This window comes from Bacillus sp. IT-79MI2, from assembly GCF_949768135.1.
Lineage (GTDB): Bacteria > Bacillota > Bacilli > Bacillales > Bacillaceae_G > Bacillus_A > Bacillus_A pseudomycoides.
The window spans coordinates 57,672-173,014 of the sequence record NZ_CATKPV010000011.1; the positions used below are offsets into that span (position 1 = coordinate 57,672).

The following is a 115,343-nucleotide window of genomic DNA, read 5'->3' on the forward strand; positions in this document are numbered from 1 at the left end:
TCCGAAATCCACGTCTATTTGCAATTTCGAGCTTATGTGCACTTGAGGAGAAACAAGGAAAGAGTATTGCAAAAGAAAAGTATGGTATCTTGAAAAATTCGGGGATTACAAAGTTTGAAGAATCATTTACATCCTTTATGATGCGTGATTTAATGCTCGTATCTGTCCATTCTTTATATAGCGCATTGCAAAGTGCTGAGCAGCTTCTTGTAAATATGATACAAGGAGCAAAGCAAGGGAACGATGAGAAAGAAAAACAAATAAAAAAATATGAAGCAGAACGTGAGCAGCTACTTCATATTATTTCATCGTATAGTGTACTTGCAGAAGAGCAAGCGATGCAAAATGAAGTGAAAGAACTGTTATATTATGTGCAGCAACGTCTATTTTTACGTTATAACGATGTGTTTACTGAATTTATTAACCCAGCATCCCTTCGAACAGATGGAAATGTGAAAATTAAGTTGCAAGAATGTCTCATGGAACTTGTAGCCTTTATCCAACATGATTTATTACAGGAAATGCGAGCAACGTCACTACGTCTTGAAAAATGGATGGATGAAGCGATGCGACGTGCAAAGGATGAAATTGCAGTGAAATGTAAGTTGGAAAATGAATCTATTTCTATGAATGGGACAGCAGATTATGAATACCAAGTTATTACGCATAAAGAGCCGTTTCCTTCTATAGAAATAAAGCATTTTAAAAAGGCATTATCTCATTTCAAAAATGAGAAAAGTTTCTTTGAAAAAAATGATAAAGCAACAATGCAGGAAGATACGAAGGAATCACTTGAGCCTGTCGTATCCCGATATGTAGCTGATGAAGAAGAGATATTTATCCAGCATTATAAACAAGAATGGGAATTGAAATGGGACTTATTCAAAAAAGTGATGCAGGAAGATGTTAAGCAATATTATGCAAGTGTATTATTCGCTTTAGCAGAGACAATTGATGTGTCGCTATATGAACAAAGTAAGGAACAATTACAGAAACAGTTAGCAGCAATCGAAAAAGAAATTCATATTTTATAAGCTCTATGAAAAAAAGATTCGTTCAATTTTCTTTTGCAATACAGCATCCAGTGATTTTACGAATCCTGCAAATTCATCTGTAGAAATCATATGAGTCAGAACTAACCGTCTGCCATCTGGTGTTTCACCGCATAAGACGAATGAAGAAAACTCATATGTTTTTCCATCTACAACTAATTTTGGGTGGGAATATGTTCCGTTTTTCTTTTTCTTTCCATCAATCGAGATGACGTTGCATTTTTTCTCATTGTTGTCCATGGTGAATCCCTCCTTTGTATTACTTATGGTAGACAAGGAGGGTTTAGAACAAGAGAGAAAGGGGAAATTTCATGAAAATTGTCATGGAATGTATTTCGCAAGATAAGGCGCCGATGTCATTATTGTTGCTTGCTGATCCCAGTGAGAGGCAAATTAATTCATATTTGAAGAGAGGTCTTTTATATATTGCCAAATGTGAAGAAAATGTTATAGGCGTATATGTATTACTTGAAACAAGACCGCAAACAATGGAAATTATGAATATCGCTGTTTCAGAAGAACTACAAGGGCAAGGACTTGGAAAACAATTATTACAGCACGCAATTGCAACTGCCAAAGAAAAACACATGCATAACCTTGAGGTAGGGACAGGGAATTCTAGTATTTCACAGCTTGCTTTCTATCAAAAATGTGGTTTTCGTATTTTTTCTATTGATTTTGATTACTTTTCGAAGCATTATGAAGAAGAGATTATCGAAAATGGGATTGTATGCCGAGATATGATTCGGCTTACAATGGAACTCTAGTCATTTTCTTATGAAGAATTGGCGAGAAAGTATAAATTATTTAGGGGGAAGAGAAGATGGAAGTACATAAAGCAATTACAGCACATTCTCGTAAACAAAATGAAATTGTGACAACATTTTTACAGTTAGAAGCACAGCGTGAAGCGGCAATTGAAGCAGCAGTAGCACTTGCGTCAAATGGAAAACATTTCTCAGTAGATGCAATTAATATGGTAACGAAGCAAATCAATGCTCTTGCCAAACGAGGGGTTGCACCGCAACGTAAAATTGTAACAGAAGATATGGTTATGGAGTATGTAGGTCGTCTGCAAGAGAAAGAAGGTCGTTAAGCATGATTGTTACAGTCGAATGGTTACGTGATCACATAGAAGATGAGCATGTCCGTGTAGTCGATTGTCGTTTTGACTTAGCTAATCCAAATTGGGGACGAAAGCAGTATGAAAAAGAACATATTCCTCATGCGCTATATTTTGACTTGAATCTTGATTTATCGAGTTCTATTACGGAGCATGGTGGCCGTCATCCACTTCCAAACCTTGAGGATTTTGCCGAAAAGCTTTCTCAAGCTGGTATTGATGAAAATACGACAGTGGTTGCATATGACAGTCAAGCTGGTGCAATGGCTTCGCGTCTATGGTGGCTATTAACATATGTAGGACATCAAAAAGCATATGTGTTAAATGGTGGGTTTCCTGCTTGGAAAGACCAAAATTCATCTATAACAGCTGAAGTTCCAACCATTGAACGGAAAAAATTCATACCGAATGTGCAAAACAACATGCTTGTAACGATGAAAGATGTGAAAGAAAAAATTCGTACAAATGCAGATGTTACGTTAATTGATTCGAGAGAGCCAAAACGTTATGCTGGCGCTGAAGAATCTGTTGATCCTAAAGCTGGTCACATTCCAACAGCAGAAAATTATTTTTGGAAAGATGGAATCACAGCGGAAGGTCAGTTCAAAGATAAAGAGGAACAAGAAGATCGTTTCCACTATCTTAGTAAAGAGAAGGAAACAATCGTCTATTGCGGATCTGGTGTAACAGCATGCCCGAATGTATTAGCGTTACAAACAGCTGGTTTTCGTAACGTGAAGTTATATGCTGGAAGCTGGAGTGATTGGATTTCTTATCCAGAAAACCAAATTGTAAAAGAAGGACAGTAACCTCTTGCATGCAAAAATATTTTGTATTAAAATAAGGTCACAAGCAAGAATTTGCTTCAAAATATTACATTTTACACATTGCATACAATGTGATAAGATAACGACAAGTAAATAAAACATCCTGCGGTGTACGTAACTTATTTATGTCTAAAACCGATGTTAGTTATACGGAAGCTCAACATTTAGCGACCATCATCAAGCCTTCCATGTGGAGGAAGATGTACGGTAGCTGTGAGGGCATCCACCTGCGAGTAGCGGGTTTTTGGACATTTACGAGGGACGGCACGTGCGGGGGGTCTTATTTCAACTAACATTATATAAAATTCCTACGGTGTACGTAGCTTATGTATGTCTTAAACCAATAAGTATAATACGGAAGTTCAATATCTAAATGTAAACAGCATGCCATCTTTTTAAGAAGGAAGCTGAAAGCATTTATGAGAACATCCACCTGTGAGAGCAGGTTTATGGACATCTAGAGAGAACGGCATGTGTGGGGCTATATAAAAAACCTTACGTTTTATACGTAAGGTTTTTTTGTTGTAGGAACCTTTTTTCGGTACGTTAGAAGTGATTGGAATTTCATTGTGTGGAAAGCATAAAAATAGTAGAAATCAAATGAACTCCAAATGGCGGGGGTTCACTTGATTGTTATCTGTGTTCACCTGTAAAATTTCCATAATAAACATAGCACTTTCGATCTTCATCAATCTCTCTTGAATCTAAGGTGAATTCCATAAATAGTCCGTTCTTTTTAATGTATAAAATATCGGAATGGAGATAAGTTAAGATCTCGTCATGGTTCCATACATTTTTACTTTCTATCAAAATTGAATTTGTTCCTTCTAGCTCTCTAATCTCAAAACCTATATGAGAATATATAGGTTCTGAAGGGTCGTTGAAGAACGTTTCTTTTTGGACGTATAATACTGCTGTTCCATCGGGATCCATTGCGGTCGATGTTACGACATATGTATCCCCTTCTTTAATAAAGTACTCACAAGTCATCCTTGCGACCGCTTCAGACACAGAAATATCCGCATAGTTCCATAGGGCAGGATATTGTTTCGTCTCATCATTAAGTCGATATTCTAACCGCAATTGTAATCCCTCTTTCTTTTTCTTCTACTTTATCATTAATTCTTTTATAATAAAAATATAATATATAAAGGAGCGTTGGAAAGTGACAAAAACCAAATGGTTAGTAACAGGTGTTCTTACATCTTTAGTGGCCGGTACATTATCTGGCTGTACAGAAGATCTCCCTCCAAAACCAAAAGATAAGAGTTGTGCAGATTGGGATTGGGATGATGAACTTGGCGTGTGGCGATGCGATGACAGCCGTTCAAGTTATCATGGGAGTTATTATTACGGTGGTAGATACTATCAAAATAAATCAACTTTCAAAAATTCTTCTGAATTTAAGTCCTATCAAGCTTCGTCCAATTTTAAAGGGGGAATTGGAAGCGGTTCAAAGGGCGGATTCGGAGGTTAAATTATGTCGCTTTACATAAAGAAACGAAGTAAATTTTATTCAAGATTCTCTCGCTTTTGGTCCGACTTATACGGGAGTGAGTATAGCCTTTTTCATATTTTTGAAATAACAGAACAAACAATCCAAGATTTGCAATTAGCAACGGAACGAATGGGAAAAGTATTTTTTAAGACTGCTAGGCTTCTTCGGACCTTGTCTGACGCTCAGCTTCTTGAACTTGGTTTTCCTTCTTCAAGTCTGCCTTTTATTAGAATGAAATCTCTATTTCCTGAATCTGTTATTTCACGGTTTGATTTTGCAATGACAGATACTGGTATCAAAATGCTTGAGTTTAATAGTGATACTCCGACTTTTATCATGGAATGCTTTCAAATGAATGGGGAGGTCTGCAAAGAATTAGATTATCATGACCCAAACAACAATCAGGAACGTCTTCTCTCTTCTGGCATCACAAAAGCTGTGATGGAAGCAGCTAAAGGGATAGAAAGGCCAAACGTTGTCTTTACAGCCCATCATGAACATATAGAAGATTGGAATACGACTCGGTATTTGAGTCAGCTATGTCAGGTTAGCAACAAAGTGGTGTCAATGTCAGAACTCAGAATTACTGAAGATGCTTTACTGGACGGAGATGGTGTACCAATTGATGTTTTGTATCGCCAGACATATCCTATTGAACACTTAGTTGAGGACCGGGACCCTAACACTGGAGATCTTGTAGGGATCGAATTACTACAACTTGTAAAGGAAGGAAAGCTTTTTATTATAAATCCGATTTCATCTTTTCTACTGCAGCCGAAATCGGTTCAATGTATCATATGGGGATTAGCGGAGGCAGGTGCTTTTTATACAAATGAGGAACAACAATGGATTAAAGAGTACATGCTTCCTACTTACTTAGAAGCAGATCTGTTTTTAGGGGAAAATTCTTTTGTTCAAAAACCTTCGTTCGGTAGAGAAGGCGACACGGTTATAATTCGCGATAAAGACACCAATATTGTTAATCAAAATTCATATCAAACGTATAAAAAAGAGCTTCCTGTATTTCAAAAATATATAAAGCTTCCAGTTGTTTCTCTTGAGACTGAAAAGGGGAACGAGGAGCTGTCATATGTGTTTGGATCATTTTTAATTGCTGGGAAGCCAAGTAGTATTGGTATACGTGCTGGTGAAAAAATTACGGGGAATGAATCATATTATTTACCTGTAGGAATTAAAAAGGAGGATTAGAAATGATAAATTTCTTACTTTATTTAGCAATCTCAATCGGTCTTTTATGTATTGGTCTTTTTCTTATGGAAGTGACAACAAAAGTGAAGGAATTTTCATTAATGGCTAAAGGGAATAAAGCAGCAAGCTATGCACTTGGAGGAAGACTTCTTGGCCTTGCCATTGTTTTGTATTCTACGGCTGCTCATTCTGTTTCATTAATGGATATGGTTTTATGGGGAGCGATTGGAATTTTAGCACAGATTATTGTGTTTTATTTAGCTGAATGGCTCACACCGCGCTTTAATATCAATCAAAGCATCGAAGAAGATAATCGGGCCGTCGGACTTTTCCTTATGTTTTTATCAATTTCCATCGGAATCGTGATTGCTGGGTGTTTAACATATTGAAAAACCTTACGTTTTATACGTAAGGTTTTTATTTTTCATTCGTTAACCCTTTTGAGATATAATCAATGAGTTTGTTCATTACTTTAGGAAATAGCCCATTTCGTCTTTATGTAATTGTAGCAGCATTAGAGCTTGTATTATCCTTATAAGTACAATAACATCGATGCTTGTTTTTGCTAAACCGTATTGAATAAATACTAAAAAATAAAGACTACATATCTCGCACTAGGGGAGGTATGTGGTCTTTATTTTTTATATGAAGCAACTTCACCTAATCTGCTAGAATAATATCTATAAAATAAGAATATATTTATAATTTTAAGTGATGGAGTTAGTATAGTTATATAGACACAACTAAGTTAAGTCAGTAAAATATGCATACAGAGAAGTGTCCGTAATGAAACAAAATATTAATAAGGAATTTAAAAATAATGGTAGTCGAGTTGTATTGTTCTGGAAGACCAGTAAAAGATTTAAATAGTGAATATGATGCACCTAAAATACACCTTAAGCAATCGAAGAGGTAGCACGTAAGAATGTTTAAAAACTTAACTTTTTAGTGGATATACTAAAAAAGATCCATATTTTGAAAAATATTTATTTAGGGGAAATTAAAGCGAACTTTGATATAAGAATCTATATGTTTTAAGGGAATTTCAAGTTAATGTAATATTGTTCATGTAAAGGGGAGTCCAAATTATGTTGATAATAAATTACGTAAAAATTAATGAGAATGTAACGATTAATAAGCTATTAGATTTGACACAATTTATTTCATCTGAAAGAGTTAATAACATAAAAAGATTTAGATTTGAGGAAGATAAAATACGCTCAATTCTAGGGGAGTTACTTGTTAGATATACAATTTGCAAGAATTCTAGTATTAAAAATTCTGATATTGTATTTAAAAAAAATGAATTTGGAAAACCATATATTGATTGCAATTACGGCATACAGTTTAATTTGTCTCACTCTGGTTCTTATCTTATATGTGCTATTAGTGATCAAAAGATTGGAATAGATATAGAGAAAATTCAAGATATAGATATAGATATAGCCAGCAATTTTTTTTGTAAGAGTGAATATGATGAAATTTCTTCCGTGCCTAATTTGAAAAAGTATGAATATTTTTATTCATATTGGTGTTTGAAAGAAAGTTATATAAAATATATTGGAGAAGGATTAACAATACCTCTTAATTCATTTTGCTTTGAAATAGTAGATGAAAATATAAAAGTGATAAAATCAAATGAAGAAAAAAAGGAAAAATTCACATTACTTCCTATCAGCAATAATTATAAAGCTGCGGTATGTTATTTAGCAGCTGAAATAGAAACCATAAGTGAAGTAGCTGTAGATGATATTATTACTTATTTTATTAGTGAAATATAAAGTTATGATTTTTTGACCTTATATAATTCGAGAAGTAGCTTTTTATTCTTTCTATATATAATGTAGAAAGTAAAAAGTATATGAAAAGAGGCGTAATTCTAAAAATGTGGATTTTGTCAACTTGAATACTTTATATGAGAAATAAGCTTCTGTTGTGCAAAATATATCAAAAAACATCATATTTTAATATGATGTTTTTTGAAGAGTTTGAATTTGGTTATTCATTATAAGGTTACATATCAATGTAGGGTAGTCATTAATAAAAAAATGTCCTCCTTCTAGATGTTTTATATTCTCAATATTTTGTAAATAATGCCCCCATTTTTTTTCATGAAATATAACAGAGCTGTCAGTAATTCCATTTATCAAAGTAGTAGGGCACTTCACTTTGTAGTCATTATTAACATCATTAAAAGTTTCTAAAACAAGAAAATCAGCTCTAATTGAAGGTAATAAGTAGTCCATTAATTCTTGGCAATTAAGGATTTCTTCATCCATCCCACCCAATTCAGTAAGTTTAGAAATGAATTCCTTATTTGGAAGTGAAGAAATAGGATAGGAATCCTTCAAAAGAACGTTTGGCGGTCTAGCACCTGACAAGTATAGATGATTAATTGTGTATTTAGAAAACTGTTTTTTTTCAACGTATTTTGCTATTGAATAAGCTAATAGTCCGCCCATACTATGTCCGAATAATTGAAATTCTTCGCCATATCTAGTATTCTTATCAATAAAATCCAATAGATCATTAATAAGTAAATTGTAATCTTCAATTAATGGTTCAGTACTTCTTTTTCCTCTACCAGGAAGTTCAATAGGGATGGGTTCAATTTCAGGTGATAAAATTTTTTTCCAAGAATAAAAAATAGATGAACTTCCTCCTGCATAAGGTAAGCAAAATAACTTCATAGTATATCCTTTCTATATATTAATTTTTATTATTTCATTTTCCAATTGATTAATTTGCTAAAACTTTGTCAGGAATAGCATCAGTATCTAATTGGTTAGTGTAAAAGTTGTAGAACGAACCTTGTTTAATTTGTAAATCATTAAATGAACCATGTTCAATGATGGAACCTTTTTCAATATAAATAATTTCATCATATTGATTTAGGATACCCTCATCAATTTTGTGTGTGATTGAAATTACAGTTGTATCCTCAAGTGCTAAGAGTCTTGTTTCTAAATCTCTAGATGTCTTAATATCTAATGAAGATGTACCTTCATCTAAGATTAATAGTTGAGGATTTTTTATAATGGACCTTGCAAATGCAGTACGTTGCTTTTGACCGCCTGATAAATTAGCGCCATTTTCTCCAACCAAAAAGTTAAAATCTGTATTTTTTTCTTCGACAAGCTTATCTAAACCGCTAAACAGAACAGCTTTTCTAAATTCATCCATAGTGTATTCGTTATGAAGACAAATATTAAAATAAAAAGAAGAATCAAAAAGATACACGTTTTGATGTAAAACTGATAATAGATCATTTAAACTTTTTTTGTTTAGATCATTTAAACTAGTTTTATCATAAAGAATGTCCCCAGTATAATTTTGATAATTTCCTGTTAAGAGCTTGATTAAAGTAGTTTTTCCACATCCACTTGGACCAACAATTGCATATTTTTTTCCCTTTTTAAAACGTAACGATATATTGTTCAAAACCTTTTGTTCGCTATTAATATCGTATGAAAAAGATACGTTATTAAAAAGTATTTCATTTTCATATTTTACAGGAACTCCTGAAATATTTTCATTTTGAATACAAGCATTGTTTTCAATTCTCTCTAAAATAGGTTTAGTGCTTTTTATTTTAGGTAAACTTTGCATAATAATCATAATTGGATTTACAAAAAAGCTACTTAATTGAATCAGCGCGACTAATGTACCTACAGTAATATTATCGATTAATACTAAATAAGCACCAATGAATATTACTGATAGCATAGAGACAGTTGCAAGAACGTCTGATACAGTTTCATTTAATGATAAAAGTTTATCAGCATTATATTTTACTTGAGCTAATTCTTTATTTTCATTCAAAAACTTCTTTTCAACGAAATTTTTCATATTATAGGATTTAATTACCTCAAATCCTGAAAAATAATCTTTTATTGATTTTGTGAATAAAGCGTATTGTGCAGCTAATTCATTTTGTTTTGATTGCATATTTTTTCCAATTAAACTTGGGACTATAAACATAATAAACATAGCAACAAATAAATAAATAGCTACAAGAGGACTGTATTTTAAGATGAGCACTAAAGTACCTACAAAGACAGCTATATTAGATAAAATTTGTAGCATAGGAAGCAGGTAATTTTCTTCAATTATTTTAATATCATTACTTAATAAAGAGATATAATCGGCAGAATTGACTTTAGCAAACTCACTTGTGTTTTTATTCATAATACCTAAAAAAATATCTGTTCTCATAGATCGTGTAATAATCTTAATCATTTTCTTTCCAAATAATGTACTGAGATATTTCAATACTCCAAGCAAAACGAAATACAGTAGCGCGATAATTATTGTTTTTCCGAATTGATTGAAATCTTTTTTGGTAGCTAAATCAATAACCTCTTGTAAGAGCAAAGCGACATATACAGTAGCTAAAGAACTAATGATAGTTAACAGAATAGTGAAGAGCGAGATAATGGGTTTCTTTAAAATATATTTTTTCATTTTTTCACCTTTCGAAAGATAGTACTTTTAAAGTACTATCCTTATTAGATTAAATACGACCATGACAAGTCCGAAGACAAGAAGCATAGAACCAATTGAACTCTTTTTGTTACTGTTCTTACGGTTTTTAATTAATACTGTACCAATAAGGATTAAAATAATACTAAAAACAATATTTGCACCCAATATTGTAGAGCTATTTCCTCCAAAAAGCGAATACCCAGTTCCATCAAAGAGGTCATCTAATTTTTGATCAATAAAGTTTTCCATATATTATACCTCCATTTTTTTTACATTATTAGCTAAGAAGAGAGTTGATATTGTAGCGCCAATTAATATTAGAACTAAAAAGATATTAAATAAATTCGATACATTCGCACTATCGGATAGATTAAATACAATATTGCAAAATATTGAACCTAAAATTACCGAAGAAAGAATTGTTGTTGGCACACTTTTTTTAATAAAACCAATACCTACTGAAATGACACCGATACTACTTGCTAATAATGAAAATTGAATTAAATTATTTAAAAGGTAGGACAAGGCGAATGAATCCGACATGAAATGAAGTGCCGAATTTATAAGGACAAGACAAGTAAAGATAAATAATGAACTTAATAGGTAAGTGAAAAATATAAAAATATAAACACTTACTATTTTAGCAATTATCATTTTTTTTCTACTTACTGGATACATAAAGAGTAGTGTAGCTTGTTTTTCTTTATAAGCTTCAACAATTATTTTGGAATACATAACTGAACTTAGTACACCAAAAGCAACTAGAATCATAGATTCACCAAGTGGAATTAAAGATTTGTAAAAGGTGAAATTTTGCATTTCAACATCACCTTCATTATGAGAAACATAACCGAATAGGGCAATTAAACCGAGTAAAATAGCAGCTATAGCAAGAGTAGCAATTACATATGTTCGTAAGTCCACCTTTTTCAGTTCAAGTTTAATGAGTTCGTTCATTTTAATGTCCCTCCCGTTACGATATTTAAGAAAAGTTCCTCTAGACCTTCAGGGTGCTCATCTCTTACATCCTTCATAGTTACTTCTGTTTTTAATTCGCCTTTTACAATAATTCCTATTTTGTCAGCGATATGCTCAATCTCACTTAAAATATGACTTGAAATAATGATAGTCATATTTTTATTTTGAACTAGGTTCAAGAAAAGTTGCCTCATTTCTCGAATCCCCATTGGATCAAGTCCATTAATAGGTTCATCCAAAATGAGTAGTTTTGGATTATGGACAATCGCCCTAGCAATTGCTAATCTTTGTCGCATCCCAAGGGAAAAATTAGAGACTGGTTGATTATTTGTAGGTTCGAGACCCACATCTTCAAGTACTTTAACAATATCTCCGTCAGAACAATTCATATATTTAAGATGAATTGAAAGATTTTCAGTAGCCGAAAGATGCTCGATAAAAATAGGAACTTCTATAATAATGCCAATATTTCGAAGTATTTCTTTTTTTTGTGTTGCGATATTTCTATTAAATACTTCAATTTTTCCGTTAGTTAATTGTTGCAGACCTGTAATGAGTTTAAATAAAGTGGTTTTTCCAGCACCGTTAGGCCCCAACAAACCATATATACTGCCTTCTTCAATAGTTAAATTAAATTTTTTAATCACATCATGACCATCAAATGTTTTAATAACATTCGATATTTTAAGTGGGACACTATTTTGGTTTTCCATTTTAATCTCCTTTAATTAATATAATTTGTAATGATGAGCAAGCAACAATATTTCTTCATCAATAACATGAAATCTAAGAGTGTTTGATAGTTTCTTTAAAAAAGTAAATCTATTATAAAATTTAGTTTGATTCATTTTATAAATTGATGGGTTACAGCAAAAATTTATTAGTAAAGCAAATGATTGTGAGAATTCATCAATATATTTCATTTGTTCGTCAGAGCCATTGGATTCTTCTGTAAATCATTGGTTGCTAAATAAAGTTCTAGATTCTCATTTATTATCAATGAGTGTTTTAACATTTGTTTTACTTTTTCAACTCCAGATAAATCGCTTTGACTGTCGAGAGTATCAAAAATAGAAATACGGTCATTAGTCATTTTATTGAGAATACTATTTGAAATTTCTTCTTTATTATTAAAATGGTGATAAACTACACCTCTGGTCAGTCCTTCTAAATTATCTGCAATTTCTGTAATAGTAATATTTTCAAATCTTTTTTCTAAAAAAAGATTTGATGCAACTTCAAGAGTTGAATTGTAAGTATTTTGAGAATTTTTATTATGTGCCATTTATTCACCTCCTTAGCTTACTAAAAGTTAGTATAATCATATGAACACAACTAAGTTAAGTCAGTAAAATATGCTTACAGAGCAATGTCTGTAATGAAACAGGATATTAATGAAAAATAGGTGGCTAATATTACGTATATTTATGTTTCATGTGGAGGTTTGTGTTATTTGGCTTCCGTTTTAGAGTTGCATTCTAACAAATTAATTGGCTATTCATTTCATGAAAAATGTGTAATAGAGACGTTAGAAAACGCTTGTGACATGTGCAGATCATCAGATGAATTTATTTTTACACATAGACTTGGGAATACAATTACAAGTCAAGAATTTCAAACTTTACTCGCAACACACAGTATGAAGCCATCTTTTAGTCGAAAAGGCTGCCTGCACGTCTCATGAAAGAAAGAGGAGGTGTACCAAACAAGGTATGTGCCATTTGATGAGGCGAAACTAACACTCTTTCAATATATTGAAGGGTGAAACGACAGAAGACGAATTCACAATGACATGGGCTATAAAATACATCTTAAGCAATGGAAGAGACAGCACGTAAGATTGCTTAAAAACTTAACTTTTTAGTGTCCAAAATATTGTCGTAGATCCAAAGATACATGTTGTATGTATTTATACCATGCGGTTAAAATCTCCGTCAATGACATTAGTATATACAAATTTAAAAAGGTCAAAAGCATACATTTAAGGGACAAAATGATTGAAAACACCCAAAAAATATATACTCAGAATTATATACTCAGAATAGGGAATGTATTATGCAAAAATCATTATTTAGGTTTGAATCTAATTATTTGGAAGAGGAGAAAAGAATGAAAAGTTTAATGTCAGAAGTACAAAAAAGATTATTTATTATTGATCAGTCACAAAATGAAAATATTACTTACAATGTGCCAATGGTTTTAAAATCCGATGGGAAAATAGATATCATTAAATTGAAAAGGGCATTAAATGCTCTAATTCAAAAACACGAAATTTTGAGAACGTCATTTAAATTTGAAAATGGTCAGTATTATCAAGTTATTGATAATCCGTATGAAATTTCTATTGAGGAAAGTTCTATTTATTCCAAATTAGATTTTGAAATTGAATCATTTATTAGACCTTTTAATTTATCAAGTAGTAAATTGTTTAGAGTTAAGGTGCTTCATATGAACGAATCTGACTTCTTACTGTTGGATTTTCATCATATTATTTTTGATGGTGGGTCTATGAGACCTTTCTTTAATGAGTTATCACAACTATACAAAGATGAAATATTGAAAAAACAAACAATACAGTACCGAAATTATACGATGTGGAAAAACAGTCAAAATGAATTAAGACATGAAAAGTTTTGGACCGATAAATTTTCAGATGGAGCACCAGTATTAAATTTATATACAGATTATACTAGAGGGCAATATAAATCATATAAAGGGAATGATTTTCAAATCATTATAGATAAAAAAATCCATTGTTCGATAAAGAAATTTTGCAAGGAAAACAAAATTAGTGAGTATTCTTTCTTCTTAGGTGCGTACTATATTCTTTTGAACAAAAATTCTTTACAAAAGGAAATAGTAGTTGGTACTCCAACGGCGGGAAGAAATCATCCTGAAACTCAAAATATGATTGGTATGTTTGTAAACACATTAGCTTTAAAAATGGAACTTGAAGAGGGTGTATCTCTTAGTGATTTTTTAAAGAAAGTTAATAGTGATTGTTTAGAGAGTTTTGAACACCAGGAATATCCATTTGAAAAATTATATGAAAAAATTTCATTTGAATCTGATAGTTCAAGAAACCCAATTTTTGATACTATGTTTGTGTTGCAAAATAATGAAATGCCTGAATATATGTTGGGTGATTTAAAATTAGAAATGTTGGATATTAAAAATAAAATTTCAAAATTCGATTTAACTTTATCTGTAGAAGAATTAACTGAAGAATATAAATTATCGTGGGAATACTGCGTTGAATTATTTAAAAATTCTACTATTTATAGATATTCAGAACAATATATTGAGATTATTAAAGAGTTGATTATATATCCCTCCAAGAAATTAAAAGACATTAATATAACCAATAAAAAAGAATTGGAGTTATTAGAGAAAGTATTTAACAATCAAAAAAAATCTTTAAACAGTCAAGAAACAATTATCGATGCATTTTCAAAAATTGTTGAAAAATATCCAAATAAAGTAGCTGTGAAATATTGTGAAGAAGAGATTACTTATCAAGAACTAGACATGAAATCAAGTATTATTCGTAATAAATTATATGATATTGGAATAGAAAAAGAAGAAAGAATTGGATTAATTACAGATAAATCAATTGAAATGATTATTGGAATATTAGGGATTTTAAAAGCGGGAGCAGCTTATCTGCCTATTGATCCAACCCATAAAACAAAAAGAATAAATTATATGTTAAAGGATAGCTCTGTTAAGACTTTAATTCTAGGACCTAATCATTTATCAAATGTAAAAGTGGAACAATTTGAAAGGATAAAAGAAATAATTGATTTTAAAAATTTAAGAGACGAAGAATTGGAGGAGTATCAAAAGATAAAATTCAATCAAAATAATCTTGCTTATGTAATCTATACTTCCGGAACGACAGGAAACCCTAAAGGAGTAATGATTGAACATAAAGGGGTTGTTAATTTAGCTAAAGCACAAGCTGAAATCGGGGGGTATATTCCTGGAGACGTCGTTTTACAATATTTTAATTATATATTTGATGGCTCTGTGTCAGAAATATTTTCAGCTTTGCTAAATGGATGTACATTAGAGATGATTTCTGAATCAATACGATTAGAACCAAGAAAGCTTATTAAAACTTTAGATAATAAACATTTTCAAGTTGTTCCTTCTATGTTTAGGGCAATGATTGATTTTGCAGTTGATAATAATATGGTAGAGGAACTATTAAAATTTAAGAAACTCTATTTAGCAGGTGAAACGTTATCGCTAGATTTGGTGGAGAAAATGAAAAGTTTAGGTAAAGAGAAAATAAAAGATATCTATAATTTATATGGGCCGACAGAAAATACAGTATGTGCAACGAGTTATAATCTTGGCACGCTTAAAAATGAAAGTAGTATTCCAATTGGAAAACCAGTTACTGGAACAAAGGTGACAATAGTTCAAAATAATCAAAGATGTGGAATCGGCATAGTAGGTGAAATTTGCTTAGCTGGTATTGGAATTGCTCGTGGTTACTTGAATCTAGAGACCATGACAAAGGAAAAATTTATTTTAAATCTACATGATTCTGAAGAAATATTCTATAAAACTGGTGATTTGGGAAGGTGGAATGAGAATGGAGATATTGAATACCTTGGCAGAATGGATGATCAAGTAAAATTTAGGGGTTTTAGAATTGAATTAGGTGAAATAGAACAAAAACTAAGGAAAATAGAATGTATTTCAGATGCAATTGTTATGATTAATAATGATACTGGTAATGAATATTTGGCAGCTTATGTATTGTCAAAAGACGAAATACTAACAGATCAGATAAACGATGCTTTATCAGAAAATTTACCAGATTATATGATTCCTAATTTCTATTTAGTAGTAGATAAATATCCGCTAACAGGAAGTGGAAAGATTGATAAAAAAGCCTTATCAATGATGGGGAATTTATCAACAGTTCTAGACCATGCAGTGGAAGAAAAATATGATTTGACTCAAAAATTAGTTAGAGAAATTTATACAAGTGTTTTATATGTAGAACAAATCAGATTAGATGATAATTTCTTTAGTTTGGGAGGGAATTCATTAAAAGCCATTCAAGTAGTGAATTCAATAGAAACAAATTTCAATATTAATTTCAATATAAAAGACGTTTTAGAACTGAAGACTATTAGAAAAGTTAGTGAAAAAATTGAAGAGGTTTTAAAAGGAAATGTTGATACTTCTTATGAAATGGAAAATATGATAATTGGTGAAGCGGAGGCATTATAGTAATGATAAAAAAATATAGGATGAGTTCTGTTCAAAAAAGATTATTTGCAATCGATCAATCGCAAGATGTTGGAACCTCATATAATATGCCTGTAATGATGAGTTTTGAGGGGAAAATAGAAAAAGATAAGTTACAAGATGCAATTAAAAAACTTTCTGAAAAATACGAACTATTGAGAACTACTTTTGCTATCCAAAATAATGAGTTTGTTCAGGTTGTTAGTGACTCACAATTAGTTACATTAGATTACTGTAATACTAAAAAAGTAGAAGATATTGAAAGTTGTTATGCAGATTTTATTCAACCATTTGATTTAACAAGAGGTCCTTTGATGAGAGTTCAGTTGATTGAAGAACTTAATGGAATGACTTATTTAATGATTGATATTCATCATATAATTGCTGATGGTGAGTCAATTGGACTAATTTGGAGGGATTTATCGAAAGCATATGCAGGTGAAGAATTAGAAAAATCTAAAATTCAATATAAAGATTTTAGTGCTTGGGCAAACAAGCTGGATTTAACAAAACAAAAGGAGTTTTGGATAAATGAATTTAGAGAAGACGTTCCAACAGTTGAATTAGTTACTGATTTCCCACGGAAAAATAAACAAAGTTACAACGGAAAAGTAAAAATCAAACAACTTAATAAATCATTAAATCATAAAATTGCCAAGATTTGTTCAGAAAATAGCTCAACTGAGTTTATCTTTTTTTTAGCAGTGTTCAATATTCTTTTGAGCAAATATGCTAGACAGAATGATATTATTATTGGATCGCCATTTTCAGGACGAACTAATGCTCAGTTACAGAATATGTTAGGAATGTTCGTCAATACGCTCCCTATTAAAACAGTAGTTGAGAGTAGCGAAAATTTCTTGAATTATTTAGAACAAGTAAAGGAAAAGTGCTTTTCCATCTACGAAAATCAAAATTACCCTTTTGAAAATTTATTATCTGATCTTGATTTAACCAGGGATTCGTCTAGAAATCCAATATTTGATATTATGTTTGCTCAAGAGAATACTTCTGAAGCGATTTACCTTGATACACTTAAGGCGAAACTAATTAATCCAGAAATAGTTACTGCAAAATTTGATTTATCATTAACTATGATATCCAAAAATGACGGGTATACAGTTGGGTGGGAATATTGTACAGATCTATTTAAAGACGAAACAATTACAATTATGGCGAAGCATTATGAAACATTATTAGAGAATATTTTGCATAATCCTAATTCTTTAATTAGTGAATTAAGTATGATTAACAAAGTTGAAGAAAAATTAATTTTAGAAGAATTTAATGAAACAGAAGCTTATTACCCTAAAGATAAAACAATAATACAATTATTTGAAGAACAGGTGATGCAAAATCCTGACGGTATAGCTGTAGTTTTTGAAGAAGAAAATTATTCTTATAAAGAAATTAATGGTCGAGCTAATGCTATTGGTGAAAAATTGAGAAATTTAGGCATTAAACCGGATGAAATAGTAGGTTTAATAAGTGAAAGCTCTGTGGAAATGATCGTAGGAATATTAGGTATACTAAAATCTGGAGCTGCTTATATGCCAATTGATCCAAAGCACCCTATAGATAGAGTTAGCTATATGCTTCACAATAGTGAGGCAAAGGTAATTCTATTCGGACAAGGAGGAAGTAAAACACTAAATCAATTACTTGTTGAGTTTAATGAGTTAGAAACGATTGATTTATGTAGTGATAAAACCGAAATTAGTAGTAATTTATTTCTTGTATCAAGCCCAAATAATTTGGCTTATATCATTTTTACTTCAGGTTCTACTGGTACACCCAAAGGAGTAATGGTGGAGAACCAGAGTGTGGTAAATGTTAGTTATTGGCAAATTCTAAATGGAGAGATTGATAATAAAACTAGAGTTATACAAAATTATAATTATATATTTGATGCTTCTGTTTCTGAAATTTTTCCTACTTTAATAGCAGGGGGAACTTTATTAATGCTATCAGAAGAGGATAAGAAGAACCCTAGAAAGTATTTGGAATTATTGGTTAATTCTCAACTTTGTTGTGTTCCTTCGATGTTTAGAGAAATTTTAGAATATGCAAAAGCACATAATTTGATTGATAAATTAATACAATTTGACAAATTATATTTAGCGGCAGAAGTATTACCGATAGAATTACTAAAAGATTATATGAACACTACTGGTAGGAATTTAAATCAGGTTTACAATATCTATGGACCAACTGAAACAACAGATTCGGCTATTTGTTATGATTTTTCAGGCATGAATAATGTAGAAAAAGTATTGATTGGTAGACCAATATCTAATTTAAAACTATATGTGTTGAATGAGAATCAGCTTTGTGGAATTGGAGTTCCTGGAGAATTGTGTATTGGTGGCGATGGAGTAACTCGGGGATATTTAAATAGACCAGATTTAACAGAAGAAAAATTTGTAGAAAATCCATATATTCCTGAACAAAAGATGTATCGAACGGGAGACTTAGCGAGATGGACTTCAGATGGAAATATTGACTATCTTGGTCGAATAGATGAACAAGTAAAAATTCGAGGCTTCCGTATTGAGTTGGGTGAAATTGAAAGTAAACTCAGAGCGATACCTGAAGTGTCAGATGCTGTCGTGTTGGTCAAAGAAAATAACGGCTCAAAGATGATTTGCGGATACATTATAACAGAATCTTCTGTGGAAGCTGCGTACTTAAAGGAAGAACTAAGTAAAAATTCACCGGAATATATGATACCTGCTTGTTTTGTGCAATTGGAAGATTTCCCACGAACTCGAACTGGTAAATTAGATCGTAAGGCCTTACCGGACCCTAGTTTTACAGATTTAGAAGAATATATTGAACCTAGAAATGAGAGAGAAGAAGCTATTGTACAAGCCTTTAAAGATGTGTTGAATATTGATGGATTACTAGGAATCGATGCGAACTTCTTTTCATTAGGTGGAGACTCTATTAAGGCGATCCGTATTATTTCGAAGTTAAGAGAAAAAGGGTACAGCTTAAAAGTCCCAGATATTATGGATAAAAAAACACCTCGAAGAATAGGACAAGGTGTTCAAGTGGAAGAGGTAGTGTTGGAGATTAACCAATCGGAAGTTATGGGAGAGGTTCCGATGATTCCAATTCAAAAAGCGTTTATGAAGCATAAAGGAATAGATAAGCACCATTTTAACCAATCCGTTTTCTTACAAATCCCTACGGGATTAGCACTCCTGCCTTTGAAGCAAGCGTTAAGATCATTGGCAATCCATCATGATATGTTAAGAGCTACTTATAGAGACGGGAAACAAGTTATTCTACCTATAGCTGAAAGTGAATTAGTAACAGTAGAAAGCTATGATTACACCACGTTCCCATTGGAAAAAGCTTATTACATGGTTGATGAGCAGGCTACTAGAATTCAAGCTAGTATGGATTTGGAAAATGGTCCACTTTTAAAGGCTGGAATCTTTAGTCTAACAGATGGTGATTATCTCCTTTTGAGTATCCATCATTTAGTGGTAGATGGTGTCTCTTGGAGAATTTTGGTGGAGGATCTTAAATCGGCCTATGAAGCTGCTAAAAAAGGGAAGGAGATTAACTTTCCTCCTAAAACTCACTCTTTTAAGGAGTGGAGTTTAGCACTTCAATCTTATCGTGAAAGCTCTCAATTACAGTCTGAAGTGAATTATTGGCAGACAGTTGAGTCTAAAGTGAATGATGGGAAATTGTTATTGCCTGTAAAAGAAGGAGAGTTATACTTAGATCCTCAAAAAGTAAAAATGTCTTTATCTAAAAGAGAGACTGAGGACTTACTACAAAAAGCCAGCATGGCTTATTCAACTGAAATCAATGATTTACTATTAACGGCGGTTGGTCGTGCGGTGAACAAGATGACAGGTCAAACTTCTTTAGCTATTCATATGGAAGGTCATGGACGTGAAGCGATTGTGGATCATGTGGTCATTGATCGTACCGTCGGCTGGTTTACTAGTACGTATCCAGTTGTCTTAGAGGAACTTGGTGATTCCATCGGAACGGATATTAGTAAGACTAAAGAAAACTTACGGAGAATCCCTCATCATGGGATTGGATATGGCATTCTTAATAAATTGGGGGAGACCGTTCTTGAGGGAGTGGAACCGGATTTAACCTTTAATTATCTTGGAGAGTTTCAATTTAGTCAATCCGGAGAAGATTTTTCAGAGAGTAGTCTTTCACATGGAAGGGATGTTTCAGAAAAGGATACTTTCCATACCAAATTATCTTTAGATGGTGCAATCTCAGATAAAAAATTAAGTTTAGTTTTAAGTTTCAATGGTTCAGAGTACTTAAAAGAGGAGATGAATACTTTTATACAAGCAATCAAAGATGAATTACTAGAAGTAATTCACCATTGCTTGGGACAAAAAGAAACCATTCGGACACCTTTTGACCATGGAGAAGAATATTGGTCACTTGAAGAATACAACAAAGTTGTTCAAAAGTATGTGGAAAAGGGATATGAGATTGATCGCATTATCCCAATGACAGGGATGCAAGAAGGAATGTTGTATCACAAATTGCTAAATGAAGAGTCAAGTGAGTATGTTGTTCAAAGTGTGTATTCCGTTAGTGGCTTAAACTCTGTTGAGAATTTAAAATTGAGTTTGGACTTATTAAAAGAAAAGCACGGCGTGCTTGAAACCAGTATTGTGTATCAAAATGTAAGTGAACCAAGACAAGTTATGTTAAAGGGAAGAGCTATTGAATTTAATGAAATCGACCTTTCCAAATCAAAAAATCAAGAGAAGGAAAAAGACACCTTCTTAAAAGCAGATGTTCGAAGAGGTTTTGACTTAGAAAACGATAGTTTAATTCGTGTAGCTTTAATTCACTTAGAAAATGAACCATTTCAATTGGTGATTAGTTTCCATCATATCATTATGGATGGCTGGTGTACTTCAATTTTAATGAATGATCTAATCCAGTTTTATTCTCAATTGGAAGCGGGGCTACAAAAAAATAAGATTAATGATACTTTATCATCTAGATATGATTATGAGAGTTATATTCGCTTAATGCAAAAAAATGATAAGAAAGCTGCGCGAAACTATTGGGTAGAATTATTAGAAAACTATGATAATGAGTCTGTAATTAAAGGATCTGTAGAAAATAATTCAATTGATGGAGAAATCCGAGTACTTGAAGTTGATGTAAGTATAGAAGAGACTCGAAAACTTGAAGAATTATGTCAATTTGAAAGTTTAACATTAAATACTGTGGTAGAGGCTGCATGGGGGATATTATTACAACACTATACAAATCAAAGTGATGTTGTATATGGAAAAATAGTATCAGGTAGAAATATTAATATAGCTGGTATCGAAAATATGGTTGGATTGTTTATAAATACAATTCCAATTAGAGTTGAAACAAAAAACAAAGAAACCTTTTTAAGTATGTTATCAAAGATACAAAAACAAGCTATTAAAAGTAGCGAATTTGATTATTGTCCCTTAGCAGAAATACAATCGCAATGTACAAATTTAGAAAATGATTTAGTCCAAACAGTAATTGCTTTTGAAAATTATTACACACAGGAAGGTCCGCAAGAGACAGCGCTAAAATTGGAATTATTAAGCGGCAGAGAAGAAACTAATTATCCTTTAACTGTAGCTGCGTATAAAGATGAGGCCTTAAAGTTTGGTTTCATGTATCAAACAGACAAATTTACAGAAAGTGATATTATTTCTATTTCTCATCATTTCATAAAAATTATCAAAGAAGTAATCGCTAAAAAGGATATTTTAATTGATGAAATTGAGTTTATTGATGAAGAAGAAAAACATCTGTTGATGAATAACTTTAATAATACTACGATGAATTTTGCTAATTCTAAATTAATTGTAGAAGTATTTGAAGATGTAGTGAAGAATAATCCTGATAAAGTAGCTTTGAAATTTAAAAACCAACTTGTTACTTATAAAGAGTTAAATAACTGGGCTAATTGTATTGGTTATAGTTTAAGAAATTTTGGAGTAGGTAAAAATGATGTAGTGGCATTGGTGACAGAAAAATGTAGTGCAATGATAGCTGGGATATTAGGGATATTGAAATCTGGGGCAACATATTTACCTATTGATGCATCTCATCCAGATGAACGTGTGAATTACATGCTTGATAATGCATCAGTTAATGTAATATTAAAAGGCTCTGGAAAAACATTAGGTTCAGAAATTTTGAATAATTATAATTCTATTACTATAAATGATATTAGTATCGAAAGTATGCCAAACTTACCATATATAAATGATATAGAAGATTTAGCCTATATTATTTATACATCTGGGACAACAGGGAATCCTAAAGGTGTAAAAATTAATAATAGGAATGTACTAAATTTAGTAGAATGGCAGAAAAATAATGCGGAATTCAACAATAAAACGGTTGTCTTGCAGTATTTTAATTATATATTTGATGGATCGGCATGGGAAATATTCCCATCGTTATTATCAGGCATCACCTTAGAAATTGTGCCAGAAGAATGTAGGAACGATCCCTCATCTTTAATTAATATGTTCAAAGATCGTCAATTGACAATAGTACCGTCTCTTTTTACAGCGTTAATGGAGTATGCAATGGAAAATAATATGATAGAACAATTTAATTCGTTTGATAAATTATTTTTAGCAGGAGAAAAGCTCCCTCTAGATGTGATAAGAAAATATCAAAATATTTCTAATGGAAAGATTGATGATGTATTTAACGTATATGGTCCAACAGAAACAACGGTTTGTTCAACTTACCATAGGTTTAATTCAAAAGAAAAAATCAAAGAAGTATTAATTGGTAAGCCTATCGGTAACACAAGGTTATATATTTTGAAAGGAAATAAACTATGTGGTGTTGGGGTTGAAGGGGAACTTTGTATTGCAGGTGAAGGTGTTAGTGATGGATATGTTAATCAACCTGAACTTACAAAAGAAAAGTTTGTTGAGAATCCATATACACCTGGAGAACGTATTTATAGAACCGGAGATTTAGCAAGATGGACTTCAGATGGAAATATTGATTATCTTGGTCGAATTGATGAGCAAGTAAAAATTCGAGGCTATCGAATTGAACTTAGTGAAATTGAAGGGGAACTTAGGTTAATTAATGGTGTAAAAGATGCAATTGTGATAGCTAAGAGAATTAATAACACTCATGAACTATGCGCATATATTTTAAGTGAAAAAACAATTGATTTTGATTACATTTATAAAAATTTAGAAAGAGAGTTACCTGATTACATGGTTCCCCATTATATGACGGTAGTAAAAGAATTTCCTAAAACTAAGTCAGGGAAGGTTGATAAAAAAGCATTGCCAGTTCCTAAATTGATCGTACAGAACAAGTATGAAGAACCTAGAAATACTATGGAACAGGTGGTGATTGATATATTCAAAGAAGTTCTGGAGGTTTCTGAAAGAATAAGTGTTAATGATAGTTTCTTTGATTATGGTGGTGATTCACTAAAAGCTATTAAAGTTATTTCAAAACTTAGACAAAAAGGCTATGACTGCAATATTAGAGAAATAATGGATAGGAAATCAGCACGGAAAATCAGTGAATTCTTTGAAAATGAAAAATTATTACTTACAAAAGAAACAAAACAGAATGTGAATTTCAATTTAGATGAATATATTTTAAAAGAATATGGAACAGATATTTATAGTAAAGAAAAAGTGGTTTTAGTTGATAAAATTAAATATCGTATTCTATTTGTAGAAAACATTACCTTGAATTTAAAGAAAAGAATTTTAGAGGCGATAAATCTTAATATGCAGCCGGAAGTTTTTCCAAATTATATTTTAGATATGAAAGACTCTGGGGAATTTAGGGATAATATGTCGAAGTCGGAATTTAAAATGGTTCTTTCTGATAATGAGATTAGTGAAAATATTGTTAGATACAAGAAATTTGATAGAGCAAACTTACAAAAATCAGTCGAAATGGATAAAGTTGATGTGTATTCGCCATCCCCAATACAAGATTATCTTTTAGCATTACCTTATTCAATTATTCAAGATGAAATTACTATTCGAGGAGCCTACCATGCTGAGGACGTCATTAAAGTTATAAAGTATTTAATCGAAGAGCATGGCTCATTAAGAAGTGTACTATTGAAAGCTAATGGATTCAATCTAATAGGAGAAATTGCAATTAATGAAGCCCCAGGTATTGAATATATTGATTTGAGATATAGCTCTTTAGAAACTTATAATCAAACAATGAAAGAAATGAAGTCTATTAATCGTTATAAAAATATTAATGAATGGGATTTATTAAGTAATATTTTTATTGTTCATGAAGATGAAATTACATTTAGTATTCATATTTCATCACATCATAGTGTTTGGGACAAAGGAAGTTCATTGATCTTAGAAAATGAACTTGTTGAAATACTTGAGAATGGGTTAAAACGTAATATTTCTAGAAGTAAGTATGCTGATTATGCAGAACTTTCTAATGGATTAACAGAAAGTGAGGATAAAAAACTAACTAAATTTATTTCAGAGTATAAGAGATCATTGATAACTTATTCTCAATTAAATTATCAAAATGACATTGTTCGTTTGGAGCTCGCTGTTTTGACAATTCCAGAAGAGATATTAAGCAGTTTTGATGAAGAAGTATGGGGTCTAATAGAAATGATATTGGATGTAATAGTCTTTGAAAATAAACTTACTAATGGAAGTGATGTAGTTCCATTGCAATTAGTGCAAGAAGAACGAAGCAGTATTGACCATAAATTTATGAATCAAACTGGACCTATAATCGATATGCTTCCATTAATGAAGAAATCAGATTTCTCAATACTGGACCAAATTAATCAAGTTAATTTAATGAAAAAAACTTTTGGATTAAATTGGTTAAATATCTTTAGAAACAACTTTAAATTGATGGATAAAGTTTTGTTAATTAATTATTTAGGTCTCTATGAGATGAATTACAAAGATTATATTGAAGACATAAGTTCTGATAATTATGAAGCAGCAAGAGAGATAACGTTTAGTAAATATGAAGATAAATTACTAGTTCGTTACCCAGTATTTGAGAACTGTAATAAAAATATTAAAGATCTGTTACTGGAAAAAATTAATCCATATATGCAAGTTAAATAAACTGAAGGTAGTGAAAAAAATGTCTGAGAAAGAATTGAATATACAAAACATTGGAGTATTTGATAGTCAAGAAATTTCTTCTATTTTCCAAGATGGTTTAATAACTTTATTTGAAAGAGAAGTTAAAAAGCATCCCCAAAAAATTGCTGTTTCTGATAAAAATACTGAGATTTCTTACCAAGAATTAGATATGAAATCAACAGTAGTTGCCAACAAAATTAGAAACGAAATTACTCGGGATGGACAATACGTTGGAATAGTAGTTGAAAGAACAGTAGAAACTATCATTGGAATACTGGGTATTATTAAAGCTGGTTTTGCCTATATGCCGATAGATGAATCATATCCAGACAATAGAATTAAGTATTTATTGAAAGATAGTGGAACCAAATATATTTTGACGCAACATGAGGAGAGTTTGAAGCATTTAATGCTTCAAACTCCAATGTTAAATTTAAATAAGGTCGTTTATTGTGATGATTCCATTAATCTGAATAATCCCTCTATTTCGAGACCAGAAGATTTGGCGTATCTAATTTATACATCTGGAACGACAGGAACTCCGAAAGGGGTAATGGTTGAGCACAGGAATATTATCAGATTAGTAAAAGAAACTAATTATTGTGATTTCGAAAATATTTCCATTTTACAAACAGGATCTTTATCTTTTGATGCATCTACTTTTGAAATCTGGGGTGCGTTACTAAATGGTGGTCATGTTCATATAGCTGAAAAAAAATTGTTAGGTGATATAAATTTATTAAAAGGTGTAATTAGAAACTTAAAAATAAATACTATGTTTATTACAACTGCTCTATTTAATCAGTTTGTCAGTTTAGATCCAGAAGTATTCAATTTATTAAAACAATTATATTTTGGCGGGGAAGCTACTTCAGAGGAACATGTGGAGATATTCTTAAAACATAAAAGCGATGATTTGGCTTTTTACAATATCTACGGACCGACTGAAGTAACTACCTTTTCATTATTTTATCCAATAAAAACATTGGAGAAAACTAGTAATAAAACTCCTATTGGACAACCGATTAGCCATACAACTGCATATATCTTTCAGGAAGAAGTTGAATGTGAAGTCGGTCAAGTTGGTGAATTGTATCTAGGTGGTATAGGGGTTTCTAGAGGGTATTTGAATCAATATATTTTAACTCAAGAGAAATTTGTTTATCATCCCGAAAATCATTTAGAGCGTTTATATCGTACTGGAGACTTAGTCAAAAAATTACCTGATGGAAACATTGAATATGTAGGTAGAATTGATGATCAAGTAAAAGTTAGAGGATTTAGAATTGAACTTGGAGAGATTGAAAGTCGATTAAAAGAGATTGCACAGGTGGAAAATGCGATAGTAACTTTGATTGAGGATGCAGGAGAGAAATATATATGTGCATACATTATTGGAGACTCAGAAATTTCCACTACTGATTTGAAAGATAAATTAAGTAATGATTTACCAGATTATATGATTCCTGCATATTTTATAAAGCTAGGTGAATTCCCTCTTACATTAAATGGAAAAATAAACAAAAAGGCATTACCAAAACCGATATTTGAATATAGTGAAGAATATATTCAACCAGACTCTTTTGAAAGTGTATGTGTGGCAAATGCTTTTTCAGAAGTTCTCGGGATTGAAAAAGTGAGCCTAAATTCAAATTTCTTTGATTATGGTGGTGATTCAATAAAAGCTATCCGTATGGTATCTAGCCTAAGAGAAAAAGGTTTTAACTTATCCGTGGAGTCGGTAATTAAAGAAAAAACGGTTGGGCATATTGCTAAAACTATCGAAAAGATTCAAAAATATACAATTAATCAATCTGAAATCACAGGGGAAGTTAAACTAACTCCAATTCAAAGGCAATTTTTTGAATCCGAAATGGAAGAGCCCAATCATTTTAATCAATCTGTCTTATTTGAGAGCGAAGAACAGGTTGATTCAGATGCTTTGAGTCAGACTATTTTTTCCTTAGTTAAACATCACGATATGTTAAGAGCAAAGTATAGTAGAGAAGGTAATCAGATTATAAGTCCTATTTCTGATTATAATAAAAATGACTTTAATTTTCTTTTCTTTGACCTTATGCATTTAAATGAAGAAAATAATATAAATGAGATTATATTAAGTGAAGGAAACAATATTCAAAGATTACTAAATCTAGAAAAAGGACTAATAATAAAAGGGGCTATTTTTAGAACTAAAGATAAAGACTATGTACTTATCTGTGTTCATCATTTAGTAATAGACGGTATTTCGTGGAGAATTATTGCTGAGGATTTAAACTATGGTTATCAAAAAATCAGAAGTAATGAAAAAAATGAATTTCCCAATAAGACTGTTTCTTTCCAAGAATGGAGTGAAGAACTGCACAAATACAGAAATTCAGATAAATTGTCTTCGGAAATACCTTATTGGATAGAAGTGGAAAAGAATATTCCGAACAGTCATTTTAACAATAAAAAAGTTATCGAAAAAGTTGGAACTGAGTATGAAGTATTTCAAATATCTGAAGAGACTACGAATAATCTTTTGTACAATTCAAATAAAGCATATAATACAGAAATCAATGATTTATTGTTAACGGCTCTTTATCGTACAATTAACAAGTTAACGGGTCAAACGGATATTTCTATCTTAATGGAGGGTCATGGAAGGGAATCAATTGACAAATATATACCAATTGATAGAACTGTTGGTTGGTTCACCACAATTTATCCTGTTTCTATAAAAGATATAGGTAAGAGTATATCAGAGGATCTTTGCAATACCAAAGAAAATTTTAGGAAAATTCCAAATCATGGGTTTGGTTATTCAGTACTTAAATATTGTGGAGATAAAGTATTGAAAAGTGAAATTCCAGATATCACGTTTAATTATTTGGGGAATTTTTCTCAAGAAAATAATGGGTTAGTTCTTAAAATTAAAGATACAGACCATGGCGAGCAAGTTTCAAAGTTTAATCGATTTGGAAGTCCTATAGTAGTAGATTGTGTAGTCATCGAAAAAGCATTGAATGTTACATTAATATATGATTCTGGACTATTTGAAGAGAGCTTCATTAATAAGTTGAAAGATTATTATATTAATGAATTAGATGAAGTTGTTTACCATTGTATGTCCTCTGAGACACAATCTACACCTTCAGATAAAGGTGAGTTAATTTGGACACTATCTGAGTATATAAATGTTGAAAAAAAATTGAAATCTAAAAATCAGGGATTAAGTCGCATTTATCCACTCACGCCTTTACAAGAAGGGATGCTTTTCCATAAATTAAAAAATCCCGATTCATCAGTTTATTTTGTTCAAAATATATTTAGGTTGAAAGGGAAAGTTAATAAAGAATATTTAAATAGAAGTCTAAATTTATTGAAAGAAAAATATCCTGCGCTATCAGTCAGTATTATTCATAAAGAAGTAAGTGAGTATAGACAAGCAGTAATTACAGGAAGACCTGTAGAATTAATTGAAATCGATTTAAGCGCATCTGAAAATACAGATAGTGATTTTGATAGGATTTGCCGCTTGGATATGGAAAAGGGATTTGATTTAGAAGATGATAATTTAATTAGAGCTATTTTAGTGAGACATAGTGAAGGAGATTATCGTTTGATTCTTAGTTTCCATCATATAATAATGGATGGATGGTGCACATCAATTGTTATTAATGACTTGCTCAATTTTTATAATGAAATTAGTACAGGAAAAGAAAATTGTCAAATTGATAATTTAGAGAAAAGTGGTTCAACTTATGAAGATTTTGTGTATCTAATGCGAGAAAAGAATATTAGTGAAGGAATTGAGTATTGGAAAGAGTTATTAGAGGATTATGATAACCAATCAATGATTTTACCATGTGGAGAAGTTGAAAAAAATAATAATGAGGTTAGATTAACCAGTATCCATCTTAGAAAAGATGAAAAAGAAAAATTAGAAGAATTGAGTCGTAAACATGGAGTTACTTTAAATACGATTATTGAAGCCGTATGGGGAATCTTATTGCAACGATACACCAATCAAGATGATATTGTCTTTGGGAAAGTCGTATCAGGTAGAAATATAGAGCTTAAAGAAATTGATAAAATGGTTGGCTTATTTATTAATACAATACCAATAAGGGTAAAAGTAAATCATAATGAAACATTCCTTGAATTATTGACAAATCTGCAAAATCAAGCACTTGAAAGTGGGAATTTTGATTATTGCCCTTTAAATGAAATACAAAGTCAATGTACTGATAATGATAGCTTGATCACTAATATAGTAGGTTTTGAGAACTATTATGAGACTGATATTGAGCAGACTGAGGATTTTTCTCTGCATTTTGAGAAATTAAGAGAGCAAACAAACTATCCACTTACTCTAGATATATTGAATGAAGATAGTCTTACATTGAAGTTAATGTATGATGCTCAAATATATAGCGGTACTTTCTCAGTTAGGCTATTAGAAAATTTAAAATCAATAATTTTGAGTATTATAAAAAAACCGGATATAAAGATAAAAAATATTGAAATGATTGGGGAACAAGAAAAGCAGATAGTACTTTCAGAATTTAATAATACTCAGATGGCATATTTGAATGATCGAAATATTATTGAAATATTTGAAGCAACAGTTGCTAATTATCCTGATTCAATTGCAGTAAGATATAATGAAGAAACATTAACCTATAAGGAACTTAATTATTGGGCAAATTCAATTGCAGAAGAAATTAGAAATAGAGGAATCAATAAGAAAGATTTTGTTGGAATTATTTCTGAAAAATCATTCGAAATGATTGCTGGGATTTTTGGTATCTTAAAATCTGGTGCGGGTTATTTACCTTTAGATCCAGGATACCCGATGGAAAGAATTAACTTTATGCTAAGTGATAGTAATACAAAACTAGTTATTAAAAGTTCTAATATTAAAGGTTTAAAAGAGAAATTTGAAAATATCAGTTTCTTAGATATAGAAAAGTACTATTCAAGTAATAAAAATAACTTATCTATTATATCAAGCGCAGATGATGCTGCTTATATGATTTATACATCAGGAACTACAGGAACGCCAAAAGGAGTTATTGTAGAACATAAAAATGTAATAAATTTGGTGGAGTGGCAAAAGAATACAGGTGAATATACGAAAACTACGGAGGTCTTGCAATTCTTTAATTACATTTTTGATGGATCAGTTTGGGAAATTTTTCCTGCCTTACTAACTGGGGCAACATTGGTTATAGTTCCAGAAGAAGATAGAAATAATCCAGAAAAATTATTAGAATTGTTGAGAAATAGACAAGCTATAATGGTTCCTTCAATGTTTAAAGTTATAGTAGATTATACAAAAACAAGCAAAAAAGAACTTTTATTCAACAAGGTTTATCTCGGAGGAGAAAGTTTGCCAATCGATCTGGTTCATCAACTCAAAGAATTGATTGGAGAAAAAATAGAAGATGTCTATAATTTATACGGCCCTACTGAATGCACAGTTTGTTCTACTAGTTACAACTTTAATAGTAAAGAGAATCTTTCAACTGTTTTAATTGGTAGACCAATTGGAAATACTCAACTGTTCATTTTAAATGAGAATCAGCTTTGTGGAATTGGAGTTCCTGGAGAATTGTGTATTGGTGGCGATGGAGTAACTCGGGGATATTTAAATAGACCAGATTTAACAGAAGAAAAATTTGTAGAAAATCCATATATTCCTGAACAAAAGATGTATCGAACGGGAGACTTAGCGAGATGGACTTCAGATGGAAATATTGACTATCTTGGTCGAATAGATGAACAAGTAAAAATTCGAGGCTTCCGTATTGAGTTGGGTGAAATTGAAAGTAAACTCAGAGCGATACCTGAAGTGTCAGATGCTGTCGTGTTGGTCAAAGAAAATAACGGCTCAAAGATGATTTGCGGATACATTATAACAGAATCTTCTGTGGAAGCTGCGTACTTAAAGGAAGAACTAAGTAAAAATTCACCGGAATATATGATACCTGCTTGTTTTGTGCAATTGGAAGATTTCCCACGAACTCGAACTGGTAAATTAGATCGTAAGGCCTTACCGGACCCTAGTTTTACAGATTTAGAAGAATATATTGAACCTAGAAATGAGAGAGAAGAAGCTATTGTACAAGCCTTTAAAGATGTGTTGAATATTGATGGATTACTAGGAATCGATGCGAACTTCTTTTCATTAGGTGGAGACTCTATTAAGGCGATCCGTATTATTTCGAAGTTAAGAGAAAAAGGGTACAGCTTAAAAGTCCCAGATATTATGGATAAAAAAACACCTCGAAGAATAGGACAAGGTGTTCAAGTGGAAGAGGTAGTGTTGGAGATTAACCAATCGGAAGTTATGGGAGAGGTTCCGATGATTCCAATTCAAAAAGCGTTTATGAAGCATAAAGGAATAGATAAGCACCATTTTAACCAATCCGTTTTCTTACAAATCCCTACGGGATTAGCACTCCTGCCTTTGAAGCAAGCGTTAAGATCATTGGCAATCCATCATGATATGTTAAGAGCTACTTATAGAGACGGGAAACAAGTTATTCTACCTATAGCTGAAAGTGAATTAGTAACAGTAGAAAGCTATGATTACACCACGTTCCCATTGGAAAAAGCTTATTACATGGTTGATGAGCAGGCTACTAGAATTCAAGCTAGTATGGATTTGGAAAATGGTCCACTTTTAAAGGCTGGAATCTTTAGTCTAACAGATGGTGATTATCTCCTTTTGAGTATCCATCATTTAGTGGTAGATGGTGTCTCTTGGAGAATTTTGGTGGAGGATCTTAAATCGGCCTATGAAGCTGCTAAAAAAGGGAAGGAGATTAACTTTCCTCCTAAAACTCACTCTTTTAAGGAGTGGAGTTTAGCACTTCAATCTTATCGTGAAAGCTCTCAATTACAGTCTGAAGTGAATTATTGGCAGACAGTTGAGTCTAAAGTGAATGATGGGAAATTGTTATTGCCTGTAAAAGAAGGAGAGTTATACTTAGATCCTCAAAAAGTAAAAATGTCTTTATCTAAAAGAGAGACTGAGGACTTACTACAAAAAGCCAGCATGGCTTATTCAACTGAAATCAATGATTTACTATTAACGGCGGTTGGTCGTGCGGTGAACAAGATGACAGGTCAAACTTCTTTAGCTATTCATATGGAAGGTCATGGACGTGAAGCGATTGTGGATCATGTGGTCATTGATCGTACCGTCGGCTGGTTTACTAGTACGTATCCAGTTGTCTTAGAGGAACTTGGTGATTCCATCGGAACGGATATTAGTAAGACTAAAGAAAACTTACGGAGAATCCCTCATCATGGGATTGGATATGGCATTCTTAATAAATTGGGGGAGACCGTTCTTGAGGGAGTGGAACCGGATTTAACCTTTAATTATCTTGGAGAGTTTCAATTTAGTCAATCCGGAGAAGATTTTTCAGAGAGTAGTCTTTCACATGGAAGGGATGTTTCAGAAAAGGATACTTTCCATACCAAATTATCTTTAGATGGTGCAATCTCAGATAAAAAATTAAGTTTAGTTTTAAGTTTCAATGGTTCAGAGTACTTAAAAGAGGAGATGAATACTTTTATACAAGCAATCAAAGATGAATTACTAGAAGTAATTCACCATTGCTTGGGACAAAAAGAAACCATTCGGACACCTTTTGACCATGGAGAAGAATATTGGTCACTTGAAGAATACAACAAAGTTGTTCAAAAGTATGTGGAAAAGGGATATGAGATTGATCGCATTATCCCAATGACAGGGATGCAAGAAGGAATGTTGTATCACAAATTGCTAAATGAAGAGTCAAGTGAGTATGTTGTTCAAAGTGTGTATTCCGTTAGTGGCTTAAACTCTGTTGAGAATTTAAAATTGAGTTTGGACTTATTAAAAGAAAAGCACGGCGTGCTTGAAACCAGTATTGTGTATCAAAATGTAAGTGAACCAAGACAAGTTATGTTAAAGGGAAGAGCTATTGAATTTAATGAAATCGACCTTTCCAAATCAAAAAATCAAGAGAAGGAAAAAGACACCTTCTTAAAAGCAGATGTTCGAAGAGGTTTTGACTTAGAAAACGATAGTTTAATTCGTGTAGCTTTAATTCACTTAGAAAATGAACCATCTCAATTGGTGATTAGTTTCCATCATATCATTATGGATGGCTGGTGTATGTCCATTTTAATGAATGACTTAAGTCAATTCTATTCTCAGTTAGAATCAGGTATTTTAGATTGTGAAATCAGTAAAGAACTTCATAGTCGTTATGACTATGAAGAATATATTCGAACTATTAGGTTCACTGAGAAAGAAGAAGGAATTAAATATTGGTCAGAAGTATTAGAAGGATATGATGAAAATGCTCAAATTGAAATAAACTCTAATTGCGAGTTAGAATCAGGAGAAATCATTATTTCTGAAACATCACTTAGCAAAGAAACGATGGCACAACTAGAAAAACTTTGTCGCAGCACTGGTGTTACAATGAATACATTCCTTGAAACTACGTGGGGAGTATTACTTCAAAAACATATAGGACAAAAAGATGTAGTTTTTGGAAAAGTTGTTTCAGGAAGAGATGTTGAGATAAATAATATTGAATCTACAATTGGGCTTTTCATAAATACTATTCCTGTCCGAGTAGTTAACGAGCAGCAGACAAAATTTAATGATTTGCTTAAGAAAATACAAAAACAAGCCATTTCAAGTAATGAATATGATCACTATTCATTAGCTGAAATTCAAACAGAATGTACTAACTTAGGGAAAGATTTAGTGAAATCTGTAGTTGTTTTCGAGAATTATTATAAAGCAGAGAAGGAAGCAGATAATAAATTGAAATTTGATTTAGAAACTAATAGAGAGCAAACTAATTATGATATGACTTTAGTAGGTTATCAGAATGAACAATTAGAATTACAACTGTTGACTAATTCTAATTGTTACGATGAAAATACATCAAAAAAATTACTCTCTCAATTGTTAAATATTGTAGAACAAGTACTTCAAGATCCAGCTATACCAATATTAAATATTCAAATTTCATCTAACGATGAAATCAAACAAGTTATAGATTCGTTTAGTAAATGTAACGAAATTTCTAATGTTCAACATACTATTCTTCAATTGTTTGAACAACAAGTTAGGATGGCACCTGATAAAATTGTATTGAGTGATGATTTTAATGAAATGACATATTTAGAACTAGAGCAACGAGCAAATCAGTTAGCTAACAGTTTACTGAATAATTCAGAAGAAGGTAATAACTATATTGGAGTGGTTGTTGAAAGAAATATATATACAGTGGTTTCAATGTTAGCCATTTTAAAAGCCGGTTATGCATATTTACCAATCGATCCAGATTATCCTCCAAATAGAATCAATTATCTCATCAGTGATAGTAGACTAAAGATTGTTTTAGTTCAGAATGATAAATTAGCTGATTTTATTGATGATTCAGTTTTAATGATCAATACAAATAAACTAGACTATACAGTGCTCGAGAAAAACGTATACCAGTCAGTAGATATTAATCCAACTGATATAGCTTGTGTAATTTACACTTCTGGGACAACAGGCCATCCTAAAGGAACTCTGATAGAACATAAAAGTATAATTAGGTTAGTAAAAGATGTGAATTACACAGATTTTTCTGATATTTCAATACTTCAGACAGGTTCATTGTCATTTGATGCATCTCATTTCGAAATTTGGGGTCCTTTATTAAATGGTGGGTATGTGCATATTGCTGATAAAGAGGTTTTATCTAATATTGAATTGCTTAAAGAAAATATATTGTCAAAAAAAATAAATACAATGTTCGTCACAACCGCGTTATTTAATCAATATATAGAAATTGAACCAACTGTATTTAATTCGTTAAATCAGCTTTATTTTGGCGGAGAAGCTACTTCTAATAAACATGTAAGTCGATTAATGGAAAATAAACAGGAATCTCTAAAATTATACAATGTATATGGTCCGACCGAAGCGACTACATTTTCCTTATTCTATCAAATTGATAGTAGTATGAATTTCGATAAAAAAATACCAATTGGAAAACCTATTACTAACACATCGGCAATAGTTAAATCTGATAATATGATTTGTGGAATAGGTGTTCCAGGAGAACTATATATCGGGGGACCGGGATTAGCCCAGGGATATTTAAATAACCATAAAATGAGTGAAGAAAAATTTGTAATTGATAAAGATGTCAATGGTGAAAGATTCTATAAAACTGGTGATTTAGTAAAATGGGATAATGAGGGCAATTTAATTTATTTAGGAAGGATTGATAAACAAGTTAAATTAAATGGTTTCAGAATAGAATTGGAAGAAATTGAAAATAGATTAAAAAAATTAAACAATATACAGAATGCAACAATTTTACTAAGAAATGATAATGGTTTTGATTATTTATGTGCTTATTTAATTCAAGATGAAGAAATAAATGAGGAAGAAATTAAGAATTTTCTTCGAGATGAGTTACCAGAATACATGATTCCACAATATTTCATTCGTCTTAAAGAATTACCAGTAACCGTTAATGGAAAAGTTAACTTCAAAGAATTACCAGTACCGGAATTTAAAAGGAATGAACAAAATGTACTACCTAGAAATGAATGGGAACAAATTACATTTGATATTTTCCAAGACGTATTAAACATTTGTCATCTTAGCATGAAAGATAGTTTTATTGAAATGGGTGGAAATTCACTTAAAGCAATTCGATTAGTTAATATGATAGAGATGAAAACTAAAATTCGTATTACATTGCAAGAGTTATTTCAATTAGAAACTGTTGAAAAAGTAGCTGAAAGATTAAGTGTTGGAGAAGAAAACGAGGAAGACTATTATGTCTCATTATCTTCTTTTACTGATGAAGTATAAAATTTTTTTAACGAATTGATGGGAGGATTTAATAGCAAAGTATTTTATTTTTAAATTGATTACTGTTTAGGCTATTCAACAGAAGCATATTTTAGCGTATGAACTATTACAAAAAAATCGTCTTTGGACGATTTTTTTGTTTGAAATGAAGTTAAATAAAAATGCATATTTTTTTGATTGGATCTACGTCAATACCTTGTATACTAAACAGTTAAGTTTTTAAGTAATCCTAAGTGCTAGCTCTTCCCGCCGTATTCACTAATTAACTCTTTTACCGGTCCTCTAAAACGATACGACTCGACCATCATTGTTTTATTACGGAGACTCCTATGTAAGCGCATTTTACTGACTTAACTTAGTTGTGTTCATATAACTATACTAATTCCATACATTTCATTTTTTGTTAAAATTGATATAAAAAATTCAGTTTGGTATAATTTGAATATAGAATATAATTAAACTTTATAAACTTGTTATATTTAATAAATTCAAAAGAGGAGATAGTATGAATATTAGTATTGTAGATGATAACGAAAATATTCTAAATCAAGAACTTAATTTATTAAAATCTATACTTATTAAAGAAGGTGTCATTTCTGAAATAACCACATTTATTTCTGGAGATTCTTTCTTATTTACTTTGGAAGACAAGATGTTTGATTTAATACTTCTAGATATAGAGATGCCGGACATAACTGGAATAGAAATAGCAAAGATTATAAGGAGGAAAAATAAAAATTCATTAATTATTTTTATAACATCACATTTAGAATTCGCTATTGATTCTTATGAATTGAATATTTTTCGGTATATTCCAAAAGATAGAATGGAGGAAAAATTGCCTCTAGCTATTAAAGATGCTATTAAAATGATAAATTTAGAAAATAAAAAATGTTATACTATTCAAACTAAAACGAGATTTCATAAAATACCTCTGAATAGTGTTTTATATCTATATAAGGATGGGAAAAATTCAGTTTTTGTCACTGAAGATGATTCAATTAAGGTAAGAAAGCCTTTAGCTGCAGTTTTTTCAGAAATTGATTGTAAAGAATTTTTTTACATTGATAAGGGGATTATTGTTAATATATTGTATGTAATGAAGATCCAAGATAATATGGCTGTTTTAAAAAATAATGAAATTTTATCAGTAAGTAGAAATCATATTAATGAATTAAAGTCTAAAATTCATATGTTTTGGGGAGAAAATTTGTTGTGATATTTTGGAATTTAGATTATTTAACTTCAATTTTTTCAATTATAATAGGTTACAGAGTATTAAATTTATTATTTCCAATTAGATTTAATAATAAACAAACAACTATATATGAAATTTGTTTCTCTGTTCTTTTATCATTAATTATTTACATTCTGAATATGGTGGGATTACCGGATTTACTAACGCTTCTATTTTGTATTATTTATTTTACAGTTACTTCAATAATTTTATATAGTACTAAAATGAAATTTATATTTTCTCTTGTGTCTTTTTATTTTTCTGCAATATTATTTTGCAATAGCATCGCGTTAGTTATTACGAATGCACTAAATGATAATAATTGGGATGCACGTAATCAATCAATGGACTACGTAATTGTTATTTATATAATCAGGATTATAGAAATAATAATTTTATATCTTTTTTATAAAATTATTTCAAGGAAATTTGATGTGAACACTATTTTTAAAAAGTATAAACGTTTCTTATTGATTGCTATTTTAGGTTTTTTTATATCTTATTTTGTTACAAAAAAATCATTTGTTTATGTGAATCAAGTTATCGTATCAAGTTGGATTGCATTCATCATTTTTGGAATATTAACATTATTTTTAATTGTATTATTTTTCACTAATTATGAAAAAGAAGAAGAAAAGAAAATAATCGAGTTCAAAAATAAGATATTACAAGAAGACTTCATTAAAATGCGTGAACTTTATGAAAATAATGCTAAAACTTATCATGATTTAAATAATCATATGACAACTTTGTATAAATTAATTAAAGACGATAAAAGTGAAAAAGCGTTGGATTATATTAATAATATATCAAAACCAATATTGAGTAATTATGGACGAAATATTTTTACTAACAATACCATTGTAGATTTTGTAATTAACAATAAAATGGAAATGATGAAGGAAGAAAAAATTAAAAATACTATTGAGGTAGAAATTCCCCAAGAATTGAAAATAGCTGATAATGACATTGTAGCTGTACTGTCTAATCTTATTGATAATGCGATTGAAGCATGTCAACATATTGATCGGTTTGACGAACGGTGGATAAAGATTACAATGAAAAAAATTAATGAAATGATTTTTTTGAAAATAGAAAACAGTATTTTGATTGAGCCAAAGCTTTTAAATAATCATTTCTTAACAACTAAGGAAGATAAAAAATTTCATGGATGGGGTTTGAAAAGTGTAGTATCTATAGTAAATAAGTATGAAGGATATATTAGGTATGAATATACACACAAGTCATTTGATGTAGTAATATCTTTGTCAGATATTGATGGGCCAAATTAATGAATTTACGTTAATACCCTGACAGAGGGATGATGAAGGGGAAAGGTATGTTTCTTTTAGAACATATCGAAGCTTTATCTCCAGATAAAAAGAATAACGTTTGCACCAAAAGAAGAACAGAGTCCAAAAGTTATTGTAGAAATGTTAAAACTCGCGTGGCAGAAATGTCTTCTAGCATCGAAGGTCTAATTGTTGTTTTTTTTGAAGAACTAATTTTTATACTTTCCAATGAAGGAACCATAACTATTAAAGAATCAAATGCAAGGAACGTTGAAGAAAAGCAGCATGTAAAGTGGTTCGAAAATGATTTCTAAATGAGATAGATTGTAGCCAGTTACCAAGAAGAGATATTTTATATATGGATGTGAAAACATTTTTTGTGTCGGGAGAAGCAGTCAAAAAAGGGATTGGCCCTATAGATGCTTATATTATAGTTTCGTCAAAACTAAATAAATTTGGACCAAATAACCAAAGTTTTGAGTCAACTGGATCTAATGGTGACTTAGTTGTAGTAGTTAGCCCAAAAGTTAAAAGAAGATTTGGGCTAACTACTGGTTCAAGAGTGTATGAATTCCTAATATCAAGTTACTTCAAGACAACATAGTAGAGCCTAATATGAAGCTGTATATCGAAATAAATATGAAAATAAATAACACTTTAAAGAGAGTTACAGATGGGGAGAAATGTTTTTCTTAATCTGTGATTGAGTTTATTTTAAGCTTCACCAGAGCGGATCAAGCCAATGCTAGAAGTGTGATGTGAATATTTAGATGAGGTTTATCATGAAATTGTAGAAATGTATGGAGATATTGAAACCTACTTTCTCCAAGCGTGTAATCTTGAGAAGAGAAGCATACAAAATCTTAAACAATTAGTACTAGAATAGGCGTGCTTCTATTCGATTCATTTTCTAGGAAATACTTGTTGTAATAAGGAAAAGTTTGAATCCAAGGTGTTGACATCTATTTTAAATAGGAGTAACATTTTTTATATAATAAAAAAATAAGTCTCTGTTAGGTGAGGCTCCTGTATAGAGAAATGCTACTGCCCAAAAATGTCGAGAGACGCCAATGGGTCAACAGGAATGATCGAATTAAGGTTTTTCTTAATGTAGCTGGTAACGTACCTATGCTATACAGTGCTAAAACTCGGCGAGGGAGAGGTTCGCAGATTTCTATGTTTATTAGGAATCGCTTATTTATGTATGTAATGACCTTTACTCGCTTATGAGTAGAGGTCTTTTTATTAACAAACTATGACCATTTCCATAGTATAAATACTGACTAAAAAATGAAAGAGGAGGTGAGGAGCATGTCAAATTCTGACTCGGTTCCGTTACCCATATACTGCAAAACAAAAATATATGATGTAGGCAGGAAACGACTTGTTCCTCCCTCTATAATTTATCACTAAAATAGCGGTCAGCTTATAGTTATGTGCTGAAATAATTATGAGTTGAGCATAGACACTTTAACTGAGTTTAGGAATATCCATTGTTAAAGTGAGATAAATTGAGAAACAAAGCGTTTCTTCCTATGTTATAAAGGAGGAGACGATAATATGTTATATGTAAACAAACTTGTGGGTAACACTTCTTATAAACAAAGTAAAAAAATAATGAAAGAACAATCTATGTTAAAACAAAATAGAGACTTGTTAATTGAAATTGCAACGAGAGATGTGAAATCTGTATTTGCTTATTTTAAAACAACAAGAGATGGTCTTTCTATTAAAGAAGCACAGAAACGTATTCACGTGTACGGAAAAAATGAATTATCTTCAAAGCGAGCAATTCTTTCGGATGTAATGATGAAATTAGGCGAAATGATTCCTGGATTTGTAAAGCAACGTGTTCATAATGAAAATCAGTGTGAGATTGTGACGGTTACCGTTTCTAGAGTAGAAGGATGTACAAATGTAGGTATGAATAGTGAATCAAGAATAATGAAACTTCCAGTTGAGGAGCTAGTTCCAGGGGATATGGTTTTTCTTTCAGCAGGTGATACAGTTCCAGCTGATGTACGTATTGTTTATGCGGAAGATTTGCTAGTAAATGAATCGGTGTTAACAGGGAAAGAAATAAATGTAGAGAAATTTGAAAGCTGTTATCACCTTGAACGCAAACGTTTTATTCCATTAAAACGTATGAAAGACTACAATCCACTTCAACTTGAAAATGTATGTTTTAAAGGTACACATATTGTAAACGGAACTGCGAAGGCTGTGGTCGTTTCAACAGGTAAAAACACGTATTCTGGATTGCTTCATACATGCTGTAGCCAAACATCTTGAGCTGTTAATGGTGCTAAATATATGAAAACATTGTATAATAGATAAAGTTGAACAGAAACGTAGAATGGTAATCTATTTATATAACCTTACGTGATAACGTGAGGTTATTATTTTTTGTTAGTAGGAGAGGAATTATGAAAAAAGTATTGTTAGTTGATGGCATGGCACTATTATTTCGTGCTTTTTACGCAACAAGTGTTTACGGCCAATTTATGAAACGACAAGATGGTACCCCAACAAACGGGATTCATGGTTATATGAAACATTTATTAACAGCGGCGCAAGCGATTGAACCGACGCATATTGTAACGTGCTGGGATATGGGAAGTACGACATTCCGAACAGAATCTTTCTCAAACTATAAAGCAAATCGTGCAGCACCACCAGAAGAATTGATTCCGCAATTTGATCTCGTGCAAGAGATGACATCGAAGTTATCTATTCCTGTAATTGGACTGAAAGGCTATGAGGCTGATGACTGTATTGGTACGTTGGCAAAAGAATACGCTAGTGAGGCAGAAGTATATATTTTAACAGGTGATACAGATTTATTACAGCTTGTTGATACAAATGTTACGGTAATGCTTCTTCGTAAGGGTATTGGAAACTATGAGTATTATACGCCAGAGAAGATTAGGGAAGAAAAGGGTGTAGAACCTTGGCAAATCGTTCATGCAAAAGCGTTTATGGGGGACACGAGTGATAATTATCCAGGTGTAAAAGGAATTGGCGAAAAGACAGCGTATAAACTAATTCAAGAACACGGAACCGTAGCGGCAGTATTAGAAAATATAGTGGCATTAACAAAAGCACAGCGTACAAAAATTGAAAATGATTTGGAGAATTTAAACATATCATTACAATTAGCACAAATTCATTGTGAAGTTCCGATTTCATGCTTGCTAGAAGAAGGACTGCATACAATTGATGAAGAGAAAGTACGATTTGTTTGCGACCAAATGAACTGGGGAAGACCTGAAATATTTATAAATATGCTGTAAAAGCAATGCTAGGGAGATTGCTTACAACTATAGATAACGTCTGATCAAATATATTTTGATTAGGCGTTATTTTTTATGTGATTTCTTTTAATCGATAAAGTTATCAGAAAAAATACTTAGTTTTCATTTGGAATTCAAATAGATTTCACACGAATCTTTTATTATAAGACTACACAGATAATTACTTATCTTTTATATAAATGATCCTTTGATAATTTATTTGTAATCATGAAGGAGGAAAAAACATGCGAAAAAAAATAAGAAAATCCTTTAAACAATTATTGATAGAGAATAAACAATTATTATTAAGTGATAAAGAGAATTTAAGAGAAATAGAGGAAAAAATTGAAAAAAGGCATGTATCGTATCGTCTATCCAGTAATTGAATAAGATGAAATTTTCTGTGAGATCCCTTCATTTATAACTCTGAAGGGATTTTATTTGAAAATGTGAAAACAGATGTATGGCTTGTTTCGACCAGTGGAGGAACGGATGTATGTACTGCATTTGTTGGTGGCTCTCCTATATTGCCTGTTTACGCAGGTGAAATACAAACTCGTTCTTTAGGTGCAAACGTACAATCATTTGATGATGAAGGGAATTCGATTACTAATGAAGTTGGAGAGTTGGTTATAACTTCTCCAATGCCATCTATGCCTATATATTTATGGGGAGATGACAATAATAAGCGTTATCTTGAAAGTTATTTTGAGATGTATCCAGGGATTTGGCGACATGGTGATTGGATCAAATTTGATGATAAAGGGAGCTGTGTTATCTTCGGGCGATCAGACTCTACGATCAATCGGCTAGGTGTACGTCTAGGGACGAGCGAAATCTATCGTATAGTTGAGTCCCTGGATGCCATTATGGAGAGTTTAGTAGTAGATTTAGAGCTCCTTGGACGTAAATCATTTATGCCGCTATTCGTTGTGTTAAAACCTGGAGTGAATATGAGTAATGATCTAAAAGAAGCAATAAAAGCTGAAATAAAACAAAAGGTTTCACCCCGATTTGTCCCTGATGAAGTTTACGTAGTAGAGCAAATTCCAAAAACATTGAGTGGAAAGAAATTAGAAGTTCCAATTCGAAAAATTCTATTAGGGTTTCCAGCAGAAAAGGTAGTCAATCAAGGTTCCATGGTCAATCCTGAATCATTAAGCTTTTTTATGGATTTAGCACAAATTATCAATAAGCAAGAATAATAGAGTTCTTCCTTATTTATCCTGCTATTCGTGGGCAGTAAGATCTCCACCTCAAGATTCAAAGAAAAACGAGGAAGGTAGGTGGGGATCGGGCTGCCCGTAAAAAAAACGATTGGTGAGGGCTAATAATCAGTGGTGGATGAAGAAAACCCCCACTGATTAAAGTTTCAAAGTATATATGTAATCAGTATGTAATTCCTAAAGATTACGATAGAAATGAGCAACATATTTTTATGGATTATGATAAGGGAGATAGTAATGGGATTGTGAAGTTAGATGAAGCCGCTTTCGGGGTAAATAGAAGTAATTTTATACAGAGAAGAATTGAACAATCTGAGCAATGTATAGTTGTAAAAGACAAAGAAAATTATATTGTGGGATATGGAATGAGCGTACAAACTCCAGAAAATAGAATTATAGGACCAATTGTCGCGCTGAATGATCATATCGCAACTACAATTGTTCATCATTTGGCAAAAGATTATAAAGGAAGACTTAGAATTGATGTACTAGAAGGAAAAGAATTTTTTATGACAGTGCTCGAGACAGTTGGATTTCAAAAGGTAAATCAACCGCCAATTATGTTGAAAAACAGCACTCAATTTTTGAAAAGAAATGGTGAATTATATGGAATTGCTGCACAGATATTTATAAATTAAAAAGATTCCTTTTAAAAAAGGAATCTTTTTAATTTATAAATGTGATTTTTCTATTCTCGATATTGATTATGAATAGGGGAAAATAGATCTTCTTCGACATCTCTAACAACAGAAAAATGATCGACATTATAATGGCCATGTAGTGTTTTATTATGATGTTCAATAATTTTTTTGGCTGATAAAATCGTAGAATCATTCGTGGAATGCCCATTTTTAATTAAAGTGACATCAAATCCCTGTACAGTTGCTGTTCTAACGGCAGTATCAATACAATGCTCGGTTTTGCAGCCGCCTATAACGAGATGACCAATTTCTTTCTCTTTTAAAATGGCATGTAAAGAGGTGTTATAAAATGAATTGGTGGCTTGTTTGTCTATGATTTGTGCTGCATGCGGAATTCTGAGTTCCTCATGTACTTGAAATCCTTTCCCCATACCAGAAGCAACATCAGTATCTCTGACGAAAATAATAAGAGCATTGGATTGAATTGCTTTTTGAATGGCTATATTTATGTTCGTTAATAATTGCTCTTTATGAAATACTGCAGATTCTTGCTCGTTTCCATCAATAAGTTCTTGTTGAGCATCAATAATTAATAGAGCTTGTTTCATTATATTTCTCCTTTTTATTTCGTGATTTGTAGGTAATAAGTTTGTCTCGATGTTTAGAATATAGATAGAGAGACAGGTACGGAATAAAGAAAATTCCCGTTGATTAAAGTCACACTTTATTTATTTCGTGATGCTGTAGATGAATCCTTTTTATATAAGGGAATTATTTCATTTTCTTTATTGATCTTCACATCATGTAATACCTTACAATATAACCAAGGAGAGAAAGTGAAAATTAGTGAAGTAATTAGTGTTGTTTTTATCTTTTAGGAAATCAAGAAATCTAAGAGAGATTGTCAAGGAAAAGTCATTCTCATAAAGCCTAAAAACATGTATGATAGGAAGTGGAGAATTTTTTGGTAGGTGGGAACAGCATGCAAACGGTACAAGATTATCTTTCATTCTTACACACAAAAGGATTTAAATTATCAGAGGATGCACAAGGGTTTATTAGGTTTGGTCAAGGATATACGGGTGCATCTGATGGGCTTGTGAATGCAGCGATTGAAGCAACAATTAAACATCAATTACAGTTTGATGGTAGTTATTTTATCGCTTTATTAGAGCGTTTGAAGGAAGAGAAAATTACCGATAAAAAAAGCGCAAAGGCTTTTATGCGGACGTTACAAGCGTAACTTCACGCAGCCTGCGCTTCTTTTTTTGCTTTTGAAGGAAGTTCAACGAAGATCATGCCTAAGAAAATACAAAGGCAACCAAGTACTGAAGGAATAGAAAGCTGTTCGTTTGCGACAAGAACACCTGTTAATGCAGCAAAGACAGGTTCCATTGCAAAAATAATGGCAACTCTCGTTGGAGAGGTATGTTTTTGCGCAGCTGTTTGAATAAAAAAAGCGATGGATGTTGCGAACACGGATGTTGCAAGTAGAGCAAATAAAAAAGCAGAATTCGTCCATAAAGAGATTGAAAATAACTTTTTCCAGTCCTCGAATAAAAAAGCACAGATAGAAGAGAAAATTCCAACGGATAATACTTGAGCTGTACTTAATAATAAAGGGGATATTTTTTTAGAAAAGACTCCGTTAATGAGAATATGGGCTGCAAAAGCAATTGCACAGCCGAGAACAAGTATATCACCAATATTCAATTGAAAAGAATCACCAGCGGTTAGTAAATATAAGCCTGCTGTTGCAGCAGTAATGCCAAGTATGATAAAAGGTGTAACTCTTTGTTTTAAAAAGATAAATGAAAGAATCGGAACCATAACAATGCTGAGTCCAGTTAGAAATCCTGCTTTAGAAGAAGTGGTATAGAGTAATCCAAATGTTTGTAATAAATAACCGATAAATAAGAAAAATCCGATAATTAAACCAGCAATGCTACTATGTTGAACTTCTTGTTTTGAAGTTTTTTTCGAGAATATAAATTGGACAAATAATAAAATGATTCCAGCAAATAAAAAGCGAACACCATTAAAAGTAAATGGCCCAACAAATGACATTGCATTTTGAACGACAACAAATGTGGCTCCCCAAATAAAGGAGACAAATAATAAAGCGAGAGGAGCAATCCATCCTTTTTTCACACTAAAACCCCCATTAATTTTGTAAAATGGCTTTTCTTGCTAATTCATCGGCAACTTTGTTTTGACTACTTGGAATCCACTTTATAAAGAAAAGATCAAAGCTTTTGATGTACGCTAGTGCTTCTTCTAAAAGTGGTGCATACGTTTTGTTTTTTGCATATTCTTTTTCTACAGCACGTTCAACAAGCTGTGAATCTGTGCGAAAAGATACAATGCTATAATTATGTTCCATGCAATATTTTAATGCGGTCAGTAATGCATGATATTCAGCTTCATGGTTGGACATGATTCCAAGTGGCAGTGATAATTGCACAGGTGGCTGCACACCTTTAATAAAAATTCCAGCGCCAGAAGGGCCTGGATTTCCCTTTGATGCACCATCAATATATACTTCAATCAAAATTGAATACCTCCATTATTATATAGCGTTAGCTGATAGTAATCACCCCGCCTAAAAATCTCTAGGGGCGGGGGATAGAATATGAAAAATGCACTTTATCCAATTGTAATGCTGTAGCGACATGTAAACGTTTCATTTGCTTGTAAGGACTGTACGCCTTTTTTCTCTTTGAAATCTTTAGCTGCTTCTACCTCATCAGCAATTCCATACCACGGTTCGATACATAAGAAAGGAGCGTCATTTCCTGGTGTCCACACACCAACGAATGGGAAACTTTCAAATGCTACTTTTACAAACTTATTATGTTTATGAGAGCGAATGGAAATTTCATTTGTATTCATATTTTCAAAAATAAGGGCATCATTTTTGAATAAATCGTATGTAAGTGGTAATTCTGCCTTGTTTTCAACCATTAGTTGTTTTTCTTGTGAAAGAAATGGTCCTTCTAGAACGCTTGTTTCTAAATATTCAGGGCCATTAAATGATAAATGGTAATCTGTAAATGATTCACCTTCTACTAAAGGACAATTGAAGCCTGGATGTGCTCCGATAGAAAAGAACATTTCTTTTGAAGTAGGGTTGATAACTTCATAAGTAATATGTATATTTTGCTCGTCTAGTTCATAAGAAACACGTAACTCAAACTCGTACGGATATTTTTGTAAAGTTTCTTGATTACTAGTGGCTGCATATGTAATCTTTGTTTCACTTTGTTCTGTTACTGAAAATGTAAGGTCACGGGCGAAACCATGTTGTGTTAATGAATACGGTTTACCATCTACATAATATGTATCGCTCACTAACCTACCAACAATTGGGAATAAAATTGGTGCACGGCGCCCCCAATAGTTAGGATCACCTTGCCACATATATTCTGTGTTATCTTCTTTTAAGCGGACGCTTTGTAACTCTGCACCTTTTTCAGAGATGGAAACGATCACTTTTTCATTTTGAATTGTTGCTGTCATGAAGTGAAACCTCCTAAATCTTTCATATCCTGTATTATACGTGGTCTATAAGAAAAAGGGTAGTGGATGGTAGGAATCTATTGACGAATGGTTTGCTATTGCGTACAGTATAAAATTGTTGTTTAAAAACGAATCACGTGGTTCGAAACCATCATCCCACGTAAAGGTATGCCTGTTATGTATTGGATTAATAAACGAGTGCAATTTGAAAAGGTGATGTAATAAATAAAGAGGCTGAACCAAATCGAAAGGATTGGGTAGCCTCTTTATTTGTATATAAGTAAGTTCTCTCAGTATATTTAATAGCAGTAAAGAAACCGAGATTCAGAAAAAAATTGCATTTGTTGGATTAGGAACTTTAATGATTGTGATGTTAGAATTGATAGTTTTTTCATTACTATAACACGTGACTGAATTTTCTTTTTTGTTTTCGAAGAGGATAAGGGCTAAATTTAAGTTAGTATTTCTATAAGTAATCGCTTTATCCCGATTTGTGAGGACTGATTAAAGTTTCATTTTATCCCGCATTAACGGACAGTAAGATCCCTACCTCAAGATCCAGAGAGAAATGAGGAAGATAGGCGGGGGATAACTGCTCGTAAAAGCCCGATTGGTTAACCATCAGTGGAGGAGGAAGAAAAACCCCACTGATGGAAGTTTCACTTTATCTCAAAATTTTGAGGAGTTCAAAGGACTTTGATGGAGGATGAAGCCCCTCTAATCATACAGACTCTCCTCTTTCTTGTGAGTTAGGAGAGCAGTCTAAGTTAAGTTCAGATAATGGTAGTTACTTACAATATGATTTGATTCATTCGCATATAATACTGTGACTCTTGGTAAAATATAATAAAATAAAAATATGAAGTCTTATATAAGGGGAAAATAGTATGAAGTATAAAATGAATTGGTTGTATAAAACAAAACATGGTCTTCAAACAGAATTAATAACAGATTATATGAGTATAGAAGAAGCTCTCCAATTTGCAGTGGATTTTGAGAAAACGGGAAGAGTAAAAGAACTCGTATTTTACGATGAAATGGGCGCGGAATGGACGCTGAAAGAAATGAAAAAATTGAGTAAACAAGTGGAAGAAGATCCGCAAGAAATTCGCATTTACTTTGATGGAGGGTATGACATCGAAACGAAAGAGGCGGGACTTGGAATATGCGTGTACTATAAAAAAGGGAAAAAAGTGTATCGTGTTCGTCGAAATGCTTACATAGAAGGTATATATGATAATAATGAGGCAGAGTATGCAGCGTTATTATATGGAATGGATGTATTGGAAGAATTAGGAATCAAATATGAATCAGTTACGCTTTATGGTGATTCTCAAGTCGTACTTCAGCAATTAGCTGGACAGTGGCCATGCTATGATGAACATTTGAATCACTATTTAGATCAAATTGAACAAAAAGCAAAGCAAATGAAATTGAAGCTTGTCTGTGAGCCAGTAACAAGAAAACAAAATAAAGAAGCACATCAATTGGCCGCGCAAGCATTGGAAGGGACACCGATCGATAGTCATAAGGAAGTAACAGAATAGAGAGGTGCACTGGTGAATAAGAAGCAGCTCATTATAGAGGTAAATGATTTATTAGAGACGTATTGTGAAGGATGTTTTTTACAAGAACACTATAGAAAAACACAAAGTAAGTACTATGCCCATTCTTTTTGTATTCGGCAATGCACAGTGGGAGCGAAGTTAAAAGAATATGGCAATCAATTATCATAAAAAACATCCAGAGGTAGCTCTGGATGTTTTTTTAATGCTTAGCTTCTTTCAATTGGTGTTCGCATAGGCTTAGTTTTTTTTCTTCATTCATTAAGAAAGGCTCGTCTAAATCTGTTGCAACAGATTTCATTGTTTCAAGCTGAGAGCGTGCAGATTCTACTGCAGTTGTCGCGTGCTGCAGTGATTCAGGATCCATTGTAATTGTTGCAGAACCTACCATTTTTTGTGCTGTTTCTACGCGGAATTTTACTTCTTCAAAATCATTTACATGTGAACCCATTGTCGATTCCTCCTTTGTATTCTGTCACATTTCACATAGTTTTTACTCTGTAAAAAGGAAATATACAAAGGAATAACAAAGGAGGTTACCAAATAAGGTAACCTCCTGTTATATGTTGGATTAAAGTTTTACTACGTTAGCAGCTTGTGGTCCACGGTTTCCTTCAACGATGTCGAAAGATACTTCTTGACCTTCTTCTAAAGCTTTGTAGCCTTCGCCTTGAATAGCTGTGAAATGTACGAATACATCGTCAGCACCTTCAATTTCGATAAATCCAAAACCTTTTTCGTTGTTAAACCATTTTACTTTTCCTTGCATGTTACAATTCCTCCTAAAAAACGATTCCTTTTTCATTTAGTGAATTTCATTTGAAATATTTGCGAATTCATAAAACTGAAAATGCTATATTATCGAATATTCTGCTAAATGATATTTTAAATATACACGAAATGGTAGATTTTAGTCAAGTAAGCGGTTTTATCTTTTTGTATTTTTAAATAATTTTTCACACAAGTTTTTAAAATGGTATAGGACAACTTTTATTCTTAATATGCTTAAATGAATGCTGTACATAATGAGGTGAGAGAATGAGTAAGTCTTATTTGTTAGATAATCAAGAAATTAAAACTAGGGGTGATATACCAAGTTGGGTTTCAAAAGAATTTGAGAATTTTTCTAATGTTGTATTAGAGCCAACTTTTCCGTGCTATTTTGGCTTAACGGCCTTAAAGAAAAATGAACTTCGTTACTCGTTTTTATCTCAGGATGATTGGAGTCATTTACCCAAGACTCTGTTTTCTTTTTTACAGTTAATGAATGAGCGACCAGTTGTAAGAAGAGGTTTTTTTCTTTTTGTTGAGCCAGAGTGTGAAGAGAGATCGCTCGAATATTACCGCACGTACTTTTGGAGAGTGCTACAATATTTACATGAAAAGGATGAAAAGCCATGGCCAGAGCAAATTCCAAAAAATCCAGATCATTACTTATGGGAATTTTCATTTGGTGGTGAGCCGATGTTTGCATTTGGGAATGCTCCTGCCTATAAACAGAGAAAAACGAGGCATTTAGGAAATTCGCTCATTATAGGATTTCAGCCACGGATCATATTTGATGGATTAGAAGGAGATCGACCGAAAGGGGCATATTCCAGACAAACGGTTAGAGAACGAGTGGAAAAGTGGGATCGGCTGCCGAAACATCCCAATATTAGTCACTATGGTGATCCAAATCATCAGGAATGGAAACAATATTTTATTGGAGATGACATCGAACCAATCGAAGGGAAATGTCCATTTCATCATAAAGTACTAAAATGAAAGCCATCATTAAGGATGGCTTTTTTGCATGTTTTGGATAAAAAAGGGCATTTTATATATGTATATTTTTTATAAAAGCTAGTCTATTTTTAGTACTATTTACATTAGCTAATAGTAAAACGATATAGAAAGGATAGAGCGATGTTTGGAGCAATTATACAGCAATTTATACTAGGAATTTCATTAGCGGCACCAGTAGGGCCAATTAATATTGAAATGTTAAAAAGAGGGATTGAACGTGGGTTTTGGCATGCTTGGCTTGTTGGGATAGGAGGCATGAGTGCAGATATTTTATTTATGTTGCTTATTTACTTTGGATTATCTTCTGTATTTATGTATACATATGTACAAGCATTTATGTATTGTATAGGTTTTTTCTTATTGTTTTATTTAGGATTTCAAAGTGTAAAACAAGGAATTTTACATTCAAATATGGAATATAAACAAGAAGAGGTAGGTGGACTTCGTCAATCCTTTATGGCAGGATTTTTAATTGCGGTATCTAATCCGTTAAATCTTGTCTTTTGGTTTGGTGTATATGGGAGTACGCTTAGTTCACTGCTCACGAAAGTAACAAAACAAGAGGCCTTTTTATATAGTCTTTGCATAATTGGTGGCATTATTTTATGGAATTTAAATATTGCCTTTTCTGTTCATTTTGGACGCACATTGCTTAAGCCAAAGGCGCTCGGTTATATTACAGCGGGAGCTGGTTTTATCTTAGTCGGGTATTCGATTCATTTTGCGTATAAAGCTTTACAGTTGTTCATATAAGATTGAAGGGGAGATTTTTATGTATCGAACCACAGTTAATGGAAAAGAAATTATCATTACATTAGCACCAAAAATCCGAAAAGAAGTAACGGATAGGGACCCTTTATATGAGGCCGTTCTTCAAACTGTTGAAAGACTACTTCAAACAAAGCAGCCAACATTTGCTGTAAATCATGCAATGCTGGGACTGATTATTGGAGAAGTACAGAGAGGTGAAGTCACTGTCTTTGCAGTTGAACATATTATACCGAAACAAAATATATTTGGTTCACAGAATTTTTTCTCTACAATAGAACAGCAAGCAAATTTGTGAGTAAAAGAGAATAAGATAGATAGAATGAAAACAGTCGTAACGATATGTTAGGGCTGTTTTTTCTAAGAAAGGGGATAGGATGAATGAAAAGGGTGATGAAGGAGTTCTTTTTCCAACATGATATTATGATTGTGTTTGGAGTATTTATATTGTTTATCATTATTTTGAAAATGCAATTATTTACAGGGGTGGCGATTCTATCATGTCTTGCGGGAATCGTTTTTTATACAATCAATGAGTATATAACACATCGGTTTTTATTTCATATGAAACCTCCTAAAAATCCATTTTTACTAAAAATGTTAAAGAGATTACATTATGATCACCATGTGTACCCGGATGATTTAAAGCTATTATTTTTACCAGTATGGTATAGCATGACAGGATTTGCAATTTATTTGTTCATTCTGTATGGACTTACAAGTAATATAACGATTACATTTTCATTTGGAATTGGGATGATTATCATGTTGCTCGTCTATGAATGGAAACATTATATAGCTCATAGACCAATCCGTCCTTTGACTGGTTTTGGTAGATGGCTAAAAAAACAACATATTTTGCATCATTATAAAAATGAAAATTATTGGTTTGGTGTGTCGAATCCAGTTTATGATTTCTTATTTGGAACTTATAAAAACGGAAAAGATGTTGAATTAAGTAGGACGGCACGTAACTTAGAAAAAGAGAAGGACAAGAAAGTGGTGCGATGAGCACTTCTTTTTATTTTAAAAAAATATATTAAAAAATTGGGGAAATATGACGAAAAATGTCTATCGAAAAATCTGTGCAGAGAAGCAAAGATTGTCTAAAATAAATGTAAGTTTCTGAATATTTATAAAATTTAGTTTTCTGTTTGTGAGGGGGAACTTGATTTAAAGAATGAGGGAGAGGGGACAGGGGAAATGAAACGAGATGATAGTTCAGCACGCAAGTTACAAAGTGAGGTGAATTATACAGAAGTCGTCCAGTCAGCGGAATTTCAAGCATTGTTAGAAAAGAAGCGGAAATTTATTGTTCCGATGAGCATTTTCTTTTTAAGCTTTTTTATTGCTCTGCCGCTTTTGACTTCTTATTCAAAAGTGTTGAATACACCAGCGTTTGGAGATGTTACATGGGCGTGGATCTTTGCTTTCGCACAATTTGTTATGACGTGGTCGTTATGTATGATGTATAGCAAAAAAGCGGAATCGTTCGATAAGACTTCACAAAAAATTCTTCAAGATATACAAAAAGGGAGGGGATAAATTTGAACGTAACGGCGTTTGCACTATTTTTGATTATCGTTCTTGGTACGCTCGTCATTACATATTTTGCATCGAAAAAGACGAAAAATGCGAGCGAGTTTTATACGGCAGGAGGAGGCTTAACTGGGTGGCAAAATGGTTTGGCCATTGCGGGAGATTATATGTCAGCTGCTTCTTTTTTAGGGATTGCAGGGGCGATCGCATTAACTGGATTTGATGGTTTCTTTTATAGCATAGGCTTTCTTGTTGCCTATTTAGTTGTATTATATCTTGTTGCTGAACCGCTTAGAAACTTAGGGAAATATACATTAGCTGATATGATTGCAGCACGTTTTGATGCGAGAAAGGTGCGCGGAGTTGCAGCTTTAAATACGATGACGATTTCAATTTTCTATATGATTGCACAGCTTGTGGGAGCAGGAGCACTTATTAAATTATTATTAGGAATTGAATATACGACAGCCGTTTTAATTGTTGGAACGTTAATGACAGTGTATGTAATTTTCGGAGGTATGACAGCGACGAGTTGGGTGCAAATTGTAAAAGCAGTTTTGCTAATGGCAGGAACATTTATTATTTCAGTAATTGTATTTGCAAAATTTAATTTTAGCGTGACAGAAATGTTCGCGCAGATGAAAACGGCAACACCTCTAAAAGAGGCATTTTTAAATCCAGGTGTGAAATATAAGAATGGATTAGATACGATTTCTTTAAATTTAGGTCTTGTTTTAGGGACAGCTGGTTTACCTCATATTCTTGTTCGCTTTTTCACTGTTCGTGACGCGAAAACAGCACGTCAGTCTGTTGTATATGCAACGTGGTTAATTGGTGCATTTTATATTATGACGATTTTCTTAGGGTTTGGTGCAGCTGCATTTGTAGGAAATGCTGCAATTATTCAGGCAAATCCAGCTGGTAATATGGCAGCACCTTTATTAGCAAAAGCACTTGGAGGAGATTTCTTATTTGCATTTGTTTCTGCAATTGCATTTGCGACGATTTTAGCAGTTGTCGCTGGTTTAGTTTTAACAGCCGCTTCAGCTTTCGCACATGATTTCTATAATGAAATTATTCGCCGAGGCAAATCAACAGAAAAAGAGCAGGTGTCCATGGCACGCTATGCATCAATTGGTGTGGCAGTACTATCTATTATTTTAGCTTTATTTGCTCAAACGTTAAATGTTGCGTTTCTAGTGTCGTTAGCATTTGCGGTTGCTGCAAGTGCTAATTTACCAGTGATTTTGTTTACGATTTATTGGAAACGCTTTAATACAACAGGAGCAATTTGTGGAATGGTTGTTGGGTTAGTATCAGCTATCGTATTAGTGGTACTAAGCCCGAATGTTTGGAATCCTGAAGCTGGGAAAGCAATCTTTGTTGGAAAAGCATTATTCCCTTATACAACACCTGGAATTATTTCTATTCCACTTGGATTTTTAGCAGCGTATTTAGGGACAATCTTTTCAAGTAAGAAAGAAGATGCAGCAAAGTTCGATGAAATCCTTGTCAAATCTAACACAGGTCATGGGGTTAGTGACGTGTCTGCGCATTAAGAAGAAAGAGAGCTTTCCAGTTGCTTGGAGAGCTCTTTTGTTTTGTCATTTTGCTTGAAAATATTACTCGGCAGTTGGTAGGATTTGTTTTGTTCATGTGGAATGAAAATAAATAGGGGAAAGTTTTACCTCATCATGGGCCAGTACAGCTTGGAAAAATATAAGTTGTTTTGGAAGGTGGAATGTATGATGAAAACGAAACAATCAGATGCATTATTAGCAAAGGATGAAAAGTATGTGTGGCATGGAATGCGTCCTTTTAGTCCAAATAGTACAATGGTTGGGGCAAAAGCAGAAGGATGCTGGGTAGAAGATATAGAGGGAAAACGGTACTTGGATGGGATGAGTGGGCTTTGGTGTGTGAATAGTGGATATGGAAGAAAAGAGCTTGCTGAAGCAGCGTACGCGCAATTGCAAAAACTATCATATTTTCCAATGTCACAATCTCATGAACCTGCAATTCAGCTTGCTGAAAAGTTAAATGAATGGCTGGGAGGAGAGTACGTTATTTTCTTCTCTAATAGTGGATCGGAAGCGAATGAAACAGCATTTAAAATTGCTCGTCAATATTATGCATATAAGGGTGAGCCGCACCGTTATAAATTTATGTCACGTTATCGTGGTTATCATGGAAATACAATGGCGACGATGGCAGCGACAGGACAGGCACAGCGGAGGTATCAGTATGAGCCGTTTGCTTCTGGTTTTTTACATGTTACGCCACCAGATTGTTACCGGATGCCAGAGATTGCGTCACAAGATATTTATGATGTAGAGTGTGTGAAAGAAATTGATCGTGTTATGACGTGGGAACTAAGTGAAACGATAGCTGGATTGATTATGGAACCAATTATTACAGGCGGAGGAATTTTGATGCCCCCGCAAGATTATATGAAAGCTGTTCATGAGACGTGTCAAAAACATGGTGCATTGCTAATTAGTGACGAAGTAATTTGTGGTTTCGGTCGTACAGGAAAAGCGTTTGGTTTTATGAATTATGATGTAAAGCCTGATATCATTACAATGGCAAAAGGGATTACAAGTGCATACTTACCGTTATCAGCAACAGCAGTGAAGAAAGAGATTTATGAAGCATTTAAAGGAAAGGGAGAATATGAATTTTTCCGTCATATTAACACGTTTGGCGGGAATCCAGCTGCTTGTGCGTTAGCACTTAAAAACTTAGAAATTATGGAAAACGAAAATTTAATTGAGCGTTCTGCACAAATGGGATCGCTTTTATTAGAGCAATTAAAAGAAGAAATAGGAGATGATCATCCACTTGTTGGAGATATTAGAGGGAAAGGGTTGCTAGTTGGCATTGAGCTGGTAAATGACAAAGGAACAAAAGAACCAATTGATAATGATAAAATTGCCAGTGTAGTGAATGCTTGTAAAGAAAAAGGATTAATCATTGGACGTAACGGAATGACAACAGCAGGCTATAATAATGTTTTAACGTTAGCGCCACCTCTTATTATTTCAAGTGATGAAATTGCTTTTGTTGTCGGGACATTGAAGACAGCAATGGAACGTATTGAATAAAGGGATAGAAAAGCGAGCCGAATAGGATAGGCTCAATAAAAAATGAGATGATTGTCTTTTGAAGAGAATCATCTCGTTTTTTATATTATGAAACTAGTACTCTATATAGCTACTATGCACTTTGTTTTAATTGCTTATCTTTTACACCGAAAGAATATTTTAACATTGGTGGTGTAATCATTGTTGTTAAAATAACAACAATTACAATTGCTGTAAAGTAATCTTGTGCTAGTAGTCCAGAAGTAAGCCCCTGTCCTGCAATGATAAGAGCAACTTCACCGCGTGAAACCATTCCGGCCCCAATGATTGTAGATGATTGTAAATCAAATCCTGTCATGCGCGCTCCGAAACCACAACCAATCAGTTTTGTTAATACAGCAATTACAGTTAAAGCCAAGATAAACCATACTTTATCTCCAATGCCTGCAAACGTAATATTCATACCAATGCTTACAAAGAAGATAGGAACGAACATTGCATAAGCGATTGGTTCTACTTTCTTTTCTACTTCATGTTTGTAATCTGTTTGAGAGATAGCAATACCTGCTGCAAATGCTCCGATAATGCCTGCGATTCCTAATAGTTCACCGAAATATGCAAAAGCGAAACAAATGATAAGAGCCGCACTAATTATAGACTCTGATACGCGCAGTGGTGATAACCAACGCATAATCATTGGAACACCTTTCCAACCGATTAGGATGATAGAAAGGAAGAAAACAACCTTTTTCAAAATAATCATTGTTAAGCTCACATCACCTGAGCCTAAGAAACTCATGGCAAATGCTAGTAAAATAACAACAAGAATATCATCAAATACAGCTGCTCCCAACATTGTTGTGCTTTCCCGAGTCTTCATTTTTCCTAAGTCACGAAGTGTTTGTACAGAGATACTAACACTTGTTGCACATAGAAGTAATCCTAAAAAGACAGCATTTGCTTGTTCCATACCCATAATTAGTCCTGAAATATAACCACCTACAAATGGGAGAATAATACCGCCAACAGCAACAGCTAAGGATGAATTGCGATTTTCATTTAGTTCTTTTAAATCTGTTTCTAGACCTGCCATAAACATAAGGAGAATAACCCCTACTTGACTTAACTGTGTGAGTAAATCTGAATTGTTAACTAAACCTAATACCGCCGGACCGATTACAATACCAACAATTAATTTCCCGAGTACAGAAGGTTGCCCTAATCTCACACTAATGTCACCAGCAATTTTGGTACTTAGTAAAATTAACGCAATTTGAAAGAAAAATTCCATCTCATCTCTCCTTTTCATTTTTTGTTTTTATTAAACGATTTCTCGGAGTTTGCCTAATGTACTAATATGTAAAACACATTAAACAAGAGGTCTTTATACAGGTTCTTTTGAACTTGTAATTTGAACCTGTAATAAATATATAATAAATTTCAAGAAAAATCAATGTTAAATTGGCAGATTTTCATTGGGGATGATTCATTTTGAATAAGGAATAAATGTCTATATAATGAAGAGGAAGAAAAACAAATTTGTTTTTAAGGAATCAATTTATTTGAAAGAAACGGAGTAGAAAATATGTTATTCAATCAACGTTTTACTATTGGAGAAATGGCAAAAATGCATAATATTGCGGAGTCAACATTACGTTATTACGATGAAAAAGGTATTTTTCATCCATCCATTGTTGATCCACAAACAAATTATCGATACTACACAATCGACCAATTCTCACTTTTAGATACAATTAAATTTTTACGGCAATTAAATATTTCTTTAAAAGAAATAAAGGAATATATTGATGAAAGAAACCCATCTTATGCCCTAAATTTACTTGAAAAACACCAAAAGATGATGCTAAGAAAACAAAGAGAAATTGAATATGCTTTGGCTAAAATGAAGCATAAAATCGATTTGATGAAAGAAGCTACAAAGTCAAAAGCTAATAATGTGACATTTAAAAAATTACCAAAGAGAAAAATTACAGCGTTAGCTATTGCACCAAATATAACGGATGATATGTTTGAGTATTATATCCATTCACTTCAAAAGAATATGAAGCAAATAGATGACAGTTTATTTTCAGGAGACCTGGGTGTGACAGTGTCAAAAGAAGGGTTACTTCAAAATGAATTTCAAGCATATAATAGTGTTTTTATTCTTCTTGATTATATGCCGTTTCAAATTACTACTTCAGATGAAATTAAAGAAGGGATATTCGCCTGCTCTTATCACCATGGGCCATATGAAGAAACGGGTGGAACTTATAAGAACCTGTTAATGGATATCGAGGAGAAAGAATATGAAGTGTCTGGAGATGCGATTGAGCTTGCTTTAATTGACTGGTCTGTGACGGGAAATCCAGAAGAGCAAGTTACAGAGATACAAATTCCGGTAATAAAAAGAAAGTAAGAGGTTATATAAATGTATTTTTAATTCTCACTTGACCTTCAAGTAACTTGAAGGTTTAAAATATGAACAGAGAATTGTAAAGGAGCATTTTGTTATGGAAACAACTGAGAAATTAAGAGAAAAACCAATAAAAAGTTTATTTATATCTTATTTAATACCAGCGGTTCTCGGAATGGTATTAATGTCGGTGAATATTGTAATCGATGCCGTTATGATTAGCCGAGGTGTCGGAGCGAATGGCTTAGCGGGAGTAAACGTTGCTGTCCCGGCCTTTTCCATTTTTTTCTCGATATCATTATGGATTGGAATGGGCGGAGCTACACTGTACTCCATAGCATTAGGTGAAAATAAAATAGAGCGGGCACGGTCTATTTTTACACAATCAATGACAGTGGCGGTTGTAATTGTCGGTATTTTAATGGTCATTTGTTTATGGAGAATAGAAGATTTAGCTTATTTATTTGGAGCTAATGAAGTAATCCTACCGTACGCATTAGACTATTTAACTGTATTATTAACATTTGGAATGATATACGTATTAGAAAATATTTTAAGTACATTTATACGAAACGATGGAAATCCAAATTTAGCGATGGCGGGACTTGTTGTAACAGCGCTGTTAAATATTGCATTTGATTATATCTTTATTTTTATATTTGGTTGGGGCGTAACAGGAGCAGCGGCAGCGACTATCCTGTCAGCAGCAATTGGTTTTCTTGTTTTATTAAGTCATTTCTTTAGAAAAAGTAGTATTTTAAAATGGACCAAATTTCATTTTGAATGGGAGACTGTCAAACAAATTATGGTGATTGGTTTTCCAAGCTTTACAACAGAAATAACAGTAGCGATTGTAACAATTGGATTTAATATAGCCTTTATTCAATATGCGGGGGAATTAGGTGTTGCGTCATATGCAATGGTTAATAGTATTCACTCCATGACACTATTAGTGTTCTTTGGTGTTGGAGCAGCCTTACAACCAATTGCAAGTTTCCATTATGGTGCCAATTTACCGGAACGGTTGAAAGAAGGACTACACTTTGCAGTAAAAACTGCTGTTGCACTTGGATGTGTAGCGATTGTGATCGGTTTATTCTTTGGGAAATATATTATCGGTTTATTTGATGTTCAGTCGACAGAATTACTCACGCTAACTGTGACGGGAATTAGCCTTTTCTTTATTCAATATGTATTTTTAGGCTATAACATTGTATACGGAGAATATTTCCAATCGGTAAGACAAACGAGGAAGTCAGTTTTTATTATTTTAAGCCGTGGTTTATTATTTATTATTCCATTATTATGGATTATGCCAAAGCTGTTTGGAGTGAATGGGATTTGGCTTGTAATGCCAGTCGCTGAATTATTAACAGCGATTATCGTATTTGGAATGAATCGTATTTCTCATCCGGTATCAGTACGAAATATAGAAAGAGAACATGTGGCATGATAGAAATCCCCTTAAATACATTAAGGGGATTTCTTATTTTTTAGGCTAATTGCAAAAGAGCCTTCAGTTTCTTGTACAGAAGCAAATGCAATGTTTTTTATATCTTCAAATCCTTTTTCTAGTAACTCTTTCCGAAGCCATTTTTCATTTTTATGGATTAATTTTAAATTATCGTATTGAATTTGTGCATCAACGATAAGGGCAATTGGTAATCCTGCATATTTTACATCTATATGCATATCTTTTGGAGTGAGAGGAACAAGCTCTCTTTTGGGTAAAATACTAATGGCGCCATTCGCTTCTAAAATGGCATATTCGATTTCATGTACGCTAGGATATCCTGCTACGCGAAGATTGGATAGCAACTCAGCAATTGGATATCTACTTTTCTTTAGATTTTCAAAAACAATATCTCCATGTTTAATTAAAATAATGGGGTGACCAAGAATGAAACGATTCAGTTTATTTAGCAAGCTTAATTTTGTAATCAAGAGATGGAGGCAAGTAATTACAATCATACCCACAATGGCTTGCAAAGCACCATCAACAGGTATAGCCCGAAAAGCTAAATAAGATAAAAAGATAATGGCTCCAAAATCGTGTGGTGTAAGCTGTGCAAGTGCAGATTTTCCTAGCAGTTTAAGCGATATAAGAAATAATACAAAGAAGAATGTTACATTACATAAAAAAATAATCAATGATTACACTCCTTAATGCAAAGTTCCCATTATCAATTATATATACCTTATCCACTATTCCCTTTATTTATCATTTTAACCGAGAAGACCCCCTCCTCTAAACGAAGTGAAGGTGGGGGTAGTTCAATTAGGAAATTAAATCTATACAAATAATGAGAAGAATATTATGATGAGAAAATAGAAAAAATAGGAGTAAATGTAAATGATAAAGAAGAAAAAGATGATGAAGTATAGTTTAGTTGTGATAATGATTATAGTAGGTTATATAGGATTTTTACAATATAACATTTATAAGCATGGTCATATGGAAGCACCGAACGATGCAGACTACATGATTCTTTTAGGAGCAAAGGTGAAAGGAACAGAGCCTTCTTATTCTTTACAATATCGTATTGATAAAGCAGCGGAATATTTAAAAACACATGAACAAACGATTGTTATTGTATCCGGTGGTAAAGGAAAAGGAGAAGACATTTCAGAAGCACGGGCCATGAAAAAAGGATTAATGAAACAAAGTATTGCAGAACAAAGAATTATAATGGAAGATCGTTCTACAAATACAGATGAAAATATTGAATTCTCAAAGTCTCTTATTCCAGCAAATAAGAAAAAAGGGATGATTGTTACAAATGATTTTCATATGTTTCGGGCCAAAAAAATTGCTGAAAAACAAGGGTTAAAGGTAAATGGACTTCCTGCGAAAACACCTAAATCGATTATTATTCAGTCAAATGTGAGGGAATATTTTGCGATTACACAGTATTGGCTAACGAATCGTATATAGTAATGAAGCTTACAAAAATGTAATCTGATTGAAAGGTAAAACGATAGTTCCTAAAGTAGTGAAGTGCCATAATAAAGGTAACAAAAACAACGAGACTTTAGGAGTGAATCGTATGAAAGGCAATAATATTTTATCTTCACTTTGTTATTTTAGTATTTTCTTTGCACCGTTTCTATTCCCAATCATCGTCTACTTTATTGCAGAAGATGATGTGAAATATCATGCGAAAAAGGCATTTTGGACACATATTTTCCCATATGCAATTTTGTTTGGTAGATTGGCATTTTCAGGTGTATTCGGTTTAAGTTTTGGAGAATCCGCAAGTGTTGGAATCGGAATGATTGTAACCTATGTAACTTTTGCAATTGTAGGTATTTATTACTTTGTTTGGAATATTGTTAAAGGTGTTAAAGTGCTGAGAGCAGCTTAAACGATTTATCCCGCATTAACGGGCAGTAAGACCCCCACCTCAAGATTCAGAGAGAAACGAGGAAGATAGGTGGGGGATCAACTGTCCGTAAAAGCCCGATTGGTGAGGGCTAATAATCAGTGGGGGATGAAGAAACCCCCCCACTGATTAAAGTTTCACTTTATTTTTTCAAGAATGAAAGAGGACGAATGGTTAAAAGTTCGTCCTCTTTTTGTATAGGTTGGAAGGGTTCTGCTTTAATTGAGGTGAAAAAAGAGCATATTATATAGAAGTTTTTAGATGGGCATAAAAGTTGTGATAAATGAAAAGGATATGTTAATTTTTCAGTAATAAGAAAAAGGAGGCTTTACTATGAATGAGATGATACATAAAATGGAGCAACATACATCAGTTCGGAAATATAAACAAGAACCAATTCCTAAGAATATAGTGGAAAGAATGGTACAAGCAGCGCAATATGCAGCATCATCACATTTTGTTCAGGCGTATTCAGTTATGTACGTTACAGATGAAAATTTAAAGGTGCAATTGGCAGAGTTATCAGGTAATCGTCATGTGAAAGATTGCGCGGCATTTTTTGTTTGCTGTGCAGATTTAAAGCGCTTAGAAACAGCATGTGAGAAACATGGAACAGAGATTAAACATGATGGTGCAGAGGACTTTATTGTAGCTACAGTAGATGCATCCTTATTTGCACAAAACTTAGCGCTCGCTGCAGAATCACTAGGATATGGCATTTGTTATATTGGAGGAATCAGGAATAATCCAGAAGAAGTGAGTGAACTGCTCCATTTACCAGATAAAGTATACCCGGTATTTGGGATGACAGTTGGAGTACCTAATGAAAGTCATGCAGTGAAACCGCGTTTGCCAGTTGAAGCGATTTTACATGAAAACGTATATGACGAAAATAAATATGATGAATTACTAGAGGAATATGACCGTACGACTAATGAATATTATAAGGAAAGATCTACAAATCAAAAGGATGTAACATGGACAGGATCAATGAGTGCTTTTATGTCAAAAGAGAAAAGAATGCATATGAAGGAGTTTTTGAGTAAAAAAGGGTTTAATAGAAGATAAGTTAAAAACAAATCTGCATTAGCAGGTTTGTTTTTTTTTGAAGGAGAAGTTTTGTTATTTTCGAATATGTATAAGTGTGTCGAAAATAAAGGGGCTGATGAAATGAAAAAGGCATTGTTTTTCCTATTTGATGGATTTGCAGAATTTGAAGTGAATTTAGCAAGTTTATTTTTAAAAAGTAAGGGGTTTGAAATTGTCACAGTAAGTGTAGATGGTGCTACTGTTAAAGGAGAAGGAGGTTTCCTATGTAAACCGCATACTTCCATAGATGATATAATTGCAAAAGAGTATGAAATTCTAATTGTCCCTGGCGGAGAGATTTTTCATCATTTAGAAAATCTTAAGTTATTATCAATTGTTCAAGAGCTAAATGAACAAAATAAATGGTTAGCTGGTATTTGTGCAGGAACTGCGTTATTACATGCAGCAGATGTGTTGAAAAATAAAAAATTCTCAACATCATTAACATCAGAGGTGGAACATTTAGCACATCTCCATAAGTGGGAGTATAAACAAAGTACAGATGTAACAGTGGATGAGAAAATCATTACAGCAGTTGGCTCTGCGTATGTCGAGTTTGCAGCTGAAATCATTAAACAACTCAATTTGTTTGATGAGGGAGAAGAGAAAGAAACACGCCTGTATTTTAAAAACATAAAAGAATTAAGTAAAAAGACCTTAGCGTAGCTGAGGTCTTTTTTATGAAAATATTTCTAATTTTTCATTGACGTTTACAGTGTAAGTTGTTAATATACTGAATAATTTTGCAAAATTATAAAATTGATTCGATGGAAATCGAATCAAAGAGAGGGGGATTTATGTTGCGAGTTACATCATGGTTTGAACGACATGTCAAAGTTGTATATTCACCATTTCGCGAAATGTTATTAAGCTTACATGTTTTATCTAATCCTACCCATCATGTAAAACGATTAGAGTGGGCAGAAAATGTATTAAATCAGATGGATCAGGAGGAAAAAGAAATATTATATGAGATTAATGAGAAAAGCGATGGCTGGTTACATTTTATAGATTGGTGCTCTGAGTTTCAGGCTGAAGTCTATGTTGAAGAAGGGATTGAAAAATTACGGGCGACAGACACCAAGAGATTTCAGGAGATGTTTCCGGATTTAGAGAAAGGTATGGTTTGTAATTTTTTACTTACGTATCATCAGCGTTATTTTGCACGTGAGCTGTTTCGCATTGAGCCGTGGTTAGAACAATCTGTATATGATGTGAAAGAAATAATCAAAAGGAATCCGTTGGCCCTTTCTAAAAGTTTGCATCCGAGATTTTTAATTGATGATAAGGAGATAACTTTTTTAAAAGCTCGTACGTGGCAATATCGTTATGAGGATTTATTAGCAATTACATTATATCCATCAACTTTTGTCGCACCTCATTTACTAATAGATAACCTTATTTCTACGCATATAAAAGTCTATTATGAGGTGGAAATTGCATCTTCATATACAGATGAAGTACCAAAGGATCTTTTGCGGATTTTACAAGCGATATCAGATGAAACGAGATTAAAAATGCTAAGAGATTTATCTTTTCAATCTTTTTGTACGCAGCAATTAACAGAGCGGTATAGTCTTACAAAATCAACGGTTTCCAATCATTTGAAAATGTTAGAGTCTACAGGTCTTATACAAAAGGAACGAAAAGGTTATTACGTATTTTATAAGACAAATCGAGAACGATTAGAACAAATTCGTGTTGATTTAGATCAATTTATGGATTGCCCAATTGTTCAAAAATTAGAGGAGGGAAGAACATGTGGCTAACGTTTATGGCTACATTTCGTCGTGATTTCTATACGATGCGTAGAGCGTACCCATGGTCATTTTTTCTAGGACATATTTTAACTGGTGTATATATCGTATTGTTTGCTTATTTAACGTATCATTTTATGTTTCAAGGAAAGTTAGATACTAATTTTGCAAAGTTAGGGAAGACGGATGATTATCTTTCGTACGTTATATTAGGAGCTGTTTTTTATTCATTTTCTGTTTCTCTATTAATGATTGTGAGCCGGACGTTGATAACCGAACTGCGTGAAGGGACGCTGGATGTTTTATTATTAACGCCATCATCTCGGCAAGGTTATTTTCTAGGAGCAGCTGCGCAAGGAATATTGCGTGTGGTACTTGAATTTATCACGATTTTTATTTTTGGTTTGTTTTTTGGATTACAGTTTCGAGAAATAAATATGATACCAGTGGTACTTTTATTATTTATTTTCTTTTTTGCTATATTCGCTCAAGCACTAGTATTGGGGGCTTTTATGCTCTATTTTCGTGATACATATTTAACACAAAATACATTGTTTATTTTTATGAGCCTTGTCAGTGGTGTGTTTTTTCCAGTAGGTTATCTTCCTGCATTTTTACAACCTATGAGTGTATTGATGCCGCTCTCACATGGTTTATCAGCATTTCGATTGTGTATGATTGAAGGTGGGAATTTAGCTTCCATACAAATTGAACTTATGTGGTTATTGGGATTAGGAGTTGCGTATTTTATTGCGGGTGTATATGCGATGAAACGCATGGAAAAGTATGTGATTGAAACACATTTTGCATAGGAGGGCTTATCATGATACAAGCAAAACAACTTGTAAAGCGGTATGAGTTAAAAGAGAAAGTAGGTTTTTTTCGTAAAAAAAGAAGAGTAGTTGAAGCAGTAAATGGACTAGATTTAACAATTCAAAAAGGAGAGATTGTAGGATTGCTAGGTGTGAACGGGGCTGGGAAGACAACAACAATTAAAATGTTAGCAACGCTTCTGGAACCAACTTCAGGTGCTATTGAAATTGATGGTATAGACAGCACAAAGCAAGATTTACTTGTAAAGAAAAAGATCAATATGATTGCAGGTGGTGAACGCATGTTGTATTGGCGTTTAACAGGTAAAGAAAACTTGCAGTATTTTGGAAGTTTGTATGGATTAAAAGGAGCCGAATTAGAGGGACGTATTCAGTTTCTCCTTGGTCAAGTAGAGCTCAAAGAAGCTGCTAATACACCTGTAGAACGATATTCAAAGGGAATGAAGCAGCGTTTGCAAATCGCAAGAGGTCTTATTAATGATCCAGATTATTTATTTCTTGATGAACCAACATTAGGACTTGATGCACCTGTAGCGAAAAAGCTGAGAGAAATGGTATATCGATTGGCGAAGGAACAAAATAAGGGTATTTTGTTAACGAGCCATTATCTTGAAGAAGTAGAGGAACTTTGTGATCACCTTTATATTATTGAAAAAGGACGACTTCTTTATGAAGGAACTCCCGATAAAATTATCCAGTCTATTGTCCGTGAATATCGTTTAGAAATTGTGATTCCTGAAATGAAGAATGAAACGATAGAACGATTAGAGTATTCTCTAGGGCTGAAGGAAATTCAATATGAAAAAGAACATACGAGTGAACATATACGATATGAACTAAAGGCATCTTTTGATATGACAACAACGGTTTTATCATTATTAACAAAATATCAAATTCGTATATTACAGTTAGAAACACATAAAGCAAGATTGGAAGATGCAATATTACAAATTGCAAATGAGGTGAGTGCGTGAATATGTTTTTGGCAGAATGGAAAAAAAGTCACCGCAATCATTTTCATAGTAAGATGGTTTATTTTTCTTTATTCATTTGGCCGGTTTTATTATTTGCAACGGCTTATTTTTCGGTGAAGCCATTTGATACTTCAAATACTAGCCCGCTTGCAAAATGGATGGATCCAAAACAGATTAGTTTTTTTCTCCTTACAGGTTATATTGGATATGTTTTCTTTTGGAGCCTCGTTCAATCGGCATGGCAAATGTCATGGGAACGCCAAAATGGAACACTTGAACTTATCTTTTTAACACCAGCATCGCGTGTATGGATGATGTATTGCCGGGCAGGTGCAAATTTAATAGAAGGAGTATGGATGTTTACGATGTTTTCGATTCTCATCGCATTGTTTCTGAATGACAGACCGATACCACCAGTTGAAAATATTGTAGTTGCTTTTATGATTTTATGTATTTCAGCTGTTGTGTGGGGAGGTTGCTTAAATACGGTTTTTTTATTTTCACGAGATGCTAGTATTCTATTTACAATATTAGAAGAACCGATGCAATTTTTTGCGGGTGTACGCATTCCCATTGTTGTATTACCACTATGGGGCAAAGTATTAGCAGCTTTGTTTCCATTAACGTATGTACTTCAAATTTTCCGCTCATTATTAATGGAAGGAAAAAATATTATAAATGTATTTCCAGAGTTAGGTTTATTAGCTAGCTTATTAATCATTTTAATTGGAATATCATATGTGCTTGTTCGAAAAGCAGAAAAGCATGCGAAACGAACAGGAAATATGGTTTTATTTTAAGGAATGTGGGGAGAGAAATGGGAATATTTCAAGGAGCAGCGGCATTATGTAAAAATAATGATGGGAAATTGTTAATGGTATTGCAAGGGCGCCCAGATGTAAAAGAAGTATAACTAAAGTGGTCTATCCCATCTGGTGGGAAATTGGAAGAGGAAACATTTGAGGAGTGTTGTATACGAGAAGTGAAAGAGGAAACAGGATATGATGTACGAGTTATTAAAAGCGTGTATGAAAAGAAGGGGGATAGTAATGGATATGATGTTCATATTTTGTACTATGAGGTAGAAATAATTGGAGGAAATCAAGAAATATGTGATCCAGATGGATTAATTTATGAAGTGGCTTGGAAAAGCAGTGAAGAGATCGAAGGTATTTCCCTTTCTTTTCTAGAAGATAGAAAGTTATTGCAGGGATTCATAGATTGTACAGCAGGTGATGAAACCTAAGCGCTGATACACATGAAAGGAAAGAAAAAAGATGATATACGAATTGCAGAAAGACCAGTTTATGAATTGCAAACATCTTCTACAAAAGGAAAGGCATATAGAAGTGCAAGCTATCATTGAAGGGAATAATTCGGGCCGTATATTTGTTGACAATGCGAGCGAACCACGGTCTGGTTTAGTTTGGCTTGGAAATTTAGATGGTTTTGTATTTATTGGTGAGGCAAATAACAAAATGTTTAACCTTGAAATAAAAAAGGTTTTAAGGGAACAAATTGCACAAGAAGCAGCCTGTTTGGACTTGAAGTGGTTTGAAGGATTTGGTCATCAAGTAGGGTGGGATCGTACAATTAGAGAAATATTGTGTGAACAATCATACGAGGAATCCAATCAAAAAGTATACAAATTATATGAAAGTGCGTACAAAACATATAATGAACCAATGATTGATGAGACATATACAGTATTAAAAATAACGAAGGAGAATATTGCAGCATATGCTTTGCTGGAACAATCATTTTTCGTTTCACAAATTACATCATTTTGGAATTCGGTGGAATCATTTTTTGAAAAAGGAATTGGGTATGTGATTTTGCATGAGGATCAAGTGGTGAGTCTTTGTTTTTCAGGATTTGTAAGTGGGAATATGCATGCGGTAAATATCGAGACAATTTTGGAACATAGAGGGAAGAATCTTGCCAAGAAAGTCGCACATATATTTGTTCAAGAATGTTTCAAACAAGGGTATGTGCCCTATTGGGACTGTATGGAAGTGAATAAACCTTCAATTGCTATAGCAGAGAGCTTAGGGTTTACAAACATTTTTGATTACATTGTATATGAGTATCGATTTTAATTTGAATAAAGAAAATAAGAATATACTATCATTTACAGCGACTTAAATAGAGCAACCAAAAAGCTAGCATGTGTACCATTTGTGCTAGCTTTTTGGTTGCTTTTGTAAAAGTTGATCCCATTCTTCTAAAGAAAGTTTCTCTGTAATATGCTTTAATTCATCTGGAACATTAACGAAACTAATAAATTCAATACTATTATTATCTGGATCTTTAAAATAAACAGAAGCATTGCCTTGGTTAGGACGAACGAAAGGTTCGGTAGTCGTTCGACTACCGAATGGAACTGGTTCAATGTTTCGCTCTTTCAGCCACTGAATAGATGTATGAAGAAACTCGAAGTCCACTTGAAACGCAATATGGCGAAGAGAAGGATGATACGGAGTTTTATATTCTTCTCCTTCCCAAAGCCCAAGCCAACTTTGTTTTTCTACAATCCAAAAGAAGGCAGTATCCTCATATTTTTTATATAGTTTTAATCCTAATGATTCGTAGAATGGTATGGATCTTTCTAGATTGCGAATAGGCAAATGTGCTTCGTATAATCCTTTAATCATAAGTAATCCTCCTATTTGGCTAATATATTGTTCTTATTTGTAATTGTAATCCATATTTTTTTAGGTTAAATCAATAAAAAGAATGGGGAATTTTTCATACAAAAGTATGAAAAAAACAGCTCACTATTATGAGCTGTTTACTGTTTACATGCCTCAATATCAATGCCAGCAGCAATTAATTTCTTTTCGCCTTCTTGTTCAATCATTTTTTGTAATTTTGATAGGAATGAATCAAAGTCAGTATGTTTTGCAACTTGGAATGTCATTTTATGTTCAATTGGAAGCCACGTATCGATGTCAGCTTCGTTATGCTGAATTTTAACTTCTAGTTTATCAAGAGCATTTGCCACTTTCGCTTCGTACGTTTCTTTTGCTTCAAACTCCATCCATAAATCATACAGTTCGTCCCCGAGAGGACCTTCTAATGTATGTTTAATATTCAAAATGGCTTTTTGTTCATTTTCTTGTTTTTGTAATTGTAATTGTTCACTGTTCATTGTGTCAAAAGCAGGGATATCACCAGCTTCCGCTTCTACAAGGTCATGGATAATAACCATTTTTAATAGCTTCTCTATGTTTACTTCTTGATCTAAATAAGGCTGAACTAAAATAGCCATAAGTGACATACGCCAAGTATGTTCAGCAACACTTTCCTGACGTCCGTTTGAAAGCCAGCTATGTCTCATTTCATATTTTAGTTTTTCTGCTAGTGCAATGACTTTTAAAATATTATGTTCCATATGGATCCCCCTCATATTGCTATAAGTTAATCTTAATATAAAAATAGAATGTGTCAATTTTACACTTTATTGACTAATAATTCAGAAATATTATAAAATATTTTTATAATATTTTTTTATTTTTATAAAAGAGAAAGAAGAAGTTGAAATTGCAAAAATGTTGAGTGGGAGTGAATATAAATGTACCAACAGACGGCAATTCATGCATTAGATCTTTTGAAAAATATTGCAAATGGAACAAGGACTATTCAAAAAGTAGAAGAGGAATGTAGAAAAATAGAAAGAGAGTTCCATGTGACGTATGAAGAATTAATGGACTTATATAATAAAATGATGACTTTTCAAAGAGATGTTGAAAAAATGGGTGGTTTATTTGCATACGAACAATCTCAAATGATGTGGTTGAAATCTGAATTAGAACTTTTATATGTTACATACCAATTTTGTCAGCAGTATAATTTAAATATTGCAGGTACTTCAAAGGCAATTAGTAAGGAAAATTTGCAATTATTTCCGAAAACAGAAAGTCAACTACAGAATACGTATTATAAGTTGAAAAACAAAGAGCTATCATTTGAAAATATTAAAAAGGGAAAGCCAGGACGTAAGAAAAAACATGAATCAGAACAGTATGTGAATGAGAAGGAAGTAGAAAGTGTAGTGGTTCAAAGTGAAAAGACAGAAGTAAATCTAGTTACTATATTATCAGGGATTGTCGATAATTTTGAAACAATTGGCGCAGAGGGGAAAAAACAAGAACTATATCAATTTATGGAAGGGATTTATAAACTTTCGAGTATGGCGGCTGGGCATATAAAGGAAAATAATACACAAGATATACAGAAAGAGCTTCAAAATCTTCGTGCTGAAAACGAGAGATTGAGGCAGGAAAAAGAAGAGCTTATTTCTAGTATGGGCGAAATGACAAATCAAATGAATCGGTTTATTGAGAGTTCAGATATTGATCAAATTCGAACATTACCGTCTTTTGTGAATATGTGTAAACAATATTTGGAGAAAAGCAAACGTCAGCATGACAAAATGGATACAAAAGAACAAATAGTACCCATGAAACAATGAGAGCTACTTTCTATTGGTTTTTATGAAGTTGATAGAAAGTAGCTCTATTATTTTTTATCATTTCCGGCAGAAAACCTTCGCTGAGGATTAGCAGCGGGATAAATGTAATCAAGCTATCTTGTTTTAAAGATAGCTTATTTCTTGCTAATTGAATTAAGATTCAGAATTTTATTGACTATACATTTTTTTCTTTTTATATTAGTAGGTATAGTAATAACTACTAAAGGAGTAGGGGTATGACAGAGGCATTATTTTTACAGGATGCATATAGAAAAACTGTCAAACAGAAGTAACAAGAGTGGATGGAAATCGAGTATTTGTAAAAGAAACGATATTTTATCCAACTGGTGGAGGACAAGAATGCGATACAGGCGTACTTACATAAGGTGAGAATACTTTTGAAGTTGTAAAAGTAAAGAAAGCAAAATTGTCGTTTTGAAGTATGCGCTGTCATGTAAATGCAAATAGAGGTAAATTGAAGTGAGGGATTACAATGGATGACGTCATGAAGGAGTTACAAAAATTAGGATTTTCGCAATATGAATGTAAAACATACATCGGTTTATTAAAACATTATCCTGCGACAGGATATGAAATTAGTAAACAAACGGGTGTACCGCGTTCCATGATTTATGAGGTACTTGGGAAATTGATGGATAAAGGCGCAGTGCATTTAGTACCGTCAGAACCAGTTAAGTACGTTCCAGTATCGGCAAGTGAGTTAATGAATCGAATGCGACAGGATTTTGAAAAGTCATTTGATTTCCTTGATCAACAGTTAAATTGTTTAGAGCAGGAGCGTCAAGTAGATGTAATCTCTCATATTCGTACGGATGAACGAATTTTAAAGGAAATAAGTAACATTATTGAGCGTGCAGAAGAAGAGTTATGGATTTCTGTATGGGAACAGCAAGTGAGCGAGCTGGAGCCTCTTATTCACAAAAAGGAACAAGAAGGTGTACATGTTTTTTCGATACTTTTTGGGGCACCTCAAACAAAAATAGGAACAACATTTCATCATAATTATATGACTCCAGATGTTGTGAAAGAGCGGATGGGGGGGCATTTAACAATTGTTGCACGAGATGGAAAAGAGGTGCTTATTGCCAATTTTTCAGAGCATGGTACATCCTGGGCTGTTACAACATATGATCCAGCATTAGTGCTTGTCGCAACAGAATATATTCGTCATGACATTATGGTTGAAGAAATTACACGGGAATTTGGTCCTGATAAATTAGATGCATTATGGCGTGGTAATGCAGATTTAGTTCACGTCGTAACGGGTAAACGCTTGATGCATGAAATGAAGGGGGAAGAGTAATGGCAAGGGCTGAAGTACAGATGACAATGAACGGGAATGAAACATTTCAGCAAGGCGTGAAAGATTGTTTACCAACTGTACTAGGGTATTTAAGTATTGGTATCGCAGCTGGTGTAATTGAAAAAACAGCAGGATTTTCATTAGCTGAAATAGCGTTAATGTCTACTTTGATTTATGCTGGTTCTTCACAATTTATACTCGCTGGTATGTTTGCGGCTGGAGCACCTACTTCTGCAATTATTTTCACAGTATTTTTTGTGAATTTACGTCATCTGTTAATGAGTGCTGCGCTCGCCCCGTATTTAATGAAAGTCCCTTTCTTGAAAAATATGATAATCGGCTCGCAAATTACAGATGAAACATTTGGACTTGCGGTTCAGCAAGCTTCAAAAAAGAAGTATTTAAGCGAGAGATGGATGCTTGGTTTAAATGTGACAGCATATTTAAATTGGATCATTGCGAATATCATCGGTGGTATTTTTGGTGAATGGATACCAAATCCTCATACGTATGGCATGGATTATGCACTACCAGCTATGTTTATTGGTTTATTTGTATTGCAGTTAATGAGTAGTCATCCAAAGATAGCCATTCATCTTAGTGTTGCGATTGTGGCTATTGTAATCGCATATAGCATGCACTTTTTCGTTCCCGCAAGCGTAGCAGTTATTATTGCAACACTTACAGCAGCAACAATAGGGGTGGTGTTTGAAAAATGGAAGTAAGACTAGATGTGCTATTGCTCTTAATTGGTGCAGGGGTAGTTACTTTAATTCCGCGCTTATTACCGCTCATTGTATTTAGTAAAATACAAATTCCAGATTGGGGGCTAAAATGGTTAAGTTATATACCAATTGCTATATTAGCAGCGCTCCTTGCCGAAGTACTCTTTATGAATAAAACGACGCAATGGGATTATATAATTGCAGCAATTCCGACATTCTTTGTTGCTGTTTATACACGTAGCCTGTTAGGAATAGTGTTAACTGGGGTGATTGTGATTATTTTGTTACGTTTGTTTATATAACAAGGATTCCTTTCATAGTATATCGAAGAGTGTAATATCATGAATGAAATAGGGGTGGTGTTATGATTCTTTTAACGATAGGTGCTATTTTGTTTATAGTTTTTATCTTCTTCATCATTGGTCTGCTTACTTTTGCAATGCTTGTTAATAAAGCAACTCCACAAATTTACTACACACCTTGTGATTCCATGACAATACAATCTCATAAAAAAAATAGAGGAAAGAGAAGTTGATTTTAGGCTTTTCTTCCTCTTTTTATTTATCCCGCGTTAACGGGCAGTAAGACCCCACCTCAAAATTCAGAAAAAGTAAAGAAGTTAGGTGGGGGATCTTCGGCACCGGAATAGGGTTGTTTTTAGATACTTTCATTCTTTATTATTCCTCTAGTATTTTTTCGACGCTTTCATCACAACAAGTTCTATCTTTCGCAATTTGGATGGCTATAGCCTATGCACTATATCTATTCATTCCTGTATGGATGGAACGATCGTTTGCGAAATGCTTCCTTGGTTTACCATTCTGATACAGTTGAACCATTTGGTGCTTAAATTCCGCTGTAAAGGTTCTTCTTTCTCTTTTATTGTTCGTCATAGTAGATTCTCCTCAAATATATTAGTTGTAGTCTACTTGACCTTAATTTTTTTGTCTAGTTCAGTGTAGCCTATCCAAAGTCTAGGTGAAAAGTATCCAGATGTAGAGCGTTTTCTATGTGAATTTAGAAACTAATTATCTTATTGAACTTAATATTAAGTAAGAACATAAAAAAGGCGATTCCTTTGCGTACAGGAAATCGCCTTTTTCTTTATAGAATTCTTCTTAACGTACGAAATTCGCGTTTTGTTGGTGCTACTCCATGCCCATCAACTTAAGAACAGAAACAAAATGAACTTTCATTTAAAATATTTTCTGTCTTTAAAAATGAGCATACCAAATAGGCCTCAATGGGCCTACTTTTAAAAATTATGCAGTTTTCTTTTGTTTCCTTAATCTATTATACTCATAGACAACACTCAAAATATCAAAGACTGTTTTCTTCTCATACCTATGAGATTTTCGTCCATTCTTCTGTAGGAGGTGAAACAGACGTATTAAGATCTTTGTTATTTCTTGGGTTTTTTTTGTATGGCTTGATACAAAAGGTATAAATGATCTTGAATCATTCTAATTGTTTTATATTCACTTAATTCCTGTTGTTTCTTTTTTAGAATCAATTGTCGTATTTTGAACATAGTAAAAGAACATAAAAAAATGGAAATGGGTTTTCCATAAACATGACATTCTAATCGTTCTTGTTTAATATTTTGCCAATGATGGAAATTCTTGCAATAGAACGAAAATTGCTTTAGAATAATATTATCCGTACATATGGATAGTCAAAAACAAGGAGATGATTTTATGGCAGGAGCTATTACAGTCACACCCGAACAACTAAAATCTCAGGCGAAAATTTATCAAACTGCTTCTTCACAAATTGAAGACGCTATTCGTAAGGTGAATTCTATGAATGCAACGATTGCCCAAGAATGGCAGGGGGAAGCTTTTCGAGCTTACTTGGACCAATACAAACAGCTTGAAGGTAATGTGAAACAAATGGAAAGTTTACTACAAAGTATTCATATGCAGTTGACCAAATATGCAGATACTGTCGCAGATCGTGATCGTCAGGATGCAGGTTCGTTTGGCTTAAGTTAATTTTTTTAAAGGGGTCAGTGCAACTCATTGTGCTGACACCTTTTTTAATTTATCTGAAAGGAAGAAATGTATTTTGATAAAAAAATATAAGAGTTATTTTCCATTACTCGTCATTATACTTGGTGGATTATTTCTTATTTTGACTTTCACTTATTTTGGTTTTAAAGATGATAATGTGTACCGGTCTACAAATCAAAAAGTATCCAAGATTCAATATGTTTTAGTGAATGAAGATAAAGGGGCTGTTTTTGAGGGGAGGAAGTATGAACTAGGTGCAGACTTTGTTACTCTGATTAATCAAGATTCAAAAAATAGTTGGCAGACGGTCAGTAGGAATATTGCTAATGCAGGAATTGAGAATGGTCAATTTGATGCAGAAATTATTATTCCTCAAGATTTCTCCGAACGTCTTTTGTCCCTTCAAAGTATGGCACCAGAACAGGCGACCATTAATTATCGTGTACGTAAAGGGCAAAATGAGATATCCAATCAAGCCGTTCAAACACAAGTAAATGATATTTTGAAAAATTTCAATCAACGAATTGTGCAGATGTATTTCTCAAGTATTGTAGGAAATTTATCAGAAGCCCAACGAAATGTTAATAAAATTGTTGGAGCAGAAACTGATGCTAAGAAATATCTGATGACAAATATTCAAAATCCATTTAAGGAGTTGTCGGGAGGATTTAATAATTTATCAAATGTTTCGAGTATTCTTGATGAAGATAATAAAGGTTTTCTCTCGGAACAACAAGCATTTGTTTCATCCGTAAAAACTCTAATGGATAGTAATAATAAGAGCTTAGAAGCAGGCAGTACCTCGACAAAAGAAGCCCAAAAATCAGTTAACGAAAATATCAATAAAACAAATGAAAAGTTAAAAGTTTCCTTAAAGCAATTTGAGGATCAATTTAACTTACAGAAAACGCAATTAGAAACCCAACGGCAATCTGATTTATCGGGATATAAAGCAAAATATGATGGTTTGAACCAATCAGTGTTTAACCAACTAGGAAACTTTTATACATCGGAAACAGGTGAAGTGAATTCAGCTGGGGTTTATAAGGAATTCTTGCTAAACGCCAAGCTATTTCAAGAAACACAAACTGCTCGAATTGATGAACTAAAAGATGAAATTAAGCAATTGCAATCGCAAGTTGAAACTCTTAATGATTTAAGAAAACAGATTGCACAAACTTATTATGGAAGTGCAGAAAAAAATCCGGATACAGCTTCTGAGGAGGATATTAAACAGGCGATTGTGAAACTAATGGCTGATTCAAAAGAAAATAAAGTTAATTTAGATAATCGTTATCGTCAAATAATAGAAGAAAGTCTATCACATATTCCAGCAGACACTTTAGAAAAACTTTTACAAAAGTTAATTGCTGAGAATATTATAACTGATTCACAATCCAAAAAATTCCAAGATGAGCTAACTATAGTTCGGCGTTATGCGAAAAATTTTGAAAAAGAAATAGGAAAGGAAGGAAACTTTTCCTATCTAGAAGCTAATTCTGAACATGACTCTATAATTTCTATAAATAGTAGGGAGGTCACTATATCTATTGATCCAACAAAAGATAATAGAATCTCTTTGGGGACAGACCATACAGAACAAGGAAGTTTAGGAATAAGAAATTTGACGGATCTTTTATTGGTGTTAAAAACAGAATTGGATCAAAAACTCAAATCATATGGGTACATTTCTGAGTGGAGTGAAGTTTCTAATCATGAATTCAGTATTTCATTGAAAAAGAACCCCGCAGAAACAGAGCCGAAACCGGAAACAGAGCCGAAACCGGAAACAGAGCCGAAACCGGGAACAGAGCCGAAACCGGGAACAGAGCCGAAACCGGGAACAGAGCCGAAACCGGGAACAGAGCCGAAACCGGGAACAGAGCCGAAACCGGAAACAGAGCCGAAACCGGAAACAGAGCCGAAACCGGGAACAGAGCCGAAACCGGAAACAGAGCCGAAACCAGAAACAGAATCGAAACCGGAAGCAGAGCCGAAACCAGAAACAGGATCGAAACCAGAAACAGAAAATGATCCTAATAGGCCAACCTCTGAAGAAAAGGATCTTCCATCGTTACCTTCAAGTTTTAGTCTAACGTTTAAGGCGGATTTAGATTGGACTTTGGATGAAGAAATGAAGAAAAACTCTTTTGTCTCTGTTGATTATTCATGGATTGTTAATGAGCAAACTCAAGTGAATTCCAGTTATGCAGAATATATAGACGTAAATAAGAGTTTAATATCTGACTTACCTGAGTTATTGAAACAATTTCAAATGCTTGATAGCACTGCACAGCAAATTGTTACCTTATTTGGTAACCCAGAAAATTCCATATCTATTGATAGCTATGCAGATATGATTAACAAAACTGAAAATCAAGAGAAGACTCTTGAAGAGTTGGCAAATCCAAACTCTGTTTATCGTATGTATAACAATATCACAGATGAACAAAAGAGAGATGCTATTACAGATAAAATTTATGAAGAATTTAAGAATAAAGGAAATCAACTCTATACAGATATTGAAGACCAAATAAAAGATTTACAAGAAACAATTGGATCAACAACGGATAAAAATGATGATGAAACGAAAAAAACATTATATAGAACTTTAAATCTAATGACTGAACCTCAGAAGTTTCTGAATGAAGCAGACAAGTTAAATAATTGGTTTGTGAAAGCCAATCAACAGATTAATGAAACGTATCAATCAGGGAAAGAAAATGAAAAAATCCAAGAAGAATCTGTAAACAGTGCAGAAAATCTACATCCTGCAGAGAACGATACAATATCAACTTCTTCAGAAACAGATAGCTTAGTAAAAGAAATGGAAGATTTAGTTCAGAGTTCAAAGAACTCGTCTGAAAGTATAGAAAAATCTGCAGCGAAAGCTCATGACATTTCTCCAAAAATTCAGGAGTTAAAAGAAACTACAGATAATGTTCAAAAAAATGCAGATACTGTTTTGAATAATTTAAATACTTCAGTCACTCAAATTCAAAAGAATACAAGTAAAAATGAACAATACTCAGAAGAGTTTAGCAAAGTACTTTCTAATACCAAACAAGGTGGAGCAGATAATTATAAAGTATTCAATTTTCTATCAGACCCACTTGCTACAAAAGGAAGTTTTGAAGCTACTCGCCAAACGTCTATTATTCCTTACTATATGACGCTTGTTGGAGCTGTTCTTTCAGTCATTACCGGCATTTCCTTATGTCGTACTATTCAACGTAGAGAAATTACGAAAGATATGGTTTTTATTACACCTACAAGGGCATGGCTAAATGTTCCTAATGTTATGAAGGTAACAGGTGTCAGTCTAATTATCTCACTATTCTTTGCTGGAATAACTACTTTTAGTATTTTGAGAGTGTTTAATATCTCTTGGTTTAGTTACACGTTCCTAAATATTTTAGGTGGAACTTTATTAATAACAGGTTTTTCTCGTCAGTTTAAAAATATAACACTCTATGTTTGTGTTTCACTTTTAGGATTATATCTCATGTTAACACCATTATTAGGAATGCATACTCGTCCGGGTAGTATTGTCGATTTACTTTATCGTTTTTCACCGCTTCAAAACATAGAAAATGGTTATACAGCACTAAGCAATGGTATTCATGTTGGATGGGAAAGTTACTTGTTATTGGTAATTATTATTGTTGTAGGAATTGGTACGAATTTCATTGCTTTTCCAGGTGTGAAAAAGTCAGAGAAAGCTGAACAAGAGCAATAGCTTATGTTGTTAGGAGAAAGGATGTACGAATTTGGAAAAAATGATAAAACCAAAATTTCTCGTTTTTTCTCTTCTAATTTCTTTTTGTGTGACAAATCTTTTTACTAGTTTTAGCAGTCTAGCTTATGCTGAAGATGGAAAACTAACGATTCATAACAACGTGATTTATGAAAAAGAAAATCATAAAAATAATAATTCTGTTACAGGGATAGAAGATTTGTTTTTAAAAGACAAAAACACAAAAAATAAGGAACTTGAGAAAGAAAATAGAAAGAGTACTTCAAGTATAAAAGAAAAAGTATTTCTTACCGATGAGAGTGTAGAAAAGAAACCACAGGATACAATTACCAAGCAGCTGTTTTCTAAAGACTACACAGCTTCTAATGAAAATGAAGCAACTGTGGAACATACCAATTATGAAATTCCTAGATGGACCTTCTGGATACTGTTAAGCATGGGTGTAACTGGAATATTAATTTTAGGCTGGTTATTAGGTAAAAGATTTTCAAACCTATTTATACGGAAAAAGGAGTAAACAATGGCAGAAAGAACAATGATTAATATCGAACTTCATGTTAATGAGCAAATACTTGATTTAACAATACCTAATCAGGTTTCTTCTAATAGATTGAAAGAACTATTGGGTGATTCATTATCTTTAGTAAATATAGAATTGCCCACTCATTTTTCATTGGAAGTAAAAAATAAGCCAATTCGTTTAGATGAAAATGTTATATTGGCGAAATATCCATTGGCGGATGGTGATCAATTAGCCGTAAAAGAAATTATAGGGAGTTTGGAGGAACACTAGAGTATGGGGGAAATGAAAAATAGTTTGATAGGTATTAAAGAGGAAACTACATCTACTTTTATTAAAGTGCACTTAACAGCTAATCAATATTCTTTGTCAGGTGTAAAGCAATTCCAGTTATTTTTAAATAAAGCACCACACTTTTTGACTGGAAAGATAGAAGTGGCGAATGAAGAACAGGTCATTATCACTTATGAAAAAGATGAATTATCTTTTTCGCTTGAACAATATGTTAAAAAATTAGATGAATTTGATCGCCTTCTTTTAGCACAAAAAGTAAATTTCTTAAAAGAATATCTTAACCAACCAGTAACGCCATTTATCCATCCTAAAAATATCTTTATTTTTGGGGAAGAGTTGTTTATTGGTCATCGTGGCGTAATGAATACCGTTATTCCTTATCTTTCAACAGAAGAAGTATATCTAAAACAATACAAGGCATTACTTCTTTATATTTTAAATCCAAAACTGGATTTTGAGAATCTAATTGATGGGGCCGGTGCAGTCCGAGATCCTTTTTCCGAAAAAATTCAAGAATCTTCTTCGTTTGAAGAGATAGACAAGTTACTAATGGAAACAGTTGCGATTCAAAAGGAAAAAAGAAATGCTACAAGCATACTGGTGAAAAGTAGGAATTACACTGTTTTTAAGTGGGGAACAATTATTCTTGGTCTTGCAACATTAGGTCTTTCAATAGGGGTAGGGATATATTCATTAAATATTGTACCTCAGCAAAAACGAATCATAAGTGCCGAATCAAAGTTTATTTCAAATAATTATTCAGATGTTCTAGATTCTTTAAAGGAAGACAAACCAGAGAATCTTCCTAAAAGCGCACTATATGTGTTAGCAGTGAGCTCGATTCAACTAGATAGCTTGTCTAATGAGCAGAAAGAATCTGTATTAGGGACTATCTCCCAAAAATCAAATGATAACACATTACTTTATTGGATCTATATAGGAAAAGGAGACTTTGAAAAGGCCTTAAATATTGCTAAAAATATTGGAGATAATCAATATATTCTTCACGCCTATACAAAAGTTTATGATGTAACAAATGCAGATAACAAGATGAATGGTGCGAAGAAACAAGAATTACTTTCGAAATATAAGGAAGAGATGGAAAAGTACATGAAGTTATTGGAGGGTAAGACGGATGATCAGAAATCTAAACAATAGATTATCTAGTGAAGGTGTACCAATTGATGATCAAATTGTAAATAAAGCGTCTGTACTCTATGATATTTTTTCATTTGGTCATATATTTTCGCGTCACGAACTAACAATGTCAAAGCCATCACTTAAGATTGGTAACCATGAAATTTCTTTTGATGGCACGCATTTGTTCTTGGATCAAGATCCATGGACAGGTGATATGAAGGACGGAATTCTCGCGTTACCTCATGAAAAATTAGAAGTTTTAACTACTATCAAGCCGAAAACAAATTTTGTGATTTCTTCTTCAAAGGACTCAGGAATCACCATTCCGACTAAGGCTTTTGCCCTGGTCACATTTAATGAAAAGAATGAAACTTACCAGTTAAATCTGTTTTCAAATGGGGTAGTAGTTTACTTTAATGGAAAGAAAGTAGATCGATTAGAAAAAGTTTTGTCTGTAGGGGATCAACTTGTTATTGATGGTGTGCTTATTGAATTGAGAGAAAAACAATTTAAGTTGTGTAAGATAACCAATGAATTTTCACTAAATTCTTGGGAGATTATTAACGAGATATTTATTCCAGAATACCCCAAAAATTTCCCTGAATTTAGACGTAGTCCAAGAATTCATTTACGAGAGCCTAAAGAAGAGATAGCAATTCAACCTCCAAGAGCTGAGGAAACTGATGGGAGAAGTGATTTATTGCGTACGATTGTTCCGCCATTGGCAATGGTTGTTTTAAGTGGTGCAACGAGCGTATTAAGTAATGGAAACCCTATTATGATGTTAAGCATGGGGGGGGTAAGTTTACTCACGGCAGGGTTCTCTGTTTCAAGTTATATTACGAATAAGAAAGAAGTGAAACAAAAGAATCTTAAGCGAAGTGAGTACTATGAAAAGTATCTTATTCAAAAGGAAAAAGAATTGTCGTTGCTCTCTCAAAAGCAATTTGAAGCTTTAACGTATAACTTCCCTGACATGGATTCATTGTCTTTGATGACAAAAGAATATAGTCCACGAATTTATGAAAAAACTATGACAAATGCTGATTTTATAAGTATTCGTTTGGGTCATGGAGAGATTCAAAGTAGTTATAAAGTCAGTTATCATTCAAGAGAAGAAGATGATGCTTTAAGTAATTTTGCAGAAGAAAAAATTGTTTGGCCACATCAAACGTTAAAAGATGCACCTATTGCCATCTCGATGTTAAATCAAACGTTAGGACTTGCAGGAACAAAAACAGTACTACGAATAGCTGTACAGACAATATTATTTCAGCTTTCCGTTTTACATTCTTATAGAGATGTAGAATTTGTAGCATTAGTTCCAGAAGAAGATTATCAAGATTGTTGGCATGCATGGCGTTGGTTGCCACATTTTCAAATACGGAGCTTAAATTTACGAGGAATTATTCATAATTCACAGACACGTGACATGGTTTTAAACTCGTTCTATCAGTTGTTAACAAAACGTCGGCAACAAGTCAAAGAGGCGGGCAATGAGAAAGTAACCTTTGCTCCGCATTATATGTTTACGATTTTAGACGAGAGCTGGCTCTCTGGGCATGGATTAAATGAATTTTTAGCTGAAGATATGAGTCAATACGGTGTTACGGTCATTTGGGGGAAAGACGCGTTAAACATGTTGCCAGAGACAGCAACCACAGTTATTGATTATCAAAGTAACGAATCCGCGGTATTAATTAATAATAATAATGAGTACGTGAATCAACTTTTTGTTCCCAACCATTTACCTAAAAGTTATCCAATTGAGCAAGCAATACAACGCTTAGCTAATTTAGAACATGTTGAGGTAGAGAAAAATGCGATTCCAGAATCGATTGACTTTCTAGAATTATATGATGTAAAAAATGTTGGAGAGTTAAATATTAGTACTCGTTGGCAAAAAGCAGACACTTCAAAGTCATTAGCTGTTCCTTTGGGTGTTCGAGGAAAAGATGACATTGTTTATTTGAATTTACACGAACGAGCACATGGCCCACATGGACTCGTGGCAGGTACAACAGGATCTGGTAAATCGGAAATTGTCCAAAGTTATATTTTATCTTTAGCAGTAAATTTTGCACCAGAAGACGTTGGCTTTTTACCGATTGATTTTAAGGGTGGAGGTATGGCGAATTTATTTAAGAATTTACCACATCTGTTAGGATCGATTACAAACTTAGACGGTGCAAGTTCTGCAAGAGCATTACAAAGTATTCGAGCAGAATTGCAAAAGAGACAACGGAAATTTGGTGAATTTGGTGTTAATCATATTAATGGGTATACCAAGTTGTACAAACAGGGAAAAGAAATTACTGATCCTGTAGAAAAGAAAAAATATCCATCAGAGCCATTACCGCACCTTTTCTTAATCAGCGATGAATTTGCAGAATTGAAAGCAAATGAACCAGACTTTATGGCTGAGCTAGTATCAACTGCACGTATTGGTCGCTCGTTAGGAGTTCATTTGATTTTAGCTACTCAAAAGCCAAGTGGAGTGGTGGACGACCAGATTTGGTCAAACTCACGATTCAAATTAGCATTAAAAGTAGCCGATCCAAGTGATTCAAATGAAATTATTAAAACACCTGATGCAGCAACGATTACTCAACCAGGACGAGCGTATTTACAGGTCGGAAACAATGAAATTTATGAACTGTTTCAATCTGCGTGGAGTGGAGCAACTTATAATCCAGATGCACAATATGAAGAAAAAGTAGACGAAAGAATTTGGCTAATTAATCAATTGGGCCAGCACGAATTGTTAACTACAGATTTATCTCAAGATGATGAAGTGTCCATGAAAAAGGAGGAAAAACAAACGCAATTGGACGCGATTGTAGAAGATATTGTGATTCATGCTGAAAAAACAAATGCAGTTCTTCCTGAAAAACCTTGGTTACCTCCATTAAAAACAGAAATTGATAGTCCGAAGATTAGTGTAGTAACTTCAGGGAATTTGAAAAGAACTCTTTCAGTTCCATTTGGTTTGATGGATATTCCATCAAGACAAGAACAAATTGACTTTTTACTTAATTTAGAAGAGTTGAGTCACCTTGCAATCTATGGATCTCCAGGCTTTGGGAAATCCACTGCATTACAAACTCTTGTAATGAATTTATCAAGAATTAACAATCCTGAACAGGTCCAGTTTAACTTATTTGATTTTGGTACGAATGGTTTACTTCCAATAAAAGATTTACCGCATGTGGTGGATATTGTTCGGTTGGAGGAAGAAGAAAAACTGATGAAGTTCCTCAAACGAATTCGCCAAGAAATTCAAAGTCGAAAAGACGCATTTACAGAGTATGGTGTCTCAAGTCTGTCTCAATATGAAGAGAAATCAGGAAAGCAGTTGCCAGGGATTGTTACCATTGTTGATGGTTTTGACTCAATTAAGGAGAGTCCTTTAGAGGAAGCGATAGAATCTGTATTAAATCAGCTTTTACGAGAAGGAGCAAGTTTGGGACTCTATGCAGTTATGACGGTTCTTCGTACGAACAGCTTCAGAATGAGTATGGCGAGTAATATTCCATCACATATTGGGCTATTCCTTGTGGAAGAAGGTGCAATTCGAGATGTTGTAGGACGTGATGCGTTGATTCCGCAAGAAATTGTTGGACGAGCACAAATCAAACTAGACGAGCCACATGAAGTTCAAATTTATTTACCAACTCATGGGAAAAATGATATTGATCGATTGAATAATTTAGAGCAAGAAATTGCACAGATGAATCAGCAATGGAAGGGCACACGTCCTACCAAGATTCCGATGTTATCTAAAACGATCTCTATGCATGATTTTTATGCAAATCCACAGGTACAAGGGATGTTAGATAATCTACAACTACCACTTGCTCTAAGTAAAGAAACTACAAATGTCGTTGGTTTTGTACCAGAAGAACATGGTTATTTTGTAATTGGAGACGATACGCCACAGCAAACGGAATATATTGAGCGTATAATCGTTCAAAACTTCAAACATTTTGAAGGGAAAGCACAAAGAATTGTGTTTAATGGGAGCGAACGATTTGGCAGATTCAAAGAAAGCTTCGATGTGATTGTGTCAGACATAGAGTACAGTACTTTTGTTAATGATCTAATGAGTGAAATAGAAGAAAGAGAGACACAAAGTGAAAATCAACCGATGTTTGTGTATATTCCAGATGCGCAAATATTTGGCGATAAAACATTTATTTCGGATGAAATATTCAATAAATATTTGAAAAATGGTCCTAAAGTAGGTGTTTATTTCATTTTCCACGGCAATCAAAAACAAATTGAGAACAGTTATGATGAATTTAATAAACGATTACGGGCAAACATTCCAGCGGGGATGATTGGAACACGTTTAGTGGATCAAGGATTTATAAATGTGAAATCTAATTATAGTGAACCAACAGTTGAATTAGATGAGTCGCATTTCTTTGTTGGACGAAATGCAGGACGAGTGAAATTAGTTAGTGAGTAGATCATTTTATCCCGCTCTTCGCGGGCAGTAATACTCCCACCTCAAAATTCAGCAAAAGCAATGTCCAGCTCTAGCGGCTAGAATCTCCGGTCGTTTCGCTCCCTCGGACGAGGCCAAAAGCGCCTCTCTGCCTTGAGCTCCAACGTCCTGCGATTCTGAGCGAGCCGCTTCCGCTTTTCTTAAGAAGTTAGGTGGCAGATAAACTGCTGGCATGCGCCCGATTGGTGAGAGCTGATTAAGGTTTCACTTTATCTGCGAGTGGTGTGTATGGCTGAGTAGTTACAAACAGAAAGATAGTCTTGATAGGGAAATAGATTTTGAGGAGGGAAAACATTATGGCTCAAGAAGAAGATAAAGCCAAAGAAGTTGCACGAATAGCAGATATCCATGCAAGTGTTGATCGATTTAAGGCAACTTATGATAGTAAAATGGCTAGCCACAGGGCAAATGCCCAAAAGTTAGAGCGCTTAAAAGCCGCAAAGAGATCTTTACAGGGCGAACTTCATCATTTTGATTCTTATAAGAAAGAGTTTACCCATTTAAGCACGAGTCTAACAACAAGCCAGTTCCAAGGAGCACGTCGTAAGAAATTCGATACAAAATTAAATGAAATTAAGGCAGCACTTGATGCAGATAAAGAGGAGCACAATGAAAGGCTAAACGCGATGAATAGGAAAATCACTCTATTAGAAATGGATCAGTCTATAATAGGTGACGCTATTGCGAGCATTTCAGCAAGTATTAGCGGTTTGCGTGCTATGTTATAGAAAAAGGTAACTACTCAGTCACTCTATGAAAAAAAGAAAAAGCATCTTTTTTAAATGAGCGAGAGGGACTAGCTATGTATTGGAGCGGTCAGGGACTATTCCTGCCACGTGCAACGTTTGAAAACAAAGAAAGGAAACAAGGTGCATGGCCATTTTTATCTTCATAGCAGCCATCTGTATGCCGAAAACTTCTAAATGAAATGTGTGGCTGAGTAGTGACGAAAAAGGAGAAAATACCAATGGGGAAAATAGGTATAGATCAAGAGAGATTTAAAGGAGCAGTCACAAAAGCAGAGAACGCAGTTAGTCGGATAGAGAAAGTTCCCTCACCGAACATTACCAAGAATAATCTATCTCGGTTCACGAGTTTTCACAATTTAGTAGAGAAAGCCGGAACAACTTTAGAAGCATTTAAAGGAGTATCTTCTGCTGACACAGGCAAAATGAAAGCCGTCGCGGACAAAATTGTCGATGAAGATGCTAAAATGGCGAATGTAATCAAACAAAATACAGCGAGGTTCGAATAATATGGCCGAATATAACAAACGAGAACTTTTAGAGGTTGTTTTACAAAATGACAAAATATTAGATTTAGAGATTACTGACGAACTATTACAAATGGGTAACTTGCTGGGGAATCAGCCTTCCCTTTTTCGTGAAGTTTACAAGGCGTTTCGAAATCAAGAAGATGTCTTTGAAAACAAACCAAAAATTGGTGCGAAATTCTCAGTGACGTTTGATTATCCGAATGAGACAATTCGTTTTGAACGATTAGAAACGCAATTAGACATTCCATTTTCTCAATTTTTACGTTTGATGGGTTTGATTGATGCGTGTTATAGCGAAATTTTGCCGCTAGGTACCGTTGTGGAATTGGACATAGACATGATGCCAGAGGTAATTCAAAATATGTTCAAGAATAGTGAACTCGGAGAACTCGTGATTTTAACAGGACGCAAAGTACCGTTAAGAGAGGGATTTAACGATTATGTGGTAGATTATCTCGGTTACTTGTGGCCATTTGGTGAAATGAGCAACACACCAGCGATTTATGTGTCCAATATGATGATTAAGCGAGTTGTTTCACATGGGATGACGAATGAATGGGAAGAACAATTTGCTTTTACTTTCTTACGAAGTATGCAAGTAGCAAATGGCAAGTTATCCAGTGCCTTTTTACCACTAGATAAAGCGCTCGCTTTCTATGAAGCTATTCATACTTCACCAGAAAGAGAGGCGGATTAAGTGGGCTTTCAAGTAGATTTAAAGGAATTCAAGGAAGTACTGGAAAAACTCCAAAAAGACACCAGTAAAACCAATGAACAACTTGAACAAGCCAAAAACGCATTGAATGGGATTATTCAGGCCGATGCCATGCAGGGTGAAACAGGAAACGCGATTGTCAACGACATCAATAATAACCAAAATGCAGTTGTGATTGGGTTGAAAGATACCAATAAAATTCTTATTAGGGAAATGGTGACAACTTTCCAGGATTTTCAGTCAACAACGGGAGAAACTGATGAGAATGCGGTTATTCTGGAAGATGCATTACTGCAAACACAAAACAAACTTTCCAATCTTCAACCCAAGAAACATGAACTTGATAGTCGCATCTCTAATATTTACAACAGCGTAAGTGATTTGATTTCACTGAGTATGCCGAACAGCCAGTTTGATGAAAAACTGGTTGCAGCCAGCAAAGAACTAGAGGATACGATTCAAAAAGTACAGCAATTTGAAAGCAAAAAAGCAGAAAGCAATGCGGAAAACATTCTCAATGCCCTAAACAAACAAGTTCAAATTGCAGGGGACATGGGCAGTTTATCTTATACTGATCCGCAACTTCGAGCTTTCTTTGCGCAAGATGCGTTGGCAAAAGGCATTCATGAAATGGATACACAAATCACGAATGCGGAAAAAGAAGCGAAACTTGAAGCTGAAAGAGAAATGAAGAAAAAGCAAGAGGAATGGGCGGAAAATCATCCATTGGAGGCTTGGCTTCAAGACCTTTCCAAGAGTGCCGGTGAGAAATGGGATGTATTGAGAAAGGGTACAAAATGGGTAGGGGACAACATTCCTTTACTGAAAGACCTTTCTGATAAAGCCTTGGTGTTAGAGGGTTTTATAGGCGCGGCTGGTTCCGCTATTAGTGGGATAGCGATAGGTGCAACGAAATTAGGTTTCCTAATCGCAGAGCTTGGTGAGTGGGGCTTTAATTCGATACGCGGCGTAGAAACAGAACAATGGAAACTGGACGATATTTACGGAGCAGGTAATACGATAAAAAGTCTTGGACAAGCCATTATCAGCTGGCAGGATTATCCTAAGTATGGTAAGGCACTAGTTAACTCCGTAAAAGGTTATGTGGAAAAAGCATTGACCGATCCTTATGCTCTTGGTGGCGCGATATTTGATATTGGTAGTTGTTTTGTCGGCGTTGGTGAAGTAACCGCCGCAGTGAAAGGAACAGCTGCATTCGGAAAATTCGCAGAGGGTACAAAAGTCTTTCAGGTAGCCGCGAAAAATAGTAAAATAGTTGGTAAGTTGGAAGAAGTAACGGCATTAATGAATAAGTTGCCGAGTAGTATGAAGAATGTCGTGGAGAAGATTAAAAATATTGAGATCCCGAATTTTGGCCCTAAAACTTCGTTTGCTGGCATTGGGAATGGAGGAGGCGGAGGATTAGACGCTCTGAAAGATGCTTATCAGTTTATGAAGGAGAATGGGGAGAAGGTTTTTGGTAAGGGTGAAGCTTTGGGGAATAAAAAAGTAGCAGTAGGAGAAGAGATTATTGCCCAAAGGGTACTGAAAGCAGAACTTGATTTAACACCAAAACTTACACCATACAAATCTTTAAGTAGGGGTCAGCAGAAAAAAATAAAAGAAAAGATTGAAAATCGTACAGTAACAAAAGAAGAATATAAAAGATATCAATGGGATAAAAGATTTTCAAAAAGAAGAGCTGCAGGGGTTAATGAATTTTGGAAGCAAGAAAAGAAAAGAATTTTAGATGGAGAACCTACAACAAGGGATTGGACTAATGAACAGATACAAGAGATTTTAAAAGGAAAAAAACCTCAATATAATGGGAAATCAATAATTGGGCATCATACTTACAATGCTATGAATTATCCACATATATGTAATAGAGGAGAATTAATTTATCCTGTAACTGGCAGGGAACATTTAAAGGGTTGGCATGGCGGAAGCTATAGAAAAAATGCACCTGGTAGACCTGTTAATCCAAACTATTTAGAAGAATTTTAATGGAAAGGAGAATAATAGATGAGTAAAATGGCAATTAAAATAGGCTCTAATGGTTTATTTAGTAAATGTGTAGTACCCTTAAGAAAGTACACTGGTTTAGGGATTACAGAGATAAAAAATAAAATTGAAAACAAAGATTTTTTTGCCGAAACAGATGCAAATGATATTGATGATATGGAAAATTTAAAAGGATTAGTTGATAACTTGTTGAAGTTAGGTGCGGAAGTGAAAATATTTGATAGCGATGAATACGGTGAAGGAATTTTCGATTACCAAGAAATTTCTTACGGCGAATTTATAAATAATATTGACCGGTTAAAAGAAATTATGGAAGAATTACAGGATTACGATGATGCTTTGTCTGACGAAGTTTAATTGGTCTTAATAATTATTATTTTAAAAATATATGTTAAGAGCTTGTGTTAGTAAAGCAACATAAGCGAGTGATAAAGCACATGGTTCTAAAACTATACATACAAAAGCACATAAGAAAAATGGATGAAAAAGAATGTATTTTTGAAGTGGATAGAAAAATATATGGTGTTTGAAAATATATACTCCATGATGGTTGTACCATCATGGAGTACTGTTTGCAACGATAGAATAGAAAACGAAGTACGAGCTTAGGCGAGATGACATTTTATATGGCGATGAATATAAACACATGGAATGTATATGAAACTAATGAACTCGTACAAACTCGTAAGTTTTAATGTAGTAGTTGTCACGACATATAAAAGGTGTCATACTGTTACCATAAAACTTAAAAACATATGAACTTAAAGCGCTTGATTGTCTACGAAAGGCAACAAGTGCTTTTTTTGTGGTTTAACGTGAAAATTTAAAAGAGCACTATAATTTTATAAGTGAGCTAAGTGTTAATTTTTATAGATTGTAATGGTTGTAAACAGTGTATGACGATAGTAGAGGAAAAAATAAAGGGTTGTGTTATGTTTTGAAGTCATCGTAAAGTACGTTTTAACGGATGAACATTATGCACACGTTATCCGCAAAAAATGGGTAAACTTTACAGGGACTTTAATTGCTGTAATGGGAGAGGACTCAATATGAAAGAGAAAGTAGTTGGTTATGTACGAATTTCAACTGAGTATATGGAATGATGAAATATAAAATGTCATATGAATTGCCGGTAGTACAAGAGAAATAAGTAGTTTAATAAGGTTTTACATGGTTTGCTTTTTGTTGTGAGAGTTTAAGATTACAACATAGGGTACGGGTGAAGATATAGGAAAAATAAATATTCCTTCCATTAGGAATGGAGAGTTCAATAAATGGTTTGACGATTTATCTTCAGAAGATTTTAATAAAATGTGGGAAAACCCTAAGTTAAGAAAAAGAATTGAAGATAGAATTCGAAGATCGGGAGGATATCATGAGTGGCATTTGGTGGCAAGAACTCCAAAGTTTAAAGAGTGGGGAATATCAATGAATGATATAAAAGAAATGAGAACTTTAACAAAAGATGTAAAATTTGTTAATCCATCTGGTGTTCATGGTGGAGAAGGTTCTACAGTAGCTCATAATCAAATTCTAAGAATTATAGATACATCAAAAGATTATGAAACCTTTGTAAAAGGATTGAATAATTGGGCAGAAGATAGATTGGAAAGCGGAAAAATGGGATTACCAATTGAATTAAGGAGGTAGTAAAATTATGAATGACCATGTATCAATATGGATTGGGAATTTTGAGAGTAAGGAAGAGTTAATGAATTATACAAATATTGAGTATACAGAAGATGGAGATAGTATTTCTTCAGCTTTCGAAAAAGACTTTAACTTAGATTATTATGATCGCGATTTAATTGAAAAGAAATGGATTAGTAAATCGACAAACAGTGTGAAGGATTTATTAGATGGATTTTCTTACTCCGATCAATTTTTAGAACAATTGGATACTATAAGATATAGTGAAGAATTTAATACTGCTATTCTAATTTACAATTTGGAATATGATGCTCAAAAAACAAAAAGTAAATTTAAAAATAGTGATTTGAAGTTTATTGGTGTTGCACAATATACAATTACTGTAGATGATAGATGGTAATTTTTTAAACCTTATGAAAGTATGTGAGTTAAATTAAGTGGATTAAAAACCTTGAGTGGCTGGTTGCCTTTCAAGGTTTTTTTACTTTAGTTTAAATTAAATAAGCTAATATTTGAGTGGGACAATTTGAAGATGATCTGTTTGAGAATCGAAAGCTCATGATGGTTGTACCATCAAGGCATTTTTTTAATATTTGCTTTGCGAGGTAAATACGATAAGTATGTGAGATGACATGACATGGCATTTTATATGGCAGGTGTAGTTTATGATATGCAATAGCTAAAAACTAAAGAGAATGACAAAGCTCGTGGTGATAAAGTACGGCTAACTTAAAAAGGTGAAGCGATGAGAGTAATTGAAAAATATCCCGATATATTACACAAAACACTTGAATTGGCTGAACACAATTCCAGATCGGCGAAAGTTGTAGGAAATGTATGTGTAGAAATGCTTGAAAAGGACGAACAATTACGTGAAAGATTAAGTAAGTTGTAGAAATCACCATACAGAAGAAGGTGTAATAGCTGAATTTGAAGATGCTGTAAAAAAAGCAGGTCTTAAACCAGAAGGTGTGAAGGGGATACTATACATGCATTAATCTAATCCAAATGGAATTTGTAATAAATGTACAAAGGGTTTGTTTGACTCTGTTCCAGATGATAAAAGAGGAATATTTAAGAAATTGACGGATATGTATCCAAATTTGAAAATTAAAGTATCAACTGAAATAGATCCAAGCTTACAATACCCAAGAGATACATTATCTTTTGAGGTAATAAATGGATTGATAGAAAATGTGGTTAAAATAAGAAAATAGGTGGGGAATGATAGTCATGGATTTTATTAATAAGCTCAATATAGAGGCCAAAGTTGCATTAGGATTGATAATAGCAGAAAATATGTTTAATATGATAAATATGGATGAAGATGGATATAAAACTGGTAGAGAAGCGCTAAATTTCTGTTGGAAGTGGCTTGAAGGTGAAAAAATCGATGCTGATGATTTGTGTAACTATATAGACAGCGAAGATTATATAGATGTAGCTGAATTTGCGAACGAAGAAAAAGATGTACAAAAACAGTATGCATGGTATTCAGTATTAGATGCTGTGTCTTATACAATTTATCAAGCGTATAAAAAGGAAAAAAGAAAATTCGTTCCTCAAGTGGTTGAAATAATTGATGATGAAACGTTAAAAATATTAGGTGAAAATGCGATTGAATCTGGTTATTTTAAGATTGAAAGTTTAAATAATATAAAAAAATACCTATTAGAAAATTACTCATTAAGCGGTAGTGTCGAAACCGGTAATTATATAAAAAGGGATATCTTACCATTAATCAAAAAGCATAAAAAGTAATCTTATCCATGTCAAGTAGACAATATTAAAAAAACTAAGCAGCTATGATAGTTTGGAAAAGTCAATAAAAAAGAATTTTAAGATAACTATGAAAGTAGGGTGTATGGTAATGAAGCTGTTAGTGCATATGGTAATAACATGATGAGAAATTACACCAACTTTAGAACTATCATAGATAATATAATAGTTGTTACCTTATAATGCACCAAATGGTTTGACTTAGTAAGCGGTAATTGGTAACCCAGTTATCGCTTTTTGTTTTAACTAAGGGTACGGGTAATCCTCCTAAGATAACGGAAATAAAAGAGGAGGATCTTGGTAAGCATATTATTAAAGGGAAAAATGGAAGGAAAGAACTTGCACCAAACGTGCGCTATATCACTGAGGATGGTTATAAATATACAACAGATGAGCTTGGTAGAATAGTAGATGTTGAGGCAGAAGAACTAATACTTCAAAAAGGAAAACGAAATACAGGAATGCAAGTGGCTGCAGGACGAGAAGATAGGTTGCCTGATGATGATGGGGGTCACTTGATAGGAACACAATTTCACGGATCCGGTGACATTGATAATTTAGTCGCTCAAAATAAACAAATTAATCGTTCTGGTGGAGAATGGTATAATATGGAGAAGGAGTGGGCTAATGCATTAGGTGGAAATCCCCTTAAAAAAGTGTCAGTAAAAATTGAACCAGTATATAGTGGGCAATCAATGAGACCAAATTCGTTCATGGTAGAATATCAAATTCAAGGGAAGAAACCGGTTATACGTGAAATTTTAAATAAAGCAGGAGGTAAATAATATGTCATTTGAAAATGAATTAAATAAACTTTATCGTAAAATTGCTGAAAAGATAAACGATATGATACCTGTTGAATGGGAAGAGTTTTACTTTAATGGTGAGGTGAAAGATGGGGAAGGAGGAGTTTATTTTTTCTATACAACCTTAGATGCAAAACAAGAATATAAATATTCACACTATATACCTAGAATGTATAATGTTGATAGAAAAATTTATAATCAATTTCTACATGAATTATTTGATTTGACAGTTCAATTACAACAAGTATTTATTGATAATCAACAAGAGGCGTGGTTTTCAGTTACAATGATGGTGAATGGTGAAGGGAAATTAAAAGTTCGATTTAGTTATGTTAACTGGAATGATTCAGAATTTGGACCTTCAGATAGAATTGAATATTTTGAGTATAAATATTTAAATAGAGAACTAACAGATGAAATAGACAAAGAACTGATGGCAAGAATGGAAAAGTATGAAGAAGAGCGGTCTTAATAAAAAAACATCATTGAGTTTTTTATATTAGGACCGAATACATGAATGAAAAACAAAGTATATGTGAAGTGTATAGAAAAAATGATAAGGTGTTTGAAAATACATACTCCATGATGGTTGTATCTTACAAACTTAGAAAACAAATGAACTTAAAGCACTTGATTGTCAATTAAAGGCAACAAGTGCTTTTTTAATTGATTGGTATGCTTTAACGTTATAAATAGTTGGTAAGTTGGAAGAAGTAACGGCATTCATGAATAAGTTGCCGTATAGTATGAAGAATGTCGGGGAGAAGATTAAAAATATTGAAATCCCAAATTTATTCCATGAACCTTTGTTAGCTGGTGTTGGGAATGGAGGAGGAAGAAACGCACTTGGTGGAGAGTTATTTTCTGTTGCTAAGAGTGAAACTAAGGGGCAAGCGCAAAATGCAAACCGGTTATCTGGGGAGAAACTTCCTGCAGAGGGGGTTACTGGAGCTGATAGGTTAAAGCAGCTCAATTTGCAAAATTCTAGAGAAACAATGATAACTGACTTAGATAACTATAGAAAAGTTTTACGCAAAAACGGGGATGCAAAGGATATAAGCAAAATTTTTGCTATTGTGGATACGGAAAATCCATCTTTGAAAGGTATTGCAGGTAGTGGGAATTGGAAGTATAATCCAACTATAATTGATCATAGAGGGATTGATCCTAGAGGATTTTGTAAAACACCCGGAGATTACACTAAGTATTATAGAAGTCTATTATTAGAAAAGTATATAGATAGTTTACCTGATAGCTTTTTTATTGGAAAAAATAAAGAATTTATAAGAGAAGATATGGCAAAATTAAGAGCTAGTATAGAAAAAGTAAGAGCAGAAGCAGAAAAGTTAAGACCGCTTAATAAGTATGGAGAACCGAGCTTTCAATATGAGTGGAATATTGATAAATGTGCAGAGGTTTGGAGCGCAAGAGATGCAATATTAAAAGGCGCAAGATATGATAATTTTATCGTTAGAACGGAAAACTTACGAGGTGGTTTTGCTGAACCTTGTGAGAATTGTAGTAGAACGTTTTTTGATTTCTATAATATTGATAATGATAAATAGGAGGAATGAATATGGGAATATCAAATAAGACAATAGAAGAATTGAAAAAAGCGGGATGGTATGAGGGTAGAAAAATAGACATATCAGAAAATGTAAAGTTTCTTGAAGAAAGAGGCTTTGAAGTTTTTGAAAGTGCAAAAAAATTTATGGAGGAGTTTGGAGAATTACGAATCAATGTTGAAAAAATTTGGCCAGATGGATTGGTCATATCTAAACATACCACTTGCATTAAGGAAGTGATAGGTGTGTTAGATAGTTCGTGTTTTGGTTTAGAAAATTTTATTGATGATAAAGTTATTCCTATAGGCTCACTCTATAATTTTGAAATAGATTTATACATATCAGAATCAGGAAGAATATTTGAATCAACAGGTTGGGCAGGAGAGAATGCTTTAGAAGCATTGGATAATATTTTTCGTGAAAAAGGAACAGTGATTTGGGATAAATTTGAAGAATAATAATTTTCTAATGCAAAATTATGTCCTAACCTAACCTACTGCATAATTGTAATTAAGCAGTGAGTAGGTGAAAGAGTAATAGATAAAAATTAAAAAGTGATTTTAAGTTGATAGAACTGAAAACTAGTTTTAAAATACCTTGCTACTTAATCATCTTTTGCTCTAAATGAAAGATGTAGAGAAAAGAAAAAATAAATTTATATTATAACTAAGAATAGAACCAATGTCTCTAATGGAAGGAGCGTTGGTTCTATTTTTATGCAAAGAAGTTGGAGGATTAATAATAATGTATCTGAATGTAGAAAGAAAAACAGACATGACCATATACAAACGTAAAACTAGTTAGAGAAAATCTGGATTCAAGGCTGCAGCCAGCAGGAGATTTTGATACATCTGTAGCAAATAATCAGTGGCTTGAGAAAAAAACAGCACCGTTTTTTGAAAACTTGAATTTGAAGAGTGGTTCGAAGGATTTAGAATTAAAAGAATTTACTAAGGGTACGGGTAAAGGTAGTGCTGGAGTAAGTGAAGTTAAAACATTAGTGGACAAAGAAAAACAGTTTACAAACGGTAGGAAAAATAGGTTGAAACCGAATGTTAGGTATAAAACAGGGGAATACGACTATTTTTATGAAGCAGATAACCTTGGAAGAATTGAAAAATTTGAAACAGATAAGCTACAATTAACTGAAAGAGAGAAGAGATTATCACATAGTAAAAATACACCCGGTAAAGTAAAAGGACAAGACCATGCAGGGCATTTAGCAGGTGATAGATTTGGGGGATCACCTAAAATTGATAATTTGGTTTCGCAATTATCTGATGTTAATTTGAAGCAATATAAGAAGATTGAAGAAGAATGGGCTGCAGTTTTGAAAGCAGAACCCCCTAAAGAAGTAACTGTTGATGTTGAAATTGTTTATTCTGGAAATGATATGCGCCCAAAAGAATTTATAGTTAATTATTCTATTGATGGTAAATGGGGATTTGAAGTTATTGAGAATTAATCTAAGGAGTGAAAAAGTAATATGAAAGAATTTGAAGATAAGTTTAGTGAATTGCAATCAGATATGATAGCTATATGTATGGAATTTGTTGAAGATAGAGCCGATAAAGTATATGTTTATGCTTCATGTGAAGAAGGTATTATTTCAGGTAGATTCTTTTATTTAATTAATAATAAGTATGTAAAGCCTCATAAAGTGAATGATGCATTGGAGAATGGGGATGAAAGATATGATGTATCTCCAAAGCGAGGGTTTACGGTATTGCGTATAATATGTGAAGACATCAAAAAAATAAAAGAATTGTGCAAAGAATATGAAAGAGACATACCAACGGAGATGAAATTAATATATGATGTTAAGAGTGGTAATTTCAAAGCTGGGTACAAGTATGATTTAGTATATACGAATGATGATATTAAAACAGCAGATCATATTGCTGATGAGTGGTTTGAAGAAGTGAAAAATAATAACCTTTAAAAGGTTTACAGTAATAGTTATATCTAAGTTGAATGGACAATTCATGGTGGTTGTACCATCATGGGGCACTATATGCAATTCTAGAATAGAAAACGAAGTACGAGATTAAGCGAGATGACGTTTTAAGCACATGGAATGTATATGAAACTAATGAACTCGTACAAACTCGTAAGTTTTAACGTAGTAGTTTTTATGACATACAAAAGGTGTCATACTTTTACTGCAAGACTTACAAGTTTATGCTACTTAAAAATAGATGAACTTAAAGCACTTGATTGTCTATGATAGGCAACAAGTGTTTTTTTAATTGATTGGTATGCTTTAACTTTATAAATAGTTGGTAAGTTGGAAGAAGTAACGGCATTCATGAATAAGTTGCCGTATAGTATGAAGAATGTCGGGGAGAAGATTAAAAATATTCATATCCCGAATGTATTCCCTGAACCTTTGGCAGCTGGTGTTGGGAATGTAGGAGAAAGAAAAACACTTGGAACGTTATTTTCTGTTGCTAAGATTGAAACCAAGGGTACGGGTAATAGAGATGCTGATATTCCACCAGCCTTCAAGCAAGAGGAATTTGCTAGTACATATGATTCAAGATTCAAGCAAACACCCGCAGAAACGAATTCAAATGTCGTTTTTGAAGGGGCTAGAGGTGAGTCTTTATGTACCCTAAAACCACCACCAGATCCTACGTTACAGAAAATCTTAAATGAAGCTGGTATTAATGGAATTGAGTATAAAAATGGAGTTCCTGATTTTTCACCTGTAGCAAAAGCACAATTTGAAATTGAATACATGTTAGGTGGGACCGGCAAGAACGGAACAAAAGCTAGAACTATTAATTTTAAACAAGCAGATCCAAAGTTGGCTGAACAACTTAACAATTCACCAGAGTTGGCAAGCAAGTTTGGGCATCTTGGCGGCGTAGGAGAGATAAATGCAGGAGCGTTTAAGTCAGGAGAATTTGCCAATAAATAGAAAGGGGAAAATTCAAAATGAAAATAAATGATGCAGTTTTTGGTGAGCTTGAATATGATTATGTCTGGAGTAGAGATACTACCATTAAGTTTTGCGGAAAAGAAGCCGATATTGCTTTGATGATAGATGGTGAAGAAGATGGAGAATTTAGTGAAAAACAGTATGCTTCGTATAATTCTTTAATACAAAATTGGGGACATCTTCAACAAAGTATTTTGCAACCAATTCTAGATTATTACAAACAAAAACGACATGAGCTGGGGTATGATGTTTCATATAATGAAAATTATCCTTTAATTGGAACGATTGATCAGCTTCTTGAAAAGATCAAGCTAGTGGGGATTTATGTCCCATCTGCTAGACGCTTTGAAGGCAGATATATTGGACTAACATTTGACTGTACATGGGACATGGAAAATGGGGTAGGCATTCGTCTAATAAATGAAGAAGTAGCTAGGGTAGGATACCAAGATGTTGCAATTTAAGCATTACTATTTGTAAGGGATACACATAACAGAATATAAAAAATTGGTTTTTGGAAATTGATAGCAAAGACAACGGAGATAGATACTAGAAATCTCTGCTGTTTTTTTATGCAAATGGAAAAATTAATCTTGAAGGTTATTTCTATCTTACATACTATTGAGGTCTTTTACTAAAGATATTGAATTTGTAAATCCATCTGGTAAGGGTACGGGTAAGAATAATATAAGTGATGTTGATATAGATATTGATAATTTTAACTTTGGTAAATATTTTAAAAACCATATTGGTGACCCTCCTAAAGAAATGAAAGATCCTTATGCACATCACATTCTTTTTAAGAAAGGTCGTGGAAAAGCTCAACAAGAGTTTGATAAGGAAGGACAAGAAATTTTAAAAGAATTTAACATAGATCCAATTTTAGGACTTAAAAATTTGACTTGGACACCAAATAGAGCTAAAGGACAACATGGTATTGAGGCAATTCAAAAAGTTGTAGATGATATTAAAGCAGTAAAAAATAATGGCGGTGATCGGGATGATATGATGTGCAACACTTGAAGAATTAGGTAACATAGCCGCCAAAAGGAGATAGTGATAATATGGAAAATATCCAACTAGCTAAAGAAATTCGTACAGATATTAAGCAAAATAATGTTGAGGGTGTAGTTGAGTTAATTGGTTCAGATATGGAGCTCTTGAATATATCGATGAGACCGTTTGGAACTCTTCTTCATGTTGCAGCCACACATGGAAAGCTTGAAATAGTCAAGCGACTTATAGAATTAGGTGCTGACATAAATAAGCGCGGTGGTGTATATGGTGGTGGGGCACTTAACCAAGCGGCTTCAAAAGGCCAGTTTGAAATTGTCAGGTATCTATTGACTTGTGGAGCTGAAATGGATGTGAGTGAACCGGAAAGGAATCCTTTGTTTGGTGCTATTCAGGGTGGATATATAGATATTGTAAAACTTCTGATTGAAAATGGAATTGACATTCACGTTAAGTACACGGGAGAATATATGAAAAATATGGATGCGTTAGCATTTGCACATGAACAAGGGCAAATAGAAATAGCGAATTTATTAGATTCTACTAAAAAAGTGGTATATAAAGATACTGGGGAAAATGCAAAAACTGATATTTTAGATTATATAACAGAACAATTTGGTCCCATTAATGATACAATCAGTGAAATCATACCTGGTAGTAAAGTATCAATTGATATTCAAATTATATTGCCATCAAAAGAACGTGATTTTATAACTCTTGTGACTACTGGGATGAGTGATTTTACAATGGATGATTCAGAAGACAATAAGGGATTTAAGTATGCTGAATTAGTATTAAAGTTGCCTGCAAATTGGCCAATAAGCAAAGCAGAATTGGCGAACAAAGATAATTATTGGCCTTTGAAGTGGTTGAGAATGGCTGCTCACATACCTCGCAAATATGATGGATGGTTAGAGGAAGGGGTCATTCTCCCAAATGGAGAACCTCCAATGCCATTTGCTTCTAATACAGAATTATCATGTATTTTAATCGATAAATCTAAAGAGGTAAGAAGTTTTATAGATTCAGAAAATAGAATAATTAATTTTTATACTTTAATGCCCATTTATACAGAAGAAAGAATAAGTGCTTTACAAAAAGGACATGAATATTTAATGGGAAAATTTGATGAATTTGGTGTTTTAGATGTACTTGATATAAAAAGAGAAAACATTGGTTTAAAGGAATAAGACTAGAGATGTTACTTTTACTTGTTATAACATGTTTGATATGAAAGATTATTATGCTAGTATCCATTGACCATGGGTACTGGTTTTTTTAACAGATATACAAAATTTTAACATTGAGTATATGATTTTGAATGAAATAGAAAATTTAAAAGGATTAGTTGATAACTTGTTGAAATTAGGGGCAGAAGTGAAAACATTTGATAGTGATGAATACGATGAAGAACTTTTTGATTATCAAGAGATTTCTTACAGGTGACCCATCTGTTGCCATGAAAAATCCATATGTACATCATATTTTATTTAAAAAAGGCCTTGGTCAGAAGCAACAAGAACTGGTTCGAGAAGGTCAAGGAATATTAAGAAGGTATGGGATAGACCCAATAATTGGTGAAGAAAACCTTGTTTGGGCACCAAATGCTGTAATAGGACAACATAATTTTGATGCTTTGGAGGAAGTAGTGAATCGGTTAAGAGTTGTTGAAGCAATAGACGGTGACTTTGATGATATTGTTGAAACTCTTAAAGATTTAGGAGACATAGCTAGTACAAGATAGTAGAGATACAGGAGGTAATGTTATGGATGAAAAAAGTTTAAATAAAACAATAAGAAATGCAATTAAAATTGGTGATATTAATGAAGTAAAACGTTTAATAGGAGATAATCCAGAATCTTTACATTCAATGACACCATTTGGTACGTGGATACATGTTGCAGCAAAGAAAGGGCATTTTGGAATAGTGGAATATTTAATCCATAAAGGAATCGATGTTAATACAAAAGGTGATATATTTGATGCTTCCCCTTTAAGATTGGCAGCAGGAGCTGGGCATTTGGAGATAGTAAAGTATTTAATTGAGACTGGCGCAGAATTAGATGTGAGCTTAGCAAAAAGAAATCCATTATTCGGTGCGATTTATGGTGGATATAAAGAAGTAGCTGAGTTTCTAGTTGAAAAAGGAATAGATATTTCAATTAGATACACTGGAGAAAATATTAAGAATATGAATGCTTATGAATATGCTAGAGAATTTGGGCAAACAGAAATTGCTGAATATTTAAAGCAGAAAATGGATGAAAAAGAATAGGCTGTTAAAAAGTACATACTCCATGATGGTTGTACCATCATAAAGTATTACGTGCAATGATAGAACTGAAAACGAAGTACGACCTTAGGTGAGATGACATTTTATTGGGCGATGAATATTAATACATGGAATCTATATGAAACTAACCAACTCGTACAAGCTCGTAAGTTTTAACGTATTACTTGTCACGATATATAAAAGGTGTCAAACTGTTACTACAAAACTTACAAAATTAACGATACTTAAAAACATATGAACTTAAAGCGCTTGATTGTCTATGAAAGGCAACAAGTGCTTTTTTGCGTTTTAGCATAGAAAAGATACATTATATTTTTATAAATTCATGAAGTGTTTTATAGATTATAATGGCTATGTATAAAGTAAGAGCGTAGTAGAGAAATATTATAAAAAGTGTCAAAGCAATAACCAACCATGGATTAGTAGCAAAATTGCACTTGGTAAGCAAGACTCTTCAGTTCTAAAGAATTAATCTAAGGAGTGAAAAAGTAGTATGAGAGAATTTGAAGATAAATTTAGTGATTTGCAAGCGGATATGATATCTATATGTATGGAATATGTTGAAGATAGAGCTGATAAGGTGTATATCTACGCCTCACGTGAGGCAGGAATTATTTCGGGAAGTTTCTTTTATTGCATTAACAATAAACATGTAGAACGTCATAAAGTAAATGATGCATTGGAAGATGGAGATGAAAGATACGATGTGTCTACAAAACGACAGTCTATGGTATTGCGTATCATATGTGAAGATATTGAAAAAATTGAAGAATTATACAAAGAATATGAACGAGACATGCCAACGGAGATGAAATTAATATATGATGTTCATAGTGGCAACTTTAAAGCTAAATATAAGTATGATTTAGTATATACGAATGATGATGTTAAAACAGTTAGCCATATTGCTGATGAGTGGTTTGAGGAAGTGAAAAATAATAACCTTTAAATTGTTCAGGGTTAAAGATATGTTCGAATTGATTTAGTTCATGATCACAAACACAAAATAAGTGACAAAGAACACGTTATTCATAATGACAGTCAAATGCGAGCTGAAAGAGAACTGGCACAAAAGACAGATGGGCGTCATGTTGTGACAATATCAAGTGACATACCCGATTTAAATGGAATTCCTCCTCACCCAAGACCAAGTGGGCCTTTAGCACTAAAGAGTGAAATTTACTATACTGATCCAAGTAGTGGTAAAGTGACGCACAAATGGGAGAACAATTCACGTTTACCTGGTGGGGGTGTATGGATAAAACTGTGAATGAGAAATGTTATGTAACTTTATTTTTTTAGTATTAAGGGAGGATATAAATGAAACCTAATTATTTTTCAATTTCAATGTACCCCACAGTATCTTTTAATCAGGAAGAGATACTAGGGCGTCTTTTGGATGTGTTTGAGTCAAATGAAAAGTTTGCTCCTACTCATTGGGGCAACTGTGAAACAATACGGCTTGAATATAATCGTGAGGAAATTATTGAAAAAGTGATTTCGGAGGGTAGGGTATCTGAAGTTCATCTCTATCGTGATAAATCTGTTAACTATAGAGGGAGTTTTGAAGTTAACTTGAGCAATGGCTCATTTTTGGAGTTTGAGTTTCAAAAATCTATCCCTAAAAAATTCTGGTCAGATTTTTTTATGTTATCTGACCAAATCTTGGAAATTGCGAAGCCTCGTTTTGGAGTAGCTCAAATTTGTTGGCCTTTATCATATCCGTGGAATACCGAACGCGAACGATTACAAATGTGGATGGAAATATCTTCACAACCTATACCAGTTAGGTTTCTTCCAAACGGTCCCTTAGGACTAGGGGCTAGAACATATTTTAGTGGTAATATTTTAGAAATGTTTGACAAGGAATTATTACTAAATAGTCCAGCTGTCGTATCAGAACTGGATTGGGGTGGGATTTGTATAGAACTTTTACAAAATCCATTAGAAGCTGATAATGATACATTGCTTGATAGTTGGTTACATGTAATGAAATATCTGGAACCAGCTCAAGTAATGGCTATACCGAGTTTTCATGAAAGTCGGATGGTTGTAACCTATTCTCCAAATGTTGTTTGGAAGGACTATCTGGAAAGTTAAATGAAAGGAATTCGTAATCATGAATGAGAAAAGTAATGATAGAATAAGAGTCATGGAAATATTAAATCGATCTCAATACAATGATGAGGTTATAGATCAGTTAGATATGAGTGATTTGGACCTTACTTTTTCAGACCTGTCAGAGGTAATGGGAGATCGTATTATGGCAAAACGGGTCATGTTAAGGGCTTCTTCATTAATGAGAGCATCGTTTCATGATTGTGATTTTGAGTTGGCTGATTTCAGAAGTTGTAATTTAGAGGAAATACATATTGCAGATTGTAGGTTTGGTGAAGCGAATTTCTCTAAAGCGAATATGAAATATGCAAAATTGAATATAAGTAGTTGTTTTGAAACATGTTTTGACGAAGTTGATTTTTCATATGGGGAACTAGTTGGAACAATTTTAAATCATGCAACTTTTCGCCATGCGAATTTATCTGGAATTGATGCTACACAGGCGTATTGCACTGGAACGGATTTTAGCAGTGCCAATCTTACAAATGGTAAATTTGAAAAAGCGGATTTGGAAAATGCAAATTTATCAGAAGTAGATGCTAGAAATGCAGATTTTACAGGAGCAACCCTTTTAAATGGGAATTTTACAGAAGCGGATTTTACCGGTGCTAAACTTGACAATGTAGTTTGGACAGGAGCAAATGTAGAAGGAGCTAAGTTTGACGAAAATGTGAAGGAACAAGTGTTGAAATTGATATAGAAGTTGATTTTGAATCGTATGTAAACTTGGCAAATAAGTTTTAATGTATTATTTGTCACAACATATAAAGGGTGTCAAACTGTCACTATAATACTTGCAAACATTCATAGGGGGGATTTAATGATAAACCAAAAAAAGTTAGAAATGGCTTTTAAAAGATATAGCAAAAATTTTGTGGATGGAATCAAATTTGAAGATGTTAAAGATGAATATAATGTTAGTAGAAGAGAGATTGAGGAAATCGTTGAGCAAAATGAAACAGAGAAAGATCACATACTATTAATAGATCTAAGCCAAATTTCTTCATATCACTTGTCACTATGGAAAAATGATGTATTGATCAGCGGTGGAAACAATGTAGAAGGATTAAAGAACATGCAGAAGGTCTTGTTTTACCAGTGCATGGGACAGGATCTCTATACAATCAAGTATCCTGGGATGATGTTGGAATATTCGTTTAGCGAAGTCGTCTTCACATTAGTTCATTTTGCAATGTATGGATGGGAGAAAGAAGAAAATATCTTATTTGATTTTATGACTCATCACTTCGATGGACATTTAATAGACGCCAATGAAGAGAACAGACATATTTGGTTTTTGCTAGAGCTGTACTTGCAGTATAAAAATATAACCATCATGGGAACGAATGAAAAATTACATCTAGCCGTGATAAATAAGTTTAAGGAAGCTGAACTACGATGCGATTTAATCCCTGAAGACCTGAACATTTATGATGAAGTGCTGGGACGTTGGTCGACTGATGATATAGAAGAAATAGAACATCTAATTTCGATAATGTCTCAGTATCATTCTGCATTAGCTTCTGAAATCGGACAGCTAGGTGAATTTGGCGATTTCGGATACGGATTTTATCCTTTTGAAATCTTATTCTTGATCCATGTAAGAAAACAACTAGGATTGCCAGTACCTACTCAATTCGATAATTTTCTGATGAATACTCCAGAAGCGAAAATGGTATTTGGAGAACGTGAGCCATACCCTGAGTGGGACCCAGTGCTTCAGATGATCGATCAATTTTATCGTAAAAACTACCCGGAATATATTCCTAACAAGCATGGAGAATTATTTCAATAAAAGGGAGGAAGCTAATATGCCTAATCAAGGGATAGCGCAGATTATATTTCCTGATAGCAAAGATTTGGAAACGTTTTTGAAGGAGCAAGGAAGTTATGACTTACATGAAGACCTATTAAAATATGGATTGACGACGAAACAGTTTTTATACGTTGACTATAAAGGTGAGCAATACCAAGAAATTGTCAATTTTATTCTTGATTACGAATTTGCCCACCAAATTGAATTAGCAACACAAGAAGAACTCGAGAAATTAGAAGCATTTAATTATGAATTTTTACCTGAAAAGATCAAGGAGGTCAACAAAATACTGTCACCAAAGGGGTATGGACTATTTTCATATCCAAATTCGGGCGACTTCTTCGCACTATTCATTGTAAAAATAGAGAATATAACAAAATTGCTGCAAGAAGAAGTGCTGCTCGATGATAGAATCCCTTTTCAAGAAAGGTGTATCAAGTATTATAGATAGACCTAAGATTGTATGTCTTCAACCTTGACTCCGGTCAAGGTTTCTTTATAAGTTAATATCAAGATTGCATAGCTATCTAGAATGTTGTGGATTTGAAATAAAGTTTAATCGTTTATAACAAAGTTTAACCGTTTTGAAAAAAGATTAACTGTTTATAAAAAAGATGCACCGTTTTATCCCTTTGGATTTACTTATCTATGGGGATATTTTTATTAAGAAAAGAAACAAAATATATAAATTGAATATAAAAACGTTTTGATTCTTTAAAAACATTCCATAATTTAGTATTATTTATATATGGAATATTTTGTTTGTACGAAAGGGGTAACTTGATGTTTTTTCAAAAATATAAGGGTTTGATTCTCGGGATAGTTGGTGCTGTTATTTTGGCATTATCCGTCATTTATCTTAAAGATTTAGATTATATATAGGGCGTGTATTAAGATATTTTTCTTTAACATTAATAATTATAGGATGGGTTATTGCCTGTAATTCGAACCACTTCTATAAAAAAGGAGAATAGTAAAAAAATAGAAAAGTATAAAAAGGGTTCATTAATGAAAAATGAGGCAACGTCCATAGTTAGAATTTGAAACGGAAAAATATAGGAGAGTAGAATAATGAAAAAAATTGTTAAAGTGATTGGATTTTTTCTTTTTAGTCTACTATTAATGGTAGGATGTACAAAAGAAAATAAAGTTTCTAGCGCAGATCTTTCTGATGATATTAATAAATTTGTACGTAGTAATGGTTTTATAAACTATAATGCTGTAGCTTCTAAGTTTAGTGAGAATGATATTGGTTATATCTTTCCTTATTCCTCTATATCTACAAAGAAATTGCAGGAAAATAGATATGAGACCGTAATAGAAGGAATTATCGATGATAAAAAAGAAGAACCGTATGGAAAATATTTAACACTTACTATAAGTGCTAAGCCAGATGAAAAAGGACATTTAAACTTAGATGAATTCACAACTAAAGATGAATTTAATAATCGGTTTAAGATTATAAAGGTAGAAAAAAATAAAAAGAATTATGATATATTGATGAATAAGTATAAAGATAAAGTTGACATAGGGTCTATATTACCAGAAGACATATCAGCAGAGAATCCAATCCATAAGAATACTATGTATAAAAATATCGAAAAGTATTATGAGATTCCTAATCAGACGGAAGAACTTTCAGAAAGTTATGCAGAGGCATCGGGCATAACGGAACAACTCAGCAACTGTATAAGAGGTTCTCAAGAACTTGGTACTATGAATGAACAAGTTAAAGAGGGCTTATCTTCAAAAATTAATGAAAATCTTTCAAAAGAAGAATTAGGAAAATTAAAATACACACAAACAGCGCGTATTTCTAAAAATTATTATATTGTATTACTTTTAGAAAATGCTGTTGATAATATAGAAGATGTAAAAGCAATTATAATTTTTAAAGATACCGATCCCAAAGATACAACATTATCGTCTTTAGAATTTATTGATTTGAAGAAAAAATAATAGCTTTATAGCACTATTTAAAGAAGAGGGAAGGAATTATTTTTATGTTATTTATTTGGAAAAGAAAAGGTCTTTTAGTTCCATTAGCCTTGTTTTTGGGGTATATACCTGTTATAGCTCTAGCGGGTATAAGTATGGATATGAATATTGAACAAGGAAGTTTGTTGAATAAATTAATTGGATTTGTAATGTTATTATTGATGTTTTTACCTGCTTTAATTAACTATCTTTTTACTAAATATTTTGTAAAAGATGAAGGTATTAAGATTGTGACTGATGAAGAAGGAAAACAATATAAAATTGACACTTATAGTAAATTTTTTTTTATAAGAAATTTTACTTGGACATTTATATTTTTAATATTTGAAATCATCGTACTGATAAAATCCATTGTTAGTTCATACACCAATTAATCGTTATATAAGTTTTAAAACCTAGATTATGTAGAAAAAGAAGTTAGACAATAATTATAGAGTATTGTGGAGTAACTCAGGTAGAAAATGATCAAGCTTTTTTATAAAAACCAACTTAAATTTGCTAAAAAAGAATCCATTTTGATCAATTCTTGATATGCTCCCCATTAGGTAGACAGATACAAAATAAAAATCTGTTTATCTAAGGGGAGTATTTTTTATGGCTCGAATGAAATATTCTAAAGCTGAAAAATTGGCTGTTTTATCTCTTTATAAAGATGGTCATCATTCAATAGCTGACATTACTACTAAATTTCCGATTGATCCTGGGACGATTAGAGATTGGAAGAGAAGGTATGAAGTGAATGGTGAAGACGGCCTAGAAGAAGCACTTTCTTGGAAGCGTTATTCAAAAGAGCTAAAGTTAGCAGCCGTCAATGATTATCTATCAGGACACGATTCGTTAAGCAAGGTTATCCAAAAATACAATATATCCAGTACGGCGGTTTTGGGAAAATGGATTAAAAAGTATAATAGTCATAGAGAATTAAATGATACCGGTAAAGGAATGACAAACTCTATGACAAATAGAAGAAAAACAACATTAGAAGAACGAATTCAAATTGTAAATTACTGTCTACAACACCAGAAAAACTATCAGCTCGCAGCCGAAAGCTATGAAGTTTCTTACCAACAGGTATATCAATGGGTCAAGAAGTTTGAAGCAAATGGTGAAGAAGCACTACAAGATAAACGCGGTCGAAAGAAAGAGGAATATGAATTAACAGCTGAAGAAAAGTTTAAACTGGAAATGAAACGTTTAGAGCGAGAAAATGAACGATTGCGTGCAGAAAATGCTTTTTTAAAAAAGTTAGAGGAACTCGAAAGGAGGCGTCGTTAACAAGCGTTCGTCTACAAAATAAATATAGAGCGATTCAAGATTTACATGCGAATGAAAATCTACCAGTAATCCTTTTATGTGAAATTTCTGGTGTATCTCGTGCTGCTTATTACAAATGGCTACAGCGGACGCCAACAGCTAGAGAATTAGAGAATGAAGCAATTCTTCAGGATATTCAAGCTATTTATGCACGAGTAGGAGGCATTTATGGGTACCGAAGAATGAAATTAAATATGAATAGGTTATATCATAAAAAGTTTAATCACAAACGTATTTATCGCTTAATGCACATCACTGGATTACAGTCCGTGATTCGTCGGAAAAGAAAGCGCTATGTTCCCTCATCTGCGCAATATGTCGCTGAAAATCGACTCAATCGTAAATTTACTGCCAGCAGGCCCAATGAAAAATGGGTAACAGATGTCACGGAGTTCAAATTAGGAAACGGAAGGAAAACGTATTTAAGTGCCATTTTAGATCTTTACGATGGCTCCATTATTAGTTATGTATTGGGACATTCAAACAATAATAAATTGGTATTTCGAACATTGGATCAAGCTATCACTATATTAAAAGAGAATGAACATCCATTGATTCATAGTGATCGAGGGTATCAATATACATCACATGGGTTTAAGAGGAAAATAGAAAAAGCAAAAATGATTCATAGCATGTCACGTGTAGGAAAATGCATAGATAATGGACCAATGGAATCGTTTTGGGGAACGTTGAAGTGTGAAAAGTATTACCTACATAAGTATGAGACATTTGAATCGTTACAACAAGCGATAGATGATTATATTCAGTTTTACAATAACGAACGTTACCAAGAAAGATTAAACGGCTTAAGCCCATTAGAATACAGGGTTCAAGCCGCTTAAAGTGTTTTTATTATTTCCACTGTCTACTTGACAGGGAGCTGTTCATCTTTTTTCAAGGTGGATTCTTTTTATTTATTGAAAAATACCGGTTTGAGAGGGTGATTCTAATCAAACTGTATTTCAAAGCAACAAATGTGCTATTTTTGGCCATGTACGATTGTAATAACGCCATGTGTTACGGTAATCGTTCATGTTCTTGCAAATCTATTTAAAACTTTTCGTATGAACATTAGTCAAAATAATAAAGATGTTTTGAATTTGGAAGGCTTGATACTAGAAATAGAAAAATAAGTTGAGAAATGTGCCTATTTTGTGAGTTACTTGGACACTGACAAAGGTACATGCTCAATAAAGGAAGTCAATAGCGACGTTAGGAGAACGTAGTGGCTATTGACTTCCTTTATTTTTACAACTGGGTTAGAATGAGGGTAAAACAGTGCAACTCGTGCAATCATAAATGCTGAATTTGGATATCTGGGTGGTGTAGGAGAGATAAACGCAGGAGCGTTTAAACCCGGAGGATTTGCTAATAGACATAAGGAGGAGCTTGTAAAATGATTTTAAATGATTCGGTTTTCGGTAAACTTGAATATGAGTATGGCTGGGTTAAGGATACTACAATTCATTTTTTGGGAAAAGAAACTGAGATAACTTTAATGATAGATGGGGAAGAGGACGACAATTTTGATGAAGAACAATATGTAGCATACACCTCGCTTATGCAAAATTGGGAACACCTGCAACAAAGTTTTTTGCAACCGATTTTAGAGTATTATAAACAAGAGCGACATGAACTAGGTTATGATATTGAAGTAAATGAAAGTTATCCATTAGTTGAAACAACTGATCAAATATTAGAAATGATAGATTTAGACGGGATTGTTGTTCCTTATGGGGATTTGTGTGAAGGTAGAGACATTAGATTTACACTTAATTGTGCATGGGATACAGAGAATGGGCTAGGAATTCGTATGTTAAATGAGATAGTAACTGAAGTGGGTTACCAGGATATTGCGATTTAAGTGTAACTATTAATCAATAATACGCATGGATTGGAACGTATCGGCATAGGGAAATATAGACAGATAAAACAAACTTTATTTGAAGTGTACAAAAAAAGAAAAGGTCATTTTGAAGAATTGACCTTATGATGGTTTACCATCATAAGATCTTGTTTGGACCTCCGTTCCTTGATACGATAAAATAAGGCACACGAACTTAGGCGAGATGACATTTTAATGGGCGACGGGTGCAATGTGGAACGCATAGTAAACTAACGAATGCATACAAGCTCGTACGTTTTAAAGGTATTACATGTCATGATACACGAAAAGTGTCATATTGTTTTTACGACGTAATAAAATGCACAAATTTAGAGCTAACCGTGAAAACTTAGAAAACACATGAACTTAAAGCACTTGATTGTCAATTATGGCAACGAGTGCTTTTTGTATTTTAGCGTAGAAATAAGTCGGTACACGTATAATTTTATAAGTATACTAAGGGTACGGGTAACACTGTAAGCGATTATCTTGATGATATAGTCGAGGCTGGTAGTGTCAATGCCACAAAGATGAATAAGCTTAAAAATGCCATTCAAAATAATACTTTTAGTGTAGATGAGTTGTCTGAGATTAGTAAAAAGATGTCTGATTTAGGCATTACTAAAGAATATAATGAAGCATTAATTAAAATTGATTTTGGTAAGTATCTTAGAGGACTAATAGGTGACCCACCTACTGATATGAGAAATCCACATGCACATCATATTCTATTTAAAAAAGGTCTTGGCCAGAAGCAAAAATAACTTGTTCAAGAAGGTCAAGAAATATTAAGAAGGTATGGGATAGACCCAATAATTGGTGAAGAAAACCTTGTTTGGGCACCAAATGCCGTAATAGGACAGCATAGTCTTGATGCTTTGGAGATTGTTGTAAAGCGGTTAAGGGATGTTGAAGCAATAGACGGTGACTTTGATGATATTGTTGAAACTCTTAAAGATTTAGGAGACATAGCTCGTACAAGATAGTAGAGATACAGGAGGTAATGGTATGGATGAAAAAATTTTAAATAAAGCAATAAGAAATGCAATTAAAATTGGTGATATTAATGAAGTAAAACAATTAATAGGTAATGATAAAGAAATTTTGAACACAATGACTACATTTGGAACATGGTTACATGTAGCTGCCAAGAAAGGACACCTTGAAATGGTTGAGTATCTAATTAATAAAGGTATAGATATTGATGCTAGAGGTGGTACATTTGATGCTTCTGCATTAAATTTGGCAGCAGGAGCTGGGCATTTGGAGATAGTAAAGTATTTAATTGAGACTGGCGCAGAATTAGATGTGAGCTTAGCAAAAAGAAATCCATTATTCGGTGCGATTTATGGTGGATATAAAGAAGTAGCTGAGTTTCTAGTTGAAAAAGGAATAGATATTTCAATTAGATACACTGGAGAAAATATTAAGAATATGAATGCTTATGAATATGCTAGAGAATTTGGGCAAACAGAAATTGCTGAATATTTAAAGCAGAAAATGGATGAAAAAGAATAGGCTGTTAAAAAGTACATACTCCATGATGGTTGTACCATCATAAAGTATTACGTGCAATGATAGAACTGAAAACGAAGTACGACCTTAGGTGAGATGACATTTTATTGGGCGATGAATATAAACACATGGAATGTATATGAAACTAATGAGCTCGTACAAACTCGTTAGTTTTAACGTAGTAGTTTTCATGACATACAAAAGGTGTCATACTATTACTACAAAACTTACAAGTTTAATGCTACTTAAAAATAGATGAACTTAAAGCACTTGATTGTCAACTAAAGACAACAAGTGCTTTTTATTTTGGGATTATAACATAGGGTACGGGTAAAAGTAGTGCTGAAGTGAGTGAAGTTAAAACATTAGTGGACAAAGGAAACATTTTACAAACGGAAGAAAAAATAGGTTAAAACCGAATATTAGGTATAAAACAGGAGAGTTTGACTATTCTTATGAAACCGATAGTCTTGGAAGAATTGAAAAATTTGAAACTGATAAGCTATAATTAACTGAAAGAGAGAAGAGATTATCACATAGTAAAAATACACCCGGTAAAGTAAAAGGACAAGACCATGCAGGGCATTTAGCAGGTGATAGATTTGGAGGATCACCTAAAATTGATAATTTGGTATCGCAATTATCTGATGTTAATTTGAAGCAATATAAGAAGATTGAAGAAAAATGGGCTGCAGCTTTGAAAGAAACACCTCCCAAAGAAGTAACAGTTGCTGTTGATATAATTTACTCTGGGAATGATATGCGTCCGGATAAATTTATAGTAAATTATTTTATTTTTGCACCAGAACCTATTAAACTATTTGGAAGTTTTGTTGAACAAGTTGTAAATTTAACATTTTAAAGTAAGAGCATTTCTTTGTAATGAGAAATGCTTTTTATTTTTGTCAAAATTAAAAGGATATTTCAATAACAATAATAATATAATAAAAAACAATATAATTTTATTGTAAAACGATAAATAATATGATAATATCATGTTGTCATTAAATAAGCGAGGTGCTTTTTATGAAACAAGTTACGACACTCTTTTTAAAGCTAGCTGTTATTTTTATAGGAATCCCAGTTCTTGCACTGTGCATATTTTTGGTGCCTAAGATCGGGAATTTTGCTGGAGAATTGTATCCAGATATTGCTTATTTGAAATCTCTCGTTTTAATCGATATGTATGCGGCAGCGATACCTTTTTACTTTGCTCTGTATCAAGCTTTTAAACTTTTAAGCTATATTGATAAGAACCAAGCGTTCTCGGAATTATCGGTAAAGGCTTTAAAGAATATAAAATACTGTGCCATCACGATCAGTACCTTGTACCTGCTAGGTATGCCACTCTACTATCTCATGGCGGAAAGAGTTGACCCTCCAAGTTTCATACCAATCGGATTGGTCATTATTTTCGCCTCTATGGTGATCGCCGTTTTTGCTGCTGTTCTCCAAAGACTTTTACAAGAAGCTATTAATATAAAATCAGAAAATGATTTAACGGTCTGAGGTGGAGGATATGGCAATTATTATTAATATTGATGTGATGTTAGCAAAACGAAAAATGAGCGTAACAGAGCTTTCGGAGAGGGTTGGGATTACGATGGCGAATCTTTCCATTCTGAAAAACGGGAAAGCAAAAGCGGTTCGTTTTTCAACATTAGAAGCGATATGTAAGACTTTGGATTGTCAACCAGGTGATATTTTGGAGTACAAAAGCGACGAAGACACTTAATAAAAACAGACAACAACTTTCTTCAACCAACGGGATTAGATAGTGAAATTAAGATGAAGGGATAGCCTGATGTTAAATATATATAACAACAGCTAAACATTGAAATTAAAAGCCTTTATCTTTGATTACTAAGTAATTATCGATAAAGGCTCTTTTTGTAGCCTTGGAACAAAGTTTGATTAAATTAACTTAATAAACCTTGATAAAAAAGGCAAATTAAAAAAGCGTGTTTTTTCATTTTAGGGGGTATTTTATTTACAGAAAATTTATTATACTCTTACTTAAAAAGGGTGGTGGACTTTTTGGATATAACTTACTATGTTTCAGAAGATACTTATAAATACGTAGTAGCAACCGTTACAAAAAGACTTTTACTTTACAGTGAGATATTTGTTCATATTTTTTCTTTTTCAGCATGGACTATTGATTATCAAATATCTAAACATAAATACACTTCCTCCTTTATTCCATTGTTAGGAACAGCCTTCCTTATAATAGTTTTTTCTATAATTATTCATTTCTTGTTTCAAAAAGTAAAACCAATAATGTTTATACGTAAGATAGTTTAAAAAAATCGTGGGGTAATAGGAACCATTTCGTTTGAACTCCACAATAAAAATATATGTATAATCTCTAACGGTGAACAATTAGAATACAATCGTTACAAAGTACACAGTGTAAAGGAATTAGAGTCAGCATACTGCATTATAATTCCGAAAGGTACCTATATTGTAATCCCTAAACATTCTGGGATAGATAATGTAGATGAGGAAGAATATACGAACAATCTTCAACTGATTATAAAAGAAATACAGGAAGTTCACTCACGATGATTAATACTAACAGGGGGCAATCCGTATCCATTAAGTTAAGAAATTAATGTCCCCAAAATGAAAATTCTATGCCTTTTATAGCAACGAAGTTCATTTTTATCATTTTGGGGCAACCTATTCTGGTTAGCTTGATGGTGATGTGCTGGTACCCCTATTTGATCTGTTGCCCAAATTTTCATTGATAGATAATTATGTCGTTGTATGATCGGAAAAATGATCATTTCTAAACTGCCTGGGGGTTAAACCTGTGTGTTTTTTAAAGATTTTTATAAAATAACTTTGGTCGTTGAAATTCAGCCACATGCCGATGTCTAAAATCGAATAATTTGTTAAAAGTAATAGCTTTTTTGCTTCGTCAACTCGTTGCCGTTGAATGTATTCACTTAGTGGTTTACCAACTTCTTTTTTAAAAAGTGATGATAAGTAATTTGGGCTTAAAC

At 33.1% G+C, this 115,343-nt stretch carries 107 protein-coding genes, 2 other RNA genes, 10 pseudogenes and 1 riboswitch (2 of these 120 cut by a window edge); of the genes and pseudogenes, 99 read left to right on the forward strand and 20 right to left on the reverse strand.

Translation table 11 applies throughout. The features are described 5' to 3' along the window. A protein-coding gene (locus ACM6HU_RS00385) for a dynamin family protein (RefSeq protein ID WP_016132666.1) crosses the window boundary here: on the forward strand, nt 1-1,034 show its 3' end. The gene continues 2,626 nt to the left of window position 1, outside the view; the window shows 1,034 of its 3,660 coding nt (coding positions 2,627-3,660); its start codon lies off the left edge, out of view; its stop codon occupies nt 1,032-1,034. Nucleotides 1,035-1,037: 3 nt separating this feature from the next. Here ACM6HU_RS00385 and ACM6HU_RS00390 read toward each other — a convergent pair whose 3' ends face one another. Next, nucleotides 1,038-1,292, reverse strand: coding sequence for a DUF3931 domain-containing protein (locus ACM6HU_RS00390; protein ID WP_000369734.1), 255 nt, complete (start codon nt 1,290-1,292; stop codon nt 1,038-1,040). 71 nt (nt 1,293-1,363) lie between these two features. Between ACM6HU_RS00390 and ACM6HU_RS00395 the strand changes: the two genes are divergently transcribed. The 5 genes from ACM6HU_RS00395 (at nt 1,364) to ssrS (ACM6HU_RS00415) (ending at nt 3,488) form a co-directional block, all read left to right on the forward strand. Then, nucleotides 1,364-1,819, forward strand: a complete 456-nt coding sequence (locus tag ACM6HU_RS00395; protein WP_016114148.1) for a GNAT family N-acetyltransferase — start codon at nt 1,364-1,366, stop codon at nt 1,817-1,819. Between the two features lie 56 nt (nt 1,820-1,875). Next, nucleotides 1,876-2,148, forward strand: coding sequence for a DUF2533 family protein (locus tag ACM6HU_RS00400; protein ID WP_003196439.1), 273 nt, complete (start codon nt 1,876-1,878; stop codon nt 2,146-2,148). A 2-nt stretch (nt 2,149-2,150) separates the two neighbouring features. Further along, nucleotides 2,151-2,984 carry a sulfurtransferase gene (locus ACM6HU_RS00405; protein ID WP_016114149.1) on the forward strand — a complete coding sequence of 278 codons (834 nt, stop codon included), beginning with the start codon at nt 2,151-2,153 and terminating at the stop codon, nt 2,982-2,984. Nucleotides 2,985-3,099: 115 nt separating this feature from the next. Continuing rightward, nucleotides 3,100-3,283: non-coding RNA, 6S RNA (gene ssrS / locus ACM6HU_RS00410), on the forward strand. A gap of 21 nt (nt 3,284-3,304) precedes the next feature. After that, nucleotides 3,305-3,488: non-coding RNA, 6S RNA (gene ssrS, locus ACM6HU_RS00415), on the forward strand. Between the two features lie 147 nt (nt 3,489-3,635). On the opposite strand, the gene ACM6HU_RS00420 is transcribed toward ssrS (ACM6HU_RS00415), so the two are convergent. Continuing rightward, on the reverse strand, nt 3,636-4,085 hold the full coding sequence (locus ACM6HU_RS00420) for a hypothetical protein (RefSeq protein ID WP_016114150.1): 450 nt from the start codon (nt 4,083-4,085) through the stop codon (nt 3,636-3,638). An 82-nt stretch (nt 4,086-4,167) separates the two neighbouring features. Here ACM6HU_RS00420 and ACM6HU_RS00425 point away from each other — a divergent pair, with 82 nt between their 5' ends. From ACM6HU_RS00425 to ACM6HU_RS00440, 4 genes are all read left to right on the forward strand, one after another. Then, entirely contained in the window at nt 4,168-4,479 is a 312-nt protein-coding gene (locus tag ACM6HU_RS00425; protein WP_016114151.1) for a hypothetical protein, read from the forward strand. A 3-nt stretch (nt 4,480-4,482) separates the two neighbouring features. Then, the gene (locus ACM6HU_RS00430) at nt 4,483-5,709 is read left to right on the forward strand and encodes a glutathionylspermidine synthase family protein (RefSeq protein ID WP_016132667.1); all 1,227 of its coding nucleotides are present in this window, start codon (nt 4,483-4,485) and stop codon (nt 5,707-5,709) included. Between the two features lie 2 nt (nt 5,710-5,711). Then, a complete protein-coding gene (locus ACM6HU_RS00435; RefSeq protein WP_016114153.1) occupies nt 5,712-6,098 on the forward strand; it encodes a DUF350 domain-containing protein in 387 nt (128 codons plus the stop codon). 699 nt (nt 6,099-6,797) lie between these two features. Further along, nucleotides 6,798-7,490, forward strand: coding sequence for a 4'-phosphopantetheinyl transferase family protein (locus tag ACM6HU_RS00440; protein ID WP_016114154.1), 693 nt, complete (start codon nt 6,798-6,800; stop codon nt 7,488-7,490). A gap of 183 nt (nt 7,491-7,673) precedes the next feature. On the opposite strand, the gene ACM6HU_RS00445 is transcribed toward ACM6HU_RS00440, so the two are convergent. The 6 genes from ACM6HU_RS00445 to ACM6HU_RS00470 all read right to left on the reverse strand — a co-directional run bounded on the left by ACM6HU_RS00445 (nt 7,674) and on the right by ACM6HU_RS00470 (nt 12,457). Continuing rightward, a complete protein-coding gene (locus tag ACM6HU_RS00445; RefSeq protein WP_016114155.1) occupies nt 7,674-8,399 on the reverse strand; it encodes a thioesterase II family protein in 726 nt (241 codons plus the stop codon). A gap of 49 nt (nt 8,400-8,448) precedes the next feature. Beyond that, on the reverse strand, nt 8,449-10,173 hold the full coding sequence (locus ACM6HU_RS00450; RefSeq protein WP_016114156.1) for an ABC transporter ATP-binding protein: 1,725 nt from the start codon (nt 10,171-10,173) through the stop codon (nt 8,449-8,451). 27 nt (nt 10,174-10,200) lie between these two features. Next, nucleotides 10,201-10,443, reverse strand: coding sequence for a hypothetical protein (locus tag ACM6HU_RS00455; protein ID WP_016114157.1), 243 nt, complete (start codon nt 10,441-10,443; stop codon nt 10,201-10,203). 3 nt (nt 10,444-10,446) lie between these two features. After that, a complete protein-coding gene (locus ACM6HU_RS00460; protein ID WP_016132670.1) occupies nt 10,447-11,151 on the reverse strand; it encodes an ABC transporter permease in 705 nt (234 codons plus the stop codon). Then, the gene (locus ACM6HU_RS00465; protein WP_016114159.1) at nt 11,148-11,885 is read right to left on the reverse strand and encodes an ABC transporter ATP-binding protein; all 738 of its coding nucleotides are present in this window, start codon (nt 11,883-11,885) and stop codon (nt 11,148-11,150) included. The genes ACM6HU_RS00460 and ACM6HU_RS00465 overlap by 4 nt, the downstream gene beginning before the upstream one ends. A gap of 206 nt (nt 11,886-12,091) precedes the next feature. Beyond that, nucleotides 12,092-12,457 (reverse strand): TetR/AcrR family transcriptional regulator, encoded by a 366-nt coding sequence (locus tag ACM6HU_RS00470; RefSeq protein ID WP_016114160.1) that lies wholly within the window; start codon nt 12,455-12,457, stop codon nt 12,092-12,094. 168 nt (nt 12,458-12,625) lie between these two features. Here ACM6HU_RS00470 and ACM6HU_RS00475 point away from each other — a divergent pair, with 168 nt between their 5' ends. From ACM6HU_RS00475 to ACM6HU_RS00540, 14 genes and pseudogenes are all read left to right on the forward strand, one after another. After that, on the forward strand, nt 12,626-12,856 hold the full coding sequence (locus tag ACM6HU_RS00475; RefSeq protein WP_016114161.1) for a hypothetical protein: 231 nt from the start codon (nt 12,626-12,628) through the stop codon (nt 12,854-12,856). A 371-nt stretch (nt 12,857-13,227) separates the two neighbouring features. Next, complete coding sequence (locus tag ACM6HU_RS00480; RefSeq protein WP_229161508.1) at nt 13,228-16,422, forward strand: non-ribosomal peptide synthetase; 3,195 nt, start codon at nt 13,228-13,230, stop codon at nt 16,420-16,422. Nucleotides 16,423-16,424: 2 nt separating this feature from the next. Then, nucleotides 16,425-25,562 (forward strand): amino acid adenylation domain-containing protein, encoded by a 9,138-nt coding sequence (locus ACM6HU_RS00485; protein ID WP_414847945.1) that lies wholly within the window; start codon nt 16,425-16,427, stop codon nt 25,560-25,562. Nucleotides 25,563-25,581: 19 nt separating this feature from the next. Next, nucleotides 25,582-36,462 (forward strand): non-ribosomal peptide synthetase, encoded by a 10,881-nt coding sequence (locus ACM6HU_RS00490; protein ID WP_242227055.1) that lies wholly within the window; start codon nt 25,582-25,584, stop codon nt 36,460-36,462. Between the two features lie 505 nt (nt 36,463-36,967). Then, on the forward strand, nt 36,968-37,681 hold the full coding sequence (locus ACM6HU_RS00495) for a LytR/AlgR family response regulator transcription factor (protein WP_016114165.1): 714 nt from the start codon (nt 36,968-36,970) through the stop codon (nt 37,679-37,681). Beyond that, entirely contained in the window at nt 37,678-38,991 is a 1,314-nt protein-coding gene (locus ACM6HU_RS00500) for a sensor histidine kinase (protein WP_016114166.1), read from the forward strand. The genes ACM6HU_RS00495 and ACM6HU_RS00500 overlap by 4 nt, the downstream gene beginning before the upstream one ends. 47 nt (nt 38,992-39,038) lie before the next feature. After that, a complete protein-coding gene (locus ACM6HU_RS00505; RefSeq protein ID WP_229161510.1) occupies nt 39,039-39,305 on the forward strand; it encodes a hypothetical protein in 267 nt (88 codons plus the stop codon). 44 nt (nt 39,306-39,349) lie between these two features. Further along, nucleotides 39,350-39,595, forward strand: a complete 246-nt coding sequence (locus tag ACM6HU_RS00510; protein WP_016114168.1) for a hypothetical protein — start codon at nt 39,350-39,352, stop codon at nt 39,593-39,595. Between the two features lie 168 nt (nt 39,596-39,763). Continuing rightward, nucleotides 39,764-39,877 (forward strand): annotated as a pseudogene (locus tag ACM6HU_RS00515) (protein-tyrosine-phosphatase); the annotation flags it as partial. A 116-nt stretch (nt 39,878-39,993) separates the two neighbouring features. Continuing rightward, a riboswitch (M-box (ykoK) riboswitch) is annotated at nt 39,994-40,157 on the forward strand. Between the two features lie 394 nt (nt 40,158-40,551). Beyond that, nucleotides 40,552-41,283 carry a cation-transporting P-type ATPase gene (locus tag ACM6HU_RS00520; RefSeq protein WP_016114169.1) on the forward strand — a complete coding sequence of 244 codons (732 nt, stop codon included), beginning with the start codon at nt 40,552-40,554 and terminating at the stop codon, nt 41,281-41,283. Nucleotides 41,284-41,417: 134 nt separating this feature from the next. Next, a complete protein-coding gene (locus ACM6HU_RS00525; protein WP_016132675.1) occupies nt 41,418-42,284 on the forward strand; it encodes a 5'-3' exonuclease in 867 nt (288 codons plus the stop codon). A 245-nt stretch (nt 42,285-42,529) separates the two neighbouring features. Continuing rightward, nucleotides 42,530-42,670, forward strand: coding sequence for an FbpB family small basic protein (locus tag ACM6HU_RS00530; RefSeq protein WP_016114171.1), 141 nt, complete (start codon nt 42,530-42,532; stop codon nt 42,668-42,670). Nucleotides 42,671-42,721: 51 nt separating this feature from the next. Then, nucleotides 42,722-43,489 (forward strand): annotated as a pseudogene (locus ACM6HU_RS00535) (AMP-binding enzyme); the annotation flags it as partial. A 164-nt stretch (nt 43,490-43,653) separates the two neighbouring features. Beyond that, a pseudogene (locus ACM6HU_RS00540) lies at nt 43,654-44,148 on the forward strand (GNAT family N-acetyltransferase); the annotation flags it as partial. A 50-nt stretch (nt 44,149-44,198) separates the two neighbouring features. Here the strand turns inward: ACM6HU_RS00540 and ACM6HU_RS00545 are convergent. Next, nucleotides 44,199-44,759 (reverse strand): cysteine hydrolase family protein, encoded by a 561-nt coding sequence (locus ACM6HU_RS00545; RefSeq protein WP_003196473.1) that lies wholly within the window; start codon nt 44,757-44,759, stop codon nt 44,199-44,201. Nucleotides 44,760-44,858: 99 nt separating this feature from the next. On the opposite strand from ACM6HU_RS00545, the gene ACM6HU_RS00550 reads away from it, so the two are divergent. Beyond that, on the forward strand, nt 44,859-45,029 hold the full coding sequence (locus ACM6HU_RS00550; protein WP_195743264.1) for a hypothetical protein: 171 nt from the start codon (nt 44,859-44,861) through the stop codon (nt 45,027-45,029). Between the two features lie 104 nt (nt 45,030-45,133). Next, the gene (locus tag ACM6HU_RS00555; protein WP_016114174.1) at nt 45,134-45,394 is read left to right on the forward strand and encodes a DUF6123 family protein; all 261 of its coding nucleotides are present in this window, start codon (nt 45,134-45,136) and stop codon (nt 45,392-45,394) included. A gap of 2 nt (nt 45,395-45,396) precedes the next feature. On the opposite strand, the gene ACM6HU_RS00560 is transcribed toward ACM6HU_RS00555, so the two are convergent. The 3 genes from ACM6HU_RS00560 to ACM6HU_RS00570 all read right to left on the reverse strand — a co-directional run bounded on the left by ACM6HU_RS00560 (nt 45,397) and on the right by ACM6HU_RS00570 (nt 47,670). Beyond that, the gene (locus ACM6HU_RS00560; protein ID WP_016114175.1) at nt 45,397-46,302 is read right to left on the reverse strand and encodes a DMT family transporter; all 906 of its coding nucleotides are present in this window, start codon (nt 46,300-46,302) and stop codon (nt 45,397-45,399) included. A 13-nt stretch (nt 46,303-46,315) separates the two neighbouring features. Further along, the gene (locus tag ACM6HU_RS00565; protein WP_016114176.1) at nt 46,316-46,702 is read right to left on the reverse strand and encodes a reverse transcriptase-like protein; all 387 of its coding nucleotides are present in this window, start codon (nt 46,700-46,702) and stop codon (nt 46,316-46,318) included. A 95-nt stretch (nt 46,703-46,797) separates the two neighbouring features. Beyond that, nucleotides 46,798-47,670 carry an aldose 1-epimerase family protein gene (locus tag ACM6HU_RS00570; protein WP_016114177.1) on the reverse strand — a complete coding sequence of 291 codons (873 nt, stop codon included), beginning with the start codon at nt 47,668-47,670 and terminating at the stop codon, nt 46,798-46,800. A gap of 887 nt (nt 47,671-48,557) precedes the next feature. Between ACM6HU_RS00570 and ACM6HU_RS00575 the strand changes: the two genes are divergently transcribed. Both ACM6HU_RS00575 and ACM6HU_RS00580 read left to right on the forward strand, forming a co-directional pair. After that, nucleotides 48,558-49,217, forward strand: a complete 660-nt coding sequence (locus tag ACM6HU_RS00575; RefSeq protein WP_016114178.1) for a ribonuclease H family protein — start codon at nt 48,558-48,560, stop codon at nt 49,215-49,217. A 12-nt stretch (nt 49,218-49,229) separates the two neighbouring features. Beyond that, nucleotides 49,230-49,406, forward strand: coding sequence for a zinc-finger domain-containing protein (locus ACM6HU_RS00580; RefSeq protein ID WP_003196489.1), 177 nt, complete (start codon nt 49,230-49,232; stop codon nt 49,404-49,406). Between the two features lie 31 nt (nt 49,407-49,437). Here the strand turns inward: ACM6HU_RS00580 and ACM6HU_RS00585 are convergent, their stop codons facing one another. Both ACM6HU_RS00585 and cspB read right to left on the reverse strand, forming a co-directional pair. Then, nucleotides 49,438-49,686, reverse strand: coding sequence for a DUF2564 family protein (locus ACM6HU_RS00585; RefSeq protein WP_003206638.1), 249 nt, complete (start codon nt 49,684-49,686; stop codon nt 49,438-49,440). A gap of 120 nt (nt 49,687-49,806) precedes the next feature. Continuing rightward, complete coding sequence (cspB, locus tag ACM6HU_RS00590) at nt 49,807-50,004, reverse strand: cold shock-like protein CspB (RefSeq protein ID WP_003196492.1); 198 nt, start codon at nt 50,002-50,004, stop codon at nt 49,807-49,809. Nucleotides 50,005-50,273: 269 nt separating this feature from the next. Between cspB and ACM6HU_RS00595 the strand changes: the two genes are divergently transcribed. The 7 genes from ACM6HU_RS00595 (at nt 50,274) to ACM6HU_RS00625 (ending at nt 56,434) form a co-directional block, all read left to right on the forward strand. Next, nucleotides 50,274-51,002: a YqcI/YcgG family protein gene (locus ACM6HU_RS00595; RefSeq protein WP_016114179.1), complete on the forward strand. Its 729-nt coding sequence runs from the start codon at nt 50,274-50,276 to the stop codon at nt 51,000-51,002. A gap of 141 nt (nt 51,003-51,143) precedes the next feature. Continuing rightward, a complete protein-coding gene (locus ACM6HU_RS00600; protein WP_016114180.1) occupies nt 51,144-51,776 on the forward strand; it encodes a LysE family transporter in 633 nt (210 codons plus the stop codon). A gap of 19 nt (nt 51,777-51,795) precedes the next feature. After that, on the forward strand, nt 51,796-52,089 hold the full coding sequence (locus ACM6HU_RS00605) for a hypothetical protein (RefSeq protein WP_016114181.1): 294 nt from the start codon (nt 51,796-51,798) through the stop codon (nt 52,087-52,089). Nucleotides 52,090-52,172: 83 nt separating this feature from the next. Beyond that, nucleotides 52,173-52,802 (forward strand): sterol desaturase family protein, encoded by a 630-nt coding sequence (locus ACM6HU_RS00610; RefSeq protein ID WP_016114182.1) that lies wholly within the window; start codon nt 52,173-52,175, stop codon nt 52,800-52,802. 192 nt (nt 52,803-52,994) lie between these two features. Further along, on the forward strand, nt 52,995-53,336 hold the full coding sequence (locus ACM6HU_RS00615; protein WP_016114183.1) for a DUF485 domain-containing protein: 342 nt from the start codon (nt 52,995-52,997) through the stop codon (nt 53,334-53,336). Nucleotides 53,337-53,338: 2 nt separating this feature from the next. Next, nucleotides 53,339-54,889, forward strand: a complete 1,551-nt coding sequence (locus tag ACM6HU_RS00620) for a cation acetate symporter (RefSeq protein ID WP_016114184.1) — start codon at nt 53,339-53,341, stop codon at nt 54,887-54,889. A gap of 189 nt (nt 54,890-55,078) precedes the next feature. After that, on the forward strand, nt 55,079-56,434 hold the full coding sequence (locus ACM6HU_RS00625; RefSeq protein ID WP_016114185.1) for an aspartate aminotransferase family protein: 1,356 nt from the start codon (nt 55,079-55,081) through the stop codon (nt 56,432-56,434). Nucleotides 56,435-56,546: 112 nt separating this feature from the next. On the opposite strand, the gene ACM6HU_RS00630 is transcribed toward ACM6HU_RS00625, so the two are convergent. After that, a complete protein-coding gene (locus tag ACM6HU_RS00630) occupies nt 56,547-57,704 on the reverse strand; it encodes a cation:proton antiporter (protein ID WP_016114186.1) in 1,158 nt (385 codons plus the stop codon). A gap of 294 nt (nt 57,705-57,998) precedes the next feature. Between ACM6HU_RS00630 and ACM6HU_RS00635 the strand changes: the two genes are divergently transcribed. Together ACM6HU_RS00635 and ACM6HU_RS00640 are read left to right on the forward strand one after the other, a co-directional pair. Continuing rightward, nucleotides 57,999-58,832: a MerR family transcriptional regulator gene (locus tag ACM6HU_RS00635; protein WP_016114187.1), complete on the forward strand. Its 834-nt coding sequence runs from the start codon at nt 57,999-58,001 to the stop codon at nt 58,830-58,832. Nucleotides 58,833-58,926: 94 nt separating this feature from the next. After that, on the forward strand, nt 58,927-60,282 hold the full coding sequence (locus ACM6HU_RS00640) for an MATE family efflux transporter (RefSeq protein ID WP_016114188.1): 1,356 nt from the start codon (nt 58,927-58,929) through the stop codon (nt 60,280-60,282). A 20-nt stretch (nt 60,283-60,302) separates the two neighbouring features. Here the strand turns inward: ACM6HU_RS00640 and ACM6HU_RS00645 are convergent, their stop codons facing one another. Further along, entirely contained in the window at nt 60,303-60,980 is a 678-nt protein-coding gene (locus ACM6HU_RS00645; RefSeq protein ID WP_016114189.1) for a DUF421 domain-containing protein, read from the reverse strand. Between the two features lie 205 nt (nt 60,981-61,185). Between ACM6HU_RS00645 and ACM6HU_RS00650 the strand changes: the two genes are divergently transcribed. The 10 genes and pseudogenes from ACM6HU_RS00650 (at nt 61,186) to ACM6HU_RS00695 (ending at nt 68,964) form a co-directional block, all read left to right on the forward strand. After that, nucleotides 61,186-61,764 carry a YdcF family protein gene (locus tag ACM6HU_RS00650; protein ID WP_033671070.1) on the forward strand — a complete coding sequence of 193 codons (579 nt, stop codon included), beginning with the start codon at nt 61,186-61,188 and terminating at the stop codon, nt 61,762-61,764. A gap of 112 nt (nt 61,765-61,876) precedes the next feature. Beyond that, nucleotides 61,877-62,194, forward strand: a complete 318-nt coding sequence (locus tag ACM6HU_RS00655; RefSeq protein ID WP_016114190.1) for a DUF4870 domain-containing protein — start codon at nt 61,877-61,879, stop codon at nt 62,192-62,194. 351 nt (nt 62,195-62,545) lie between these two features. After that, entirely contained in the window at nt 62,546-63,280 is a 735-nt protein-coding gene (nfsA, locus tag ACM6HU_RS00660) for an oxygen-insensitive NADPH nitroreductase (protein ID WP_016114191.1), read from the forward strand. Nucleotides 63,281-63,382: 102 nt separating this feature from the next. Then, entirely contained in the window at nt 63,383-63,967 is a 585-nt protein-coding gene (locus ACM6HU_RS00665) for a DJ-1/PfpI family protein (RefSeq protein ID WP_033671071.1), read from the forward strand. Between the two features lie 131 nt (nt 63,968-64,098). Continuing rightward, nucleotides 64,099-65,070, forward strand: coding sequence for an ArsR/SmtB family transcription factor (locus ACM6HU_RS00670; RefSeq protein WP_016114193.1), 972 nt, complete (start codon nt 64,099-64,101; stop codon nt 65,068-65,070). Further along, a complete protein-coding gene (locus ACM6HU_RS00675; protein WP_016114194.1) occupies nt 65,061-65,870 on the forward strand; it encodes an ABC transporter permease in 810 nt (269 codons plus the stop codon). Before ACM6HU_RS00670 ends, ACM6HU_RS00675 begins: the two co-directional genes overlap by 10 nt. A gap of 11 nt (nt 65,871-65,881) precedes the next feature. After that, on the forward strand, nt 65,882-66,865 hold the full coding sequence (locus ACM6HU_RS00680; RefSeq protein ID WP_016114195.1) for an ABC transporter ATP-binding protein: 984 nt from the start codon (nt 65,882-65,884) through the stop codon (nt 66,863-66,865). A 2-nt stretch (nt 66,866-66,867) separates the two neighbouring features. Continuing rightward, complete coding sequence (locus tag ACM6HU_RS00685; protein WP_088094064.1) at nt 66,868-67,665, forward strand: ABC transporter permease; 798 nt, start codon at nt 66,868-66,870, stop codon at nt 67,663-67,665. A 17-nt stretch (nt 67,666-67,682) separates the two neighbouring features. Further along, nucleotides 67,683-68,111 (forward strand): annotated as a pseudogene (locus tag ACM6HU_RS00690) (NUDIX hydrolase). A 31-nt stretch (nt 68,112-68,142) separates the two neighbouring features. Then, nucleotides 68,143-68,964 carry a GNAT family N-acetyltransferase gene (locus ACM6HU_RS00695; RefSeq protein ID WP_016114199.1) on the forward strand — a complete coding sequence of 274 codons (822 nt, stop codon included), beginning with the start codon at nt 68,143-68,145 and terminating at the stop codon, nt 68,962-68,964. Between the two features lie 84 nt (nt 68,965-69,048). On the opposite strand, the gene ACM6HU_RS00700 is transcribed toward ACM6HU_RS00695, so the two are convergent. Both ACM6HU_RS00700 and ACM6HU_RS00705 read right to left on the reverse strand, forming a co-directional pair. After that, complete coding sequence (locus ACM6HU_RS00700) at nt 69,049-69,519, reverse strand: VOC family protein (protein WP_016114200.1); 471 nt, start codon at nt 69,517-69,519, stop codon at nt 69,049-69,051. A 137-nt stretch (nt 69,520-69,656) separates the two neighbouring features. Then, the gene (locus ACM6HU_RS00705; protein WP_016114201.1) at nt 69,657-70,259 is read right to left on the reverse strand and encodes an HD domain-containing protein; all 603 of its coding nucleotides are present in this window, start codon (nt 70,257-70,259) and stop codon (nt 69,657-69,659) included. A gap of 180 nt (nt 70,260-70,439) precedes the next feature. Between ACM6HU_RS00705 and ACM6HU_RS00710 the strand changes: the two genes are divergently transcribed. From ACM6HU_RS00710 to ACM6HU_RS00740, 7 genes and pseudogenes are all read left to right on the forward strand, one after another. Next, nucleotides 70,440-71,339, forward strand: coding sequence for a DNA-binding domain-containing protein (locus tag ACM6HU_RS00710; RefSeq protein WP_016114202.1), 900 nt, complete (start codon nt 70,440-70,442; stop codon nt 71,337-71,339). A 236-nt stretch (nt 71,340-71,575) separates the two neighbouring features. Continuing rightward, nucleotides 71,576-71,721: pseudogene (locus ACM6HU_RS00715) on the forward strand (alanyl-tRNA editing protein); the annotation flags it as partial. 111 nt (nt 71,722-71,832) lie between these two features. Further along, the gene (locus tag ACM6HU_RS00720; RefSeq protein ID WP_016114203.1) at nt 71,833-72,663 is read left to right on the forward strand and encodes a TrmB family transcriptional regulator; all 831 of its coding nucleotides are present in this window, start codon (nt 71,833-71,835) and stop codon (nt 72,661-72,663) included. Next, nucleotides 72,663-73,388, forward strand: coding sequence for an AzlC family ABC transporter permease (locus ACM6HU_RS00725; protein ID WP_016114204.1), 726 nt, complete (start codon nt 72,663-72,665; stop codon nt 73,386-73,388). Before ACM6HU_RS00720 ends, ACM6HU_RS00725 begins: the two co-directional genes overlap by 1 nt. Further along, nucleotides 73,379-73,690, forward strand: coding sequence for an AzlD domain-containing protein (locus ACM6HU_RS00730; RefSeq protein ID WP_016114205.1), 312 nt, complete (start codon nt 73,379-73,381; stop codon nt 73,688-73,690). Before ACM6HU_RS00725 ends, ACM6HU_RS00730 begins: the two co-directional genes overlap by 10 nt. Before the next feature lie 62 nt (nt 73,691-73,752). Beyond that, entirely contained in the window at nt 73,753-73,923 is a 171-nt protein-coding gene (locus ACM6HU_RS00735; protein ID WP_016114206.1) for a DUF3951 domain-containing protein, read from the forward strand. An 83-nt stretch (nt 73,924-74,006) separates the two neighbouring features. Continuing rightward, nucleotides 74,007-74,213 (forward strand): annotated as a pseudogene (locus tag ACM6HU_RS00740) (hypothetical protein); the annotation flags it as partial. A 437-nt stretch (nt 74,214-74,650) separates the two neighbouring features. On the opposite strand, the pseudogene ACM6HU_RS00745 reads toward ACM6HU_RS00740, so the two are convergent. Next, a pseudogene (locus tag ACM6HU_RS00745) lies at nt 74,651-75,003 on the reverse strand (IS4 family transposase); the annotation flags it as partial. 82 nt (nt 75,004-75,085) lie between these two features. Here ACM6HU_RS00745 and ACM6HU_RS00750 point away from each other — a divergent pair. From ACM6HU_RS00750 to ACM6HU_RS00970, 45 genes and pseudogenes are all read left to right on the forward strand, one after another. Beyond that, the gene (locus ACM6HU_RS00750) at nt 75,086-75,382 is read left to right on the forward strand and encodes a WXG100 family type VII secretion target (protein ID WP_016114207.1); all 297 of its coding nucleotides are present in this window, start codon (nt 75,086-75,088) and stop codon (nt 75,380-75,382) included. 73 nt (nt 75,383-75,455) lie between these two features. Further along, complete coding sequence (esaA, locus tag ACM6HU_RS00755) at nt 75,456-79,139, forward strand: type VII secretion protein EsaA (RefSeq protein WP_414847946.1); 3,684 nt, start codon at nt 75,456-75,458, stop codon at nt 79,137-79,139. 40 nt (nt 79,140-79,179) lie between these two features. Beyond that, on the forward strand, nt 79,180-79,674 hold the full coding sequence (locus ACM6HU_RS00760) for a type VII secretion EssA family protein (RefSeq protein WP_229161532.1): 495 nt from the start codon (nt 79,180-79,182) through the stop codon (nt 79,672-79,674). A gap of 3 nt (nt 79,675-79,677) precedes the next feature. Continuing rightward, nucleotides 79,678-79,950, forward strand: a complete 273-nt coding sequence (locus ACM6HU_RS00765) for a hypothetical protein (protein WP_016114210.1) — start codon at nt 79,678-79,680, stop codon at nt 79,948-79,950. Between the two features lie 3 nt (nt 79,951-79,953). Then, complete coding sequence (gene essB, locus ACM6HU_RS00770) at nt 79,954-81,129, forward strand: type VII secretion protein EssB (RefSeq protein ID WP_016114211.1); 1,176 nt, start codon at nt 79,954-79,956, stop codon at nt 81,127-81,129. After that, nucleotides 81,107-85,582 (forward strand): type VII secretion protein EssC, encoded by a 4,476-nt coding sequence (gene essC / locus ACM6HU_RS00775; protein ID WP_016114212.1) that lies wholly within the window; start codon nt 81,107-81,109, stop codon nt 85,580-85,582. Before essB ends, essC begins: the two co-directional genes overlap by 23 nt. A gap of 335 nt (nt 85,583-85,917) precedes the next feature. Continuing rightward, complete coding sequence (locus ACM6HU_RS00780) at nt 85,918-86,349, forward strand: DUF5082 family protein (protein ID WP_016131294.1); 432 nt, start codon at nt 85,918-85,920, stop codon at nt 86,347-86,349. A gap of 215 nt (nt 86,350-86,564) precedes the next feature. Then, nucleotides 86,565-86,876: a TIGR04197 family type VII secretion effector gene (locus ACM6HU_RS00785; protein WP_229161514.1), complete on the forward strand. Its 312-nt coding sequence runs from the start codon at nt 86,565-86,567 to the stop codon at nt 86,874-86,876. Nucleotide 86,877: 1 nt separating this feature from the next. Beyond that, nucleotides 86,878-87,594, forward strand: a complete 717-nt coding sequence (locus ACM6HU_RS00790; RefSeq protein WP_016114216.1) for a DUF4176 domain-containing protein — start codon at nt 86,878-86,880, stop codon at nt 87,592-87,594. Next, nucleotides 87,595-89,619: a T7SS effector LXG polymorphic toxin gene (locus ACM6HU_RS00795; protein WP_016132684.1), complete on the forward strand. Its 2,025-nt coding sequence runs from the start codon at nt 87,595-87,597 to the stop codon at nt 89,617-89,619. 18 nt (nt 89,620-89,637) lie between these two features. Further along, entirely contained in the window at nt 89,638-89,994 is a 357-nt protein-coding gene (locus tag ACM6HU_RS00800) for a hypothetical protein (protein WP_016114218.1), read from the forward strand. Between the two features lie 954 nt (nt 89,995-90,948). Further along, the gene (locus ACM6HU_RS00805; protein ID WP_229161516.1) at nt 90,949-91,287 is read left to right on the forward strand and encodes a hypothetical protein; all 339 of its coding nucleotides are present in this window, start codon (nt 90,949-90,951) and stop codon (nt 91,285-91,287) included. A gap of 7 nt (nt 91,288-91,294) precedes the next feature. Next, on the forward strand, nt 91,295-91,687 hold the full coding sequence (locus tag ACM6HU_RS00810; RefSeq protein WP_016114220.1) for an immunity 22 family protein: 393 nt from the start codon (nt 91,295-91,297) through the stop codon (nt 91,685-91,687). 333 nt (nt 91,688-92,020) lie between these two features. Beyond that, nucleotides 92,021-92,182: pseudogene (locus ACM6HU_RS00815) on the forward strand (MFS transporter); the annotation flags it as partial. Between the two features lie 142 nt (nt 92,183-92,324). Continuing rightward, nucleotides 92,325-92,504: a hypothetical protein gene (locus ACM6HU_RS00820; protein WP_003308916.1), complete on the forward strand. Its 180-nt coding sequence runs from the start codon at nt 92,325-92,327 to the stop codon at nt 92,502-92,504. Nucleotides 92,505-92,520: 16 nt separating this feature from the next. Next, entirely contained in the window at nt 92,521-93,048 is a 528-nt protein-coding gene (locus ACM6HU_RS00825; protein WP_016114221.1) for an Imm6 family immunity protein, read from the forward strand. Between the two features lie 233 nt (nt 93,049-93,281). Beyond that, complete coding sequence (locus tag ACM6HU_RS00830; protein ID WP_016114222.1) at nt 93,282-93,851, forward strand: DNA/RNA non-specific endonuclease; 570 nt, start codon at nt 93,282-93,284, stop codon at nt 93,849-93,851. Between the two features lies 1 nt (nt 93,852). Continuing rightward, nucleotides 93,853-94,344, forward strand: coding sequence for an immunity protein YezG family protein (locus tag ACM6HU_RS00835; protein WP_016114223.1), 492 nt, complete (start codon nt 93,853-93,855; stop codon nt 94,342-94,344). A 253-nt stretch (nt 94,345-94,597) separates the two neighbouring features. Next, nucleotides 94,598-95,437 (forward strand): hypothetical protein, encoded by an 840-nt coding sequence (locus tag ACM6HU_RS00840; RefSeq protein ID WP_016114225.1) that lies wholly within the window; start codon nt 94,598-94,600, stop codon nt 95,435-95,437. 11 nt (nt 95,438-95,448) lie between these two features. After that, nucleotides 95,449-95,895, forward strand: coding sequence for an SUKH-3 domain-containing protein (locus ACM6HU_RS00845; RefSeq protein ID WP_016114226.1), 447 nt, complete (start codon nt 95,449-95,451; stop codon nt 95,893-95,895). Nucleotides 95,896-96,347: 452 nt separating this feature from the next. Next, on the forward strand, nt 96,348-96,902 hold the full coding sequence (locus ACM6HU_RS00850; RefSeq protein WP_229161524.1) for a DNA/RNA non-specific endonuclease: 555 nt from the start codon (nt 96,348-96,350) through the stop codon (nt 96,900-96,902). Between the two features lie 21 nt (nt 96,903-96,923). Further along, a complete protein-coding gene (locus tag ACM6HU_RS00855; protein WP_016114228.1) occupies nt 96,924-97,379 on the forward strand; it encodes an immunity protein YezG family protein in 456 nt (151 codons plus the stop codon). Between the two features lie 366 nt (nt 97,380-97,745). Continuing rightward, entirely contained in the window at nt 97,746-98,360 is a 615-nt protein-coding gene (locus ACM6HU_RS00860) for an HNH endonuclease (RefSeq protein WP_414847947.1), read from the forward strand. Nucleotides 98,361-98,377: 17 nt separating this feature from the next. After that, nucleotides 98,378-98,845: a DUF2004 domain-containing protein gene (locus ACM6HU_RS00865; protein ID WP_016131298.1), complete on the forward strand. Its 468-nt coding sequence runs from the start codon at nt 98,378-98,380 to the stop codon at nt 98,843-98,845. 157 nt (nt 98,846-99,002) lie between these two features. Continuing rightward, nucleotides 99,003-99,404 (forward strand): AHH domain-containing protein, encoded by a 402-nt coding sequence (locus ACM6HU_RS00870; RefSeq protein ID WP_016114231.1) that lies wholly within the window; start codon nt 99,003-99,005, stop codon nt 99,402-99,404. 41 nt (nt 99,405-99,445) lie between these two features. Then, entirely contained in the window at nt 99,446-100,585 is a 1,140-nt protein-coding gene (locus ACM6HU_RS00875; protein WP_414847948.1) for a suppressor of fused domain protein, read from the forward strand. A 121-nt stretch (nt 100,586-100,706) separates the two neighbouring features. Further along, nucleotides 100,707-100,841 carry a hypothetical protein gene (locus ACM6HU_RS00880; protein ID WP_414847952.1) on the forward strand — a complete coding sequence of 45 codons (135 nt, stop codon included), beginning with the start codon at nt 100,707-100,709 and terminating at the stop codon, nt 100,839-100,841. A 13-nt stretch (nt 100,842-100,854) separates the two neighbouring features. After that, nucleotides 100,855-101,139 (forward strand): AHH domain-containing protein, encoded by a 285-nt coding sequence (locus tag ACM6HU_RS00885; RefSeq protein ID WP_229170315.1) that lies wholly within the window; start codon nt 100,855-100,857, stop codon nt 101,137-101,139. 22 nt (nt 101,140-101,161) lie between these two features. Next, nucleotides 101,162-101,671 (forward strand): ankyrin repeat domain-containing protein, encoded by a 510-nt coding sequence (locus tag ACM6HU_RS00890; RefSeq protein WP_016114235.1) that lies wholly within the window; start codon nt 101,162-101,164, stop codon nt 101,669-101,671. A 511-nt stretch (nt 101,672-102,182) separates the two neighbouring features. After that, nucleotides 102,183-102,638: an immunity protein YezG family protein gene (locus tag ACM6HU_RS00895; protein WP_016114236.1), complete on the forward strand. Its 456-nt coding sequence runs from the start codon at nt 102,183-102,185 to the stop codon at nt 102,636-102,638. 96 nt (nt 102,639-102,734) lie between these two features. Continuing rightward, on the forward strand, nt 102,735-102,959 hold the full coding sequence (locus ACM6HU_RS00900) for an ADP-ribosyltransferase (RefSeq protein ID WP_229161527.1): 225 nt from the start codon (nt 102,735-102,737) through the stop codon (nt 102,957-102,959). A gap of 50 nt (nt 102,960-103,009) precedes the next feature. Continuing rightward, on the forward strand, nt 103,010-103,789 hold the full coding sequence (locus ACM6HU_RS00905) for a hypothetical protein (RefSeq protein WP_016114237.1): 780 nt from the start codon (nt 103,010-103,012) through the stop codon (nt 103,787-103,789). Between the two features lie 19 nt (nt 103,790-103,808). After that, the gene (locus tag ACM6HU_RS00910; RefSeq protein ID WP_016131299.1) at nt 103,809-104,507 is read left to right on the forward strand and encodes a pentapeptide repeat-containing protein; all 699 of its coding nucleotides are present in this window, start codon (nt 103,809-103,811) and stop codon (nt 104,505-104,507) included. 120 nt (nt 104,508-104,627) lie between these two features. Continuing rightward, a complete protein-coding gene (locus tag ACM6HU_RS00915) occupies nt 104,628-105,602 on the forward strand; it encodes a hypothetical protein (protein ID WP_016114239.1) in 975 nt (324 codons plus the stop codon). A gap of 16 nt (nt 105,603-105,618) precedes the next feature. After that, nucleotides 105,619-106,074: a hypothetical protein gene (locus ACM6HU_RS00920; protein ID WP_016114240.1), complete on the forward strand. Its 456-nt coding sequence runs from the start codon at nt 105,619-105,621 to the stop codon at nt 106,072-106,074. Between the two features lie 620 nt (nt 106,075-106,694). Next, on the forward strand, nt 106,695-107,582 hold the full coding sequence (locus ACM6HU_RS00925; protein WP_414847949.1) for a hypothetical protein: 888 nt from the start codon (nt 106,695-106,697) through the stop codon (nt 107,580-107,582). A gap of 44 nt (nt 107,583-107,626) precedes the next feature. Next, nucleotides 107,627-107,995, forward strand: coding sequence for a hypothetical protein (locus ACM6HU_RS00930; protein WP_016114243.1), 369 nt, complete (start codon nt 107,627-107,629; stop codon nt 107,993-107,995). A gap of 220 nt (nt 107,996-108,215) precedes the next feature. Beyond that, nucleotides 108,216-109,777, forward strand: a protein-coding gene (locus tag ACM6HU_RS00935) for an IS3 family transposase (RefSeq protein WP_098116876.1) whose coding sequence is annotated in 2 segments (ribosomal slippage) — nt 108,216-108,849 and nt 108,849-109,777 — 1,563 coding nt in all. Because the reading frame shifts where the segments join, the coding sequence is not laid out codon by codon here. Between the two features lie 554 nt (nt 109,778-110,331). Then, a complete protein-coding gene (locus ACM6HU_RS00940) occupies nt 110,332-110,799 on the forward strand; it encodes a DUF6985 domain-containing protein (RefSeq protein ID WP_016114246.1) in 468 nt (155 codons plus the stop codon). Between the two features lie 551 nt (nt 110,800-111,350). After that, nucleotides 111,351-111,584, forward strand: coding sequence for a hypothetical protein (locus tag ACM6HU_RS00945; RefSeq protein WP_016114247.1), 234 nt, complete (start codon nt 111,351-111,353; stop codon nt 111,582-111,584). A 244-nt stretch (nt 111,585-111,828) separates the two neighbouring features. Continuing rightward, nucleotides 111,829-112,338, forward strand: a complete 510-nt coding sequence (locus ACM6HU_RS00950; RefSeq protein ID WP_016114248.1) for an ankyrin repeat domain-containing protein — start codon at nt 111,829-111,831, stop codon at nt 112,336-112,338. A 136-nt stretch (nt 112,339-112,474) separates the two neighbouring features. Then, nucleotides 112,475-112,658, forward strand: a pseudogene (locus ACM6HU_RS00955) (hypothetical protein). Between the two features lie 245 nt (nt 112,659-112,903). After that, a pseudogene (locus ACM6HU_RS00960) lies at nt 112,904-113,197 on the forward strand (DNA/RNA non-specific endonuclease); the annotation flags it as partial. Nucleotides 113,198-113,361: 164 nt separating this feature from the next. Then, complete coding sequence (locus tag ACM6HU_RS00965) at nt 113,362-113,844, forward strand: DUF2975 domain-containing protein (RefSeq protein WP_016114250.1); 483 nt, start codon at nt 113,362-113,364, stop codon at nt 113,842-113,844. 10 nt (nt 113,845-113,854) lie between these two features. Next, nucleotides 113,855-114,070 (forward strand): helix-turn-helix domain-containing protein, encoded by a 216-nt coding sequence (locus ACM6HU_RS00970; protein ID WP_016114251.1) that lies wholly within the window; start codon nt 113,855-113,857, stop codon nt 114,068-114,070. A 1,022-nt stretch (nt 114,071-115,092) separates the two neighbouring features. Here the strand turns inward: ACM6HU_RS00970 and ACM6HU_RS00975 are convergent. Then, nucleotides 115,093-115,343 carry the 3' portion of a helix-turn-helix domain-containing protein gene (locus ACM6HU_RS00975; protein ID WP_414847950.1) on the reverse strand. Its footprint extends 1,000 nt past the window's final position, so only the last 251 of its 1,251 coding nucleotides appear in the window; its start codon lies beyond the right edge, outside the window; the stop codon is at nt 115,093-115,095.

Excerpts from the sequence above, each read along its gene's own strand:
- ACM6HU_RS00555 (WP_016114174.1), top strand. The coding sequence starts at position 45,134 with ATGCAAACGGTACAAGATTATCTTTCATTCTTACACACAAAAGGATTT.
- ACM6HU_RS00725 (WP_016114204.1), top strand. The coding sequence starts at position 72,663 with ATGGCAAGGGCTGAAGTACAGATGACAATGAACGGGAATGAAACATTT.
- ACM6HU_RS00800 (WP_016114218.1), top strand. The coding sequence starts at position 89,638 with ATGAGTAAAATGGCAATTAAAATAGGCTCTAATGGTTTATTTAGTAAA.
- ACM6HU_RS00945 (WP_016114247.1), top strand. The coding sequence starts at position 111,351 with ATGAATAAGCTTAAAAATGCCATTCAAAATAATACTTTTAGTGTAGAT.
- ACM6HU_RS00630 (WP_016114186.1), bottom strand. The coding sequence starts at position 57,704 with ATGGAATTTTTCTTTCAAATTGCGTTAATTTTACTAAGTACCAAAATT.
- ACM6HU_RS00510 (WP_016114168.1), top strand. The coding sequence starts at position 39,350 with ATGGATGTGAAAACATTTTTTGTGTCGGGAGAAGCAGTCAAAAAAGGG.
- ACM6HU_RS00470 (WP_016114160.1), bottom strand. The coding sequence starts at position 12,457 with ATGGCACATAATAAAAATTCTCAAAATACTTACAATTCAACTCTTGAA.
- ACM6HU_RS00900 (WP_229161527.1), top strand. The coding sequence starts at position 102,735 with ATGCGAGCTGAAAGAGAACTGGCACAAAAGACAGATGGGCGTCATGTT.
- ACM6HU_RS00430 (WP_016132667.1), top strand. The coding sequence starts at position 4,483 with ATGTCGCTTTACATAAAGAAACGAAGTAAATTTTATTCAAGATTCTCT.
- ACM6HU_RS00845 (WP_016114226.1), top strand. The coding sequence starts at position 95,449 with ATGGGAATATCAAATAAGACAATAGAAGAATTGAAAAAAGCGGGATGG.
- ACM6HU_RS00950 (WP_016114248.1), top strand. The coding sequence starts at position 111,829 with ATGGATGAAAAAATTTTAAATAAAGCAATAAGAAATGCAATTAAAATT.
- ACM6HU_RS00750 (WP_016114207.1), top strand. The coding sequence starts at position 75,086 with ATGGCAGGAGCTATTACAGTCACACCCGAACAACTAAAATCTCAGGCG.
- ACM6HU_RS00965 (WP_016114250.1), top strand. The coding sequence starts at position 113,362 with ATGAAACAAGTTACGACACTCTTTTTAAAGCTAGCTGTTATTTTTATA.
- ACM6HU_RS00890 (WP_016114235.1), top strand. The coding sequence starts at position 101,162 with ATGGATGAAAAAAGTTTAAATAAAACAATAAGAAATGCAATTAAAATT.
- ACM6HU_RS00485 (WP_414847945.1), top strand. The coding sequence starts at position 16,425 with ATGATAAAAAAATATAGGATGAGTTCTGTTCAAAAAAGATTATTTGCA.
- ACM6HU_RS00635 (WP_016114187.1), top strand. The coding sequence starts at position 57,999 with ATGTTATTCAATCAACGTTTTACTATTGGAGAAATGGCAAAAATGCAT.
- ACM6HU_RS00705 (WP_016114201.1), bottom strand. The coding sequence starts at position 70,259 with ATGGAACATAATATTTTAAAAGTCATTGCACTAGCAGAAAAACTAAAA.
- ACM6HU_RS00730 (WP_016114205.1), top strand. The coding sequence starts at position 73,379 with ATGGAAGTAAGACTAGATGTGCTATTGCTCTTAATTGGTGCAGGGGTA.
- ACM6HU_RS00760 (WP_229161532.1), top strand. The coding sequence starts at position 79,180 with ATGATAAAACCAAAATTTCTCGTTTTTTCTCTTCTAATTTCTTTTTGT.
- cspB (WP_003196492.1), bottom strand. The coding sequence starts at position 50,004 with ATGCAAGGAAAAGTAAAATGGTTTAACAACGAAAAAGGTTTTGGATTT.
- ACM6HU_RS00465 (WP_016114159.1), bottom strand. The coding sequence starts at position 11,885 with ATGGAAAACCAAAATAGTGTCCCACTTAAAATATCGAATGTTATTAAA.
- ACM6HU_RS00460 (WP_016132670.1), bottom strand. The coding sequence starts at position 11,151 with ATGAACGAACTCATTAAACTTGAACTGAAAAAGGTGGACTTACGAACA.
- ACM6HU_RS00495 (WP_016114165.1), top strand. The coding sequence starts at position 36,968 with ATGAATATTAGTATTGTAGATGATAACGAAAATATTCTAAATCAAGAA.
- ACM6HU_RS00780 (WP_016131294.1), top strand. The coding sequence starts at position 85,918 with ATGGCTCAAGAAGAAGATAAAGCCAAAGAAGTTGCACGAATAGCAGAT.
- ACM6HU_RS00480 (WP_229161508.1), top strand. The coding sequence starts at position 13,228 with ATGCAAAAATCATTATTTAGGTTTGAATCTAATTATTTGGAAGAGGAG.
- ACM6HU_RS00735 (WP_016114206.1), top strand. The coding sequence starts at position 73,753 with ATGATTCTTTTAACGATAGGTGCTATTTTGTTTATAGTTTTTATCTTC.
- ACM6HU_RS00490 (WP_242227055.1), top strand. The coding sequence starts at position 25,582 with ATGTCTGAGAAAGAATTGAATATACAAAACATTGGAGTATTTGATAGT.
- ACM6HU_RS00825 (WP_016114221.1), top strand. The coding sequence starts at position 92,521 with ATGGATTTTATTAATAAGCTCAATATAGAGGCCAAAGTTGCATTAGGA.
- ACM6HU_RS00520 (WP_016114169.1), top strand. The coding sequence starts at position 40,552 with ATGTTATATGTAAACAAACTTGTGGGTAACACTTCTTATAAACAAAGT.
- ACM6HU_RS00910 (WP_016131299.1), top strand. The coding sequence starts at position 103,809 with ATGAATGAGAAAAGTAATGATAGAATAAGAGTCATGGAAATATTAAAT.
- ACM6HU_RS00915 (WP_016114239.1), top strand. The coding sequence starts at position 104,628 with ATGATAAACCAAAAAAAGTTAGAAATGGCTTTTAAAAGATATAGCAAA.
- ACM6HU_RS00610 (WP_016114182.1), top strand. The coding sequence starts at position 52,173 with ATGAAAAGGGTGATGAAGGAGTTCTTTTTCCAACATGATATTATGATT.
- ACM6HU_RS00455 (WP_016114157.1), bottom strand. The coding sequence starts at position 10,443 with ATGGAAAACTTTATTGATCAAAAATTAGATGACCTCTTTGATGGAACT.
- essC (WP_016114212.1), top strand. The coding sequence starts at position 81,107 with ATGATCAGAAATCTAAACAATAGATTATCTAGTGAAGGTGTACCAATT.
- ACM6HU_RS00865 (WP_016131298.1), top strand. The coding sequence starts at position 98,378 with ATGAAAATAAATGATGCAGTTTTTGGTGAGCTTGAATATGATTATGTC.
- ACM6HU_RS00925 (WP_414847949.1), top strand. The coding sequence starts at position 106,695 with ATGAAAAAAATTGTTAAAGTGATTGGATTTTTTCTTTTTAGTCTACTA.
- ACM6HU_RS00545 (WP_003196473.1), bottom strand. The coding sequence starts at position 44,759 with ATGAAACAAGCTCTATTAATTATTGATGCTCAACAAGAACTTATTGAT.
- ACM6HU_RS00595 (WP_016114179.1), top strand. The coding sequence starts at position 50,274 with ATGAGTAAGTCTTATTTGTTAGATAATCAAGAAATTAAAACTAGGGGT.
- ACM6HU_RS00585 (WP_003206638.1), bottom strand. The coding sequence starts at position 49,686 with ATGGGTTCACATGTAAATGATTTTGAAGAAGTAAAATTCCGCGTAGAA.
- ACM6HU_RS00680 (WP_016114195.1), top strand. The coding sequence starts at position 65,882 with ATGATACAAGCAAAACAACTTGTAAAGCGGTATGAGTTAAAAGAGAAA.
- ACM6HU_RS00435 (WP_016114153.1), top strand. The coding sequence starts at position 5,712 with ATGATAAATTTCTTACTTTATTTAGCAATCTCAATCGGTCTTTTATGT.
- ACM6HU_RS00880 (WP_414847952.1), top strand. The coding sequence starts at position 100,707 with ATGATTTTGAATGAAATAGAAAATTTAAAAGGATTAGTTGATAACTTG.
- ACM6HU_RS00575 (WP_016114178.1), top strand. The coding sequence starts at position 48,558 with ATGAAGTATAAAATGAATTGGTTGTATAAAACAAAACATGGTCTTCAA.
- ACM6HU_RS00920 (WP_016114240.1), top strand. The coding sequence starts at position 105,619 with ATGCCTAATCAAGGGATAGCGCAGATTATATTTCCTGATAGCAAAGAT.
- ACM6HU_RS00885 (WP_229170315.1), top strand. The coding sequence starts at position 100,855 with ATGAAAAATCCATATGTACATCATATTTTATTTAAAAAAGGCCTTGGT.
- ACM6HU_RS00625 (WP_016114185.1), top strand. The coding sequence starts at position 55,079 with ATGAAAACGAAACAATCAGATGCATTATTAGCAAAGGATGAAAAGTAT.
- ACM6HU_RS00445 (WP_016114155.1), bottom strand. The coding sequence starts at position 8,399 with ATGAAGTTATTTTGCTTACCTTATGCAGGAGGAAGTTCATCTATTTTT.
- ACM6HU_RS00895 (WP_016114236.1), top strand. The coding sequence starts at position 102,183 with ATGAGAGAATTTGAAGATAAATTTAGTGATTTGCAAGCGGATATGATA.
- ACM6HU_RS00400 (WP_003196439.1), top strand. The coding sequence starts at position 1,876 with ATGGAAGTACATAAAGCAATTACAGCACATTCTCGTAAACAAAATGAA.
- ACM6HU_RS00570 (WP_016114177.1), bottom strand. The coding sequence starts at position 47,670 with ATGACAGCAACAATTCAAAATGAAAAAGTGATCGTTTCCATCTCTGAA.
- ACM6HU_RS00720 (WP_016114203.1), top strand. The coding sequence starts at position 71,833 with ATGGATGACGTCATGAAGGAGTTACAAAAATTAGGATTTTCGCAATAT.
- ACM6HU_RS00970 (WP_016114251.1), top strand. The coding sequence starts at position 113,855 with ATGGCAATTATTATTAATATTGATGTGATGTTAGCAAAACGAAAAATG.
- ACM6HU_RS00860 (WP_414847947.1), top strand. The coding sequence starts at position 97,746 with ATGAATAAGTTGCCGTATAGTATGAAGAATGTCGGGGAGAAGATTAAA.
- ACM6HU_RS00685 (WP_088094064.1), top strand. The coding sequence starts at position 66,868 with ATGTTTTTGGCAGAATGGAAAAAAAGTCACCGCAATCATTTTCATAGT.
- ACM6HU_RS00600 (WP_016114180.1), top strand. The coding sequence starts at position 51,144 with ATGTTTGGAGCAATTATACAGCAATTTATACTAGGAATTTCATTAGCG.
- ACM6HU_RS00930 (WP_016114243.1), top strand. The coding sequence starts at position 107,627 with ATGTTATTTATTTGGAAAAGAAAAGGTCTTTTAGTTCCATTAGCCTTG.
- ACM6HU_RS00640 (WP_016114188.1), top strand. The coding sequence starts at position 58,927 with ATGGAAACAACTGAGAAATTAAGAGAAAAACCAATAAAAAGTTTATTT.
- ACM6HU_RS00840 (WP_016114225.1), top strand. The coding sequence starts at position 94,598 with ATGAATAAGTTGCCGTATAGTATGAAGAATGTCGGGGAGAAGATTAAA.
- ACM6HU_RS00390 (WP_000369734.1), bottom strand. The coding sequence starts at position 1,292 with ATGGACAACAATGAGAAAAAATGCAACGTCATCTCGATTGATGGAAAG.
- ACM6HU_RS00440 (WP_016114154.1), top strand. The coding sequence starts at position 6,798 with ATGTTGATAATAAATTACGTAAAAATTAATGAGAATGTAACGATTAAT.
- ACM6HU_RS00940 (WP_016114246.1), top strand. The coding sequence starts at position 110,332 with ATGATTTTAAATGATTCGGTTTTCGGTAAACTTGAATATGAGTATGGC.
- ACM6HU_RS00790 (WP_016114216.1), top strand. The coding sequence starts at position 86,878 with ATGGCCGAATATAACAAACGAGAACTTTTAGAGGTTGTTTTACAAAAT.
- ACM6HU_RS00530 (WP_016114171.1), top strand. The coding sequence starts at position 42,530 with ATGCGAAAAAAAATAAGAAAATCCTTTAAACAATTATTGATAGAGAAT.
- ACM6HU_RS00875 (WP_414847948.1), top strand. The coding sequence starts at position 99,446 with ATGGAAAATATCCAACTAGCTAAAGAAATTCGTACAGATATTAAGCAA.
- ACM6HU_RS00505 (WP_229161510.1), top strand. The coding sequence starts at position 39,039 with ATGTTTCTTTTAGAACATATCGAAGCTTTATCTCCAGATAAAAAGAAT.
- ACM6HU_RS00605 (WP_016114181.1), top strand. The coding sequence starts at position 51,796 with ATGTATCGAACCACAGTTAATGGAAAAGAAATTATCATTACATTAGCA.
- ACM6HU_RS00805 (WP_229161516.1), top strand. The coding sequence starts at position 90,949 with ATGTGGGAAAACCCTAAGTTAAGAAAAAGAATTGAAGATAGAATTCGA.
- ACM6HU_RS00675 (WP_016114194.1), top strand. The coding sequence starts at position 65,061 with ATGTGGCTAACGTTTATGGCTACATTTCGTCGTGATTTCTATACGATG.
- ACM6HU_RS00655 (WP_016114190.1), top strand. The coding sequence starts at position 61,877 with ATGAAAGGCAATAATATTTTATCTTCACTTTGTTATTTTAGTATTTTC.
- ACM6HU_RS00450 (WP_016114156.1), bottom strand. The coding sequence starts at position 10,173 with ATGAAAAAATATATTTTAAAGAAACCCATTATCTCGCTCTTCACTATT.
- nfsA (WP_016114191.1), top strand. The coding sequence starts at position 62,546 with ATGAATGAGATGATACATAAAATGGAGCAACATACATCAGTTCGGAAA.
- ACM6HU_RS00835 (WP_016114223.1), top strand. The coding sequence starts at position 93,853 with ATGTCATTTGAAAATGAATTAAATAAACTTTATCGTAAAATTGCTGAA.
- ACM6HU_RS00700 (WP_016114200.1), bottom strand. The coding sequence starts at position 69,519 with ATGATTAAAGGATTATACGAAGCACATTTGCCTATTCGCAATCTAGAA.
- essB (WP_016114211.1), top strand. The coding sequence starts at position 79,954 with ATGGGGGAAATGAAAAATAGTTTGATAGGTATTAAAGAGGAAACTACA.
- ACM6HU_RS00810 (WP_016114220.1), top strand. The coding sequence starts at position 91,295 with ATGAATGACCATGTATCAATATGGATTGGGAATTTTGAGAGTAAGGAA.
- ACM6HU_RS00710 (WP_016114202.1), top strand. The coding sequence starts at position 70,440 with ATGTACCAACAGACGGCAATTCATGCATTAGATCTTTTGAAAAATATT.
- ACM6HU_RS00405 (WP_016114149.1), top strand. The coding sequence starts at position 2,151 with ATGATTGTTACAGTCGAATGGTTACGTGATCACATAGAAGATGAGCAT.
- ACM6HU_RS00670 (WP_016114193.1), top strand. The coding sequence starts at position 64,099 with ATGTTGCGAGTTACATCATGGTTTGAACGACATGTCAAAGTTGTATAT.
- ACM6HU_RS00855 (WP_016114228.1), top strand. The coding sequence starts at position 96,924 with ATGAAAGAATTTGAAGATAAGTTTAGTGAATTGCAATCAGATATGATA.
- ACM6HU_RS00525 (WP_016132675.1), top strand. The coding sequence starts at position 41,418 with ATGAAAAAAGTATTGTTAGTTGATGGCATGGCACTATTATTTCGTGCT.
- ACM6HU_RS00615 (WP_016114183.1), top strand. The coding sequence starts at position 52,995 with ATGAAACGAGATGATAGTTCAGCACGCAAGTTACAAAGTGAGGTGAAT.
- ACM6HU_RS00905 (WP_016114237.1), top strand. The coding sequence starts at position 103,010 with ATGAAACCTAATTATTTTTCAATTTCAATGTACCCCACAGTATCTTTT.
- ACM6HU_RS00765 (WP_016114210.1), top strand. The coding sequence starts at position 79,678 with ATGGCAGAAAGAACAATGATTAATATCGAACTTCATGTTAATGAGCAA.
- ACM6HU_RS00695 (WP_016114199.1), top strand. The coding sequence starts at position 68,143 with ATGATATACGAATTGCAGAAAGACCAGTTTATGAATTGCAAACATCTT.
- ACM6HU_RS00395 (WP_016114148.1), top strand. The coding sequence starts at position 1,364 with ATGAAAATTGTCATGGAATGTATTTCGCAAGATAAGGCGCCGATGTCA.
- ACM6HU_RS00665 (WP_033671071.1), top strand. The coding sequence starts at position 63,383 with ATGAAAAAGGCATTGTTTTTCCTATTTGATGGATTTGCAGAATTTGAA.